We start from the raw sequence: 115,343 nt of genomic DNA on the forward strand, positions 1-115,343 counted from the left end.
ATTTGAAGCTTGCGTTTTATTTAATATGGTCTTTTTCCTGCTTATTAGTGTTTAATTTTCATGGTAGTTGCATAAGGAAAAGGATTGCCACAACAACAACCCTTTTTTAAAAATTCGCTACTGAAGCAGAACTGAATTAGCTGTGAGTAGCATTTCGTTTATACCAATCCTCTAATGAGATCTCTCCAAAGGATTGCTCAAAGTCCAATCTTAAAGGAGCAATCAATTCAAGAGAATTTCCGTCTGGATCATTAAAATAAATAGCTGCGTGAGCTTGTGGGTTGTTATCAAGAACTAAAGGTTGTTGTTCCTCAGTTAAATCAAAGGCTGTACGAATTTTGATTCCTTTATTATTTAACCAAGCTTTTGCTGATGTCATGTCCTCTATATCTATTTGTAAAGCTACATGTCGTATAGAAGGATGGTACGGAATTTCTACTTGGTTTGCTTCCCATAGACCAAGCCAACTTTTACCTTTCTCAAGCCAGAAGAAAGCTACTCTCTCACTTTGATAGGCAATTTCTAAATCTAACTTTTTATAAAATTTTATTGAGTTTTCAAGATTACTAACAGGTAAATGTGCCTCGTAAAGACCTTTTATCATTTCTCGTCCCACCTCGTTATGATATCTATAAATTACTAATTTTTACTTTATCATACTAAATTTGTTTAACGTAGAAATTAGCTCGAATCAAGCTACATTTATATTCGTATTTTTTGGGATTAAATCAGGATTTTGTTGAACTAATCTGCCCCTTTAGTTCATTAAGCAAAAAGGCCACCAAATGGCAGCCACAGTTCACAACTAACGCACCCGTTAGTTCATTAAGGATATTTTTTTACATTCCAAATGCCATCATTTGATGGCATTTTTCAGGAACTAACACAGTTATTAGAATGATAATTTTTTTAAGACTTTTGTGACATTATTTCTAATGTGCTATGAAAATGAGGTTGACCGTGCGAAATGTCCATAGAGTAAGACTGAGACAAGCTTATCGTTTTATAATCCGCAAAAAAGCCTTCTAATTCACTTTTTGTAAAATAATGAAGAAACATATTTAAACGTTCATTATAAAACGTATGCTCTGCTAACTGTTCATACTTCTCTGGAGCTTTCTTTCTACTTGGTTCTTTATCATCAAAGGCATTAATATATACCAACCCATTTTTAAGTAATCCATCTTTCGCCTTTTCGATAATAATTTTAATATCGTTATCAGGAAAAAAATTGAGTACATTAGAAAGTATGATTAAAGAATATTTATTTGGTTCAATCTCAAAAGAAGTAATATCTTGAACTTTAGCGTTAACATTCAAATTGTGCTCTTTCGAAAGTTCCAAACATCGTTCTACTGCTGTTTCCGAAATATCAATACCCTCAACAGCAAATCCCTGTTTAGCAAAAAAAAGGGCATTTCTTCCTTCTCCAATACCTATGTCTAAAACCTCTCCGTTTTCAGGAAGCATTTCAACATATTGAGATAAGATACTATTAGGATTGAATCCCCATAAACTATCAACATTTTTATATTCTTTCTCCCATATATTTTGTTTCATTTTTGTCACCCTGCATTTAACCTCCCCCAGTAATTCCAAAAATAACGTTATCTATATTTTACCACAAATACCATAATACTACTTTCGGCTAACCAGCCCCGTTAGTTGCATAAGAAGCTGCCTTAAAGACAGCTCCGAGCTTCAGCTAAAGCACCCATTAGTTCATTAAGACTAATTGCACAGTTTGTGTCATAACGAAACAAAAGACATTCTACATTAAATAAGCCAACGGAACCGTTGGCTTATTGTCTAAAAAATTTACAATTGATTTTCAAAGTTTTTGCTAGATCCATCTATAGATATTGTTAAATACTTTCTAGAGGTAATAAGATTAATAAATGAAAAACATAAGGAAATCGAGGCAACAATAAATACAACTACAATGCTGTATCGCTGGCCCAGTATCCCCATCATAAGAGTTGATATCCCGAATGTTGCCATTATTAAAGAACTCTGAACTGCATAAACCTTAGCCAAAAGCTTTTCCCTAACTAAACTTTGAATGATTGTATGAATAGAAATCATCCTCAGTTCTTCGAATAAACCATATAAACCAATAAGCAAAAGAGAAAGTATGGGATTTACATTAACTCCAAATAAAAGAGTCATTAGAAAGACCATAAAGCCTCCAAGCAATAGCACATTCTGAATATTTTTGTTAATGAATTCAGATTGTCTATATGCAAGTATTCCTGCTAGAAATAAGCCTAATAATAAAGAGGTGTTTATATAACCCCACCACTCAGTTCCTACACTTAGCCTTTTGTCTATAAAAGGGTATAGAATGGATGATACCCAAACTGGACTAGCTATAGAACCCAAAAATAGGGTTAAATGAAGGACACGCAGCCTCTTATCTTCTGCAATTAATCTCCAACCTTCAAACATTGAAGTCATTTTACTTTCTTTTACTGATAGTTCTTCGAGTTCTTCAGATTGTTTCTTTTCTTTGACTTTAACGAATGCCAGCAAGAATGTTGATAATACATACAAACTAAACGTCAACATTAATAGCCCATTAGAATGCAAAAATGCTGCTAATATACCACCTGCAGCCCATCCACCCATCTGAATGAATTGATGTATAGAAGACATAAGGCTATTTGCTTTTAATAAGTTTTCTTCCGAAACAAGTTGAGGTATTAATGCACTACTTGCTGGATTAGCGAAACTATCTAAAAAAGTGATAAAGAAAATAATTATATAAACCGTTTCAATCGAATCTTTAGATAATAATAATGATACGTACAGGGTTAGCACAAGTAAGATACAAGTTTTAACTAATTGAGAATTAAATAAAATCTTTTTTAACTTGTATCGATCTATGAGTAGTGGTGCTAATAATCCTCCTAAAAACCCTCCAAGCATATTTATTACAGGAACCAACGAAACATAAAATAAAGAATTTGTTGCATTGTAAACGCTTGTTATAATCGCAACAATATAAAAAACATCCCCAGCGTTTGCTAAAGATTGTCCTGCCATCAATACATTAAATGATTTATTCTTCAATGCAAACAACCCCTCTTATTTAATTTTTCTAAGAGAAAAATATTTGTTTACATTGGTTTCACTCCTTTGAGATCTTTTTAGATATATTTCACTCAACTTTGTATTCATTGTGATATCGAATAATAAAAAATCTAATTAGGAAGAGAGGGTGTTTGTTTATTTATAATGGTAATATTTGTATTAATAATAATAGCACAGAAAAATTCTGTTTAGAAGATATAATAAAATTACTCAGATTAGGTTCCTTATGGAACTAACCTGCCCCTTTAGCTCTATAAGAAAAAAGCGACACTTCGTTATTGAAGTATCGCACCTATTAGTTTAAGAAGATTTAATATTGGATTGTGTTAATTTTTCAATGATTAAAGGTAATTCCGCCAAATCATCTATTATAAAATCTGCTTCGACATTGTTCCATTGAAAATCTCTTTTCCAAACTCCCTTCATCCCTACATTTTGAGCAGCGTTCACATCATTTTTTGGATGATCGCCAACAAATATACTTTCATTAGGTGAAACATTCAGTTGCTCCAAGGCTCTCTCAAATATTTGAGGGTCAGGTTTTTTAATTCCTTCCCATTCAGATACTAAAATCGTTTCGAAATACTTTTTAATACCTAAAGCCCTTATATTATCTATCTGAAACTGTCCTTTTCCATTTGTAATCATTCCTAGAACAAGATTGTTACTTCGTAATTTTTCTAACATGCTAATAAGATTTGGAAATGGGACGCAACTATTCTTAAATTGGCTTATATAATCTTGAAGTAAATCTTCCCAGGTTATCCCTGTAATATCAAATTCACCAGCCAATTGTTGATATACTTTATCTTTCCAAACATAACCTCGACAATCTAACTCTATGAACCTTGATGTGTATTTCTCTTTTGGTATATGTCCTATCCATTTATTTAATCTTTCATATTGTCCGTCAATAAATTTTTGTAGTGAAGCATCTCTATTTAATAAAGTCCCATCTAAATCAAAAATCACTGCATTAATCACTTTTCCCCTACTCCCTAACAATCACATAATTATCTATTTCGTTATACTTACTCCAAATTCCTTGTTAAACTAACCTGCCCCTTTAGTTCCATAAGAAAAGAGCTGACTAAAAGACAGCTCCGATCTGCAGCTAACGCACCCGTTAGTTCATTAAGAAAATTGATTCTTATTAAAGAATCGCGCCCGTTTGTTGAATAACAATCAACTAATCTTTTAAATCATATTCATAAATTGGGTTTATACATTTTAAGATATTGACAATTGCATTATTATATATTCATTATCGGTACGTACTCGTACTATTGCGGCCTATTCAATACAATTGAATTGACAAACTAAATCGGGGCTACCGAGGTACAGAATTCAATATCGTACAACAGATTGTAGCCATCTCTTTTTCCGTTTGCTGCATATCGTTCCTTATCCATTCAGTCAAAATAGCGTAAACAGCGCCACCCCAAAAAAATTGCCCATACTGATTTACTAAATCATTTTCAGGAACTTCTTCCTGCAACTTTTTGTTTATCTGAAAAAGGAGTGTTTCCCCCATATTTGCATTTAAGAGAATTTGAAACGTTTCAGAGAAGGGCTTTGAGGCATAAAACATCTCCAGCCAGAACTTATATAGATCATTATAAGGGTCGTACTTGGACATCGAAGTAGTAACATTATTCACAACTTCCTTAACCAGACTATGCAAGATATCTTCTTTGGAGGAATAGTTTCGATAATAGGCTGTACGCGATACTCCCGCACGCTTCACAATATCCGTTATTGTAATTTCTGTGTATGTTTTTTCTTTCATAAGGAGTACTAGGGCAGATTCAATACATTCCTTTGTAATACGATTGGATTCAAGGTTTGATAACCTGAGTACTTCCATACGTTGCAACTCAGTTTTTTTTTCGGACATTACATTAACCTCATTTCTGTTTAGTCCTACTCATCATTTATTGACTGTTTTTTTAAGTAGGTGATATAGTTGTAATGTTGTTACAAACGTAACATCATTACAACTATAGAATTAAGAAAAATACTTGTCAAGAACTAATACTATCATCGTGAGGGGAACAATTGATTAGCAAAATTAAGGATAAAAAACAACATCATAATAGAGCAGGTGCAATGTGAAAAAATTAAAAACAATTGGATTTTATACATCAATATTAATTGTTTTCGGTTTGATTATTGGAGTAGCAAGTTTATTAGATAATCGCTTGTATTCTTATATAATTATTATTTTAGCCGTTGGAAGTTTGATTTATATTAGACAAAAACTTCACTTTAAACTCATTAAATCGACTGGATTTTGGCTACTTACCATTCTCATCTCTGTCCTATCTTTAGTATATGGAAGACCAGATTTATCCACTTCTTTTTATGTTGATATAACTGATGAAGTAATAAAATTTGTAGCTACCACTAATCAAACGGATACTAAGGAAACTAACAAAATAGAGATACCGGTTTTCGTATATCACATGGTAAAGCCCAATCCAGACCCACAGGATCCTTATCAGTACAGCCTAGAACAATTTGAAAAGGAAATGACTTACCTCTACGAAAATGGATATGAAACATTAACGCTTGATAAATATTTCGATATTCTTGAGGGGAAAACGGCTTCTCCCGAGAAGTCGATATTACTTACATTTGATGATAGTACTGAAGATTTTTATGATTGTGTATTTCCTGTTTTACAAAAATATCGTATGCATGCAACAGTATTTGCTGTTTCAAGTTGGATTGATGACACGTCACATTTAACATCAGATGAGATATTAACAATCATGGAAAACGAAATTGATGTCCAAAACCATACAGTCACTCACCAAAATTTAAAAAAATTAAATCGAGAACAACAATATGAGGAAATTAATAATGCTTCAATTCAACTGGAAAAGTTGACGGGTGAGACTACAAATGTTTTGGCTACACCATTTGGAAGCAATAATGAAGAGACCATTTCTATTGTTGAAGAATTAGGATTTAGGGGAGCCTTTAGTGGAATCTATAGCGGTATTAGTACTGAGCATAGTCATAGATACCAATTGCCTCGTATAGCGAGAATTCAGAACCAGAGTTTTGATGACTTTATCAGGCTATTGGAATTCGGGTATTAAGTTTGATTTTATTAAGATTAGCAGTTACCAAAAATATTACCAAATACCTTTACGTTTAAGTATTTCTTCACAATCTCATACCAACATTAACATAAATATCCAGTTTTGTTTGGAAGTCTATTCAAGAATCTGGCCCGATTGTTGAAAAAAAGCTAATGACGATTGTTCAACTAAACTGCCCCTATAGTTTAAGTATATTTCTTCACAATCTTATAACGATATTAACATAAATATCCATTTTTTGTTCAGGAGTCTTATTCCATTAAATGACCCGTTAGCTTAATAAGAAAAAATCCTACATTATCTAAAATCCACATATAAACGGTTGAACTTTGTTTATAAACGGTATACTGTATTTTCTTTCATTTTATCGTTTCTTCTTGAACTAACCATTGCGTAGTTCGATTGGATCCCAAAATCTTTTTGAATAGCAAGATTGAAAACAGGTTAAAAATATAATACAATAAACAGAACGCACGTTCGTGATATTTAGTAAAAGATTTTTTGTGGAGAAAAGAGGGGAACAAAATGATTCGCGATAGAGGTAATAAAAAGTGGGTTTCACTAATGTTACCTGAACATGTAAAAATGTTGAGGGAATATGACGCAAGTTGTAATAAGATTCAAAAACCGTCTCTTGATGAACAGAAATATGAACAGTTTAATGAAATTATATCTGAGGCAATGGAAATGAATAATACCTTGGAATTTGCTTATTATCATCAAGGAGAAATCAGACAATACATTGGCAATATTCACTATTTCGATTTATTAAAAAAAGAGTTAAGAATTATTGATCAACGAGCTGAAAAACATTTTTTGAAATTTGAAAATATCATAGATATCAGACTGTAATGAATAATATTCAAAAGCAAGTAAGAGTAGGATTAAATGAAAAAAGACTAACTATATAGACATATCTTTAAAGAATAAATGGTTGAAATTAAAAAGATTTGTTGAAAAAAGTCTTGATAAGCTCGTTAAATGGACATCGATGATGCTGCCGGAGCATGTGAAAATGCTGCGGGATTGGGTTGTGGAGGATACGTATGAAACGAAGCGCACCCTTGATGAGCAGCAACTGGAAGAAATGAATGTTGTAATGGGGGAGGCGATGGAGGAGAGAAAGGATGTTACGATTACTCATTATGAAGGAAACCGGTATCAGCTGCTAATTGGCAGGATTCATTATTATAATGAACTCACCCAAAAGCTCCATATCGTCGATCATTTTCAGCAGGCTCATTATATTAAGCTTTCTGATATAGCGGATGTGAGGACAATGGAAGGCTGATGCACAAGGCAAGGGGCGTCCCTTAAGAGGCTGGCACCGAATAAAGGAGATGTCTTGAAGCAGGCAGATTCGTTAACACCAGCATTTTTATCGTTTATAATGAGGACAGGCAAAGACATCGGGAGGCATGTAATCATGTATATTGAATGGACGGAAAGAGCGGCAGGGAAAATAGCCGATAAGCTACAGGGACAAAAAGGACATTTGCAGTTGAAATATGATACGGATGGCTGTGGCTGTGTTGTAAGCGGTGTGACGGCGTTATGGCTGGTCAACGAACTTGAAGAAGGTAACGAAAAAGCGGAAACGAACGGAATTCCTCTATATGTGGAGAAATCAAAAATGATTTTTCTCGATGAAGTCATGAAAATAGACTTTGTGCCGGAGGCGAACAGCTTTCAGTTAAAAAGCCCAAATCAAATCCTAAATCCGAGGATGAGCTTTTTTAATAAAATCTAAAAAAGAGGGTATCCAAGATACCCTCTTTAACTCTCCTCAAACTAGTTTGAGGAACTGATCGATTTGAGCTTCATATTCTTGCGGATTTTCATTATAAGATTGTGCGTGGGCCCCTTTTTTAGCGATGTACAGCTGCTTTGGGCCCTCTTTTGCTGCATATAATTCCATCGTCATCGAAGCGGGGATAAAGCTGTCGTTCTCACTATGGATGAAGAGCACGGGACTGCGGATGTTTTTCATATAATCGATCGGGGACACTTCATTGGTCCAATATCCGTCACGGAATTTGATGAATAGACGCCCAAGCGGAAACACGGTCCAAGAGGGAAGACGAATTTCCTCTTTAAGCTGGTATTTAATCTGATCCTCGAAATTTGAAAATGGACAGTCGGCAATATAAAAATCAGCACCATCTTCAAGCATACCGGCATATAAAAGCAGAGTTGCGGCCCCCATCGATTCCCCATGGATGCCAATATGCAGATCGGGACCTTTACGTCGTTTCAATTCAGCGATAACGGCCTTCAGGTCGAATTTTTCATAATATCCATAACTGCTCGTCTTGCCACCGGAATCCCCGTGACGGCGATGGTCATAAATGATGGCATTGAAGCCCCGCTTAAGAAAAATATTCATATACTTAATCGAATTGACTTTGTTCTCCGTCACCCCATGCGAGATGACGACCCACTTCTTGGTTTCATGCGGTTCGACAAACAAGCATTTCAAGGAATAACCTGAGGATGAGGATATCCAAATTTCCGTTTTAGGCAGATTATCAAAATCCTCCCTGATTAGGCGTTTAGCCGTAATTTCACGATTATGGATAAAATCATCTTCCTTCTTCTTCATGTACATGATCCGATTGGAAAAATAAATGCCGACGCCGATGATGTAGGTTAAAATTCCAGCTAGTGCAAACCACCATTTCTTCATGAGGGTCCTCCTCGTTTGATTTTCTTTATTTTACCATGAGGGAAGTGGGCAAACACAGTCTGAAAAATGTAACGGGGAAAACGGCAATCGTGATATAATCATCTCATAATAAGGGCCAGGAGGTTTTAAGGATGAAAAAGAAACAGCCACGAAAGCAAAATCCAAGTAAAAACCAAGAGAAAGATTCATCATCATTGAAACTTGGCGATATGCTCAATCAAGATATCATGACCCAGCTTCGTCAAAAGCAAAAAGAACTGAATGAGGCCGAAGGAGAGAAAAAGGCCGCGGAAGAAGAAAAAAAACGCGCAGAAAGAAAGCAGCGGGAGAAAAACAAATCATTCGAAGAGCTATTGGGCGAAAGCAATCTGAACTGGAAGAACTATAAATAGAGACAAAATTGGGACTTTTTAAACGGAAAGAGCTATACTCCTTTATTTTATAAATCAGAACGATTATAGTAAAGGTAAGTTTGATTGGGTGAAGATCGGACGGACTACGACTAGCTGGTGATATGATGCAAGGTAAAATAGAAAATGTGCTGGAAAACCAATTGTGTTTCCTGCTATATGCAAGTTCAAGGGAAATGACAAAAAAATATAAACCGCTGCTTGATAAGCTTGAAGTGACATACCCCCAATATCTCGTCCTTCTCCTGCTGTGGGAACAGGATACCCTCACAGTCAAGAAACTAGGGGAGCTGCTTGCCCTTGATTCAGGAACGCTTACCCCGATGTTGAAACGAATGGAGCAGAATGGTTTGATTGTCCGTGAACGTTCCACTCAAGATGAACGTTCCGTCATGATTTTGCTGACTGAAAAGGGACGCGGCTTGCAGGCGGAGGCCTGCTTCATTCCCGACCGCATTTCAGCTATATCAGGCGAAGATAAGCGGATGGTCGAGGACTTGAAAGCTTCGTTGCTCCAACTATTGAAAACATTACAGCAGTTTTAAAGAAAAACGCTTCGGGTGAAGTTTCACCCGAAGCGTTTTTGTTGTCAGAATTAATCTACATCGACCTCAATCGTGACGTCAACATTGCCATTGATTGCTTTTGAATAAGGACACATTTGATGTGCTTTATGAACAAGGGCTTCAAACGTCTCTTTATCGATTCCCGATCCTTTCACAGCTAAGGTGACAGCCAAGCTGTACTGATGCATCTCACCCATCAATAAACTGACGCTGGCAGTGACCTTTGAATCGAATGAAACACGTTCGACTTTACCGACTGCTTGCAAAGCACTATCGAAACAAGCCGCATATCCAGCCGCAAAAAGCTGTTCAGGATTGGTTGCTTCAGGCATTTGTTTAGCCCTTGGCGTTCCAGGCATCGCGATATCAACCGTAAAGTTACCATCTGCAGAAATGGCCGTTCCTTCTCTTCCGCCATCAACCGTTACCGACGTTGTAAATAATGTTTTAGTCATTGTTTTTTTCTCCTTTATTTTTGCCTTTTTAATTGTGCACAACTGAATTGTACAACATGTATTTAAGATTAGCAATAAAAAAGATTGGTTGAATGACTGTTTTTGACCAATGTTACAAAAAACGTGAACCTGCAGAAATCAAACGGAAAAAGGCTGCCCCTCCGTTGGATAAACGGAGATGAGGCAGCCTGTTTGGTTTCATTTATTAGTCGCGATGGCTTTCATACCGGCTCGCTTTGGTCAGCTGCTTCAAGATGTCAAGCTCGTTTTTTGACAAGGAAGGGCTGTTGGCGGCCTGGCAGTTTTCACGGAGCTGCTTTACTGAGCTTGCTCCTGGTACAACGGCAGCGACGCTTGAATGTGATAATACATATTGTAGCGCCGTTTCATTCAATTTTCGATCAGTTAGCTTGTCCTTTAATTGTGGAAGCAAATCCTTCAGTTCGTGATAGCTATAGTCAAGGTATCCATCCTCATTTGCCTTTTCAAGCATTTTCTCGCTAAGCAGACCTTTGGCAAGGGGACCGCGGGCGATGATGCTGATCTGTTTGCTTGCCAGAAGGGGCATCCACTCTTCAGGCCGGCGGTCAAGCAGACTATACTGCATCATTACGGAATCAAGCTCAGACGCTTCCATGAATCCCTTGATCACGTTCGGACGAATCGAGGAGATTCCATAATGGCGAATATAGCCGCCTTTTTTTAAATCTTCAAACGCTTCTACCGTTTCTTCGATATTGTCTGAAGTCGTGCCTCCATGCAGCTGATAGAGGTCGATATAATCCGTTCCGAGCCGTTTTAAGCTATCTTTTACCGCCGCTTTAATATACGTGGCGGAAGGGTCCCAGGACCAGGAATCTTTTTTTTCATTCCAACGGTTTCCGACCTTGGTGGCTATGTAGACCTGTTCGCGCACCGACTTTAAGTTCCTTCCGACGATTTCTTCATTCACACCGAAATCATACAGATCTGCAGTATCAAAATAGTTGATTCCTTCATCTAAAGCGGTTTGGATGATTTCGGATGCCTGTTTTTCATCAGACCCCAATGACATGCAACCGAGCCCGATTTCAGAAACGAGCAACTCTGAATGACCAAGTCTGCGTTTTTTCATAGTATCCACTCTCCCTTTACGTTCATTGTAAAGGAGAAATTCATTTCACTCAAAGAATTCACTTGATCCGCTTTAAAGGAGTGGGAGGAACCTGATTGTGGTTGTCGGCAATCCAATCATTGATATAGACATATTGATCTTGCAATTGTTTTAATTTTTGCATGATTTCCCAGCTTTTTCCGGATAAAGTAACGCTTTTTTCCAAAACATAAATCTTCATAAAATCGCCCTCCATCTCTATTATGGTAAAATGTATGAGAAATCATGCTGCAATTAGAACAGAGGAGTGTTCAGGATGAAAAAATTTGAAGAAAAAACGCTGTCTTCGGAAAAAATCTTCACAGGAAGGATAATCAGCCTGCAAGTGGATGAGGTCGAGCTTCCTGATGGAAAAACGGGTAAACGTGAAATAGTCAAACATCCAGGCGCGGTTGCCATCATAGCTCTTACGGCAGAAAATAAAATCATCATGGTTGAACAGTATCGTAAAGCGCTGGAAAGAAGCTTGATCGAAATCCCTGCCGGAAAGCTTGAAAAAGGGGAAGAGCCGATTCTATCGGCAGAACGGGAGCTGGAAGAAGAGACAGGATATGAATGCGAAAAAATGGAGCATATCATCTCTTTTTATACGTCGCCAGGTTTTGCTGATGAATTGGTCCATCTATATGTGGCCCACAATTTAAAGAAGAAAGAAAATGCCGCACCCTTGGATGAAGATGAATTTGTCGAGCTGATTGAACTTACATTGGAGGAAGCCCAAAGCTACTTGCTTGAAGGGAAAATCCAGGATGCCAAAACGGCATATGCCGTTCAATATCTTCTGCTGAAACAGGCGATGAATTCTTAAATGAAACAGTTTTACGCGGATCTCCATATCCATATAGGCAGGACGAGAAGCGGGAAGGCCGTGAAAATAACCGGTGCCAGAACGTTAACCTTCAGCAACGTCCTGCAGGTGGCGAGTGAGAGGAAGGGCCTTGATTTAATTGGGATCATCGATTGCCACTCGCCAGAAATCATCGAAGAGATTGAAGCGGCAATTTTGGATGGGGAAATCATCGAGAAGTGCGAAGGCGGTCTTCTGTACAAAAATACGACGATCATTCCGGGATCGGAGATTGAAATTTATGATCACAATTGCAATGGACCCATCCATGTTCTATCCTACTTCCCCAGCTTAAAGGCGATGAAGGAATTCTCCACATGGATGAGCGGCCATGTTAAAAATATCACATTAAGTTCGCAAAGAATTTATTGTGATGGCAGGACGCTGCAAAAAATCGTAAAGTCACTTGGCGGCCTATTCATCCCAGCCCATGTTTTCACCCCGTTCAAAAGCTTATATGGGAAAGGGGTTCAATCCAGCCTGACGGAAGTATTCGATCCAGGGCTAATTGATGCCATCGAGCTTGGACTAAGCGCGGATACAAAGATGGTCAAGAATATCGCTGAGCTGGAGTCGTATGCATTCGTGACGAACTCCGATGCACATTCGCTTGGGAAAATCGCTCGGGAATATCAAAAAATCCAGCTTGAGGAACCAAGCTTCGCTGAGCTGGAAAAAGCGCTTCACGAAAAAGAAAATCGTAAAGTGATCGCCAATTATGGATTGAATCCCTTATTGGGGAAATATCATCAAACCGTATGTTCAGCATGTTTCCACCAAGTATTGAACATAAGTGGGCCATGTAGCGCATGCGGGAATAAATCCATCATAAAAGGGGTATCCTCCCGCATCCAGGAACTGTCGATAGTAAAAATGGATGGAGAATACAAACGGGAAAGACCGCCATATATCCATCAAGTGCCACTCGACTTCATCCCTGGATTGGGACCTAAATCCATGGAAAAACTGCTGGAGGCATTTGGCACCGAAATGAACATCCTTCATGACGTTACCCTTGAACAGCTTAAGGAAATTGTCCATGATAAATTGGCCGGCTACATCGATGCAGCCAGGAAAGGGACGCTTATCTTTGAAGCAGGGGGCGGAGGAAAATACGGAAAGGTCAAAAAGGAAAGCTGAAGAGCGCTGGGCAAAAAAACTGACAGATGAGTAAGTGCCATTTTTTCAAAAAAGCTAGGCAACCTGAAGGAGGTGCTGTCTGTATTGTGCAGGCGGCATCTTTTTTAGATTTCGCTGTCCTTGATTGAAACATAACGGTGTTGACAAACAAAAACACGAGTCGAGCACCAAACTCACGAGGAAAGTACCAAATCCAAGAGTGAAAAAACGAAATATGATCTAGCGCAGAAGTGCAGTGGAATTAAACATTTTCTTATTATAAACAAAAGTACCCTTCAGGATGGACTTTTCAACGAGTCCATTCCATAGGGTGCTTTTTTTAGAGATTGCTAAGCTTTTCCAGGGCATTTTTTAATTTGTCGTTTTGGCATAGACCGAGGTGCTCCGCAATTCCTTGCCATCTGCACTAAGGCTGTCATTATGCAAAATTCCTTCAAGCGTATACCCTAGCTTCTCGGGAATACGTTTGCTGGCTATATTAGTGGGATCACAGCGAATTTCAACTCGCTTCGCTCCATAATGGTCAAATGCAAACTTTGTCAACGTTTCTATCGCCTCCGTTATGTACCCTTCTTTACAGTACCTCGTATCAATCCAATAGCCGATTTCGAATTTAGGGATATCCCAATTAATACGATGCAGGCCGGTTGAACCGATGAACTGGTCGTCTTCTTTCCTATAAATGAGCAGCCTGATATCCTCTTTTAAGATAAAGTCCGCGCAGGATTTCAGAACGTTTCGTTCAGAAATATCGACTGAAGCCTCCTGATGAGCGAATGGCAGCCAGCGTTTAAGTTCTCGTTCAGAATGGATAATGGCTTCGTAGACATCAAGGCCATCGCCTGGCTGACAAGGCCTTAAATATAATCGCGGCGTTTCGATTTTTTTTGGGAAATCCATTAATATCGCTTTCATAATCTACCTCCATCCCATAATTATGGGAAATTATAACATGAATTCAAGTTCAGGTGTTCCGTTAGAAGAGAGAAAAGTTTTCTTAGCATAAATGAGAGAGTGAAAACATAGATTCTAGTAAGCGGAGTTGGGAGGATGAAAGATGAAAAAAAAATCTGTCGTACAAAATGCCGTAATGAAACATATTAACGAACATTCCTCATTATATGTTTTTATCACTGTGCTTTTTTTGATGGGTGTCATTTTTGGTGCGGTTCTGGTGAACAGTTTAAGCTTTACCCAAAAGGAGGACTTGTTCTATTATTTATCGCAATTCTTCGGACAAGTATCCAAAGGTGAATTTGCCTCTTCGCATGATATGTTCAGCCAAAGTATCATGCATAACATAAGATATATCGGCTTCATCTGGATACTTGGGATTTCGGTCATCGGTTTGCCGGTCATTTTAGTTTTGTTATTTATAAAAGGAATGGTAGTCGGATTCACAGTCGGTTTTTTGGTCAACCAAATGGGATGGAGTGGGTTCTTATTATCATTCGTCTCCATTTTGCCCCAAAATATCTTCATCGTGCCGATCTTTATCGTGATAACGGTCCTTGCGGTTTCTCTATCAATGAAAATGATCAGCCGGATTTTCCTTAAGCAGGTCCGTGAGCCGCTGAAGCCAATCATATCAAGATACATTTTCTCATTGGTCCTGTCTGGTTTGTTTTTGATAACAGCTGCTGCATTCGAAGCGTACCTATCACCTTCCTTAATGAAAAATGTCGTGAGTTTATTAGGTCATTGACGGAAAATTGCTGTTCAAGCAAATTTTTTTATCATTAACAAGAAATCTATTTTGACAGTTTTCCCTCATTTGATATAATGGATAAGATAGCGGCGCGGGAGGGAATATTAGGTATGGAAATAGAAAACAGAATCGATAGGATAAAAAAGCAGTTGCACTCGTCCAGCTACAAATTAACGCCTCAGCGAGAAGCGACCGTCCGCGTTTTACTTGAGCATGAAGAGGATCATTTAAGCGCAGAAGACGTTTACCTCCTTGTCAAAGAAAAGTCGCCGGAAATTGGATTGGCAACAGTATACCGTACGCTAGAGTTGCTGACTGAATTGAAAATAGTGGATAAAATTAACTTTGGAGACGGGGTTTCCCGTTATGATTTAAGACAAGAAGGAGCTGCGCATTTCCATCATCATCTTGTTTGTGTGGAATGTGGTGCGGTGGATGAGATCCAGGAAGACTTACTTGAAGACGTAGAAGCCATCGTTGAACGTGATTGGAACTTCAAGATAAAAGATCATAGATTAACCTTTCATGGCATTTGTCATCGTTGTCATGATAAACAAGAAAATAAAGGTGAATGAAGTCAGGCCTTTTCCATTTACTGGAGAAGGTTTTCTGCGTTTTAATGAGGCTCCACACCTTTTCAATTAGTAGATTCCAGGTAAGGATATGGCGTTTTTTCCTTCCCTTTTTCGAAACACGTATAAAACTTGTCCTGTTGGGCATAGATTGATACAAGAGATCGAATGGGAGGGGAAGGATGATATGAAAACATCATTATCGCTTGTTTTACATACGGCAAAAGTGATGGTGCTCTTCGTTAGCTTTACTGTTCTTTTTTATATAGGGATGGTATGGTTAAATCAGGAATATCAAAGTTATCATCGTTATGATGAACCGAAAGGGATGGCCGTGAAAGTATCGAAGGCCGTTGATACGGGTGATGATGCATGGCTGGAACGCTTAATGCTGTTTTATTTAAACGGGGAGTAATGACTATGGAAAATCAAATCAGGGATTTCATTCATTTTTTAACGATTGAAAAAGGTCTTGCCAAGAATACGCTCGTTTCTTATGAGCGGGACCTAAAATCATATAGGGACTATCTGATAAAAGTAGAAGCCATTGACGACTGGAACGATTCACGGCGTGTGAACATCCTGCATTTTCTCGTCCATTTGAAGGATCAAGGAAAATCATCGAAAACGATAGCGCGCCATATAGCCTCAATTCGGTCTTTTCATCAATTTCTCTTAAGGGAAAAAGTGACCGAACAAGATCCTTCGATACATATAGAAACGCCAAAACCAGAGCGGACACTGCCGAAAGTGTTGAGCATGGAAGAGGTAGAAGCGCTATTGGAAGCCCCGAAGATGCTCGACGAATTCGGTTTGCGGGATAAGGCGATGCTTGAATTGATGTATGCGACTGGTATGCGCGTCAGTGAGTTGATATCCATGGATGTGAGTGATGTTCATGCATCGATGGGGTTTGTCCGTTGTGTCGGGAAAGGAAATAAAGAGAGGATCATTCCGATTGGACAAACGGCATTGGGAGCGATTGAACATTATTTGAAGAGTTCCCGAGGTAAATTGGCCAGCCCAAAGCATAGGACGGATTCGCTTTTTTTGAATCATCATGGAAACAGGCTTACAAGACAGGGGTTTTGGAAAATCCTCAAGAAACTTGTAAAATCTGCTCAGATAGAAAAAGAAATCACGCCGCATACGCTAAGACATTCTTTTGCGACACATCTTTTGATGAATGGGGCTGATTTACGTGCCGTCCAGGAGATGCTCGGACATGCGGATATTTCGACAACACAAATATATACACATATTTCGAACGTGCGCATAAAGGATGTATATTCAAAGTTCCATCCGCGAGCATAGAAGAATAGTAGAATGATAGAGCGGTTGCTTCTTACTTGCAGGTCAGGCAGGGGAAGCAGCCTTTTTTCAGTATGTGCGATGAGCGAAAATTCAGCTGGAAATTCCTGCTCATGCTAATCATCACTTCGTTGTTTTTTTGAAATATATTATTTGTCTCCATCTAGGTAATCGTTTACAATATAGAGAGGTCAGACTTCTGACGTTCTCGTAATTTGATTTTTTTAAAGAGTAACTAAGCAGGATAAGGGGAATTATAAAAAGTATAAAAAGCGCTTTACTATTTTAGGAGGAATGAGCATGGCAGGGAATTCAGCTTTTAAACGTATATTTGTAGTGGTCATGGACTCGGTTGGAATCGGCGAAGCACCTGATGCGGAATTATTCGGTGATAAAGGATCTGATACACTTGGACATATTGCAGAAGAAATGGATGGATTGCACATGCCGAATCTCGCAAAACTCGGTCTAGGCAATATCCGTGATATAAAAGGAATCGAAAAATCTCAGCAGCCTCTCGCATACTATACGAAAATGAAAGAGGCATCAACAGGAAAAGATACGATGACTGGACATTGGGAAATCATGGGGCTGAATATATCCAAGCCATTCCGTGTATTTCCAAATGGCTTTCCTGAATTATTAGTCAATGAGCTTGAGGCGAAAATGGGCCGTGGAATTATTGGAAATGTCCCAGCCAGCGGAACGGAAATCCTTGATAGACTTGGCGAAGAGCATATGAAGACTGGAGCATTGATCGTCTATACATCAGCTGATTCCGTTTTGCAGATTGCTGCACATGAAGACATCGTTCCGATTGAAGAACTATACAAGGTTTGTGAAATTGCACGTGAAGTGACGATGGCTGATGAGTATAAGGTTGGCCGCGTAATTGCCAGACCTTTCACGGGTGAACCGGGCAGCTTCACAAGGACACCTAACCGTCATGATTATGCATTGAAGCCTTTTAACCGGACAGTGATGGATGAATTGAAGGAATCCGGGTTTGATGTTCTCGCAATCGGGAAAATCTCTGATATTTTTGATGGGGAGGGCGTGACCGAATCACTAAGGTCTGTATCCAATATGGATGGGATGGACAAATTAATTCAAACGGTGGACCAGGACTTCAAGGGACTAAGCTTTCTTAACTTAGTCGACTTCGACGCATTATACGGTCACCGTCGCGATCCAGAGGGATACGGTAAAGCATTGGAAGAATTCGACGCGAGGATGCCGGAAGTCCTTGAGAAGCTGAAAGAGGATGACTTATTGATCATCACTGCCGATCATGGAAATGACCCTGTGCATGAAGGAACCGATCATACACGTGAATATGTTCCATTATTGGTCTATTCCAAACGGTTCAAAGAAGGTGCTGAGCTTCCAATAAGAGATACATTTGCAGATATCGGGGCGACAGTTGCTGCTAATTTCGATGTGAAAATGCCTGCGTTCGGGAAAAGTATATTAGACGATTTAAAATAAGGGGAGAGAAAATAAATGTTTAATAAAATAGAGACAGCTGCAGCATTCATAAAAAATAAGATAGAAGGCTCTCCGGAAATAGGATTGATACTTGGTTCAGGACTAGGAGTATTGGCAGATGAAATTGAAAACCCGATCACGATTCCTTACCACGACATCCCGGAATTTCCGGTTTCGACTGTTGAAGGACACGCGGGACAGCTTGTCATCGGCCAATTAAGCGGTAAAAAAGTGGTAGCCATGCAGGGACGCTTTCATTTTTATGAAGGGTACTCGATGGAAAAGGTCACCTTCCCTGTCCGTGTAATGAAACTTCTCGGTGTGAAGCAGTTAATCGTGACGAACGCTGCCGGAAGTGTTAATGAAAGCTTTACACCAGGCGACTTGATGCTCATTACGGATCATATCAATTTCATGGGGACAAACCCGCTGATCGGTTCTAATGAAGAGCGTTTCGGGCCAAGGTTCCCTGATATGTCGGAAGCTTATAATAAAGAACTTCGGGCTACAGCTAAAAAGATTGCCACATCACTTGGTATGGATATTAAAGAAGGCGTCTATGTCGGGAATACCGGGCCGACTTATGAAACACCTGCAGAAGTGAAAATGGCAAGGATTCTTGGGGGGGATGCAGTGGGAATGTCCACTGTACCGGAAGTCATCGTGGCTAGACATAGCGACATCAATGTCCTCGGGATTTCATGCATTACCAACATGGCCGCAGGCATTCTCGATCAGCCGTTGTCACACGAAGAAGTAATCGAAACCACTGAAAAGGTGAAAAGCAGTTTTCTGGAATTTGTTAAGCAAATCGTTAAGGACATATAAACGGATCAAAAATACAAGTACACCTAAGAAGCGGTGTCTTTAAGAAGCGGGGATATTAATATGAGAATGGTAGACTTAATCGAGAAAAAGCGTGATGGAAAGGCCCTTTCAACAGAGGAAATCCAGTTCATTATCAAAGGCTTCACGGATGGAACGATTCCTGATTACCAAATGAGTGCCTGGTCAATGGCTGTTTATTTCAAAGGAATGAATGAGCAGGAGCGCGCTGATTTAACGATGGCAATGGTTGAGTCGGGTGATCAAATTGATTTATCGATGATTGAAGGAATCAAGGTCGATAAACATTCAACAGGCGGTGTTGGCGATACGACGACACTAGTGCTTGGACCTTTGGTTGCTGCTGTAGGCGTTCCCGTTGCAAAAATGTCAGGGCGCGGTCTTGGCCATACGGGCGGTACGATCGATAAGCTGGAATCCGTTTCCGGTTTTCATGTTGAAATAGAAAATGATGAATTCATTCGACTTGTAAATAAAAATAAAATCGCTGTTATCGGACAAAGCGGGAACTTGACACCGGCCGATAAAAAATTGTATGCGTTGCGCGATGTAACGGCTACCGTTAATAGCATCGGTCTAATTGCTGGCTCGATCATGAGCAAGAAAATCGCTGCCGGTGCCGATGCGATTGTACTTGATGTTAAAACGGGAGCTGGCGCTTTCATGAAAACTCTTGCAGATTCGGAAGAATTAGCACACGCAATGGTGAGCATCGGGAACAATGTTGGAAGAAACACGATGGCTGTCATTTCCGATATGAGCCAACCGCTAGGTTACGCAATCGGAAATGCTTTAGAAGTGAAGGAAGCGATCGATACGCTTAAAGGAGAGGGACCGGAAGATTTAACGGAGCTTTCTTTAACGTTGGGAAGTCATATGGTTTATCTAGCGAAAAAGGCAAGCTCCTTGGAAGAAGCAAGAGCTTTGCTGGAAAACGCAATTAAAGATGGTTCTGCACTTAACTCGTTCAAGATTTTCTTGGAAGCGCAGGGAGGCGATGGATCGGTTGTCGATCATCCGGAAAAACTTCCGCAGGCCGCTTATACCTTTGAACTTGAAGCGAAAGAGGACGGATATGTATCGGAAATCATTGCTGATGAAGTGGGAACGGCAGCCATGCTTTTAGGCGCTGGCCGGGCGACGAAAGAATCGGAAATCGATTTGGCGGTCGGGCTTGTACTTCGTAAAAAAATTGGGGAAACCGTGGCTAAAGGTGAATCCCTTGTAACGATTTACAGTAACTTTGAAGATGTTTCCAAAGTGAAGGAAAAATTGTATGATAGCATTGCGGTTTCGAAAGCGAAAGTGGAAAAACCGACATTGATTTATAAAGAAATTATGGAATAAGAACATTTGCCAAAATATCACTGTAGACAAACTCGATAACCATTGAGTTTGTCTACAGTTTTTTTAGGTTTTCGACCATTTCAATCCACTTTGCTTGAACACTAGGACAGATTCCGACAAAGTTGGAGAATCTGAACGTAGACCGGTTCATTGCACTGCAGGCGTTCCCTTATCCAGAGGCGGTCCGTGAGGCCTCCTAGGCTTACAGCCTGCGGGGTCTCACGTAGACACGCATATCCCACAGGAGTGTCGTGCACCCGTTCCAATCCACTCTGTGTGACCATGAAGATGGCATCGAGATTTTTATGAGAATGCGCTTCAAATTCGATGCAAAGCTAAACTCGCGAGTAAAAGTGCCGAACTGGCGAGTAACGCTCCGAAATGGTGAAGGAATGCATCAACCCGAGCCAAATTCGTTAGTAATGCGCATGGAACAGGCAAGAAACGACCCCAATTGCGTGTGAAAAGCGCGGAATTTACAAAAACGGCCTCCAATTCCATACAAAATCCGGGCTCGCGAGTAAAGTGGCAAAACTCAGAAGTGACTTGTACCTTAGACCGTCACATTCCACTGTGGCTGGAGTTCATATTGGCGATAGTTGGAGATCTGGAATCGACCGTTACATATTACTTCAGGAGTCGCTTATCCAGAGTCGGTCGGGATGCACAGAGGGGAACATATGCATCCTCTTTTATCTTATGTGTCTGTTGAAAATTCAAAATTGGTGTTTATTTGTATAAAAATGGGTTTTGTGGAAAAAATGAACGATATAAAGATTGGAGGGTATGGAGATGAAGCGGGTTCTTTCTCTAGTTTTAACCGTATTAATGGCAATAAGTTTTGGCATCCCACATACAAAGGCAGCTGAAGATAAAGGAGTGGAATTGGCAGCCAATGCTAAATCCGCTATTTTGATTGAACGTGATACAGGTACTGTTCTCTATGATAAAAATTCGGATGTTCGTCTTTCTCCTGCAAGCATGACGAAAATCATGACGATGCTGCTGATCATGGAAGCGATTGATAAAGGCGAACTCAGTATGAAGGAAAAAATCAGGACGAGCGAGTATGCCGCATCGATGGGCGGGTCCCAGATCTTCCTTGAGCCAGGTGAAGAAATGACCACGGAGCACATGCTTAAAGGCATCTCGATTGGTTCGGCGAACGATGCATCGGTCGCAATGGCAGAACGTCTTGCCGGATCGGAAGAAGAATTCGTTAAGAAAATGAACGAAAAGGCTAAAGACCTTGGCTTAAAAAATACGAAGTTCCAAAACGCGACAGGCCTTCCAGTGAAGGATCATTACAGTTCGGCCCATGATATGTCAATCATGGCCAAAGAATTATTGAAATACGATACGATTACTAGGTTCACGGGTACATATGAAGATTATCTCCGTGAAAATACAGATAAGAAATTCTGGCTTGTGAACACGAACAGATTAGTGAAATTTTATCCTGGAGTGGATGGTTTAAAGACTGGATTCACGAATGAAGCGAAGTACTGTTTGACAGCCACGGCAAAAAAAGGAAATATGCGCGTCATTGCCGTCGTATTCGGTGCTGCTTCTCCAAAGGAACGGAACGCACAGGTCACGAAGATGTTGGATTACGCATTTTCACAATTCATCACCTATCCGATTTATAAACGCGGCGAGATGTTAGGGGAAACAAAGGTAAGTAAAGGCAGTAAGAAAACGGTTGTAGGTGTGACAAGCGAACCTATTTCGGTTTTGACGGCGAAGAACGGAACGGCAAAGGACTTTACAAAAAAAATCACACTTGATAAAGATTTGAAAGCCCCCATCCAAAAGGGCGATGAAATAGGGACACTTGAATTAAAGAAAAAAGGCAAGGTGTATGTGGAATCGCCGATTGTTGCGAAGGAAACTGTGGATAATGCTAGCTGGTGGCAGTTGTATAAACGCGCTTTCGGCATGTTTACCCAAGCGAAATAAAAAAAATGTCGCAATGCGTGGTAATCATACTAATTTAGGCGAATCTGCACTAGTTTTGCTGTTAAGAAGGAATCGGCAGGCGAGAAAGAGAATTTGACTCTTATAAGACAGTGAAGGAGGCTGTATATAGTGAGTCTTACGATTAATATGGAGGCGAAGAATCGGGTTTTGTGCATTCGTCTCAAAGGTGATTTAGATCATCATACAGCAGAAAAATTGAAAAACCAGGCAGAGGCAGCCATTCAAAAGCATAACATTCAGCATATTATCCTTAACATGGAAGAATTGCATTTCATGGACAGTTCAGGTCTCGGCGTTATTTTAGGGCGATATAAGCAAGTTAATAAAAAGCAAGGCGAAATGGTGGTTTGTGCAATTTCTCCAGCAGTAAAGCGGTTATTTGAGATGTCAGGGTTGTTTAAAATTGTTAAGATGGAACTATCCGAAAAAAACGCTTTGCAAAGACTGGGGGTTGCCTAAATGAAAAATAAAATGGAAACGAAATTTTCTGCACTAAGCCAAAATGAATCTTTTGCCAGGGTAACGGTTGCGGCTTTTATTGCCCAATTGGACCCGACGATGGATGAATTGACGGAAATCAAGACGGTCGTCTCTGAGGCGGTTACCAATTCGATCATCCATGGGTATGAAAGTGACCCGGAAGGTTGGGTCTACATTTCAGCGGTCATTGAAGGAGATACGGTCGAATTGACCATAAGGGATGAAGGATTGGGCATTGAGGACGTCGAGGAGGCCAAACAACCGTTGTTCACGACGAAACCGGAGCTGGAACGTTCTGGCATGGGATTCACCATTATGGAAAACTTCATGGATGAAATCAATATCGTATCCCATAAGGGTGAAGGCACGATCATTCGATTAAAAAAGCACTTAACTACAAGCAGAGCTTTGTGCAATTAAGGGAGACTTGCATATGGATGTGGAGGTTAAAAACGAGAAGAGCAAAAAAGGCCAGCCCCATTTAAAAGATGAGGAATTGCGGAATTTAATCCAACGCAGCCAAAGCGGTGACCAAGACGCAAGAAACTTGATCGTCAATAGTAATCTTAGGCTTGTATGGTCAGTGGTGCAAAGATTCCTCAATCGAGGTTACGAACCGGATGACCTCTATCAAATTGGCTGTATTGGTTTGTTGAAGTCAGTGGATAAATTTGACTTATCGTTTGAAGTGAAATTCTCAACGTATGCTGTGCCAATGATCATTGGTGAAATCCAACGTTTTATCCGTGATGATGGAACCGTAAAGGTCAGCCGGTCCTTGAAGGAAATGGCGAATAAAATCCGCAGGGCGAAAGAGGAGCTTTCCAAGACGTACGGCCGTGTTCCGACTGTCAATGAATTGGCGAAACATCTTGAGCTGTCGCCGGAGGAAATTATCATGGCCCAAGAAGCTAGCAGGAGCCCATCGTCCATCCATGAAACGGTTTACGAAAATGATGGAGACCCGATTACGCTTCTTGATCAGATTGCCGACCATAATGAAACATCATGGTTCGATCAAATCGCTTTGAAAGAAGCGATTCAAGAATTGAATGAACGTGAACGGCTCATCGTTTTTCTGAGATATTACAAAGACCAGACGCAATCGGAAGTGGCTGCGAGGCTTGGTATATCGCAAGTTCAAGTTTCTAGGCTTGAAAAAAAGATTCTTCAGCAAATGAAAAACCACATGAATCAATGATTCATGTGGTTTTTCATTTAACTGGAGATAAATCTCGATTTTTGGAAAAAGTAAAAGTGATGGCTACCGATTCATCCGTGAAGGATAAAAAATATCGCTGATAATTAAATTTTTTTGTTGAATTTACAATTAAAAACGAATATTATAGTAAAGGTCGTTTTTTTCATTCGTTTTTTCTATCATTCAATGAATGAATCAGTTGAAAAACGTCGTTGCAGTACAATTCTAGGGCACCATGTCTTTGCATGCAAACGGTTGTCGGTGTTTCCTTTAGATCTGGAGGTCTAAATATGTTTATGGAAAAATTCTTCTCCCTGAAAGAAAATGGAACGGATGTCCGTACGGAAGTGACGGCGGGTGTTACGACATTTTTGACTATGGTTTATATCATTATCGTGAATCCGGCTTTGTTGTCTTCAATCGGAATCCCGTTCGAGCAGGTGTTCATGGCAACAGTCATATCAGCAGTCATAGGAACCCTCATTATGGGGCTCGTAGCAAAATATCCGATTGCGATAGCGCCAGGAATGGGTTTGAATGCTTATTTTGCTAGTGTAGTGGGGGCGCAGGGCCTCTCTTATCAGACAGTATTTGGGACGGTTTTCATTGCAGGCTTGCTATTTCTATTAATTAGCGTGACGAGTTTGCGTAAAATGATCATGGATGCCATTCCAAACTCATTAAAGTATGGCATCACATCCGGAATCGGTTTGTTCGTCGCGTTTATCGGATTGAAGAACGCAGGGATCGTTGTCCCTAATGAATCAACGATGGTAACTCTCGGTGATTTGCATCAGCCAGGAACCGTTTTAGCATTAGTTGGCTTGTTCATTACCTTGATCTTGATGGCCCGCAATATTAAAGGGGCGATATTCATTGGGATGCTCGTTACGGCAGTCATTGGCTACTTCATCGGCTTGCTCAATTTCAATGGCGTCTTATCCGTGCCACCTACACCGGTATTTTTCGATATCGATATTGCTGGGGTTTTCACCCATTCATTATATTCGGTTGTTTTCGCCTTTTTACTGGTGACGATCTTTGATACGACAGGTACTTTGATTGGCGTGACAGAACAGGCCGGACTCACGAAGGACGGCAAAATGCCTCGCGCCAAAAAAGCATTTTTGGGTGACGCAATTGCTACGACAGTCGGCTCGATGTTTGGAACAAGCCCTTCGACTGCTTACGTTGAGTCGAGCACGGGTGTGGCTGCAGGCGGACGTACCGGGTTAACGGCTACTGTTGTGGCAATTCTGTTCGCTGCGTCAATTTTCTTTTCTCCGTTAATATCTGCGATTTCGTCAGTTTCAGCAATCACTGCTCCTGTTTTGATTATCGTAGGATGCTTCATGATGGAAGGCTTGGCGAAAGTCGATTGGAAAACGTTCGATGAGGCATTTCCGGCGTTCGCAATCATTTTAACGATGCCGCTTACGTCAAGCATATCGACAGGCATAGCAATAGGTTTCATTACTTATCCCCTTATGAAGGTATTCAGTGGGAAGGGGAAATCGGTTCATCCGCTCATTTATATCTTTGGATTGATATTTATGCTGCAACTCATTTTCTTCCCTACCCATTAATTTATTAAAAGACATGCTGTAAGTGCAGCGTGTCTTTTTTTTTTGTAATTAGTAATATTTGGACATGCATCACTTCCTGCATTTTCAATCTGTTTCCAATCCATACTACTAGCATAAGGAAATAAAAGGTCGGGATGTGATGGACGTGGCGGTTGTATATATCAGGATGAGGAACCGTGTACAAGTAAACGGAAATCAGGCGGTGAGGATTAAAGATATAGCAAGGATAATCGGGTCTGAAGATGAGATTCGAATAATTGAAGAAATCTTGTTACTTACCGTGAAGAAGGAAGATAGGAATATCATCGTCATCGATTTTGCCCAAGTGATCATGGCCATTCGGAAAGTGGATCCGCATATAGAAGTGGAGACCTTCGGGCCATCCCAAACGATCATCGAAATCATCCTTACGAAAAAGAAAATGTCATTTCTTACATTCGCACTAGTCTGGTTCTTACTGTTCGTCGGTGGTGCGATGACCATTATGAATTTTCATGTGGATGTCAGCATGGGGGAAGTGCATCAAAAAATCTTTACAATCATAACGGGAAAAGTGGAAGAAAAGCCGTTATTGATCCAAATTCCGTATAGCTTTGGCCTTGGAATTGGGATGATCTTATTTTTCAATCACTTCTTTAAAAAACGCTTCAATGAGGAACCTAGTCCGCTTGAGGTTGAAATGTTCAACTATCAGCAGGATTTGGATCGTTATGTCACCATGAATGAAAACAGGGAGAACGTGCGCCACCTTGATGACAGGTAAGATTATCTTCGGAATCTTTGTCGGTTTAGCCGGTGGCTTCGCGACAGGTGCCGGGTTTGTAGCGTTTTTAACGGTACTAGGGGTGATTCCAAGACTGACTCAGCTGACAAAAACAATGAAAATGATTCATTACTACGAAGGAGCGATCATCGCCGGTGTTGTTGCGGGAACATGGTTTGGGTTGCAAGAAACGGAGTTTTACCTTCCGCATTTCTTGTTGATTCCAATCGGCTTGGCTGACGGAATCTTTAATGGGATGCTTGCAGCAGCCTTAACCGAGGTTCTCAATGTATTTCCCGTACTATCTAAGCGAATCGGCATTCAAGAGAAAATCATTTATCTGTTAATGGCACTCGTTTTGGGAAAGATCGCCGGGTCGTTATATCAGTGGATTTATTTTGTCGATTTGTAAGTTTTTAAGGTAACTATTCCTGATGAAAGGTAGGCCCAAGATGGTGACCAAACGAAATGTAATACTGATTACGGATGGAGATGAGTATGCGAAACGGGCTGTGGAACTTGTAGCCAAGGAAATCGGCGGGCGATGTATCTCCATGTCCCAAGGTAATCCATCACGATATACGGGCTTGGAGCTAGTTGAATTAATAAAAAAGGCAAAACATGACCCAGTATTGGTCATGTTTGATGATAGCGGTTTTATCGGTGAAGGATCGGGTGAACAGGCGCTGAAAGTGGTCGCCGGACATCCTGATATAAATGTCCTCGGAGTGATAGCGGTCGCTTCAAAGAGTAGAAGGGAAGAATGGACCAAGGTTGATGTCTGTATCGACCGAGATGGGAAATTAACACCGAATGGCGTAGATAAATACGGTGCCGAGGAATTCGAGTTAGGCAAGATTACAGGCGATACGGTGTATTGCATTGATGAATTGCATGTTCCCATCGTAGTGGGGATAGGGGATATCGGAAAAATGTCCCATCAGGATGACTGTAAAAGAGGTGCACCGATCACGAAGCTAGCGGTGGAAATCATATTGGAAAGGAGTGGTCATGATGGCTTCAGAAAAACAGCAAAACATGAAACCGATTCCGAATAGGGTAGCGGAAGTAGACGCCTACATGGAAGAGAAAGTAGGTATGGGCGTCAGCTTTGACTTAGGCGTAAGAAAGATAAAGGTCCTAAAAAAAGATGTGCATATCTACTATATAAATGGGCTGACGGATTCGGAATACATCATCGAAATCCTTGACTCGCTAATTCATAATAAAAACACGGAAATCATCACGACAAAAGTTTTTGATGTGGTCAAAGGCTTGCTCGTACACCAATCCGTCCAAGAAATAAGTACGATGGATGAGCTTGTCGATCAAGTATTATCTGGTTTGATCGTCATCGTTGTCGATGGTAAACCAGTAGGATTGGTCGTAGATGTCAGGAGTTATCCAGGAAGGCAGCCTGAAGAACCGGATACGGAGAAAGTCGTTCGCGGTTCGAGGGATGGTTTTGTCGAAAACATCATCGTGAATACGGCGATAACGAGACGGAGGATCCGGGATGAACGATTACGATTTGAAATGTTGCATGTTGGGGAACGTTCCAAAACGGATATATCGATCGGCTACATAAAAGGCATTGCCGACCCTGATTTAATCGATATCGTTCGTAAGGAATTGGAAGGTATTGAAGTGGATGGATTAACGATGGCTGATAAAACGATCGAAGAATTCATCGTCAAGCAAAGATACAATCCATACCCGCTTGTACGGTATACCGAGCGGGCTGATGTTGCGGCAACGCATTTACTTGAGGGGCACGTTCTGATATATGTGGATACCTCCCCAAGTGTCATCATTACCCCGTCGACCCTTTTCCATCATATGCAGCATGCCGAGGAGTACCGGCAGGCGCCCGCAGTTGGAACGCTGGTGCGCTGGACACGTTTTTTGGGGATTTTCGTTTCGTTATATTTGCTGCCGATTTGGCTATTATTTTGTTTAGAGCCCTCCCTTCTGCCAGACAAGTTCGAATATATCGGGCCGAATGAAAAAACCCATATACCCACAGTTGTCCAAATCTTCATTTCCGATATCGGGATAGAATTTCTAAGGATGGCAGCCGTCCATACCCCGACGCCGCTTTCGACGGCAATGGGTTTGGTTGCCGCAGTCCTCATTGGACAGATAGCGATAGATGTCGGGCTATTTGTCCCTGAAGTGGTCCTCTACGCTTCCGTGGCGACAATTGGCACGTTCGTTACTCCTAGCCTGGAACTCGGTGTAGCGAATAAAATATCCCGTTTAATGCTGATAGTGCTGGTTGCTTTATTTAAAGTGCCTGGCTTGGTCATAGGCATCACGCTCTACATTATCCTATTGACTGGCATAAAGGCGTTAAATACACCTTATTTATGGCCGCTTATCCCATTTCAACCGAAAGCTTTGTCACATATAATATTTAGAAGACCTTTTCCAGGATCAGTGGAACGTCCAAGTATTGTGCATCCCCAGGATAAATATAGGCAGCCGAGAAAATCTTAAGGTTGATGTTGTCGAACAGTTGTGGTAATTTATTTTTATTCGGATAAAGCGGTAAGTTAAGGTTTCACAAACAGATAGAGCCTCATGACTCTTTGACGTTAAACCAATCTGGCTTTCCCTTCGAACTACTGAGCAGTCAGAGAAAACAATATGTAAATGGGATGACGATTGATTCGGATGAGGCTTGTCGATATGGAGAACCCTTGACATATATCGGGGGTTTCTTTGTTAGAGGCTGCCTCATTTCTTATTAATCTTTAGTTTCTAAGTCAGGAAGGTGAGGGTATCATGCATTTGTACGGAACCGGTGGTGTCAATGAGCGTGGACATCTGGAGATTGGCGGGGTGGATACGATCGAATTGATCGAACAATTCGGGACACCCTTATATGTTTATGATGTAGAGCTAATACGTGAACGGGCAAGAGGATTCAAGAGGACCTTTGAAGAATTGGGAATTCCAGCTCAAGTTGCTTACGCAAGTAAAGCCTTCTCTTCCATTGCCATGATTCAATTGGCTGATCAAGAGGGACTTTCTCTCGATGTTGTCTCGGCAGGGGAATTGTATACGGCCATTAAGGCGGATTTCCCAACTGAACGCATTCATTTTCATGGAAACAACAAAAGTGTAGAAGAGCTACATATGGCTTTGGATTATAAAATTGGCTGTATAGTAGTCGATAATTTTTCAGAGTTGACACTGTTAGAAGAGATTTGTACAAACCGTGAACAAAAGGTGAAAATCCTTCTTCGTGTAACGCCAGGAATCGAAGCCCATACGCATGATTATATCTTGACTGGGCAAGAGGATTCCAAATTTGGTTTCGATCTTATTAATGGCCAGGCGGAAGATGCCCTTAGACAAGCGCTGCAGAGCGAATGGCTAGAGGTTCTGGGGTTGCACTGCCATATTGGATCGCAAATCTTTCAAACGACCGGCTTCCTTCTTGCTGCTCAAAAAATCATCGGCAAGCTGAATGATTGGCACGGATCGATCGGTTTTCAACCAAAGGTTTTGAATCTCGGCGGTGGCTTCGGGATTCGGTATACGCGAGAGGATGACCCGTTGCCGGCTTCTCAATATGTTGAAGAAATCGTGAGGGAAGTGCAGAACTTGGTTGCTGATTCTGATTTGGAGATGCCTGAGATCTGGATCGAACCTGGCCGTTCATTGGTCGGGGATGCCGGTGTGACGTTATATAAAGTGGGCTCTGAAAAGGAAGTGCCTAATGTCCGTAAGTATATTGCGGTCGATGGCGGCATGAGTGACAATATACGTCCAGCACTATATGAAGCCAAGTATGATGCCATCCTGGCAAACCGTCCGCTTGACCCTGTAGCAGAGACTGTGTCCATCGCTGGTAAATGCTGTGAAAGCGGGGATATGCTGATTTGGGATTTACCTTTGCCAAAAGCAGGACGAGGGGATGTGTTGGCAGTTTTTTGCACAGGGGCCTATGGATATTCGATGTCGAATAATTATAATCGAATTCCAAGACCTGCAGTCGTCTTCGTCGAAAATGGGGAAGCACGTTTGGTCATCAAACGTGAGACCTTCGAAGATCTCATTCATTTGGATTTGCCGTTTCATGAAGAAGCTGTCACACATAAGAAATAATAAAAAGGGGATGGCTGATATCACCCTTTCATACTGTAGGGAAACTCGAAGAAAGTTCGGTTTCTCTATAGTTTTTTTTCATTTCAAATCCAGTGAAACATCAAAAAAGGCATCGGAAGGGAGACCATTCCGATGCCTTTTTAATTGATATCAGTTGAAAAATGATTTGATTGCGTCTATTAAACTACTAAAGACTTCTTTCAGTTTATCCAAAAATGATTGACCCTCTTCGGATTCAAGAAAATTGGAAAGCTTATCTTTTGCTGCGGTAAGCTGATCACCGACTGCATTCCAATCGATATTCAATTCTTTCAGCTTATTGAATAGGTCAATAAGACTTTGAACTTGAGCATCATTCAAGGAGATGCCAAGTTCTTTCGCCGAAGATTCGACCACATCGCGTACTTCTTCGGTATTGGCCGGAGGATTTTCAGCCATGTTCTCTTTTATTTTGGTTACGAGTGCAGATGCTTCCTCCGTACCGATTTCATCCCCCAATTTAGCTGTTTTAACCATTTCTTCGTTGGCTGCCTGCTTCACGTCTTCCGGGATTTTTTTATCGGAAGAAAGCTCATATGCTTTAATGACCCCTGTCAAAGCTGCTGTACCGGAAACGGGGATTGGAGCAGTGACATAAACGGTGGCATCTTTCACACCAGCGGTGGCAAGGGCATTGATATACATTTCATCGGTGACCCAGTTTATGTTTTTCGACTCGAGTTTAAGCCCAGTGCCTTTTTCCTCCAAGGTAATGGCAGAAGAGGAAATCGCTTTTGTACCAATTAACCGGCTGGCGATATAATCTCCTAGGTATTCATGTTCCTCCGCATTCGTTACCGTTAGAACCTCTACATCATTGGGAGCTTTCATTTCCGACAAAATCATATTCTTTTGTTCTTTTGACAAATTTTCGCCAAGAGTGACGATCATTTCACCAACAGCTGCATCTGCAAAGGCCTTATATGGCAATAATAGACATAATAATATGGTCAAAATGACCCATTTATTCATTTTTTTCATCGTAATCCTCCTTAACATTTTCCTTGCTGTAATCGAATCTTTCATCTAAAGGGATGCGCTTTAAAAAAAGGTTCATAGTATTGGACGAAACAAAGGACAAAAAAGATACATATTTTCATAAAAAATATTTTTTAACCAACATTCAAGACACATATTATGAACTATAGAATGAAGAGCACTTTATCAATGTAGTAAAATCAAAGCAAGATTGCAAGCGATATTTGTAAGATTGTGTTAAGTTATAGTAAAATGAAAGAGGTATTAAACTATTTGGACAGTTAAAGGAAGTAGGGAATGACGAAACGTAATAGGACTCTTTTAATTATGATGCTTGCCATCGCTTTTTTGTGGGGAATCGTATATTGGCTGTTTATCGCGTAGTACATAGCACAAGGCACATCCATAAATCAAGTGCTGAAAGTGATGTTGAAACGAACGAGGTTTTTATGTATGATGGAAATGTTATAAATGCCAAGCCAATCAATGGGAATCAGGTAGATAATAAAAACGTTATTTAGTAACGAGGGATATTATGTTGATTAAGTATAAGAAAAGCTATGAGAAGTTTGCCATGGGGTTATTATCTTTCATGCCAAATGAAAAAGAGATAAAAGTGCTCCGGAATACGATGAAGAATTATGAAACAGATGAAAATCTACAGCTGTTCTTATGGAAAGATGAAGAGATTACAGGCTTGATCGGAATCGAAGTTTCTCAACATCACATTGAGATACAGCATATATCTGTAAACCCATCTTTTCGAAAGCAAGGTATCGGTAAAACGATGGTCAGGGCTATTAAAGAGCAATATCCTGACAAAGAATTAAAGGCAAACGAGTTTACGGAAAGCTTTCTTGACCGGTGTGAAGAGGGCTGAATGGGAAAGTGAGAATGGAGGGCCACCTTTAAGGGCGGTCCTCCATTCTTGTTTGCCGAAGGGTTAATTGCCGGGCCCGTTCAGAAATGACATCCGATCGGTCGCGCATAAGATGCTTATCGATTAAAGCCGCATTACCCATGTCGCTATCCCTGCCCCATATGTAGCCTTCGTGCAAGCACAGTGATCGGCATATCTCGATCAGGCGAAGATCTGCAATCGGTAGGTTGATGCTTTCATATGGGCTCTCGGATAGCATCCGTTCATGAACATCGCCGAGCATCTCCAACAGCTTCTCGGAATCAAGTCCCAACTTGAGGAGCTCGGGCTTTTTAGCGTGGAGATTTGCCATCGCTTTTGCTAAGGTCCTTGCAGCCCCTTTTTTATTTCCCCTTCGATCATGGTACAGGGCAACGGCAATTTGGATGAGGCCGACCCAATGGGAGTCACGCTCTTTTGGGGCGGTTTCCTTCCAATATTCCTCTAGGATTTCATGACATTCGAAGTAATCCCTTGACCCGTGAAAATGGACAAGGAAAGAAAGGTAATCTTCCGCGTAATTCATTAGGAGCCTCCCTTATATTTTGATGCTAAGGAAATGATATTTATTACCCTTAGCCTTATATATGTCTAAGTGTAGCATAGAATTTTTTCTTGGAAAATAAAGAAAGCCGATTGCTAAGCAATCAGCTTGATTCATCAGCCTTCCATTAACACCAAGAAGCACCGACGATAACTAACAAAATGAACAATACTACAATAAACGCGAATCCGCCGCCGCTTCCAAAACCACCTGCACCCATAATGAGTACCTCCTTTGTGTTCTGCTATTCTTACATTTCTAGGTTATGTTGAATTTAATAAAGTGATTGGGCATTGACCCAATTGTTTTAAATCCCTTTAAGAACTTTCTTAGTTCCAAAATTTTTATGATTGGATAAAGGCCGGCAATCCACTATACTTGAATAGTAAAAGAAAATAGGCCTAACCTAGGCCAATTAGATTTAAATGGGGTAATTTAATGGGTTATAATATAAAAATTGATGCGTTCGAAGGTCCGATGGATTTACTCCTGCATTTAATTAATCGCCTGGAAATAGACATCTACGATATTCCGATGGCTGATATTACAGATCAATACTTAGGTTACATCCATACGATGCAGCACCTTGAATTGGATGTCGCCAGCGAATATTTGGTAATGGCTGCAACGCTGCTTGCCATCAAGAGTAAAATGCTGCTGCCAAAGCATGAAGATGAACAATTGATTGATGAAGATGGAGAATTATTTGAAGAGGATCCACGGGATGAACTTGTGGAGAAACTATTAGAATATAAAAAGTATAAACATGCAGCTGAAGAATTTAAAGGGTTGGAGGAAGAACGAAGCTTGATGTTCACTAAACCTCCAAGTGATTTATCTGTGTATGCCATGGAAGCGGAAAGTGATAAGCAGGAATTGAATATAAGTCTATATGATATGTTGGGAGCCCTGCAAAAACTGCTCCGCCGGCAAAAAATACAAAAGCCGCTATACACGAAAGTGACGAAACAAGAGATATCAATAGAAAAACGGATGGATGAAATTATGATCGAGCTACAATCGATAAAAGGGAAGAAGAGCTTTTTCGAACTGTTTTCGGTTCCGGTTAAAGAACATATCGTCATCACCTTTATGGCGGTACTGGAACTGATGAAGCTGAATGAAATCATCGTCGAACAGGAAGATAATTTTTCCGAAATCATGATTGGAGCTAAGGAAGGTGTAGAGACAGTTGGAAGTTATTAATTGGAAGGGGATACTGGAAGCATTGCTGTTTGCTGCTGGAGATGAAGGGCTCTCCGTCAAACAGATTGCTTCTGTCCTCGATATAACGGAATATCAAGCAACCGACATCATTGAAGGATTGAAAGAAGAATATATAGCGGATGTACGCGGGATCCAGGTGATTGAAATTGCAGGGGTATATCAAATGACGACAAAAAAGGAACACTCGGATTATTTGAAAAAACTTGTTGAAACATCAAGCACTCAAGGATTATCCCAGGCGGCATTGGAAACACTCGCAATCGTTGCCTATAAACAGCCGATTACAAGGGCTGAAATCGATGAAATTCGCGGTGTAAAAACGGATCGTCCAATTCATACACTCGTTACGAAAGTCTTGATCAAAGAGGTCGGACGTGCTGAAGGATCGGGCAGGGCTTACTTGTATGGAACGACAAAGGAGTTTTTGGATTACTTCGGACTCAATTCAATTGATGAACTGCCGCCTCTTGCCGATCAATCGGATGACGGCTTTGAAAATGGTGAAGCGGATTTATTTTTTGAAAAATTTCAGCAAACAATCGAATAACAATTTTCCTTAAATTGTGATAATATAGAAAAAACTGAATGTGGGGGGATCGTAGGTGAGAATTATTGCGTGCAATGGATTTGGGCTTGAAAAGGAAAAGTCGAATTCGCCTGAGGAATTTTTTAATCGATCCGTTATAAAATACATAAAGGGTGGAGAAGAAAAGACATTGAATGTCCTATATCTCCGCTATTTCGATGAAATGGTCACTCACTGGACGCCCTATCCCGCCAATCCCATATTCCAAAGCCCTAAAAGGGAGATTTATATCGCTGATATCATTGCTTTGATCTGTCTACTCAAAGACCAAAGTTTGTTCAGCCGAAAACGATTGTATATAAATTCGGAAAAAGAGTTAGCTCGTTATTTCGAGAATATTGATTTTCATAAATTGGAGCAAGTGTTTATATCAATTGACCAAGCTAAACCATATGATATAGAATCACCTGTTGACTATTATATCCAATATTAATCATTTTGAGGAGGGTTCACGGTTGGGGAATACATTGGTAAAATCTCAGCTTGAGGATGTAAAAAGATTTTTAGAAGTGACGGTGGCTCAGCTAGAAGGATTTATGAATGAGATGACCTATTCTAAGCTGCAAGAGGAAAAAATCGGCGATGAAACATATTATAAAGGGATTCTTTCTAGTATAAGAAGAATGCTTGTAAGTTGTGAAGAAGGCTTGGATGCTTGCCAAATCGTTCTTAAAAATGAAAACTTCAATAAAGCTGCAGCTGAAAAAACGCTTTATAGAGTCTATCATCAATGTATCGAGGAATACTTTTCCCCAAAATCAGATCGTTGGTTCGAGGACAGCAGATCGGCTTATACAGGTAAGAACTCGATTAAGTTTCACCAAAGCGTACCAGATAGCATCATATCGATAATGAAGACCTTAGAGAGCGGTTTCCAATCCATGCGTGAAGACTTGGAGTTTTATGAAACGGATTACAAAACGAAAATGTTACAGTCAAGATGAAAAAAACAGCAGGCCTTGCTGTCAGACTGTTGATAAAAGGGGTTAGGAATTCAAAAATTCCGAACCCCTTTTGATATTCCCTTTGAATATTTGCCTTAAGATAAGAGAATGGCCAACTATGTTAGGGCGCTTTAGCCTCTTTCCCTGCCCAATTGGCCATATTTTTTAAATTGATTGCAGCGGTGGGATGTATCGCATGCATTGACCATTTTCTAAGTCCCCAAAAGCGTCCAATGCTTATCATGTCTTTCTTTTGCATCTCGAATACCCGCTAATATCGTTTATTTACGTTTCGCTTCATAGATAGGTGTTACATCTTGTTGAATGACGCAGAGAATCTGAACTTTCCCATTCGTTAGTTAGATATGTCGTGTCACCACTTTTTGATATCCTTTGCTTTATACACCGTGATAAAGATGAGCAAGTTTTGGCAGATGTGTTTGGGCGATTTGTACGCGCGATAGCCATTTACATCGAGTTTGTCTACAGTCTGACATCAGGTTTTACGGACCTTTCTGTTTTTTTTATTCATAAAATGGAATCTCCGCCTAATTGAAACATAAAATACGTTGATGATTTATGTGCAATAAGGCTACAAGGAGGTTGAAAGATGTCTGATGTAAGAGAGTATGCCAAAGAGGTAAGTGATTGGCTTGATGAAATCATGGAATACCTCGAGAAGATCGATATCACCGATTCGTCATTGCTGGCAAATATCGAACGGCTTTCCCAGTGGACCAAGGATTTGGATGAGGAAGAAATGGATTATGAGGATATGGTTGTGATTGAAGAAGAGATGTCACGGGTTTATGCTGGAATTAAGGAAATCGATTTGGATCTCAGGAGCAATGATAGGCAATCCGTCCCCATAGGTAAGCATACACTCCCGCCATTACCTTATGCCTATGAAGCGTTAGAACCGATAATTTCAAGGGAAATCATGAGGCTGCATCATGATAAGCATCATCAATCCTATGTTGATGGTTTGAATAAAGCGGAGCTGATGATGAAAAAAGCGAGGGAAACGAAAGATTATGCCTTGCTGAAGCATTGGGAAAAGGAAGCCGCCTTTCATGGGTCAGGTCATTATCTCCATACATTATTTTGGGAAGAAATGATACCAGGAGGAGGCGGGCAGCCAAAGGGGGATTTACTTAAACAGATAGAGAAGGATTTTGGGAGCTTTGCAGCGTTTAAAAACCATTTTAGCGAAGCGGCCAAACAGGTTGAAGGTGTTGGATGGGCGATTTTAGTCTGGGCGCCACGGGCGCGGCGGCTTGAAATACTCCAATCGGAGCTGCATATGGTCCTGACCCAATGGGATACGATTCCAATCCTTGTTCTTGATGTATGGGAACATGCTTATTACCTTCAATATAAAAATGATCGTGCTAGCTATGTGAATAACTGGTGGAACGTTGTCAACTGGCCGCAAACGGAGGTGAGGTTCTCCGAGGCGAAGAAGCTTATCTGGAAAAAACAATAGAGGGCAAAGCATAAAAGGAAATCGAAATTGTGAATTAGAGGGAACCGGGCCGTAATGGTTCGGTTTTTTTTGTTTGACATTCTGGATGAAGAATTTTTTAGGGGAAAATGGTCATGTTATAAAAGAATGATCTGAAAAATTTAGAGGACGAAGGTGCAGCGATTCTCATTTGGGAATGGATATTGAATGGAAACGGAGGGAATGTCAACTTTCCAATCAATGAGTTTATATCAGGACATAACCTTGAGGTAGCATTGGAAAGGCAAGGAATGTGCCAGTTTAAAGTATGAAGGGCAATTCACTTGAATACAGTTATATCAATATATAGTCTGTGACTAATTTATGAACTTGAAAATTATTTTGGTATATTTATTGACTAATTTCTACTTAATAATTATTATAAACACTAGTACATAAAAAATAGCTATTGGAGGAATTTAATATGTCATTAATTAATAAACAAGTTGAAGATTTTAAAGTACAAGCATATCATGCAGGACAATTCAAAGAGGTTACACTTGAAGATGTTAAAGGAAAATGGGCCGTCTTCTTTTTCTACCCAGCTGACTTCTCATTCGTATGTCCAACAGAATTAGCTGACCTTCAAGATAACTATGAAACATTCAAGGAAATTGGCTGTGAAGTATATTCCGTTTCCACGGACACTCATTTCAGCCATAAAGGCTGGGCTGATGCTACAGATACAATCGGCAAAATCCAATATCCAATGTTAGCTGACCCAGCAAACGTATTATCCCGTCAATTCGGCGTATTGATTGAAGAAGATGGATTGGCACTACGTGGAACATTCATCGTAAACCCAGAAGGACAAATTAAAGCTTATGAAATCAACGACCTAGGAATTGGCCGTAATGCAGAAGAACTTGTTAGAAAAGTGCAAGCCGCACAATTCGTAGCAGAACACGGAGATAAAGTTTGCCCAGCTAAATGGACTCCAGGTGAAGCTACTCTAGAACCAAGCCTAGACCTTGTAGGTAAACTTTAATTCTTGATCAATCTATGATAATGGGGACCATCCATTTCTAATAAGTATCTAGTGGCAAAAGGCACTTACCTAAAATAAGTGCCTTTTGTTTTTCAAAATAATCAGTTCGGCACGGTATTATTATTTCAGCTAGGAGAACAAAAATGAAAAAAATATATGATTTATTGATTATTGGCGGCGGACCTGCAGGCCTCTCCGCGGGCGTTTATGCAGGTAGGGCTAAATTAAAGACCATCATCCTCGAAAAAGGAACGGGTGGAGGGCAAGCTGCAACTACATCTGAAATAGCCAACTATCCTGGAATTCGCCATATTTCCGGCCCAAGGTTAGTGGAAGAAATGAAGCTTCAAAATGAAGACTTTGGCGTCGAATTCACTAAAGCTGATGTAAGCGGCGTCGATTTCTCAGGTGAGGTAAAAGTCGTTAGCACCATTGGCGGGGACTATCATGCACGCGCCGTCATCATTGCAACCGGTGCTACTCCGAGAACACTTGGATTTCCCGGTGAAGAAGAATTTACAGGACGTGGTGTAGCTTATTGCTCAACGTGTGATGGCGAATTCTTTGAAGGGCTGGAAGTTTTCGTGATCGGGGCTGGATATGCAGCCGCCGAAGAAGCGATCTTCTTGACCAGATTTGCTACGAAAGTTACCATCATTGCCCGTGAATCAAGCTTCTCATGTGCCCCTTCGATTGTCGATAAAGTAAACGCAAACGATAAGATCGAAGTGAAATTCAACACGGAAATCCTGGGGGTCCATGGAGACGGGATGATTCAAAGTGCCCGTTTCATCAATAACAAGACCAAAGAAGAATTTGAATATAAAGCGAAGGAAGAAGATAATACGTTCGGGGTATTCGTATTTATCGGGTACGAGCCGAAAACGGAAATCTTTCGTGGGCATATCGAAATGGACCATAAAGGTTACATTCTGACGGATGATGATATGAAGACGAATGTAAGTGGTGTCTATGCGGCTGGCGACTTAAGGCCAAAATCCCTGCGACAGATTATCACCGCAGTATCTGACGGTGCGATTGCCGCAACGGATGCTGACAAATATATCGCTGAGGAAAAAGATCGCTTAGGAATCAAAGATGAACCAGAAGCCGAAAAACCAGCGAAAAAAGAACAGGCTGCAGTCCCAGCAGGAAAGAGTGCTTTATTAAGCGATGCGTTACGTGGCCAACTGAAGGGGATCTTCGGCAAAATGGAGAGCGACGTTACCATGGTGTCCATCGTTGATGAAAGTTTGCCAAAATCAGTCGAATTGAAAGACTTCTTGTTGGATGTTGCCGAATTGGGAGATAAGCTACATCTTGAGTTATACAACAAAGGGGAAAATACGGAGCTTGAAGAAAAAGTAAACGCAGATAAGTTCCCAGTCGTTTCCCTCTTAAACTCGAATGGTGAATACAGTGGCGTCAAATACCACGGTGTACCAGGAGGCCACGAGTTGAATTCGTTCATTTTGGCTATCTATAATTTAGCTGGACCTGGTCAGGCTCTGGAATCATCTGTATTGAATGCAATTAAGGGAATCAATAGAAAAGCGAACATTAAGGTTATGGTTTCATTGGCCTGCCATTACTGTCCAGATGTTGTAGTCGGTGCACAGCGCATTGCCATTGAAAATCCGAACGTTGAAGCGGAAATGGTCGATATCAGTAATTTCCAGGAAATTAAGAAGAAATATAAGGTCATGAGTGTGCCGGCCATGATCATCAATGATGAAGAGGTCGTATTCGGAGCGAAGAAAATCGATGAGATCGCTGCATTATTAGTATGATAAAACGGTAAATCGATAGGGGGTCCCTATCGATTTTTTTTTTGAAATTCCCTTTGAAGATTAGGAGATTTCCTGAACGGTTACATACTTTTATTCATAACCCTTGTCCCTTTGCATAAACTTGTACAAAAACAAGTAAAGAGACGAGGGGGCACTCATGCGTTTTCCATATAAAGGGTTATCGAGTTTGTGTATTGTCATTTTGCTGTTGTCTTTTGTAGCACCTGTACAACGCGCCAAAGCAAATGTAGCCGTCAGTGCCCATAGTGCGATCCTGATGGATGAGGAAAGCGGAAGGGTCATTTATGAAGTGAACGCTCATGAAAAGAATCGCATAGCAAGCATTACGAAAATCATGACGGCAATCCTCGCTGTTGAATCGGGACAAATGGACGAAACAGTAAAGGTAAGCAGCAATGCTTTCGGGACGGAGGGGTCTTCTCTTTATTTAAAAGAAGGCGAAAAAATCAAGCTCGAAGATTTGGTTTATGGGTTGATGCTGCGTTCAGGAAATGATGCTGCCGTCGCAATCAGCGAAAAGGTTGGCGGCAGCCTGGATGGATTCGTCTGGTTGATGAATCAAAAGGCGGAAGAAATCGGCATGAAAAATACGCACTTTTCGAATCCGCATGGGCTTGATAATACGGAAAACCATTATTCAACAGCTTATGATATGGCGATATTGACTCGTTATGCGATGAAAAATGATACGTATGCCAAGATTGCCGGCACAAAGGAGCATAGAGCCCCTAATTCAACTGAACAATGGGATTATGTATGGAAGAACAAAAACCGCCTTCTTACACAATTATATGAGTATTGCACAGGTGGGAAAACCGGGTATACGAAGCTGGCAAAACGGACCTTGGTCACGACGGCAACAAAAAACGGACATGATCTGATTGCTGTGACATTGAATGGACCGGATGATTGGAATGATCATATTCAAATGTATGAATCTGCTTTTAAGAATTACAAGCGGACAGAAATCTTACCCCAAGGCCCGGTAGAGGATATGAAAAATAAAACGTATAAAAATCATGCGTATATTAAAAACGATTTCACGTACCCGCTAACGGAAGAAGAAAGCGAACTAATCAACGTGAAAATGAAATTGTTGAAGCCAAAGAAAGCATGGGAAGATAAACGGAAAATTCCGGAAGTGGTCGGCAGGGCTTCCATTTATCTCGATGGTAAACAAATAGGTACGCGTTCGATTTTTTATGGGGAATCAAAAGAGAGCTTCAAGCAGCAATCATTCCAATCATCTTGGGCTGAGATGTTTGAAGCGGTGTTGGGAATCGAACGTAATGGTTAATTATATTTGGGGTGGAATGTTCGTGATCGGAATCGTATTTGGCATGATCAATGGGACGATGGATCAGGTGAATAAAGCTCTTTTTGTCAGTGCAAAGGAAGCGGTCACCCTCTGCCTGGGCTTGATGAGCATCCTTGTTTTTTGGCTTGGTTTAATGAAAATCGCCGAGGAATCGGGGTTGCTTGATAAGCTATCCACCTTGTTCAAGCCATTCATGCGCTGGTTATTTCCTGAAGTTCCGCCAAATCATCCTGCCATGGGGTATATTCTCTCGAATATGATGGCTAATACATTCGGTCTCGGAAATGCCGCTACCCCCTTGGGGATAAAAGCGATGGAGCAGTTAAAGAAATTAAATGGCGGAAAAACGACCGTCAGCCGCTCGATGGTCACTTTTTTAGCGATCAATACTTCAAGCGTGACGTTGATTCCGACGACAGTCATCGCGATCCGCATGAATTACGATGCCCATTCCCCAACCGACATCGTTTTTCCAACGATAATAGCCACCGCCATTTCTGCCATCGGAGGAATTGCGATCGATCGATATTTTTATTACAGGAGAAAGAGAAACGGGAGGGAATAGAATGCTGCATTGGATGACCACCATTTCAATTTGGATGATACCGCTATTGATTCTCTCGGTAATACTGTACGGTACAATGAAAAGAGTCCCGACCTATGAAACCTTCGTCGAGGGGGGGAAAGAAGGAATTAACATGTCTTTTTCCCTCATCCCTTTCCTCGTGGGGATGTTAGTGGCGATTTCGGTATTTAGGGCATCAGGGGCATTGGATTTCCTTGTCCAATTCTTGCAACCATTGCTTGCATTTCTTCATTTTCCGTCCGAGGTTTTACCCCTTGCGATAATTAGGCCGATATCGGGAACGGCTGCATTAGGCATGACCAGTGACCTCATATCGGTTTATGGACCTGATTCCTTTGTTGGCCGCTTAGCAGCCACGATTCAGGGAAGCACAGATACCACCTTCTATGTGTTGACCGTTTATTTTGGGGCTGTCGGGATCAAAAAAATGGGCGACGCCTTAAAGGTTGGCCTCTTGGCAGATTTAGTCGGAATCATAGCTGCCGTCATCGTCGTGACACTCGTTTTCGGCATGAATTAAAGGTCAAGGAAATGGGCGCCCCATTTCTTTTTTTTGTCTTTTTCCTTATGCTGGACAAGCATTTTTTTATAAAATCAAAACTTGCATCAAAAAGGAATATTTTTTTTGTATGGAAAAAAAAGCTATGTTACACTCATTATGGAAACCAACCCATTTAACTGTCCCATTATTGGTGCAATAATAAAAGAAAAGCTCATTATCGCGAAAAACCTTTTGTTTTTGTCTCTCCATATGTAATAATTGTATGATTGTGTATTTCTAGACAATGACAAACGAAGTATTAGACTATGAGGTGAAGATAGATGGAACGATTACAAAAGGTGATAGCACATGCTGGACTGGCCTCCCGCCGGAAAGCAGAAGAGTTGATTTTGGAAGGTAAGGTAAAGGTGAACGGCAAAGTGGTGAAGGAATTGGGTGTGAAGGTGGGTCCCAATGATAAGGTTCAGGTCAATGAAGTCCCGCTTGAAAAAGAAGCACCTGTTTATTTCCTCTTCTATAAACCGCGCGGTGTCATCTCTGCCGTTTCGGATGATAAGAATAGAAAAGTCGTAACGGACTATTTCCCTTACATCAATGAACGGATTTATCCAGTTGGTCGCTTGGATTACGATACATCCGGCTTGCTGGTTTTGACCAATGACGGGGAATTTGCAAACACATTGATGCATCCGAAGCATGAAGTGGATAAAGTGTATGTGGCAAAAGTGAAGGGGATGCCTCTGCGCGAGAGCTTGAAAAAGCTAGAAAAAGGCATCAAGCTGGAGGATGGCAAGACAGCTCCAGCCAAGACGAGGGTATTATCGACCGACAAAAAAAAGGAAACGGCCATTGTTGAAATCACGATACATGAAGGCAGGAACAGACAAGTTCGCCGGATGTTCGAAGCGATTGGCCATCCCGTGATCAAATTGAAGCGGGAACAATACGGATTTTTGACCTTGGACGGCTTAACGGCAGGAGATTCCCGGGAATTGACTCCGCATGAAGTCAAATTAATGCGAACCATGGCATCGACGGACCCGAAGCAAAGAAGAATGTAAGGAAGCATTTTTTGTATGAATGAGTTGAAGCCACCTCCCCATTCTTTTCCTATGAAGAATGGGAGTGGTGGAAAACTTTTTCTTTCATGATTGGGCAATCAATGTCACAAAACCTTCAGAATTGCAAAAAAATGGACAGCGTGTTAAATGGTATAATGGTATGGTTGAATTTAGTGTTGCCTTAGGAGGATTTCTATGGAAAAAAGGAAGCGACGCTTAATAAGCAGAACCATCATTCTTTTGCTTTTAGGTGCAGCTTTAGTGTTTGCCCTTTATACGAACTTCACTAAAGATAAGAATGAAAGTCTTAGAAAAGGATCCGTTGCACCCAATTTCGTTTTGACCGATATGGAAGGCAAAGAACATAAACTGTCCGATTATAAAGGAAAAGGCGTCTTCCTGAATTTTTGGGGTACATATTGTAAGCCGTGTGAATATGAAATGCCGTATATGGAACATCAATATCAAAACTATAAAGACCAGGGTGTTGAGGTATTGGCGGTCAATGTCGGGGAATCCGATTATGCTGTCAATAATTTCATCACAAAGCATGATCTAACCTTTCCAGTCATGATCGATCAAGGCCGGGAAGTGGAAAATGCTTATCGCGTGGATATTTTACCCGTAACCTTTTTGATTGATAAAGAGGGACAAGTGATAGATATCATCACCGGAGCATTGACAGAAAAGAGCATCCAAAAGCATATGGAGAGAATCAAACCATAATATTGGGGAGTTTTTGACATGAAAGAAGTAAAATGCGATTGTGGTCATATAAATCCGTTTGGCACGAAGATTTGTGGGAAGTGCGGAATGGTGCTTGGTAGTGAAAAAGAAAATAAGCTTATCGATATGCGCTATGAAGGAAGTGCGAGGCGTTCCCAAACCTACAAGAAAACGATCGTTGATAAAATATGGAACTTTTTTTCTTCCGTCAAGGTAGGGGTGACGCTCATTGTCATTGCTTTGATCGCTTCAGCCGTCGGTACGATTTTACCACAGGAAATGTATATCCCTTCAACAGCGACGCCGGCGGAGCATTATGAATTGGAATACGGCTGGTTCGGTAAGGTGTATTATGAACTCGGATTTCATAATTTGTATAGTTCCTGGTGGTACTTGATCATCATTGGTATGCTGGGCATATCGCTTTTGATCGCCAGCATCGATCGTTTCTTCCCGCTATACCGTTCTTTAAAAAAACAAGGAATCACCCGACATGACGGGTTCATGAAACGCCAGAGAATATATGGAGTAACAAAGCTTGATGACCATGATATAAATCTGGACAAAGTAAAAGCTGGACTAAAAAGGCAGCGTTATCATATTCGTGAGGAAAACGGCCATATACTAGCCGAAAAAAACCGGTTTTCACGTTGGGGACCGTATGTTAATCATATTGGACTTATCATTTTTTTAATTGGCGCCTTACTGCGTTCTGTCCCGGGCATGTATATCGATAAAGTCGTTTGGCTAAGGGAAGGCGAGAGAAAAGAGATTCCCGGCACGAATGGAGAATATTATCTCAAGAATAATGAATTTACCTTAGAGGTGTATGACAAAGGCAATAAAGAGGATGAACAATACAGTGCCGCGATAGATAAAACCGGTACGATAGCGAAAACCTATCAATCCGATGTCACGCTCTATGAACGCAAGGGTGATGCCCTTCCGGGGGAAAAAGTCGACCTTGAAGAGGTTAAAGATTATAAAATCAAAGTCAATGAACCTCTGAAACATGATCATTACTCTCTCTACCAAGTAGATTATAAGCTGGATGAGCTCAGTACGATGGCTTTTAATTTGATCAACAAAAAAACGGAAGAGAAATTTGGCGGTGTAAAGATCGATTTGAATAATCCGCAAAAGAGATATGAGTTGAATAAAGGATATTCAGTTGATTTGATCAGTTACTTCCCGGACTTCGAGTTTGATGATAAAGGCGAGCCGAGAACGATATCGAAGATTCCGAATAATCCGGCATTTATCTTTAAAATGCATACTCCGGACAAGCCAGAGGGAGAAGTAAGTTTCGTGGCGATTAAAGAGACTGCTGAGCCATTGGGTGAAAACACGTATAAAATGGCTTTCAATGGTGTTGAGACCCAAGATGTCACGGCTTTGACGGTCCGGAAGGATTTAACGCTCTGGATTCTATTTACAGGCGGAATCATTTTCATGGTGGGTGTTGTCCAAGGCTCGTATTGGAATCACCGTCGTATATGGATCAAACGGAAACAAGATGAGATAGTAATGGCCGGTCATACAAACAAAAACTGGCACGGTATCAAAAGAGATATCAAAAAAGCGATAGAATCAACATCTCTTTCTGAACCAACAGATCAACTTGAGGAGGAGAAATCTTCTACTAAGGGGGAAGTTTTAAATGGCTGAAATAAGCAGTAACTTTTTATATGCAGCTTTCTTGCTATACCTAGTCGCCACTTTCTTATTTGGGGGATCGATAAAGGATAAACGGGGAGCGGAAGAAAAGAAACAAAATAAATGGGCTAAGCTGGCCATTTCCGTCACCATTCTTGGTTTCGCTGCGCAAATTGGGTATTTCATCACTCGATGGATTGCAGCAGGCCATGCCCCTGTAAGTAACCTGTTCGAATTTACGACCTTCTTCGGAATGATGCTGGTCGGTGCATTCATATTAATTTATTTCCTATATAAGACACCCGCCCTTGGGTTATTCGCTTTACCGATTGCGTTATTGATCATTGCCTATGCCAGTATGTTCCCTACAGAAATATCGCCACTCATTCCTGCGTTGCAGAGTGATTGGCTTCATATTCATGTTACGACCGCTGCGGCAGGTCAGTCGATTCTTGCGATCAGTTTCGTTGCAGCCATCATATATTTAGTTAAATTCGTCGATCAAACACATTCCAGTAAAAGAACGTTTTGGCTTGAGGTCATTATGTTCACGTTAGTCAGCACCATCGGTTTTGTCATCATCACATCGACCTTTGCAGCGTTGGATTACAAAGCGAATTTCGATTGGATCGATAAAAAGGGTGCTGCAGACAAGCAGGAATATAACCTTCCTGCACTAGTGGGTCCCCATGAAGGGAAGCTAATCGAGGCGGATCGGTTTGAGCCGCTTGTGAGCATGCCAGCGATCATCAATGCCAAAAAACTGAATACAGTTTTATGGTCAATTGGAGCCGGTCTCATCCTTTATGGTCTAATAAGATTAATAGCTCGTAAAAGGGTAGCGGCACTCATAAAGCCGATCGTTAAAAATGTGAATTTGAGCCTATTGGACGAGATCAGTTATCGTTCGGTCCTTATTGGTTTTCCAATCTTTACACTCGGTGCACTCGTTTTTGCCATGATCTGGGCACAAGTGGCATGGACAAGATTCTGGGGCTGGGATCCGAAAGAGGTCTGGGCACTCATTACCTGGCTGTTCTATGCAGCTTTCTTGCATCTGCGCATGTCAAAGGGATGGCAAGGGGAAAAATCAGCTTGGCTTGCCGTCATCGGTTTCGCCATCATGATCTTTAATTTGATTTTTGTTAATCTCGTTATTGCCGGTTTGCATTCATACGCTTGATTCTGTATTGTTATGGTAAGAATAAAGGGGTCTTTTGATAGAAACATCGAGGAGTTGGTTAATCGATGTTTCTAGAGAATGATCCCTTTTTCTGTAGTGGCCGTTTACATTATTGTGACGAAATGGTGAAATGTCCGTCGTCGCGATGCGAACATTGCCTTTTTATCGTACTTTGGATGGAAATAATATTAGTCATCGAAGTGTTCATTTTGTAGAATATAGGATAGGAGGCTGATTACATAATGGATCATGCAATTAAAATTCTTGTGGTGGATGATGAAGAAAGAATCCGCAGGCTGTTAAAGATGTATTTGGAAAGAGAGGAATACATCATCGATGAAGCTGAAAATGGTGATGAGGCATTAACGAAAGCCCTTGAAAATGAATATGACTTAATTTTATTGGATATTATGATGCCTGGTAAAGATGGAATCGAAGTTTGCCGTGAGCTCCGGGAGAAGAAAACGACACCCATCATCATGCTTACTGCTAAAGGAGAAGAAGTGAACCGGGTACAAGGGTTCGAAGTGGGAACCGATGATTATATCGTCAAACCGTTCAGCCCACGGGAAGTCGTGTTAAGGGTCAAGGCTTTATTGCGTCGATCTTCAACGACTAGTTACGTTCAGACAGAAACGACCGCAAAAGATGTGATCGTCTTCTCCCATTTAACGATCGATAATGATGCCCATAGGGTGCTGGCCGATGACAAAGAGGTTTCCCTAACTCCTAAGGAATATGAATTATTATATTTTTTAGCGAAATCACCTGACAAGGTTTTCGATCGGGAGCAGCTGTTAAAAGAAGTATGGCACTATGAATTCTTTGGAGATCTTCGAACTGTTGACACACACGTAAAACGCCTACGTGAAAAACTAAACCGAATATCGGAAAATGCAGCCAAGATGATTGTTACGGTTTGGGGTGTCGGTTACAAGTTCGAAGTCATTAATGACTGATGTTATGGGGGAGTGTCGTAGGGAAGCTTTGGGCAACGATCCTATTGCTTGTGTCATTTGTATTAATCGTTTTAACCGTTCTGCTCGTCGAATTCTTTGAGAATTTCCAAATTGAAAATATTGAAAATGATTTAACGAAAACGGCAGAACAAATCATCAAGGTAACAAATGATCATCAAGGATCAAACACGGATGTTTTACAAATTGCCTCTGAATTAATCGGTAAAGAAACGAAAATGATCATTTTGAACAATGACAAAATGGTCTTCTCATCCATCGGCGATAACGAGCTTGAGATTACACCGGAATCAATCAAGTCTGACCCCGAATTGATCAAGGTTTTTACAGAAAGGAAGACCGTCAAAAAGGAAATGGCGCTTTCTGATGATAACGGCAACGAGGAATTATCAGCAATCGTTGTAGGGGTGCCGCTTGAGTTGAATGGAGAGCAGGATGAAGTCTTCCTATTTCAATCGTTGGAGTCGATGGAAGAAACGACTAAATCGACGACCCAGTTCATTTTATTGGCAGCCGGGATCGCCATTATTTTGACGACGTTTTTTGCATTCTTTTTATCTACGAGAATCAATGCTCCATTAGTGAAGATGAGGGAAGCTGCGCTGGCGATTGCAAGAGGAAAATTCGATACAAAGGTCCCCATCCTGACTCAAGATGAGATCGGCGAGCTGGCGATAGCGTTTAATCAGATGAGAAAACAGCTGAAATTCAACATGAATGCGCTTAGCCAGGAAAAGGAGCACCTTTCTAGCATTTTAAGCAGTATGGCAGATGGGGTCATTACCTTCAATAAGGATGGCACCATCCTTGAGACGAATCCGCCAGCCGAAAGGTTCCTGCAATCCTGGTACTTCGAAAAGGGCTACAACCGGGAAGATAATGTGAATGTCCCCTTGGTGCTGATGAATCTATTTGATGAATCCGAGTCTTTGGATAAGGAACAAGTAGGGGAAATAACGTTGCAGGGCCGTGACTGGGGATTGATTGTCAGTCCCCTATATACCAATCCCAACAATATTCGGGGTGCGGTTGCCATCATCCGCGATATGAGTGATGAAAGGCGAATGGACAAACTAAGAACGGATTTCATTGCGAATGTTTCTCATGAGCTGAGAACGCCGATTTCCATGTTGCAAGGGTATAGTGAAGCGATCGTTGATGATATAGCGGGCAGCGAAGAGGAAAAGATGGAAATGGCCCGAATCATCTATGATGAGTCGTTGAGGATGGGGCGCTTAGTCAATGATTTACTCGATTTAGCTAAATTGGAATCGGGAAAAATGAATCTTAACTACGAGTGCATTCCCATTTCACCTTACTTGAAAAGGATTACTAGTAAGTTCTCCGTGCTTGCGAAAGAAAAAGGAATCTCCATATCGACGAGCCTTCAAGATAATGATATCGAATGGAATTTCGATCCAGATCGTATTGAACAGGTTTTGACGAATTTGATAGATAATGCGATTCGCCATACCCCTTCAGGTGGGAACATTGATGTCATTCAAAGGACAAGTGATCGTAGAAGCCTGGTCATAGATGTGAGGGATTCCGGATCGGGTATCCCCGAAGAGGATTTGCCATTTGTATTCGAGAGGTTTTATAAAGCGGATAAAGCCAGGACACGCGGGGCATCAGGTACGGGATTGGGATTGGCAATCGTAAAAAATATCATCAATGCCCATGATGGCTACATTTCGGTAAATAGTTTACCGGATAAAGGGACAACCTTCAGTTTTATCTTGCCTCGAATTATGGAAAATCCTGAATGAATAACAGGTTGTTTGCCAGAAAATCTTGTTTCATAAGAAACGCTGAAAACAAAGGCATTTGGATTGAATTCCAACTTGCCTTTGTTTTTTTATCAACGAAGAAGTGTTGTTATTCTAAGAATGAAGCTGGATCGTGTAACGTTTTATACAAGTTTGACGACTATATTTATGAACGGATGTGGGGAAATGATGAATTCCGTTTTCCACGATCTTTATGAAAAATATCATCAGGAAATGTATCAATTCATTTATTATATGACTAAAAATCGAGAAACGGCCGAGGATCTTGTGCAGGAGGTCTATATCAGGATCATGAAGGCTTATGAACGATTCGAAGGGAAAAGCAGTGAAAAAACCTGGATGTATTCCATTGCAAGAAATGTGACGATCGATTATTTCCGGAAACAAAAAGGATGGAAAGACAAAATTTTTGCTAACTTCGATTGGAACCGGCAATCGATTGAAGATTACCAGCCGATTCCCGAAGAAGTGGCAATCTTGAACGAGGATATCCAAAATCTTTATCAATGCTTGAACCGATGCACCACGAATCAAAGGTCCGTCATCATTCTACGATATATACAGGGAATGTCCATTGCGGAAACCGCTGAGATATTAACCTGGAGTGAAAGTAAGGTAAAAACGACCCAACACCGGGCCTTAAAGGCGATTAAAAAGCTGTTGGAAGACTTATCAGCGAAGGAGGGGAGCGGCATTGAAAAAATCCCCATGGAACGAAAACGAAATTGAAGACATGCTACGCGAGCTTCCGAAACTGAAGGACAACAGGACCAAGGAAGAGGTTATGGCGGGAATATATGCTAAAAAGAAAAAGAAACGCTCGTTACAACTAATCGCAGGGATTGCTTCCCTATTCCTGATGATTGTTTTTGCTTCAGCAATATGGATGGGAAGAGAGTATGAGGTAAGTCAAGGTGAACAGGAAAGCAATCGAAAACTATCGGTTCCTGAAAGTGAGCAATCTTCTGATTATGAAGGCCGGGGAGCAAAAACGAAAGAAAATAGCTCGGAAGATGCACAGGAGAACCAAGCGCTTTCAAGCAAGCATGCGCAAATGCAATCCAAAGACGAGGCTTTGGATATTGAGCCTTTTGCTCACGGTCAGGAGAAAGCGTTCGCACATGCGATTTACGAGGATGAACTGAAGCATTCATCCGCCATTACCTTGGGGGTACCGGATGATCAAATGAATATCATCGTACCCATCTCCATCAAGCTGAGGGCATTTGACGAATCGGATACACTAAATCAGTTGGTTAGGCAGATGGCCGCTATCGATGAAAAACGATATGGGTTAGCTGACTATTTTCCGCTTGATGTATCGTTTAATGAAGGAAACGATAAGAACACTGCTCACATAGAGTTTCAAGAGGATAGCCCACTACTTGATGATGGACTTTTTCTCCTATCCATGGAAGAAACCCTTTTATATCACAATATAGAGAAGCTGATTTTTACTACAGATGGTAAGCAAGGGGCGAGGTTTTCTCATGGGGGTTTTTTAACGAAGCTGGATATACCTCAATATAAACATCGAACGTACCTGTTATATCAAAAAAATGAATCCTCTCCAAGATTACTTGTTCCAAGCACTGCCCAATATCAGGATTTCGCAGAAGCACTTCAAGCTGGAAAAAGGCAGTCTGAAATAAACGGAATATCTCCTGCAATTCCAACAGATCTGAACTGGGAAAGAATAAAGTCTATAGGAAATCATGTGACCATTCATCTCGCAGAAGATTCGGCCTTTGAAAATAGTGAGCAAGTTCTGCAAGCTTTAGAAGCGATCCTTTTCATTGCGAAGGATTTTGGTTATGAAACAGTGAAGTTCGAAAATGCTCCAATTGAAAAAGTGGGCAATCTGGATCTAACTGGAGACATAGCAGTGCCGAGAGCCCCTAACCAAATGAAGTGAGAAGGTGGCATATTAGGTCAGGAAAAAGCAAAAGTGCCCGGGATGCGGGCACTTTTGCTTTTTTTATAATGAAATGCGGGCCATGAAGGTGATTTCTTTCGTTTCCATTAAAACTTGTTTCAGATTGTCCTCGAGCGGGGCATCAAAGCTTAATACCATGATGGCCTCTCCGCCAGCTTCTTTTCGGCCTACCTGCATCGTTGCGATGTTCACCTCGTGATCTCCAAGGATTTTTCCTACGTTTCCGATTACCCCGGGTTTATCGGTATGCTGGATATAAAGTAAATGTGCTTCCGGAAGAAAGTCAATTTTGAAACCATTCAAACTTACAATTCTTGAACCGTAATTGTCGATATGCGTACCACTGATCGTTAATTCCCGGTTATCTCCCTTAACCTTAAGGCTAATCAAGTTCGCGTATCCTAACGAGTCCGTGGAGATTTTTTCCCCGACAGTGACGCCGCGCTCTTTTGCGACGAGCAAAGCATTCACCTCATTGACGGATGCGTCAACTCTTGTTTTGAAGAAACCTGAAATTAAACTTTTCGTAAGGATCGCGGTATCAAAGTCGAGTGATTCGCCTGCGTAGGTTACCGAGATTTCCTGAATGCCTTCTTTCATGCATTGGGAAGCAATCGATCCCATTTGCTGAACGAGTTGATAGAAAGGCTGAACCTTTTCAAACACCTCTTTAGAGATGGCCGGAAGATTGATGGAACTTGAGACTGGATTTCCCGCGAAATAGGTCAATACTTCTTGTGCGACCTGTACGGCCACATTCAACTGGGCTTCTTTCGTTGATGCACCCAAATGAGGTGTGGCAATGACACTATCGAGTTCGAGCAACTTATGGCCAAATGGGGGCTCTTCGACGAAAACATCCAGTGCAGCGCCGGCAACATGACCTTGAACGATCAGTTCATATAAATCATCTTCGTCCAAAATGCCACCGCGGGCACAGTTCAGTACGTAGACGCCTTTTTTACAAGTGTTCAATTTTTCTTTATTGATTAATCCTCTCGTTTCAGCCGTTAGAGGTGTATGTACAGTAACGATGTCAGCTGTAGGAAGCAATTCATCCAAGGGCAAGGATGTGACGGACATTTTCTTGGCCCGATCAGCTGTCAGGAATGGATCATATACAATGACATCCATACCAAACACTTTAGCACGCTTTGCAATTTCCCCTCCAATCCGTCCGAATCCAACGATCCCTAATGTTTTACCGCGAAGTTCCGTACCTGTGTATGAAGAGCGCTTCCACTCGCCATTCTTTAATGAGGCGTTTGCCTGAGGAATGTGGCGCATGAGCGAAGCCATCATGGCAAACGTATGCTCAGCTGTTGAGATGGTATTGCCGTCAGGCGCATTAACCACGACGATGCCGCGTTTCGTGGCAGCTGGGATGTCAATGTTATCGACACCGACACCTGCGCGTGCGATGATTTTTAATTGTGGCATCCTGTCCATTAAATCTTCCGTGACCTTCGTTGCGCTTCTTACAAGGATAGCATCAATCTGCTCTAGTTCCTTTGCTGCTTCCTCTACCGTCTTTTGGATGAGAAGAATATTGGATGCTTCTGATAGCGGTCCGAGTCCTTCTGGTTTGATAGCATCTGCTACTAAAATCCGATACACGACTACACACCTTCCTAGTGAGAGAATTATCTTAAATTTCAGTTAATTTTACAATCGAAGTGCGGATGATGTCAATTCGGTACTCGTTTATGTAAGAGCTTTAATGAAGAGGTAGGTGATAAGTTGACCGTTCAAGTAGGCCGTATTATTGGTTTTACGACAGAAAGCTAAAGAAGAAAAATAATTTCCTTAGCTCCTCGACCTGAAAACAAATGTTGAAATTTAGTTTGTCCAAAGTTTTGGAGGTTTGTACTTAGACCGTTTCATTGCACTTCACTTGCGCCTGCGGTGTCTCCCCTTAACCGCATTTCCCGCAGGAGTGTCGCCGCCTTCCGTTCCATTCCACTTTGCATTTAATAAAATGGTTTTGCCATTACCTACAGTTTGGAGAATTTTACTTAGACCGTTCCATTTCACTTCAGGCACTTAGCTTTACAGAGGGCGGCCTGTGAGCCTCCTCAGGCTTTACGCGAGCGGGTTCACCAGCAGAAGTAGGACGTCCAAGTAATAACGGTAACTAAACACGGAAATTTTTCATACTATAACAATAAAATGCTATTCAAGAGTAAGAGTATCGGATATAATTGGATTGTTAAAACAAAAATTTTATAGGTCTATCTTCGGGGCGGGGTGCAATTCCCCACCGGCGGTGATGAAGGAAATGTCCTTCTAAGCCCGCGAGCCTTTCGGGGCAGGATTTGGTGTGAATCCAAAGCCGACAGTATAGTCTGGATGGGAGAAGATGGAGGTTCCTGATTGCGTTTCAACAATCATTTGCTGAACGTTTGTTTGATGTAACCTTTAATTTACCCCTCTAATTCGATCGGAATTAAAGGGTTTTTTATTGAACATCAACATGCTGATGGAACCCAAACCTCTTTTTCAGGTAGATCGGAAAAGAAGGAGAGAGAACTATGAAAAAGAACAAAGTGAAAAAAACGGTGACACTGGCCATGATGGGAAGCATTTCGTATTTATTGATGCTTTTGAATTTTCCGTTTCCGGGATTCCCTTCATTTCTAAATGTTGATTTTAGTGATATTCCAGCATTGATGGCTGCCTTGATTTTTGGTCCGGTCGCTGGAATCTTGGTTGAATTCATTAAAAACCTCTTGGATTTAATCATGACAGGTACGCTGACAGTTGTACCAATAGGACACATCGCTAACTTTTTAGCGGGCATCCTGTTCGTGTTGCCAACCTACTATGTGTTCAAAAAAATCAATTCGAAAAAAGGGATGACGTTCGCTTTGCTTGCGGGCACAGTTTCCATGGCGGTAGTCATGAGTGTCCTGAACTATTTTGTTTTTTTACCGGCTTACACCTTCTTTTTGGGAGCGGAAGCCATGTCGGGACCAGAATCAAGAACTCTCGTGACGACTGCGATTCTACCTTTCAACGTGATCAAGGGCTTGCTTATCACCTCTGTATTCATGTTGCTGTTCATTAAGTTACAGACATGGATCAATAAGCAAATCTTATATAAAAATGCTTAAGGGCATTGACGATTTGAACAAAAAACCGGATAGCGCTATCCGGTTTTTTTGTTGGCTATAAAAGCATGCATGAAAAAAGCCATTCTCGTTTGAAAATGGCTTGTGCGTTTATTCGTATTTTAATGCGTCCCCGTCAAAGGCCTCGTCGGCAACTTTAATAGAATCGGTTGGACACCCTTCAAATGCGTCCATCATGTCATCTATAAGTACATCCGGGATTTCCACGATTCCCTCGTTATCGTCAAGGGTAACAAAAGCGATCCCTTCGTCATCATAATCATATATATCCGGTGCTGCTGCTCCACAAGCCCCGCATGCGATGCAAGTTTCTTTATCCACAATCGTAAATTTAGCCATGAATATAACCCCTCCTTAGTTGTTTAACAACTGATAATCTTTATATCCAGATTATTATCTCTTTCTTATTGTAAGACCGAATGCCGAACTTTTCAATAGAAATTGTATTGAGAATAACTATCATAGAGCGGAATGTCAATGGAAAACATTCGAATGTTTCTTTTTGTTCGTGCCTTGCTTCGTCATATAGTCACAAATTCTTCCTTGTATTAAGCAATAAAAACGGCGATTTTTGCAGTTTTTTGATACAATAGGGATAATGGATAGATGAAATAAGGATGTGAGTCCCATGAATAATTATCTACAGGCAATCATTCTATATGCGATAAAAAAATTCCAAGGCGAGCGTTCCGTTTATGCTATATACCATATGCTGCAGGGGAAGAAGTCGTCACAAACGATTCAGGATGCCCATTTATTCGGGTTAACGGATATATTTGGGACAAAGCCTGTTATTACCCGTCAGCAACTGAATCAAAACATTGAGCAATTCAGGACCGTTGGGCTCATTAACCTAACGGATAAAACCGATGCATACGAAATTAGCGATCTGGGGGATAACGTATTAGCGGAATATTTGCTGAATAACCCGTTTCCAACCCACTTGAATGGCTGGAAATACCAAAATATCACCCCTGTATTCTGGGGCAGGTTAAATTTACTCATACAGACCATATCCCATATTGTCCACAATGAAAGACGTTTTTATCCGATACAACGAAACCCTAAAATCCAGTTTTTCGTAAAGGAATTCCTACATACCAATCGTCAAGATCGACACTTGATTGCGCAGCATTTATATGAAGAACTGGTCTCGTTATTAGAGGGTCAAGGTGATCTGAAAAGAGATATATTCATCTTGAAATTAACTGGGGTAAACAGGATTGGACTAACGTTCGAGCAGATTGCCAAAAGGAAGGGAGCAGAAGAAGAGTACGTGCGGTTCATGTTTCTTGACTCGCTGCATCAATTGCTTACTGAGTTGGGCGATGGAGCCGATCATCCCCTTTTGGCGTCGTTGACATATGATTGGAAAACGGGTGGAGATCCTCATTTGACCCAATCGACACAAACGACCTTGCACTATTTGCGGGAAGGGAGAAACATGGGTGAAATCGCTGAAATCCGCAGCTTGAAGCAAAATACCATTGAAGACCATCTCGTCGAAATTGTACTATCGGATAAAAGCTTTCCGATAGCGGATTATGTGTCACACAAAGACGAACGTGATATTGCCGCAGCAATCACGGAACTTGGCACTAAAAAGCTAAAGGCAATCAAGCAGATGGTCGATAATAAACAGATAAGCTTTTTCCAAATACGGCTTGTACTCGCGAAAATGGGTGACCAATGATGAATATGGAACGTTTCCTTAAAAAAAAATTCGGCTTTGATGAATTCCGGCCAGGACAAAAAGAAGTGATTGAATCGTTGTTGTCCGGCCGTCATACATTAGCGATGCTGCCAACTGGATCTGGTAAATCATTGTGCTATCAGCTGCCTGCTTACCTGTTGAATAAGACGGTCCTGATTGTTTCCCCGTTATTATCATTAATGCAGGATCAGGCAGATCAGCTGAAAATGAATGGCGAAAAAAGCGTTTTGACCCTCAATTCTTTTTTGACGCTTCATCAAAAAAGGGAGGCATTCGATCGGTTACATGATTACCGGTTTATCTTTTTATCCCCAGAAATGCTTAGCCTGGACGGTGTGATTCAATCTTTAAAATCAATCGAAATAGGGTTGTTCGTCATAGATGAAGCACATTGCATCTCACAATGGGGTTATGATTTTCGCCCGGATTATTTGAATTTAGGTGAAGTGAGGCGGGAGCTGAATGACCCGCTAACGTTAGCCCTGACAGCAACCGCAACCAATGGAGTCAGGGAGGACATAGTAAGTAAACTTAACATAGGACAAGCCAAGGAAATCGTTTCCTCCGTAGACCGGGAGAATATTGCGATACTGATTGAACGGATGGACGGGTACGAAGACAAGCAATCCCGTGTTCTGGAGCTAGTCAGAGAATATGCCGGCAGTGGAATCATTTATTTTTCGTCTAAAAAAGTGGCGGAAGCAGTGACCGGGTTTTTACAGGAAAATGGGATAGATAGTGTCAATTACTATCACGGCGGTATGGAACAGGAACAAAGGATGCTTATACAGCAGCAATTCATTTCCGGTCAGTTGAAAATGATCTGTGCAACAAGTGCCTTTGGGATGGGTGTAAATAAAGCGGATGTCAGATATGTTATCCATTTTCACATGCCATCGACAATGGAAGCATACCTCCAGGAAATAGGCAGGGCAGGCCGGGATCAGAAGCAAAGTGTGGCCATTTTACTATATAGTGAAGGGGATGAAGGGCTTCCCCTGCATTTAATGGAACAGCAATTGCCTACCGATGCTCAAATCGAAGGGGTTTGTTCGTACTTACACGACTCAGGCACGAGTGTAGCCAATTTCACCGTTCAAGAAAAGGAACAGCTGTCCCAATTCTTTTCCTTGAACGAAATCCAGTCTCGTTTTTTCACTCAACTCATCGAAGCCAATGAGAATCCGTTACATCAGGTGGTGAAGATGAAGGAATATTGCAAGAAGCGAAAGGTAGCGAATCAGGAAAAGCTGCATACGTTTTTGAATTGGATATATCGAAAGGAATGCCGCCGTTTAGGGGTTTTGGATTACTTTGACGAAAAACAGCAGGCGGTAAATCAGCAATGCTGTGATAACTGCGGAATGAACGCGCAAAAAATGATTGATGTATGGCCTGATGTTTTGCTCGATCAGGTTAATTCCTATTCCACGTGGAAAGAGGAATTGGCCTTCATCTTATTGAAGAGGGAAAATGGTAATGAAAAATAAGCAGGCTGAGTTAATTAAACAACTGACAAATAAACAGTTGCTCCTTAATTTGTTTCTTACACAAAGTATTCTCTTAACGTTGGCATTTTTTTTAGGTATTATTTTATTTAAAGACCGTTCTGCATTTTTCAATTTATTTATCTTCGATGACCTTAACATTTTTCTGATCGGTGTTCCCGCTGGAGTTCTGGTGGTGGTCTTGGATGTTGTATTGATGAAAGTGACACCGTCTTCCTATCAGGATGATGGTGGAATCAATGAACGCATTTTCAGCAATTTGTCATATTCAATGATTTTTGTCGTGGCCGCAGTGGTAGCGATAAGTGAAGAATTATTATTTCGTGGAGTGTTGCAAACCCATTTTGGCCTGCTTTGGACGAGCATCATATTCGCAGTCATTCATTATCGTTACTTGTTTAATTGGTTTTTATTTTTAAATGTATTGGTTTTGAGCTTTTTTATCGGATTTCTATTCGAATGGACCGATAATATCATCGTGACGATAATAGCCCATTTTTTGATTGACTTTATTCTTGGTGTATTAATTAGGAACAAAAGCAAAAAGCATGGAACAAGAAGGGGGGTGACTTGAGTGAATCGTGTGCAAAAGAGTGAAAGGGAAAACGATCAGGCGGGTGAACTTCGTTCGCGAATTGAACGTCATAAGGCTAAGTCATTGCCTAAGCGCAGTAAAGTTCATAAAAAGAAAAAAAGTAAGGTGAAGTTTAAGTTTCCGATCATTCAGGCATTGGCGTTGTTTTTCATCTTGCTTCCGATTGGTTTTTACAACCTTTATACATATCTTCAGAAATTACCAGATCAAGATCCTAAACCTAACACAATCGTTGTTGATAACAGTAAGGATGAGAAAGAAGCAATTCCAACTACAGCAACTGCAAATGATTTGAAAGGTAAGGATGACAAAGAATCTCCGAAGTCAGAAGCGATGATAGAGAAAGAAGAAGCGAAGGCTAAGGCGGAGGCAGAGGAGCAAAAGGCTGAAGAACAGGAACAAGCAAAGAAAAAGGCTGAGAAGGCCAAAGCCCAGCAAGAAGCCGAAGAGAAGGCCAAAGCGAAGCGAGAAGCTGAAGAAAAGGCCAGGGCTCAGCAACTAGCTGACGAAAAAGCCAAGCAGGAAGCTGCAGAAAAGAAGAAAGCAGCCCAAAACGTTCAAGCCGCAAAACCTGATAGTGATGAGTATAAGGTTCTCTTACATACCGTTAAAGCGCAGGAAACCCTTTTCCGGATTTCAATGAATTATTATAAATCGCAGGAAGGCATTGCACTGATCAGGGAGTGGAATGGACTGAATGGCAATGAAATCTCCAATGGGCAGGTTTTGAAAATCCCTATTAAGAAATAATGATAACACCCTGCCTGATTGGTAGGGTGTTATTTTCTGGATCCTTCTTTCCGTATACGGCAAAATCTTGATGGATGGGCACTTAATCATTTTTTTCTGGACAGCTTCATATCATGTCTTTAAGAGAATGAAGGGGGAAAAAGAATGGAATCGACAATCATTTTATTGGATGAAAAGACGGACCAAGCAACAAAACAAATGCTGCAGAATGTCGTGGACCGAAAAAAAAAGTTCGAGGCTCTAAAAAAGAAGCACCTAAAAAGCTTGTGGGCGACCATGATTGTTGCCGCTTTTTTTTTGATTTACCTTTATCTTTATATTGTGATACCTTATTCCTATTCTTTTTTTACTATGTTTAGTGTTTTCGTCGACCATTTCAGCCATTTTCTTTTCTTGGCTGCGGCTATTGGGCTTTATGGATATATGGTGATGATCAAGAAAAACCTTGATAAAGCGGAAAAAGAGTTCCAGCTACTTCGTTGTGAGATCATTAATAAAAGCAAGCAACTGTGGGAAAAAGAGGAAGAGTGGAAAAGCCGCCATAAGGTTTTTGAAATGATGAAGAAAAATTTTGATATAAACTTATATCATGAAAATAAATGATGGCAAGTTAAATGGTATATGATTGCGGGTCACATGAAATTATGGTTACATGAAGGTAACGCTCGGGCTTAGAATGGAAAGAAGGTTTAATGAAAAATGTTATGGGTATCTGGATTATTCATTTTCATCATCGTGGTGTTGTTTGTCTTGGTATTTTACATGTGGCGAACGGCTATGCAAGATAGGTTGATTTTTCAACATTTATATTTCAATAACTTTCCTGAAGGGTTTGGCGATATGCGGATTTTTTTCATATCGGATATTCATCGAAGGATCATTTCGGATCGATTGATTGAAGGCGCACTTGGAAAAGTAGATTTGGTAATTATCGGCGGGGACTTAAGAGAAGGCGGGGTGCCTCTTTTGCGTGTGGAAAAAAACCTTTTGAAATTGAAAGAGCTTGGTCCCCTTTATTTTGTATGGGGAAATAATGATTACGAAGGTGATTTCCATGAATTGGATGCAACGCTTCTAAAGCACGGGGTAAAGATCCTTGATAATACAGCTGTTTCCTTTGAGTCTCAAAACGGCAAGCAAATCGCTTTATTGGGCATTGACGATATCACGGAAGAACGAGATAGGCTTGACCTTGCCCTTTCGGATTGCGGGAATGAACCATTTAGGGTTTTGGTGAGTCATAACCCTTTGGTCAAGGAACAGCTCATGCCTGAACACCGGATCAGCCTTGTTCTATCAGGTCATACCCACGGTGGGCAAATTCGACTGTTTGGCTTCGGTCCGTATCAGATCGGCGGTATAAGAAGAGAAGGAAACTGCTTGTATGTGACGAGCAATGGCTATGGGACAAGCGCTGTCCCTTTAAGGCTTGAGGCTAGGCCGGAAACGCACCTATTCACTTTGAAAAGGGGAAAACGAACGGAAATGGGCGAAGCGGTGGAGAAGGCCTATTAAGCGGTTTTTAACGGCAGCATATCGTAATTTTACAGGTAAAAAAGAATCCACTATAATGTCAAAATGAACGTTCAATTATTGGAGGCCTTGAGTAAACGATGCAAGAAGGTAAATATAATATAAAGGCAGTTTCAAAATTGCTAAACATTCAGCCAGGCACGCTAAGGGCATGGGAAAGGCGCTATAAGTTCATCGAACCTGTCAGAAATGAGTCAGGCCACAGGCTGTATACGGAAAAACATTTGCAATCCCTTAAATGGCTCATCAATAAAACCGAACAAGGCTTCACGATAAGCCAAGCCGTGTCCCTTCTTGAAAGCAGTGGGTCTGAAGAACGTGGATTAACGGAAAACCGGAAGGATGAGCAGACGATCAAGCTTTCCGATGACTTGGTTGAAGCCTTATTGAATTTCAATGAAAATAAAGCGCAAATGCTGATCAGCCAAGCCTTCAGTATGTATACAATTGAACATACGATAGTGAATGTTCTTGGTTCCATCCTAGTTCTATTAGGCGATAAATGGGAAAAAGGAGAAATCACTTCCGCTCATGAACACTTCGCGTCGAACATCTTAAAGGCAAGAATCAGTTCGATCATGCATACGATACCGACCAATGGCTTTCTTCCTAAAGCTCTAACTGTTTGTGCCCCGGGTGAAAAGCATGAGTTCGGTCTGCTGATTTTCACGATTTTTTTGAAACGGAAAGGGTATGAAACCATTTATTTGGGGGAATCCATTGCCGATAACGATCTTTTTGCCGTATTGGAAATTATAAAGCCCCGATATCTATTCATGTCATGTTCACTGCAACAAAACCTTGAAGCTACGCTACAGCTTGTTGAAGCGTTAAAAAGCAGATTCCCGGATGTGAAGGTAGGTGTTGGAGGAGCGGCGCTTAGCCTTTTATCCGAAGAAAAGCGTGAAGCTCTATGCGATGTAGTGATGGGGGAAACGCAAGCAGATTGGGAAAAATGGCTGAAGGTTTAGTGACATATTTAAGCGGAATAGTGGATATGCACCCTGCGACCAAGGCTTCATATGATGTATGAAGATGGTAACCAGGGGGCATTTTTTTATGAAGCTGGAGCGATTAACTAATAATAAAATCAAGATTTTTTTGACCCTTGATGATTTAATTGATAGAGGGATTACCAAAGAAGATATTTTAGGGAACTCTTTAAAGGTCCATAAGCTATTTCAGGATATGGTCGAAGAAGCGTGCGAAGAACTCAGCTTTAAAATGAGTGGTTCCATTGCAATCGAGATATTTTCCCTGCCAGCCCAAGGCCTGATCATCATCGTTACAAAGGATGAAGAAGAATTATTGGCTGACGAAGATGAATTCTTGGATTTACAAGTGAAAATCGATGATTTCCCCCATATTTTGTATGTTTTTGATGAGTTCGAGGATATTGTCCAATTATCTCATAGATTATCTATACAAGGCTTACTAAAAAGTAATCTTTATCATTATGAGGGAAAGTATTATTTACTTATCGAAAATGTCAAAGACACGACCTATGACATGGTCATTTCCTTAGCTGCCGAGTATGGCCATGCTTCAACGCTCACTCTTTGCCGTATCAATGAATATGGAACATGTATCATCGAGAATGATGCGATACATGTTTTGATTTCACACTTTAGTTAGCTGCAAAGACAAGGAGACAAGACAGGCACATCGTCGAAAATCATGCGGTTTGTCTGGATTGTCTCACCTTTTTGGAAGAAGTAATGATTCGGATTACAATCGGCATGATAACGGTTTCATTATTTGAATATTTCCAACTTTTAATTTCCCATTTTTACTCTTGCATAAATGTAACGAAGGTGTATACTAGCACATGAAGAGGACTATTTGTTTATTATAATTTAAATATACGGATGAGATTTTCTAGGAGGTACTTTTAATGGAATCGGCAAAAGGCAATGGCCACGTAAATGAAGAAGAAAAACATGATGTATTGAGATCCACTCAAACTGTCATACATAAAGCTTTGGATAAGCTTGGTTACCCGGAGGAAGTTTACGAGCTGTTGAAGGAACCATTGCGCTTATTGACGGTAAAGATACCGGTTCGCATGGACGATGGTTCTGTAAAAATCTTCACAGGTTATAGGGCACAGCATAATGATGCTGTGGGGCCAACTAAGGGTGGTATCCGTTTTCACCCTGATGTAACGGAACGTGAAGTGAAGGCATTATCCATTTGGATGAGCTTGAAATGCGGTATCGTTGATTTGCCTTATGGCGGTGGTAAAGGCGGTATCGTTTGTGATCCTCGTAATATGTCCTTCCGTGAATTGGAAAGACTAAGCCGGGGCTATGTTCGCGCAATCAGCCAAATCGTCGGGCCGACTAAAGATATCCCGGCACCTGATGTATTTACGAATTCTCAGATCATGGCTTGGATGATGGATGAATACAGCCGTATGGATGAATTCAACTCACCAGGATTCATTACGGGTAAACCGCTTGTACTGGGTGGTTCTCATGGCCGTGAATCAGCAACAGCTAAGGGTGTAACGATTTGTATCAATGAGGCTGCCAAGAAGCGCGGCATTGATATTAAAGGGGCACGTGTCGTCATTCAAGGGTTTGGTAATGCAGGAAGTTTCTTGGCTAAATTCATGCATGATGCAGGTGCTAAGGTGATTGGGATTTCAGATGCATACGGTGCTCTTCATGACCCTGAAGGCTTGGATATCGATTATCTTCTTGACCGGAGAGATAGTTTCGGAACCGTAACGAAGCTGTTCAAAACCACAATCTCGAATAAAGAACTGCTTGAATTGGAATGTGACATTTTGGTCCCGGCTGCAATCGAAAACCAAATCACCGAAGAAAATGCGGCTGATATTAAAGCTTCGATCGTGGTCGAGGCAGCAAATGGACCTACGACAATCGAAGCGACACAAATCCTAACGGACCGCGGCATCCTGCTTGTTCCTGATGTCCTGGCTTCTGCTGGCGGAGTTACGGTTTCGTACTTCGAGTGGGTACAAAACAATCAAGGGTACTACTGGTCTGAAGAAGAAGTGGACGAAAAACTGGAAAAAATCCTTGTGAAATCTTTTAATAATATCTATGAACTCGCACAATCGAGACGTGTTGATATGCGTTTAGCGGCATATATGATTGGCGTAAGGAAAATGGCTGAAGCTTCACGCTTCCGCGGTTGGATCTAACAGCTGTAAATCATCTATGGCAAATAGATAAAAATGTGTTCATTGCATTATTATTGAAATGATTTGTAAAAACTCCTATCATGTATTGATAGGAGTTTTTATGTTTGATGAACGAATTACACAGTGTATGGAAAGGCAGTGGAGTGAAAATGAATGTTGAAGAAGTCATTATCATAGGTGGGGGCCCTTGTGGATTGGCTGCTGCAATCGCGCTTAAAGAAGCGGGAATACAGTCCCTGATTATCGAAAAAGGCAACGTGGTGGATTCAATCCATCGTTATCCTACACACCAAACTTTTTTCAGTTCAAGCGAGAAATTGGAAATCGGCGATACCGCGTTTATTATTGAAAACCGAAAACCCGTTCGTAGCCAGGCACTTGCCTATTATCGGGAGGTGGTCAGAAGGAAAGACTTACGGGTCAACAAATTCGAAAAAGTGGAAATGGTGGAGAAACGGGTAGATGGGAAATTTTCCGTTAAGACAACCAAAGGTGACTATTCAGCCTTGCAGGTGATTGTCGCGACAGGATATTACGATCATCCGAATTATATGTGCATACCTGGCGAACAGCTCCCGAAAGTGTTTCATTATTTCAAGGAGGGTCACCCTTACTTTAAATGTGATGTTGCAGTGATTGGCGGTAAAAACTCAAGTGTGGATGCGGCGCTGGAATTGGTCAAATCCGGTGCACGAGTGACCGTCCTCTATAGGGGAACCGAATATTCCCCAAGCATCAAACCATGGATACTCCCGGAATTCGAAGCTTTGGTACGCAATGGAACAATCAAGATGGAATTTAATGCGAACGTCGACAGAATTACGGAAGATCGCGTCATATACCATGTGGATGAAGAAGAAAAGGAGATAAAAAATGATTTTGTGTTTGCGATGACGGGGTACCATCCGGATCATTCCTTTTTAGCTTCAATGGGCATAAATATTGATAAGGTAACGGGAAGGCCAACCTATAACGAGGAAACGATGGAGACGAACGTCAAAGGAATCTATATTGCCGGAGTTCTTGCAGCTGGGAATAATGCCAACGAAATCTTCATTGAAAACGGCAGGTTCCATGGCGGTTTGATTGCCAAGCATTTGATCGATAAATAAAGCTAAGTCAATGAAAAGGAGCTTACAGGAGCATGGAGAAAATATCATTGATAACGACAGGCGGGACCATTGCCAGTAAAGAAACCACGAACGGTATGTTAGCTTCTGGTGCGTTGAGCGGGCAGGAATTGGCATCCATTTGTGAATTACCCAACGATATCGAGGTTAAAGTGGTCGACCTTTTCCAGATTTCAAGTATGTCCATGACATTTGGGAAAATGGAAAAACTTAAACTAGCGATAAAAAAAGAATTGGAAGACCCGCAAGTTACGGGAATAGTCGTGACCCATGGTACGGATACATTGGAGGAAACGGCATATTTCCTTGATATTACGAATAAAGATCAACGACCGATCGTTGTAACGGGATCACAGCGTTCTCCAAAAGAAGTTGGAACTGATGTATATTCGAATTTAAGGAATTCGATCTTATGCGCTGCGAGTGACCTGCTCAAGGATGTAGGTGTGGTGGTCGTGTTTAACGAGAGGATTTATTCTGCAAAATATGTTAAAAAGGTACATGCTTCCAATTTACAAGGGTTCGAATCTTTTGGTTATGGATATTTAGGCATAATTGATAACGATGTCGTCAGCATCTACCAAAAACCGTTACATAGGGAGTATTATGAGACTCATAACCGCATCCCGAGAGTGGATATCATCAAGTGCCATACGGGAGCTGATGGCCTCTTTATCGAGTCAGCGGTCAATAACGGTGCGATGGGGATCGTGCTTGAAGGTGTGGGCAGGGGGCAGGTTACGCCGGAGATGGTACACTCGATTCAAGCTTCCATCGATCAAGGCATCACGATCGTCATGACTACAAGCGCTGAAGAAGGAAAGGTTTATCCAGCCTATGATTATGAAGGCAGTGCCTTCGATTTGAAGCAGCGCGGCGTGATATTAGGTGCCGATTATGACAGCAAGAAGGCCAGGATCAAGCTGGCTGTCGTGCTGGCAAGCGAAAACGCAGTCGATGAAACCTTCTTTAAGTACTGAATGTATAGATACGGTAAAATAAATGCTGGAAGACTTGATTCTTGGATTTAGTTTTTCTTCATTCCATGTTACGATTAAGGAAAAGAAGAGGAAAAGAGGGTCAGCTAATGCTGGTCATGATGTCAGCGGCTATTGCGCCAGGATTGGCGCTTCTCAGCTATTTTTATTTGAAGGATCAATATGAAACAGAACCGATATCGGTTGTGGTCAAAACTTTTTTATTCGGCGTCTTTCTCGTATTGCCGATTATGTTCATACAATATGTGCTTGAAACGGAGCATATTTTGAATACAGACTTAGCAAATGCCTTTTTATGGGCAGCATTGCTTGAGGAATTCTTCAAGTGGTTCATCCTCATATATGTTATCTATCAGCATGTAGCCTTCGATGAGCCATATGACGGGATCGTGTACGGTGCGGCCGTATCGCTTGGATTCGCAACGATGGAGAATATTTTATATTTGCTGGCAAATGGAGTGGAACATGCTTTTATCAGAGCCGTTCTTCCTGTATCCAGTCATGCCTTGTTCGGTGTCATTATGGGGTATTACTTGGGCAAGGCAAAATTTTCGGCCTCAAATAATAGATCTTATTTATTGTTGGCACTAGTCATCCCGATATCATTACATGGTGTGTATGACTATATTTTAGTGTCCCAAAAATTCTGGATATACTTCATTATGCCCTTTATGATTTACCTTTGGTGGTTAGGGATGAAAAAAGTGAAAAAAGCCCGAATATTATCTGATTTTCATGCAGAAAAACTGTCTCGAAATCAATTTATAAGCAAATGATGGAAATCTACTAAACGGAGTGTTGGCATATTTTGCCCGCTCTGTTTTTTTTATGGATTGGAATAAAAAAGACAGGTAAGAAGAAAATAGAATTACATTAATTCAAGAAAAAGAGGAGTGTTTTTGATGAAAGGAATTTCGTCAAAATGGAAATGGCTTTTGCTGTTTTCGTGTATAACAATATGTTTCGGAATTTACCCGGAAGCAAGAACAAATGCCTTTTCGAGCCAAATCATTCAAAAAGGTGCGGTTGGAGATGATGTAATCGAACTACAGGCACGCTTGCAAAACATCGGTTACTATCGTGGAAAGATTGATGGGGTTTACGGATGGGGCACTTATTGGGCACTCCGGAACTTTCAACAAGATTTCGGGCTGCCGATCGATGGTATCGCAGGAGCAACAACCAAACAGAAGTTGACGAATGCGTCTAATTTCAATAAAGCATGGGTTCATGAGCAGATCAATAAAGGAAACGAGTTCACCTATTATGGGGGAGTCCCCATTGAAAATCAGGTAAAAGCGAAAGGAAATGGATCTGGTGGGTCCGCTTCCAAAAAGACACCTTCCGATACAACGACATCAGCCAATCTTCCAGGCGGTTATTCTCAAAACGATATACAGCTGATGGCCAATGCCGTTTATGGGGAGTCTCGTGGTGAGCCATATACGGGGCAGGTTGCCGTTGCAGCGGTCATTTTAAACAGGGTGGAAAGTGCCGCTTTCCCTAACTCGATTTCGGGCGTGATTTTTGAACCTGGGGCCTTTACCGCTGTTGCGGATGGGCAGATATGGCTGACCCCGAACGAACGGGCAAAAGAAGCTGTCGTGGATGCCATCAATGGGTGGGATCCAAGTGAGAATGCCGAATATTACTTTAATCCCGAAACGGCAACGAGCAAATGGATTTGGTCGAGACCGCAAATCAAAAAAATCGGAAAACATATCTTTTGTAATTAAAGAGGTGGATGTACATGATCAGGAATATAGTCATTGCCCTGCTTGTTGTAGGTGTAGCAGGAACTGCATTCTGGGGTTACCAAGAACATAAGGAAAAAAATGCTGTATTAATCCATGCTGAAAATTCGTATCAGCGCGCCTTTCATGATTTAAGCTATCAAGTGGATTTATTGCACGATAAGGTAGGAAGTACGTTGGCGATGAATACACGACATTCATTAAGTCCAGCATTAACGGATGTTTGGAGGATCACTTCAGAAGCCCAAAGCGATGTCGGACAGTTGCCTTTGACCCTGCTTCCTTTTAATAAGACGGAAGAATTTTTATCGAAAATTGCGGACTTCAGTTATAAAACAGCTGTACGTGACCTTGAAAAGGAACCGTTGAATGATCAGGAATATTCAACTTTACAATCCTTGTATGCACAGGCAGCAGATGTACAGGGCGAATTGAGGAAGGTGCAATATTTAACCCTCAAAAACCATTTAAGATGGATGGATGTGGAAATGGCCCTTGCAACCGGAAAAGAAAATTCGGATAACACGATCATTGACGGATTGAAGACGGTCGAGAAAAAAGTTACCGGGTATGGGGAAGCGAATGAAATGAATCCGACCTTCACCTCATCCGAACAAAGGGATGAAAACTTTAAAAATTTACAAGGTAAACCGATTTCTAAAAAAGAAGCGATTGCTACGGCAAAAAGTTATACACATTCAAAAAGTGGAAATGTGGAAGTTAATGTGGAAGAAAACGGAAAAGGCTCCGGTTATGGTTTTTATAGCGTTAGTATTTTGGATAAAGATTCCAATGCAGAATTGAATATGGATTTGACGAAAAAAGGCGGTTACCCTATCTGGTATATCAATAATAGGGATGTTAACAAAACAAATATCGATCTGAATCAAGCCTATACAAAAGCCCAAGAATTTCTTAAAGAACATGATTTCAATTCACTTGAGTTATTCGAGAGCGCACAGTACGATAACATCGCTTTATTGAATTTCGTGTCCTCCGAGAATGGTGTCAAGATTTATCCAGATTCAGTCAAGATCAAAATCGCATTGGATGACGGTGCTGTTATAGGATTCTCGGCGGATGAGTATTTAAAAGCACATAAAACGAGGGAAATCGCCACTCCTACAATATCCGAGAAAGAAGCCAGGGATAAAATCAACGTAAATGTAAAGATCATGGAAGAGGGAAAAGCACTAATCATTAATGATCTTGGCAAAGAAGTTCTTTGTTTTGAATTTCTTGGTACAATTAAGGAAGATACATACCGTATTTTCATTAATGCCGATACTGGCCAAGAAGAAAAGGTAGAGAAATTGAAGAATTCCGAACCGGTATACGAGAATTTAATCTAGTTTATTATCCAGCTTCACTTTGCAATGGGGAAAAGTGCCTAGTCACTTTTCCTTTTTCTCATTTCATGACATAATAATATAAATCATTATTAAGTTAAATGGGAAAATTGGCGGGTAATGGGATGTTGTCCGAAAAATCATTACCGGCTATCATAAAGGAATGTGATCGCGATGATTAAAATTGGTGATATGTTAATGCTCGAACAGAAGTACTCCACCCAGAAGGAAAAGTTTAAATGTATGGTTGTCGAAATGGAACCGGGGTGTGTGTACATTGACTTTCCCATCAATTTGGATACAGGAAAACTGGCCTTCCTGATCGACGGGACACAGTTGGACGTCACAATCTCAAACGAGGATCAGGCTGTATATGTTTTTGGTTCTGAAGTGCTTGGTAAAGTGAAAGGCAGAATACCGATGATACAGCTGTCGCTGCCACATATGGACACGTTTGTGAAAATTCAACGAAGGCAGTACGTGCGACTGGATGTAACGCTTGATGCCGCCATCCATCCAGAATATGCAGAGTTTACTCCATTTCGAGCATTAACGGAGGATATCAGTGCTGGCGGAGCTTCCATTAGGCTTTTAAAAGGGGCGACCGTCCAATCGGCTTCACAATTATTCCTATGGATTGCACTTCCGCTAAAATCAGGGGAAATCCATTATTTACGCTTGAGAAGCAAAGTCATTCGGTTAACGGAAAAGGATCATGGCAATATGCTATTACATATCCAATTTCTTGAGCCGACAAAAAATGATGTACAAACATTAATGAGATTCATTTTTGAAAAGCAGGTCGATTTGAAGAAAAAAGGGTTGTATGTTTGACGCGGATTGAATGAAAAACGATGATTCCATCCATACTGCTAATATAATCAGGATGGAAGGAGCGGAATATGAAAACATTTGAAAGACTATTAATTAAAGTGATTCTAATTCAATTGGCCTGCTTATTTTTATTTCAGTTCCTTTTAAGCAGGGACGATCAAATCTTTGAATTGACCAAGCTCTCGAAATATGAAGGCGTCACGAGCAATAACTATACGAAGATCATTGAAACATTCAATGGGACCTCAAAATAAAGCGGTGTGCCCGCTTTTTTTTGCATGAAGCTTTGGGTTAAAGGAAAACTATTGAGGGCGGAACAAATCGAAGGGGGATTTTGATCGTACACGTCCTTTTATTAATGATTTTCGCGCCAGTTGTGATAAAATGAAAGGGTATTAAATAATCAGCATGATTGTAGGATTCTTGGGAGGATTTATGGAAAAAAAAATATCAGTTGCAATCGACGGACCAGCTGCTGCTGGAAAAAGCACGGTTGCTAAAATTGTTGCAGAAAAGTTCAACTACATATATGTGGATACAGGAGCAATGTATAGGGCACTTACCTATAAGGCCATTAATGAACAGATTTTACTGAGTGATGAACCAGCACTATTTGAAGTACTCCTCAAGTCGGAAATCGAACTAAGACCGAGTGAAACCGGACAATTGGTGTTTTTGGACAATGAGGACGTGACAGCCCAAATCAGAAACAATGAAGTGACTGGATCTGTATCGGAAGTGGCGAAGCACCGGAGCATCCGCGAAGAAATGGTGCGCAGGCAGCAGATTTTTGGTGAAAATGGTGGAGTCGTCATGGACGGGAGGGATATCGGCACACATGTTTTACCGAAAGCCGAAGTTAAAGTATTTCTAATTGCTTCAGTGGATGAAAGGGCACAGCGGAGGCATCAGGAAAATTTATTGAAAGGCTTCCCATCAGACATTGAAAAGTTGAGGGAAGAAATCGCCACAAGGGACAAGCTCGACTCGGAACGCGAGGTATCTCCCCTTAAAAAGGCGGCAGATGCTATCGAAATCGATACGACTTCCTTATCGATTCATGAAGTGGCCGAAAGTATCATGTCTTTAATAGAAGAGAGGAAAAGATGAAATTGGATTTTTACACATTTGCCAAAAACGTCGTAAAAGGCGTTTTAATGCCTGCGTATAGGGTTAAGACATTAGGAAAGGAACATATTCCTAAAAAGGGCGGAGTCTTGATCTGTGCCAATCACATTGATAATTTGGATCCTCCTGTAGTTGGCATGACCTCTTCAAGGGATATTCATTTCATGGCAAAGGAAGAGCTGTTTCAAGCACCTGTTTTGAAAAGTATATTACCTAAAGTAAATGCTTTTCCCGTCAAACGGGGCAATAGCGATCGTGAATCCCTTAGAAAGGGTTTAAAGCTTTTGAAAGAAGGAAAGGCGATTGGGCTGTTTCCTGAGGGAACGAGAAGTAAGACGGGTGAATTGGGAGAAGGGTTGGCAGGTGCCGGATTTTTCGCATTGCGATCTGATGCCGTGATCATACCTTGTGCGATCATCGGCCCGTATAAGCTTTTAAGCCCATTGAAGGTCGTTTACGGTCCTCCTATCCCTTTCAATGAATATCGCGAACAGAAAATTTCTGCCGATGAAGCAACCAAGATCATCATGGACCAGATCGGAAAATTGATTTCAGAGCATAAATAGTCCTTCATACTTGACAATTTTCTGATTTTGTTAGAATTTATAAAATAGGGGGTAATGTTCCTTATTGGGGATGAAAAGGAAGATTGCCTAATTATTCTAAAAGACAGTTTTTATCTTTATTAGGAAAGTGTTTTTATTGAACCACTTAAATAAAATATGTGGCCGATGAAGAGGAAGATTGCTGATCAGTCATGGGTTAAGGAGGAGTTAGTAATGACAGAAGATATGAACCAGGTAGAAGTGAACAATTACAAAGTTGGGGATCAAGTGAAAGCAACCGTTTCAAAGGTAGAAGAAAAACAGGTCATTGTCGATGTTGAAAACAGCAAGTCGGGTGGAATCATTCCCATCAGCGAGCTGTCCAGCCTTCATGTCGAAAAGGCATCAGATGCCGTTTCGGAAGGGGATGTATTGGAGCTTGAAGTGATTAAAGTCGAGGAAGAAGCTCTTATTCTATCAAAACGCAAAATCGACGCGCTGAAAGCATGGGATGACCTGGAACTGAAGTTTGAAAACGGTGACGTATTTGAGGCAGAAGTGAAAGATGTCGTCAAAGGCGGCCTTGTTGTGGATCTAGGCGTACGTGGTTTCGTTCCGGCTTCTCTAGTAGAAGACTATTTTGTTGAAGACTTTTCTGATTACAAAAACAAAACTTTAACATTCAAGATCGTTGAGCTTGAGAAAGACAAGAATCGCTTAATTCTCTCACATCGGGCCGTAGTACAAGAGCAAAAAGAAAAACAAAAGGCAAATGTTCTCGATAATCTTGAAAGCGGTCGAGTGCTCGAGGGTGTGGTACAAAGAATCACCGATTTTGGAGCTTTCGTAGATATTGGCGGCGTGGATGGTCTTGTCCACATTTCCCAACTTTCCCATCAGCATGTCGACAAGGCTTCCGATGTCGTTTCCGAAGGAGATAAGGTACGGGTGAAGGTGCTTTCTATAGATCGTGATAATGAGAGGATCTCACTTTCCATCAAGGATACCCTTCCAGGACCATGGGCTGACATCGCTGAAAAAGCAACAAAAGGCTCGACACAAGAGGGGATCGTTAAGCGCCTTGTTTCATTCGGGGCATTCGTGGAGATTTTCCCTGGGGTGGAAGGGCTTGTTCATATCTCACAAATCTCACATAAACATATTGCCACACCACAGGAAGTGCTTAAAGAAGGCCAGTCCGTCGAGGTTAAGGTCCTTGATGTCAATGAAGGGGAACAGCGATTATCATTGAGCATTAAAGAACTGGAGGAACCCCAATCCTCCAATTACAACACATCGAATTATGAACTTCCTGAAGAAACAAAGGGTTTTCAACTAGGTGAAATGATCGGTGATCAATTGAAAAAACTAAAATAAGATAATAATGGTGATAGCCTTGGAGAGAGAAAAACGAAAATTAGATCATATAGAATTTGCGCTAAAAACAGGTCAGCAGCATAAGTCCGGACTAGAAGATATTTCGTTTATTCACCAAAGCTTACCAGGAATTTCTTTGAATAATGCATCACTCACAGCGGAAATTGGCGAACTTGAATTAAGTTCGCCAATTTTTATAAATGCGATGACCGGAGGCGGGGGCGCCGAAACGGAAAAGATAAATGGTGATCTTGCCCTAGCTGCAAAGGAAACGGGTATTGCCATGGCGGTCGGTTCTCAGATGGCTGCGATCAAGGATCCTCACCAGCAGGCATCTTTTAAGGTCGTTAGACAAGAGAATCCTGCTGGCGTGCTGATTGGCAATCTCGGTGGTGAAGCAACTGTCGACCAAGCAATGCGAGCGATCGACATGATCGAGGCAAATGCCTTGCAGATTCACATCAACACGATACAGGAGCTGACGATGCCTGAAGGAGATAGGGACTTTGCCGGAACCCTTACTAGAATAGAAAAAATCAACAACAGCATCGGAGTTCCTGTCATCGTAAAAGAGGTAGGATTCGGGATGAGTAAGGAAACGGTGAAGCAATTACTTTCCGTTGGTGTTTCAATCATTGATGTAGGCGGTTTTGGCGGAACGAATTTTGCTAAAATCGAGAATGAAAGGCGAGCGAAAGTACTCGGTTATTTTAATGAATGGGGCATTCCGACGGCTGCTTCAATCGTGGAAGCGGTTAATGTTTCACCAGAGCTTTCGGTGATTGGTTCGGGCGGCATTCGTAATTCTCTGGAAATCGCAAAATGCCTTGGGTTAGGAGCGAAAGGTGTCGGTTTGGCCGGTCATTTTCTCAAGGTGCATAAAGAGTTAGGTCTTTTACAATTGATTAAAGAAATAACCTACATACATGATGATTTAAAAATCATCATGACTGCACTCGGCTGCTGCAATATCGGACAATTAAGGAAATCGAAGCTGGTAATTTCAGGTGATACCTACCATTGGTTAACGCAAAGGGGAATTGATTGCTCCACATATGCAAGATGATATCCATAGAAAGAAGCATCTCAATTGGAATGAGCATTGAGATGCTTCTTTTCGTTTCCATGGAATTAGCTATTTCTTTTTCGTGCATCTTCGGGACTTTCCATTTTTGTTGCCCCATCATACTTCAAGGATTGGTCCCTATCTGACTCAACCCGTTCACTTGCTTTCAATTTTTTCTCTTGCCTATCTTTGCCCATGTTAACACCTCCTTTTATTAATAAATCAGGAACTTTTTATCCTATAACTATTGCGACTCCTCATTAAAAGCAGGACTTTACGTTTAATTTTAGGATAATCTAGCCATAATGTTACCTAAAAGGGGGACGCTGCATGGATGGAATATTGTTTTATTGGATGTCATGGATAGTTTGGGTATTTGTCATGTTTTTTATTCCGAAAACGGTCCCATATCGGTTTGATTTTCTATTTCATCTTTTGGCCGTCATGTTATTAGCGGAATATAAGTTGGAGATTTCCTTGCTTTCCTTGCATTTGAGCGGTCTCTACCTTTTCTTGATACTTTGTGTGTATAGTAGGAAGCAATCGACATTCAAAATCATGGAGCTGATCTGCGGCTGTCTTATCGTTACGCTCGCTTATGCCAGTTTTCAGCTTTTTTCTTTACTAGATCCGATATGGCTCATTATGAAACCCTCCTATCTCCTGTGCTTCTTTCTGAATTATCTTATCCTATTACTTTTTAAGAATTGGAAACATCGGTTGTTTGTCCTTTTAATTGGTTTGATTATGGGGGATATTATTTATTCACTATTAATGGTTTATCATTCTTTGCCTTATGTGGCCCTTACATTCGCATGGCATGATAATGCAGTGCTGGTATTGGGCGCAAATATTCTCTGGCGCATGTTTGAGATTTTCGGACAATACATCTATTTAGCGTCCCAATCGAGGTTCTTATCAAAACAGCGAAAAGAGAACTTTAATTAATGAAAAGGAAGGTGGGAAGAGTGGCCATTCTTATCTAAATGATGCTTGTAAATTGGAGTAAATTGGAATGGCAGGCTTTTATTTATACAATCATTGTTGATTGGCACGAAATTTGTTACTATAGGGTAGTTAGAGGTCTGTATATAAATCGTAAAGTGCTTTAAACAATTAATAAGGAAGCAGATGATTTAGAGCTTTCTTCATTTTTTTGGGCTGTATATAATCACGTTTTAGCAAGCAGTCGGTCCACTGGGAAAAAAAGTGGACAAACTGCCTGTAAATCCTTGATACGTTTAACTGATCATCAGTTGTGCATGTAGTCCTGATGGAAGTTTCCTTTATAAGATGATGGATACAGTCTTTTCCTTGAATAGGAAATAATGAAAAACAATGATGCAACGCAATTTTTAAGACATGCATTCATGGATTTCGTGACTTTGACAGAGATATAGTAGCAGAAAGGGTGAATAGCAATGCCAAAACCGGTAATTGCGATAGTCGGTCGTCCGAACGTAGGTAAATCGACGATCTTTAATAGAATAGTGGGAGAACGGGTTTCGATTGTCGAAGACGTGCCAGGAGTGACACGCGACAGGATATATAGTTCAGGTGAATGGTTGACACATGATTTTAACATCATTGATACAGGTGGAATAGATATCGGTGATGAGCCGTTTCTTGAACAAATTCGCCAGCAGGCTGAAATTGCCATCGACGAGGCCGATGTGATAATCTTTATGACGAATGGCCGTGAGGGAGTAACATCTGCGGATGAAGAGGTTGCCAAGATTCTCTTTAAATCCAGGAAGCCGGTTGTCCTTGCGGTAAATAAAGTCGATAATCCCGAAATGAGAGACCAAATTTATGATTTCTACGCGTTAGGTTTTGGCGATCCATTCCCGATTTCCGGATCACACGGACTCGGTCTTGGTGACCTTCTAGATGAAGCTGCGAAACACTTCCCTAAATTCAGCGGGCAGGATTATGCAGATGATGTCATTAAATTCAGCTTGATCGGAAGACCGAATGTAGGTAAATCATCTTTGGTCAACGCATTGTTGGGGGAAGATCGTGTTATCGTAAGTGAAATTGAGGGTACGACTCGTGATGCGATCGATTCCCCTTATAAATACAACGGTAAAGAGTATGTCATTATTGATACCGCTGGAATGAGGAAAAAAGGTAAGGTGTATGAAAGCACGGAAAAATACAGCGTACTTCGTGCATTAAGGGCAATTGAACGCTCAGACGTCGTTCTTGTCGTTTTAAACGCTGAAGAAGGCATTCGTGAGCAAGATAAAAAAATTGCCGGTTATGCCCATGAAGCGGGCAGGGCGGTTATCATCGTCGTCAATAAATGGGATGCAATCGAGAAAGATGAAAAAACGATGAAGGATTTTGAAGAAAAAATCCGTGCCCATTTCCTATTCTTGGATTATGCACCAATCATCTATCTTTCCGCTTTAACTAAAAAACGGACTCATACGTTAATTCCTGTCATCGATCAGGCTAGTGAAAACCATGCCATCCGTGTTCAGACAAATGTATTGAATGAAGTGGTCATGGATGCCGTGGCGATGAATCCTACACCAACCCATAACGGGAACCGTTTGAAAATCTATTATACGACCCAGGTAGCGATCAAGCCGCCTACTTTCGTTGTATTCGTTAATGATCCTGAGTTATTGCATTTCTCCTATGAAAGATTTTTAGAGAATCGAATTAGGGATGCCTTTGGTTTTGAAGGAACACCAATTCGGATTTTTGGACGCCAAAGAAAATAGTAAAGGGAGTCATACAATGGTGAAAGCAAAAGAAAGCATCGCAGTCATTGGTGCAGGTAGCTGGGGAACTGCTTTAGCGATGGTACTAGCTGATAACCAGCATGAAGTAAGATTATGGGGACATAATCCGAAGCAAATCGAAGAAATAAACCAACATCATACGAATGGGAAATACTTGCCTGGAATTGACCTGCCTAAAGGGATAGTAGGGTATTCTTCCATGAAGGAAGCATTGGCAGGAATTGAAATGATCATTTTGGCAGTTCCGACCAAAGCTTTTCGGGAAGTGCTTGGACAGATCGAAGCGGCTCATGATAAACCATTGACAATTGTTCATGTGAGTAAGGGGATTGAACCGGATTCCCTGCTTCGCATTTCTGAAATGATTGAAGAAGTTTCTTCCTCGGATTGGTTAAATGATATCGTCGTTCTTTCAGGTCCAAGCCATGCTGAAGAAGTCAGCCTCCGTCACCCAACGACAGTTGCCGTTTCCTCAAAAAATATGAAGGCGGCCGAAAAGGCTCAGGACCTCTTCATCAACAATAATTTCCGCGTCTATACGAATCCGGATTTGATTGGTGTTGAAATTGGCGGGGCCTTGAAGAACATAATTGCTTTGGCTTCAGGTATTACCGACGGGTTAGGCTATGGCGATAATGCCAAGGCGGCCTTAATGACCCGTGGGTTGGCTGAAATCTCCCGTTTAGGGGTGGCCATGGGTGCCAACCCGCTTACTTTTTCAGGATTAGCCGGGATTGGCGATTTAATCGTCACGTGTACAAGCGTCCATTCCCGTAATTGGAGAGCAGGGAATATGCTTGGAAAAGGGCAAAAACTCGAAGAAGTGTTGGAAAACATGGGGATGGTGGTTGAAGGGGTCAGAACGACTAAAGCCGCCTATCAACTAGCACAAAAGTACGAAGTGAATATGCCGATTACTGAAGCCCTTTATGATGTCTTATTCAATGGGGAAGAAGTGAAGAAGGCTGTTGACCTTTTGATGAATCGTTCTAAAACGAATGAAATGGAAGAACTTTATAACATATTGGATAGCAGGCAGCAGGATTAACAAGAAATCGTTTAATTTAATAAAAGAATTTCATTAAATTAGGCATTCGATGATGCATGTTGCATGGTCTCAGCATACAATGCAACGAAAGTAAACTAGTAATTTGACCTCGGCACGGGGGATTTAGTCAAATGAGCAGAAGATATCTTGATATCTTCTGCTTTTTTTTATGGGCAAAAAATGATCTGTTCTCTTTTACCTAACTTTGGGGATTATGAATAATTGAATAGGTTATTCAAATTTGCATGAAGTATTCTCCTTATTTCCTTGTTTTTTGGTAAAAATCGACGCTTTTTTTTGGTATGAAAATTGCGAAGTGTAATATGACTGAAAAAAATTATAAAGGAAGATGGAAAAGTTGACTGATTTTTCTGGCTAAAGAAGAAAGGGGAATGATACATGCAAACAGGTAAATTGAAAAGGTCTTTGAACCTATGGCAAATCGTACTGCTAGGTGTTGGATATATGACGCCGATGGTTGTTTTTGATACATTCGGGATTGTTTCCGAAAAAACGGGCGGGCATGTGCCGACCGCTTATGTCATTGCTCTTTTAGCCATGTTGTTTACGGCAGCCAGTTATGGGAAAATGGTGAAAATTTATCCGCAGGCAGGTTCATCGTACACGTACACCCAAAAAACGATCAATCCACATATAGGCTTCCTTGTAGGGTGGTCTTCGCTGCTTGATTATTTATTTTTACCGATGGTGAACGGAATTTTAACCAAAATATACTTATCTGCCCTTTTTCCGCAAGTAAACCCGTGGATATGGGTGTTGGCATTTGTCCTTTTAATGACAGTCATTAACTTATTCAATGTTAATTTTGCAGCAAACTTTAATAGCTTTCTTGTTTTTTTTCAAATGTTGGTCATCGTTATTTTTGTCACACTTGTCGTTAAAGGGGTCATGGGTGGAGAAGGGACTGGAGAGGTCTTTTCGGTTCAGCCATTCATCAGTCCTCATACTGAAGTCTCGACGCTCATAGCTGGTGCTACGATCCTTTGTTTTTCTTTCTTGGGGTTCGATGCAGTTACGACATTATCGGAAGAAACACCGAATCCATCCAAAACGGTTCCCCGAGCGATCTTTTTGACTGCCCTCATCGGAGGGGTTTTATTTGTGACTGCATCATTCTTTACACAGCTATTTTTCCCTGATGTTTCCCGTTTTAGCGATACGGAAGCAGCCTCCCCGGAAATTGCCCTATTCGTTGGCGGAAAATTATTTCAGGCTTTCTTTCTTGCTGGAACATTATGTGGTACCCTTGCCTCCGGGCTTGCATCTCATGCTAGTGTTTCTAGGCTCTTATATGTCATGGGGCGTGACCAAATGATCCCGAAGAAACTATTTGGGTTTATCCACCCTAAATACAGTACGCCGTTTTTTAATGTCATATTTGTCGGAATCATATCATTGGTTGCCTTGTTCCTTGATTTGGTTACGGCCACTTCGCTCATAAACTTTGGGGCGTTAATTGCTTTTACTTTCGTGAATATATGCGTAATCGTCCATGCGGTAAGGAACAAAACCTTCAGAACGATTAAAGGGTTTCTTTCAACTATTCTGTCCCCTGTTATAGGTGCAGCATCGGTCTTCATCCTCTGGCTTAATCTCGAAATGAGCTCCTTGATTCTAGGAATTACCTGGGCCGTCATTGGGATTGGGTATCTTCTCTATCGAACAAAATGGTTTACGGAATCTCCTCCGCTATTCCATTTTGAAGAAGCACAATGAATCTAATCAATTCTTGAACGAAGGAGGTTGTTATAAAAGCTGATGGGAAAATGAAGCGGTCGATAACGACTCGGATACAAATGTATCCACCTTCGAAAGGGTTATTGAAGCAGATAAAGTAAGAAGTTGATTCAGACAACCTGAGGAGGATGAACATTCACGAACCATAACAAGCTAATTCAAGGAATTCATGATCAGCAAATAATAAGAAAAAGCTGAACGGGCTTTTGTCCAACGGAAAATAATAATATGGTTTTTAGGTCAAAAGGGTCCAGTTAAAGGACCCTTTTCATATGGATTGAAAAATGGTGAATGATGGATATGCTATTGGAGCATGTTATTTTTTATCTTGCAATTCAGAATTATGATAAAATAAAGGGTAGGTTACAAAAGGAGAGTGAAATTGTGTTATCTATTCCGGATGATAAAATTAGACCATTCATAACTATAACAATTGATCAGCCTGCACTTTCAGTCCAAAATATTCTTAAGATAGAGGAACCTTTCTTCTTTCTTATGAAGGAAAATCAAGTGTTTGCGTATATCCGCATGGATGACCTCCCGTTTAATGAAACAATAACGACAGCCGATCAGCTTTTACAGTATGCATTTTCAATTGATAATGTCTGTAAATTGACGCCTAACATATCCTTGCCGCTTCTGTTTCAAATCATCGGTGAACCTATCGTCCTAATAAAAACGGATGAGGGTCTGCTTACCGGTTATGTAAAAAGGGAAGATGTGTTAGCTGAATTATTCAAGCAGGACAGCAAACAAAATTTAGATTTACTAAAAGTCATTTTAACCTCCATTCCGATGGGGATTTTTGTGGCTGATAAAGACAGAAATATCGTGAACTTCAATGAATCAGGCTTGAAGATGATAAAAAAGTCTGCTGAACGAGTCCTTAATGAACCTGCTGTCAACATTTTCAATAAGCAGCATATACATAGCGTGTTTGCAAGCGGTGGCAGCATTCTGAATCAGTTGGAGATTACTGATGTCATGAGTGTGCTTGTCGACTATAGCCCAATTCTAAACCATCAAAAAGAAGTAGAAGGCCTGATCATCATCGTCCAGGATTTACCGATGGTTGAGGAGATGGCCATGGAAATAGAATTGATAAAAAGCTCGAACAAAGATTTAAATGCCATTTTAGCGAATATCTATGATGAAATATTGGTAGTCAATCAAAAAGGTGAGCTGCTGCGCTACAGTGACCGGATCATCTCAGGCTTCTGGGGAAAGGACTTAAAAGATTACATCGGGACGAACCTCTTGCAATTAGAAGATGAAGGGATCTTTAATCCTTCGGTTACCCGATTAGTTCTTGAACAAAAAAAGAAAGTATCGATTGTCCAAGATACGAAAATGAATAAGAAAGTCCTTTCGGTCGGGACCCCCGTTTTCAATGAAAAAGGGGATATAGACCGTATCGTCATCGCATCAAGAGACATAACGGAGACGACACAATTGAAATCGGAATTAAATGAAATGAGGAAAGAACTGGACTCATTCAAAAAACAAGATCAATTTTATAAAGAGTTGATCTTTGCAAGTCCTAAAATGGAGCAAATCATCAGCCAAGTCAAGAAAATCGCTCATTTTTCATCTACTGTATTAATCAATGGGGAGTCGGGGGTAGGTAAAGAAGTGATAGCTGAAGCCATTCATAAAATGGGCAGGCGGTCCAAGCAACCTTTCCTGAAGATCAATTGCGGGGCGATTCCAGAAAACCTCCTCGAAAGTGAACTGTTCGGTTATACGAAGGGTTCCTTTACAGGTGCGGATAAAAATGGCAAGGTAGGATACTTTCAACAGGCTAATAAAGGTGTTTTATTCCTTGATGAAGTGGGTGACATGCCTATACAACTGCAAGTCAAGCTGCTGCGTGTTCTCCAGGAACAAGAAGTGATCCCGATTGGCAGCACTACCCCCATTTCCATTGATGTTCAAATTGTTGCGGCCACGAACAAGAGCCTGGAAAAAATGGTCGAGATGGGGACGTTCAGAGAAGATTTATTCTACCGATTGAACGTCATTCCCATACATGTGCCTCCTTTAAGGGAAAGACCTGAAGATATACCGCCGCTAGCCTTTCATTTCCTGCAAAAACTGAATGAAAGGTATCACCGGAATTACCACTTTTCCCCCGATGCCCTGAATATACTAGAAGTCTATACTTGGCCCGGGAACATTCGTGAGTTGCAAAACATGATTGAAAGATTGGTTGTATCTGCAGATGAAGAGATGATCGATGCTGACTTCATTCAACGGTACATTCCTGTCGGCAGTGACTTTAAACAAACGAAACCCATCATTACGAGAATTATTCCTCTGCAGGAAGCACAGGATCATGTCGAAGAGCAATTGATCATGCTTGCGATGAAACAGTATAAAACTACGACCAAAGCGGCAAAAGCGCTCGGGATAAGTCAATCGTCAGTGAGCAGGAAGTATCAAAAGGTGTTAGCTGAACAGAATAAGCGAATCGAAAATAATGCATATTGAATAAATGCCGTTGTCGAGTGATGAAAATCACTTGTCAGCGGCTTTTTTTATAAACGATATTACAGGATGATTATGCAAAGTGAACTATGATATGCAATTTTGCATATTTTTAGAGAGGATTATCAAAAGGAATGCGCTTTTATAGGTTAATTAATTTGGCATGGTTCTTGCTTGATTAGTAAGTATAAGAAAAAAGGGAGGTAAGCATCAAAGTTTCATAAAAGAAGCGATTTTCATTAACCATCCACTAAAGTTATAAAAAAAGGAGATTTTAAAATGTCAATTAACGTTGAAAGTAAAAATGCTCAAGCTAACCAATCAGCAACCCAAGATTATATTAAAAAAGTACTTCAATTAATTGAACAAAAAGAAATATCAAAAGAAGATGCTCAGTGGGTAACAAGAGAAACGGTCGAGAATTTCCGTAACCATGTTAATCCAGGATTCTTGGAATATCGTAAGACGGTTACAAAAGACACACAATTCGCTGCGGTGGAGTGGTCTGATCAAGACTCCTGTTTTACGGATGTTAATGGAAAAAAATATATTGATTGTTTAGGTGGCTTTGGTATTTATAATGTTGGCCATCGTAACCCTAAAGTAGTAAAGGCCGTAACGGATCAATTGCAAAGACAAGCGCTTCATAGCCAGGATCTCCTTGACCCATTACGCGCGATGCTTGCAAAAATCCTTGCCGATATCACCCCGGGAGATTTAAAATACTCGTTTTTTACGAACAGCGGTACCGAGAGCGTGGAGGCTGCGCTAAAGCTGGCCAAAATGTACAGTGACAGATACACAATCATTTCCACGACGAAATCATTTCATGGTAAAAGCCTAGGTTCCCTCTCAGCAACGGCAAAGGGCATGTTCAGAAAACCGTTCATTCCATTGATACCAGGGGTGCGTCATGTACCTTTCGGCGATCTGGATATGATGAGAAAAACATTTGAAAGTTGTGCGTTGGTCGGAGAAGATGTAGCTGCTGTCCTGTTGGAGCCTATCCAGGGTGAGGGAGGGGTCATCCTTCCTCCGCAAGGTTACTTAAAGCAGGTTCGGGCATTATGTGACGAATATGATGCGTTATTGATTTTGGATGAAGTACAAACGGGAATGGGCCGTACTGGTAAAATGTTCGCCTCCGAGCTGTATGATGTTGTTCCAGATATAATTTGCTTAGCGAAGGCATTCGGTGGCGGGGTGATGCCGGCAGGGGCCGTTGTAGCCAATGAGAAAGTGTTTAAAAGCTGGTTCGACAATCCATTCATGCATACGACAACATTTGGAGGAAATCCACTAGCTTGTGCTGCGGCCATCGCTACGATCGACGTGCTTTTGGAAGAAAAACTACCGGAGCGTGCCGCAGAAGTGGGTGAATATTTCTTGAATGGTTTAAGGGAAGCGGCTAACGAGCATAAAGACAAGGTGTTGGAGATCCGTGGTCAAGGGTTGATGATCGGCATTGAGTTCCATAAAGACGAAGTGGGTTATGAATTTTCCAAAGCCCTCTTTGATAAAGGCATCTTGGTGGCAGGTACGCTTATCAACTCCAAAACGATCAGGATCGAGCCATCATTGACCATTAAATTGGATGAAGTCGATACAGTGATTAACGCGTTCAAAGAAGTGCTTCCAACGCTTCTAGCTTAATCGGTATCTGCAAAAAAGACAGCCTTAGGGCTGTCTTTTTTGCTTTTTGAGTTTGTTTACGTCTTGCTCCAGTGCTGCGGATATGCAATCAACTTATGAAGATGCCGGATTTATACATGAAAAAGAGCCATTACGACAATGATTTAATTCCTTTAACGTAATTTGGTATGTTATAATAATTTCTGGAAAAAGGAGTGATAAATATATGACACCTGCTCTGCAAAAAATGTGGATATCCTTCATAGCTATGGGCTTTATGGCGATCTCGATATTTCTTATCTACATAAGCCGATATAAGTCTAAAGGTTTTTGGCGAGGCTTGTCAGCAATCATCGCATACATACTCATGATACTAGCCGGCTTGATCATCATTGTCGTTGTTCTTAGCGGGCCAACCACTTGATAGGTGAGGGGAAATGATGAAGAATTTTTTCAAAATATTATGTGTATTAACCATTTCGGTCGCATTATCCGGCTGTTTATATCCGGAGAAGCAAAAAATGCAAAATCAACTGCCTTATAAAGAGCAAATGCAATCCGTTCAAAGTGCCGTCGATCAATTTCAAAAAGATGAAGGTGGCATATTGCCAATCGTTACAAAAGATGCCGAGACACCGATTTATCAAAAGTATGTTATTAAATTTTCCAAGATTTCTCCCAGGTACATGGCAGAATCGCCGGAAAATGCCTATGAATCTGGCGGTATTTTTCAATATGTCCTAGTCGATGTTGAGAACGATCCGACTGTAAAATTGCTTGATGTGAGGATGGCACAGAAGATTCAGGAAGTTTCCTTGAGACTGACAGCGTATCAGCAGAGCAACGGATACCCGCCATTCAAGGAAAGGTTATCCGATAATGTATTTACTCTCGATCATGAAAAAATGGGTCTGAAGGAAGCACCCACGGTCACGAGCCCCTTCTCACAAAGAGATCTATATCTTGTAGTCGATGGGCAAGGAAATATTTTTGTGGACTATACCCCTGATTTACTAGAAGCTTTGAAGGGACATGAAGCAGAAATCAAGCCTGGTGATGATATCAGGGAACTGCTTGTGCAAAATTCGGAGTTCGTTCCTGCTTATTCATTGCCGTATACAATTGATGCAAAAACAAATAATCCAGTTTTTCTTACAAAATAGGCATAACCCTTCTTCTACAAAATATATTGTAGGGGAAGGGTTATTTCTTTATCTTCATTTCATCTTACTTTTAAAATAACAACCCTTATATAAAATTTCTGGTGGAGGAAGGGATGAAACCAGGGAAATAATTGGAATAAATTTTTAGGACAACATCATAGATATATAGTGTCCTAAATAAAGCAAAGAGATAAACGAAATCCCAAAAAGCTAATTCGGGAGGGGATACCTTGGAAAAGGTAGATATTTTTAAAGATATAGCGGAACGGACCGGCGGCGACATATATTTAGGGGTGGTCGGTGCCGTCAGGACTGGGAAATCGACATTTATTAAAAAATTCATGGAGTTAGTCGTTATACCTAATATCCCGTCAGAGGCTGACCGTGCACGAGCACAGGATGAATTGCCCCAAAGTGCTGCCGGAAAAACGATCATGACGACAGAGCCTAAATTCGTACCGAATCATGCAGCATCGATTTCTGTTGCCGAAGGTTTGGAAGTGAACATTCGTTTAGTGGATTGTGTCGGATATACGATACCTGGAGCTAAAGGGTGTGAAGATGAAAATGGACCGCGCATGATCCATACGCCTTGGTATGAGGATCCGATCCCGTTCAATGAAGCGGCGGAAATAGGTACACGCAAAGTGATTCAAGATCATTCCACATTAGGTGTAGTCGTTACGACGGATGGTTCAATAGGAGAAATTCCACGGAGTGATTATTTAGAGGCGGAGGAAAGGGTAGTAGAAGAATTAAAGGAGGTTGGCAAGCCGTTTATCATGATTGTCAATTCCGTTCAGCCCCACCATCCCAATACGGTAGCCTTAAAGGAGTCCCTTCAGGAAAAGTATGATATTCCTGTATTGGCTATGAGTGTCGAGGGAATGAGGGAATCGGATGTTTACAGCGTCCTCCGCGAAGCCCTTTATGAATTCCCGGTGCTTGAAGTCAATGTGAATCTCCCAAGCTGGGTCATGGTGCTGCGCGAGGATCATTGGTTAAGGGAAAGTTATCAGGAAGCGGTTAAAGAGACCGTGAAGGACATCAAACGCCTGAGGGATGTTGATCGAGTGGTCGGGCATTTCAATGAATTCGAGTTTATCGATCGCGCAGCACTTGCCGGTATAGAAATGGGTCAGGGGGTTGCTGAAATCGACCTATACGCCCCTGATGAACTCTATGATGAAATCCTGAAGGAAATCGTCGGGGTGGAGATACGGGGCAAGGATCATCTCTTATCCTTGATGCAGGACTTTGCGTATGCGAAAGCGGAATATGATCAGGTAGCTGATGCGCTGAGGATGGTCAAACAAACCGGTTATGGAGTAGCGGCGCCTTCCCTGAATGATATGAGTCTTGATGAACCTGAAATTATCCGACAAGGAGCCAGGTTCGGTGTCAGGCTAAAAGCGGTAGCCCCTTCCATCCATATGATCAAGGTCGATGTCGAATCCGAATTCTCACCAATCATTGGAACGGAAAAACAGAGTGAAGAATTGGTACGATACTTGATGCAGGATTTCGAAGACAATCCACTTTCCATTTGGAACTCGGATATCTTTGGCAGAAGCCTGAGTTCATACGTTCGGGAAGGCATCCAGGTGAAATTGGCGATGATGCCGGACAATGCACGCTACAAATTGAAAGAGACATTGGAGAGAATCATCAATGAGGGCAGTGGGGGCTTGATTGCCATCATCTTATAATGCTACTTACGTAAAGACTGTTGTTCTTAAAACGGAATTATTAAAGGTTGATTGGAGCAGATAGCGAGACTCCTGCTGGATAAGCGAGCATTGTAGGGGAAATCGACCACGCCGCATTACTTGGTGATTAGCAACAAGATATGTGAAAACGGCTCTTCATAAAAAAACGTTGAAACGCTGGACCAACTCCTTTATTGGATTGGTCTTTTTACGTGCAATGGACGTAAGACCGTAAGAAAAATATCATTTATGATCGCTAATATTTGAAATAATCTGCTGTTTTTTAGTATAATCTTGAAAAAACCCTGTGGTTAAGCGATTTTCAGCAATATAATAAGTTTAATTTCCTTAAAAAGGGGAAATGATGTATAGCGAAAGGCAAAATTTATAATATATACAATTATTAATGAAAAGATTCCCATTATTTTTTGAATTCCCTTGCTAAGCTTATAGGGTTTGTGATAATCTACATACAGAAAACGCGTTATAACAGCGATTCCAACCTATTTTTAACTTTTGGATTCATTTATTTGGAAATTTAATTGGCTTGGTCATCCCCGATTTTTGCAGGGGGTGAAAATGTGCGAAACGAAATTAATATCAAATCACTATTATAGTGTTGTAATAATGATTTTTTATAAAGATTCCTTTTGGGAGGAGGTGAATGGCATGAACAAAACAGAATTGATTAATGAAGTTGTTACAGCAACTGAAATATCTAAGAAAGACGCTACAAAAGCAGTTGATGCTGTTTTTGATACAATTTTAGAAGCTCTGAAAAACGGTGATAAAGTCCAATTGATTGGTTTTGGTAACTTTGAAGTTCGTGAGCGTGCGGCTCGTAAAGGACGCAATCCACAAACTGGTGACGAAATCGAAATTGCAGCTAGCAAAGTGCCAGCTTTCAAACCTGGTAAAGCACTGAAAGATGCAGTGAAGTAATTCTACCTTTTACATACGGGTGCTTCACCGGATAGGGCCGCGTGCAAACGCGGTCCTTTTTTTGCTTCTTAATTTCCATCTGTGATAATATAAAGGACAGTGATCAGTTTAGGAACGCTGTATAAGTTGAATGAGTCAGAAAGAAATGGCGTTACGGAAGATACGGTTCTGACTAGGCGATAAATGGATGATACAATAGTGCAGATGTTACGGGCTGCGTTACCGATAGGATTGAAAATATCAGGGTATGGTTACCTTGGGTTTTTTTGAATACATACTATTTTTGGATTTTTTAGGAGGTACGGATAAATGGCTAATGTAGATCATGCCAAAATAGAGGAAGCGATCAAGATGCTTCTTGAGGCTGTAGGGGAAGACCCGACTAGAGAAGGACTGCTTGATACACCTGCACGTGTCGCAAGGATGTATGAAGAAATTTTTTCTGGACTTAATCAGGATCCAAAGGAATATTTCGATACGGTTTTTGGCGAGGACCATGAAGAGCTCGTCCTAGTAAAGGATATCCCGTTTTACTCGGTCTGTGAGCATCACTTAGTCCCTTTTTATGGTAAAGCGCATGTGGCATACATTCCGAAAAACGGAAAAGTGACCGGCTTAAGCAAATTGGCGCGTGCGGTCGAAGCCGTATCAAAGCGTCCGCAGCTTCAGGAGCGCATCACCTCGACAGTGGCCGATTCGATAATGGAAAAACTTGAACCTCATGGTGTAATGGTGGTGGTCGAGGCTGAACATATGTGCATGACGATGCGCGGCGTCAAGAAACCAGGTTCCAAAACCATCACCTCCGCTGTAAGGGGCACGTTCGCGAAAGACCATCGGACAAGGGCGGAAGTGTTGGCATTCATTAAAGACTAAGGGGGAAGGATAAAATGAATGAGAAAAAGATTCTGAATGACTTTGTCGTAATCAAAGCGATTGAGGATAGTGTGAATGTGATCGGATTAACAAGAGGAACGGACACCAAGTTCCATCACTCGGAGAAGCTTGACTCTGGAGAGGTGATGATCGCGCAATTCACGGAGCATACCTCGGCGATCAAAATCAGGGGACATGCCAAAGTGTATACGCCATTCGGTGAGATAGAAAGTGATTCTAAAAAAAATCCAGCCGATAAATAATAACTTTTAAGAATTGCTTAAGACTAAATCAATCATCTGATATCACGTTTAACAAGCTGGAAATTCCCCGCATCCATTTTTTTGAAGGTACGAAGCTGGCGGCTTCCTTATTTATGGAAGTTTCTTTTTATAAACGTTGTCCATTTCATCTGATTGTTTTTATGGTATAATAATGTGTATTTTACACAGACAGAAACCAATAGGCATGAAAAAAATTATCTTTCAGGGATGCAAGGGTGATCTCAATTGTTAAACATAACGGACGACAAAAGCCAATTAAAACAAGTAATAGAAAAGAAAGCTCAACATCCATATTTATTGAAGTTTATACAAAAGCCAAACTTGGACGAAGATAAATTGTTATTGCTTTGGGGATTGTTTAGCGATTTGGACGTTATTAGCGAAAAAAGGGATCAATACATCACTTCGACCATGCTTGTGCAAATCGCCCTCGATACCCATGAAATCGTGTCGAATTCAGGTGAGGGATTGGAATTGCCTGAGGTATTGAAAAACCGCCAATTGCAAGTTCTTGCCGGTGACTATTACAGTGGGCTGTACTACCAGGTTCTTGCCAGTGTGGGAAATGTGGAGATGATCCGTATACTTTCAGGTGCCATAAAAAAAATAAATGATAATAAAATCATCCTTTATCAAAAAGGGTCGATTAAAGATGTACAATCTCTTTTAACGACCATAAAAGCGATCGAAGCTTCGCTGATCCATAAACTCGCGGCCTATTATAATCAGCCTGGCTGGATCGATTTCTCCGAAGATTTTCTGCTTTTGAATAGGCTTCATGCCGAGAAAAGCTGTTATCTGAAGTCGGGTCAATCGATCATATTCGATGTCCTTAGGGATATGCCTTCAAGTAATCCAAACAGTCAGGACGAACTGACTTCAGAAAAGGAAGAACGGGTCCGGGTCAGATTCGAAAAGTGCTTGGTGGATGCGAGGAAATCGTTGGAGCGTTCGATGCAAAAGCTGGTGAAAGTGGATGATGACCTAAAGGATCGCGTGAAGGTACTCATGAAGCAAACAGGAAGTATAGCAAATTCATATGTGAAAGAAGGGTGAATCATGGAGCAGTCTAAAGAGCAAAAAGTTCATCATGTCTTTGAAAAGATATACGGAAACTATGACAAGATGAATTCCCTCATTAGCTTTAAACAGCATGTTAAATGGCGGAAGGCTACAATGGCCATCATGAATGTCCCAAAAGGCGCCCACGCCCTTGACGTATGCTGTGGAACAGCGGACTGGACCATTGCCCTTGCTAATGAAGTAGGACCAGAAGGTAGTGTAGTTGGTCTGGATTTTAGTAAGAACATGCTCAAAATCGGTGAACAAAAGGTGAATGAACTCAACCTGGATCAAGTTTCCCTTATGCAGGGGAATGCAATGGAGCTTCCTTTTGAGGATGATAGCTTTGATTATGTCACGATCGGGTTCGGGCTGCGGAATGTTCCTGACTACATGCAAGTGCTTAAAGAGTTAAACCGTGTCGCCAAGCCTGGTGGAATGATCGTGTGCCTTGATACATCACAGCCAACGATGCTCGGCTTCAAGCAGGGGTATTATTTCTACTTCCGCTTCATCATGCCTGTATTCGGCAAGTTATTCGCAAAAAGCTATAGTGAATATTCCTGGCTGCAGGAATCTGCTCGTGATTTTCCAGGCATGAAAAAGCTTGAAAGCATGTTTAAGCAAGCAGGAATGGAAAACGTCAGTTACAGAGCCCATTTCGGCGGTGTTGCAGCAACACATTTCGGATACAAGGCTTCAAAATAAGCATGATAGCAATGGACAAAGCTGGGTGGAATGTATGAAATTTAAAATGATGTATTCCTTTTTGAATGCAGATTTGCAACTAATAGAAAAAGAATTAGAAGCCGCAATTGAAGCGGACTCCACTGTTTTAAGGGAAGCCTCCCTGCATTTACTGCAATCGGGCGGAAAGCGGATCCGTCCGGTATTCGTCCTTTTGGGTGCGAAGTTTGGCACATATGATATTCATATCGTCAAGCATGTAGCAGCGACATTGGAACTGATCCATACGGCTTCCCTTGTACATGATGATGTTGTGGATGATGCGGATTTACGCAGGGGATCTGCAACGATTAAATCAAAATGGGATAATCGTGTCGCCATGTATACAGGCGACTTCATTTTTGCACGTGCACTGGAAATGATGGCAGTCATAGAGTCTCCCCTTGCGCATCAAATCCTAGCGGACACGATGGTTGAACTATGTCTTGGGGAAATAGAACAAATTAAAGATAAATACAACTTCGAACAAAATTGGCGGATATACTTCAGGAGAATCAAACGGAAAACGGCATTGCTCATCGCTTCCAGCTGCCAATTGGGGGCCATTTCAGCGGGTGTTGAAGAAAAGATCCATCAAAAGCTATTCAAATTCGGATATTATGTCGGGATGTCTTATCAAATCACTGATGATATATTGGACTTCACGGCTTCAGAAGAAGAACTTGGAAAGCCGGCAGGCAGCGATTTGATCCAGGGGAACATCACGTTGCCCGTCTTGATTGCCATGGAAGATCCAAAGCTGAAAAAACTTATTGAAACGGTTCGTGAGGATACGCCTAAAGAAGAAATGTCCGCTATCATCTCAGCGATAAAAACCTCTGGTGCCATCGAACAGGCAGCAAAGGTCAGTGACATGTATTTAGAAAAGGCGTTTGCTGAATTGAAAGAGCTTCCTGCCATTAAAGCAAGGAAAACATTATCCGATATCGCGAAAAATATCGGAAAAAGAAAGTTTTGATACTTGCAGTTGCGAAACTCCTCAAACAATGATAATATTCTAAAAGGATTGCCTTATAAAGGCAAATAATAATGATACATATTAGGAGTGACAATAATGGAAAGAACATTTTTAATGGTTAAGCCTGACGGCGTACAACGCAATTTAATCGGTGAAATCGTTTCCCGTTTTGAAAAGAAAGGCTTCCTTCTTGCAGGAGCAAAATTAATGGTCATTTCTCAAGAATTGGCTGAGCAGCATTACGGCGAGCACAAAGAACGTCCTTTCTTTGGCGAATTAGTGGACTTCATTACTTCAGGTCCTGTCTTCGCAATGGTTTGGGAAGGTGAAAATGTTATCGCAACTGCACGTCAAATGATGGGTGCCACTAATCCTAAAGATGCTGCAGCAGCAACAATCCGTGGCGACTTTGCCGTAACAGTAGGCAAAAACATCATTCACGGATCTGATTCAGCTGAAAGCGCTGTACGTGAAATCGGTTTATTCTTCAAAGAAGAAGAACTTGTCGAATATTCTAAACTTGTTAACGAGTGGGTTTATTAATCAATAGATTCAAATGACTGAAAAAGCGGAGTTCATCGCCCATGCGATGAACTCCGCTTTTTTATTTGGACCGTTTAAAGAAAAATTGCCATTTTCCGATATATATAGAAGAACTACTTAAAATTAATAGGTGCAGAGGAGTCGTGGGAATGCCTCAAGAATATGAAGCGTTTATTCGGAATATCAAGATGCTGACAGGAATCGATTTGGCATTATATAAGGAAGGGCAAATGAAAAGGCGACTGACCTCTCTATATGAAAAGAGAGGCTACCATTCATTCGGTGACTACTATAAAGACATCCAAGTTAATCCTGGCGTTTTAAACGAGTTTTTGGATAGGATGACCATCAATGTATCTGAATTTTATAGAAATGCGAAGAGATGGGAAGTGCTGGAGCAAAAAATCCTACCTGGATTATTGGGAAGCAAAAAAAAATTGAAAATTTGGAGTGCGGCTTGTTCAACGGGGGAGGAGCCATATACGATCGCGATGATATTATCAAATCTTGTCCCACTTAACCAGATAGAGATATTAGCAACGGATTTAGATGTAAACGTCTTGGCACGGGCGAAATTGGGAATGTACCCGGAAAGGTCCTTAAATGAGGTGCCTCAAGAAATAAAAAGGAAATACTTTAATCAAGAAGATGGTTTTTATCGCGTCGTAGACGAAATCAAGAAAAGGGTTACATTCAAACGGCACAATCTGCTTGCGGATCCTTTTGAGCAGGGGTTTGATCTAATCGTATGCCGAAATGTTTTGATATATTTCACCGAAGAAGCCAAAAATCTATTGTATGAAAAGTTCAGTGCATCGTTAATTGGCGGCGGGGTATTTTTTGTAGGAAGTACCGAGCAAATATTCACACCAGGAAAATATCAATTTGAAACGATCGACACATTTTTTTATCAAAAAAAGTGAATACTATTCATAAGGGACTGATCGTGCATTCGCATTCAGTCTCTTTTCGTTTGCCTTAAAAAATGAAGAATATTGTCGAGTGTCATGACCAAATTGATTAAACTATATCGAAAATGTTGGAGAAGATGTAAAATAAAATGAATAGTTAATAAATTTAAAGTGTAAAAAGGTTTTTAGGTTTACATATACCCACATTTAATAAAATTGTGGTATATTGATACATATACACTTTAAAGTGCTAAAAGGGGGCTGGAAGATGAGATACTTAACAGCGGGAGAATCACATGGTCCGCAGCTAACTACAATTATTGAAGGATTACCGGCTGGAATGCCGATTACGAATGATGATATTAATGAAGAACTGGGACGCCGTCAAAAAGGACATGGGCGTGGCCGCAGGATGCAGATCGAGAAGGATCAGGCTTTTATATCCGCGGGGATCAGACATGGATATACATTAGGTTCACCGGTGGCTTTAGTGGTGGAGAACGACGACTGGAAGCATTGGACAAAGATCATGGGAAGTGAAAGTCTTTCAGAGGAGGAAGCTGAAGAAATCAAACGTAAAATCACTCGTCCTCGACCTGGGCATGCCGATTTGAACGGCGGAATCAAATATGGACACCGCGATTTGAGAAACGTTTTGGAACGGTCATCAGCCCGGGAAACGACTGTAAGGGTAGCGGCAGGTGCCGTCGCTAAAAAGCTATTGTCATTATTGGGAATTGAAGTGGCCTCACATGTTTTGGAAATTGGTGGAGTGAAGGCAGAACCGCCAGCATACGAAACCATTCAACAACTGCAACAAGTGACAGAAGAGTCTTCAGTTAGATGTTTCGATACAAACGTCGAGCAGCAGATGAAGGAAGCCATTGACGAAGCGAAACAAAAAGGGGATTCCATCGGCGGCATCGTTGAAGTCATAGTCGAAGGAATGCCTGTTGGTGTAGGAAGTTATGTGCATTATGATCGTAAGCTTGATGCAAAACTCGCTGCAGCAATCATGAGCATCAATGCATTTAAAGGGGTCGAAATAGGACTTGGTTTCGAAGCGGCCCATCGCTTCGGCAGTGAAGTCCATGATGAAATTGCCTGGGACGAAGACAAGGGGTACTACCGGAAAACCAATCGCCTTGGCGGTTTTGAAGGCGGTATGACAACCGGAATGCCGATTGTTGTGCGCGGTGTGATGAAGCCAATCCCGACTTTATATAAACCTTTGAAAAGTGTTGACATCGATACGAAGGAAGTATTCGAAGCAAGTGTCGAGCGTTCCGATAGTTGTGCAGTTCCTGCAGCGGCAGTAGTTGCCGAAGCTGTAGTAGCATGGGAACTTGCCGCTGCCATCGTTGATCAATTCCCTTCAGATCGTTATGAGCAGTTAGCGGAATACATACGGTCGTATCGGGAAGATGTAAAGGGGTTTTAATAGATGGAATCGATCCATATAAAGACGGTTTCCAAGCAATATCCTGTTTTGATTGGCAAGAGGGCTATACAGGAATTACCGGAATTGATCACCCATGAATTCAATCATCTTAACAAGATTTTGATTATAACGGATGAGAAGGTAGCGGAGCTTCACTTGCAAACCGTGAAAAATGAATTGATTAAGACAGGGAAACCGGTCCTGCAGCATATCGTGCCTGAAGGGGAGCATGCGAAAACATTCGAAGTGTTTTATGAATGCCAAGGTTATTGCTTATCTCAGAAACTCAATCGCAAGTCATTGATCATTGCGCTTGGCGGCGGTGCAGTCGGTGACTTAGCTGGATTTGTTGCGGCCACATTCATGAGGGGGATCCCTTTCATCCAGGTACCGACGACTTTGCTCGCCCACGATAGTGCCGTGGGAGGCAAGGTCGCCATCAATCATCCATTAGGGAAAAATATGATTGGTGCCTTTCATCAGCCTGAAGCGGTCATATATGATCTGGAATTTTTAAGTACGCTGCCACTGCAAGAATTAAGGTCAGGTTTTGCTGAAGTGATTAAGCATTCCTTGATCGCCGATCATGACTTTTATCAATGGCTAAAATCGAATATTGTCGATTTGAATGAAATAACGGATGAGCAATTTCTGACAATGATTACGAAAGGAATTGCCATTAAAGCAGCAATTGTCGAGGAAGACGAGAAAGAACTGGGCATTCGCGCGTTCTTGAATTTTGGTCATACACTTGGACATGCAGTGGAGGGTTCCATGGGCTATGGCAACTTTACGCATGGAGAAGCGATTTTGATCGGGATGGTTTATGCTCTTAAATTGAGCATGAAAAAAGAGGGACTCGATTTTAATCTAGGGGAATTCATGAATTGGGTATCCGAATTAGGCTACCAAACAACCATTCCAGATCAGCTTGAAACTGTAACGTTACTTAATTTAATGAAAACGGACAAAAAATCAGTCGATGATGCAGCTACCTTCGTCCTGCTAAATCAGGTGGGGTCCGCAAGATTAAAAGATATACCAGACTCTGAGCTGATAGAGGAAATGGCTGAATTGAAATAAATCAAGGAGAAGGGGGAACTGTGTGTGATAAGAGGAATTAGAGGTGCCACTACAGTTGAACAAGACACGGAAACGGAAGTGATTGCCGCCGCCGAGAAGTTAATGGCGGAAATCATCCAGGTCAATGAGATTGATCCTGACATGGTAGCATCCGTATTTTTTTCCGCTACGGATGAGATTCGCTCGGTTTTTCCTGCTAAAGCCTTGAGGAAATTCGACGGATGGACCTATGTGCCGGTAACATGCATGAAGGAAATACCAGTGAGCAATTCCCTGCCATTTTGCATCCGTGTTATGATCCATGTCAATACAACGAAAACGCAACAAGAAATAAAGCACGTCTATCAGGCAGGAGCGATTGCATTACGGCCGGACTTGGCTACAAAGCGATAAGACGATTGGAACCCGAAAGATATACTATTCTCACACTTTGCGACTTTAAAGTGATAAAAACTATAGAGGTGATCGACATGAAATGGAATGAAGCGGTTCTTTCCTTGAAATCCTACCAACCGGGCAAGTCTACAGATGAAGTGAAAAAATTGTACGGTCTTGAAAAAATCACGAAACTGGCTTCTAATGAAAATCCGTTCGGGTGTTCCGAAAAGGTCAGAGAGGCTGTCAGGAATTCTACCCATTCCTTTGCCATCTATCCGGATGGCTATGCAACGATGCTTAGAGAAGCCGTTGCAAACCATACAGGTGTGAAGCCGACTCAGCTTATCTTCGGGAATGGCTCTGATGAAAACATTCAGATCATTTCCAGAAGTTTGTTGGGCTCAGGAAAGAATACGGTCATGGCAACGGGCACTTTTTCGCAATACCGTCATAATGCCACGCTTGAAGGTGCAGAAGTCAGGGAAGTTCCTCATCTTGACGGAGCGCATGATCTGGAAGGCATGCTAAAGGAGATAGATGAAAAAACCGCAGTTGTTTGGTTATGTACACCTAATAATCCGACAGGAAAATACATCTCGGAAAAGGACCTAGTATCGTTCATCGAAAGGGTTCCTGAAGATGTCCTTATCGTACTGGATGAAGCGTATTGTGAATACGCTACCGCTGAGGACTATCCGAGAACGAATCAATGGATCAATACATTCAAAAATTTAATCATACTTCGTACATTTTCAAAGATTTACGGTCTTGCCAGCTTCAGGGTTGGATACGGTTTGGCAGATGAGGATATCATTCAGAAGCTAGATCCATCGCGCGAACCATTCAATGTCAACACACTCGCACAAAATATCGCGATTGTCGCTTTGGAGGATCAAGCGTTCATAGAAAAATGCAAAGATGAAAATCAAAAAGGGCTTAAGCAGTACTATGAATTTTGCGACAAGGAAAATTTAGCGTATTACCCGTCACAAGGCAATTTCATTTTTATCCACTTTAAACAAGATGCCGATATGGTGTTTCAATATTTACTTGAGCGCGGCTATATTGCAAGGTCCGGGAAAGCTTTCGGTTTTCCAAACAGCCTACGGGTAACGATCGGTTCAACCGATGAAAATGAAGGAATGATCAACACGATTAAAACGTTTTTGAATGAAGTTGAGGCACCTTCTAATTCGCTGCTTTAACGTGTTATCAAAGCTTATGGAGCCTTAAAGGATGCGGGGGAGAGAAGAGTGAAGGGAAAGGTTTTAGTTATAGGTCTAGGGCTAATTGGCGGATCATTGGCCAAGGCTATACGCCATGCACACCCTGAAGCCGTGATTATTGGTACGGACATAAGTGAAAAGAATGTACAACTATCGATGCTGCTGGGAACGATAGATGATTCCGTATCTTCTCTGGAAGCGGGGGCATGTGAGGCTGACTTGATTCTTCTTGCTGTGCCTGTCAATGAGACTGTCAAGATTTTAGCACAATTAGCCGACATGGATTTAAAAAGTAGCGTCCTCATATCGGATGCGGGAAGCACGAAGGATACAGTCGTAAAGGCAGCAAAACCGTTGTTAGATAAAGGGGTGGCCTTCATCGGGGGGCACCCTATGGCTGGTTCCCACAAAAGCGGCGCTGGCGCAGCCAAGCTTCATCTGTTTGAACATGCCTTCTATTTGCTTACTCCGGATGATACCATCGAGGAGGAAAAGGTGGCACAGCTGAAGGAATGGCTACAAGGAACAAGAGCGAACTTTTTAATCGTTACTCCTGCCATGCATGACAAGCTAACCGGGGTCGTCAGCCATTTTCCCCACATTGTCGCATCAGGGCTTGTGAAGCAGGCAGAAAATTATAGCCAGGAAAATAAATTGATTTCCAGGCTGGCTGCCGGTGGTTTTCGTGATATTACAAGAATAGCCTCAAGCAGTCCGGAAATGTGGCGTGACATTTTGTTACATAATCGCAATGTGTTACTGGAATTAATGAAGGATTGGCTTGTTGAGATGGAGCATATAAAAGGGCTGGTCGAAAAAGAAGACAGTGAGGAAATACTTCGCTTCTTTGCGGATGCCAAGGTTTTCAGGGATGATTTGCCGACACACGCCAAAGGTGCAATACCAGCCTTTTATGACTTATATATCGATATACCGGATTATGCCGGAATAATTTCTGAGATTACTGGATATTTGGCACAGGAAGGTATTAGCATTACGAACATCAGGATCATTGAAACGAGGGAAGAAATCTACGGTGTGCTGGTCATTAGCTTCCAAACGGATGTTGACCGCATTAAAGCTGCGGAGTGTATTTCGAGACATACAGATTATGAAACGATCCTAGCATAATATTAATGAGGAAGGATGGTTTTATGAAAACAAAAAAATTACAAACCGACATTCAATCATTACGTGGCTCGATCGCCATTCCGGGGGACAAATCCATCTCCCATCGTTCGATCATGTTCGGAGCACTTGCCGAGGGTGAAACGATCGTCACTAACTTTCTTCCAGGAGCCGATTGTATAAGCACCATCTCGTGTTTTAAGCAGCTTGGCATTGACATTGAACAGGATGGAAGGAATGTCCGCATCGAAGGCAAAGGTTTTAATGGATTAACGGAACCTAAAGAAGTGCTGGATGTAGGAAATTCCGGGACGACGATTCGGTTAATGTCGGGTATTTTGGCAGGACAAGATTTTTCAGCCGTTTTGACAGGAGATGAATCCATAGCCAAACGTCCCATGACCCGGGTGGTGAACCCACTACGGCAAATGGGAGCGAACATTGATGGCCGCAAAGGAGCGGAATATACCCCGATCTCCATAAGAGGAGGCAAGCTAGAAGGGATTCGCTATGAATTGCCTGTTGCAAGTGCTCAGGTCAAATCAGCGATAATCCTGGCAGGTTTGCAGGCTGAGGGGGAAACGATCATCATTGAACCGGAGAAGACCCGTGATCATACTGAACGGATGATCGAGGCATTTGGCGGAAAGATCGAAAAGGATGGCCATACCATTAAAGTAGGCGGAAATCAGGTTTTCAAAGGAACCACCATCCATGTGCCGGGAGATATATCTTCGGCCGCTTTCTTCTTGGTGGCAGCAGCAATTACCAAAAATAGTGAAGTGGTCTTAAAGAATGTCGGCCTTAATCCGACAAGGACTGGAATTCTCGAAGTAATGAAAGCGATGGGAGCGGATATTACCATCGAGAAGAAGACGAGCGGGGGTGAACCGGCAGGAGATATCACTGTCAGGAGTTCACGCCTAAAGGGAACCACCATCTCAGGTGACCTTATTCCGCGCCTCATCGATGAAATACCGGTCATTGCCCTTCTGGCTACCCAGGCTGAAGGAGTAACGACGATTAAGGATGCCGCAGAACTAAAGGTGAAAGAGACCAACCGAATTGATACGGTAGCGAATGAGCTTTCAATCCTTGGGGCGGATATAACACCTACAGCAGATGGATTACTCATAAATGGGCGTAAAGCTCTGAATGGTGGAAAAGTGACAAGCCATGGAGATCACCGCATCGGAATGATGCTCGCTGTGGCGGCATTGATAACGGATGGGGCTGTTGAACTCGCTGACCCTGATGCAATTGATGTATCTTATCCGGAATTCTTTGAGCATTTGACGCATTTAATTCATTGATAACCAAAAGTTTACGGCCCAGAAATCAGGACCGTAAACTTTTTTTCTTTTCAGTTTAAGAGCTTAAAAATGTTGGAAGCGCTAACATTCGGGCGTTTATGCGTGTATAATTTATCAAAAAGGGGAAACGAATCAAAAAGGAGATTGCCTGTTCCACGGAGAATTAACTAGTAACCTTTTTTAAATGAGAATGGAGGGGACTTCCTCAATGGAATACAGGGCTGCAGTATGGTAAACTAATGAATACTGTTTACTAGGTCTCACGATTATATGGGTATTTTGTTCTGATGGAAAAGAATATGACATAGTCGCGTGAGAAAGTTTGATTAGAGACCAGATTATCATGCAAAAGGAAGGAATCAGCAATGAACACAGTGGAACAAGTTATCCAGCATTTAAAAAAAGGGGAATTAAACGAAGCTCTTAAACATATAAATCGAATTAAATCATCTGAGTCAGCCGAAGACATTTTGTTGCTGGCCGAAGAAATGCTCCAGCTTGGTTTTGCGGAGGAAGCAAAAGACCTTTTTGAACATCTTCTTGAACTCTTTCCTGACGAAGGAGAATTGATGGTTTCATTGGCCGAGATCTTGATTGACATGGACCAGGAAGATGAAGCGATGTTAATGCTAGAAAAAGTGAGTGCAGATGATGAAGTATATCCAAGCGCTTTGCTTTTGGAAGCGGACCTATACCAATTACAGGGAATGGATGAGGTCAGTGAACGAAAATTACTCAAAGCCAAGGAAATACTGCCTGATGAGGTCATCATTGATTTTGCGCTTGGTGAACTGTTCTTCCATCAAGGCAGGGATCAGGAAGCCATCGCAAATTACATAAAGGTATTGGAACATGAACAAGAAATCTCCGGGGTCAATGTCCATCAGCGGCTTGCTGAAGCATTAAGCAGTTCCGGGAAGTTCGAGGAGGCCCTTCCGCATTTTGAAAAAGCGCTGAAGGATGGACTTGAAATCAATACGCTATTCGAGTATGCATTTACTGCTTTCCAAGCAGGTCTATATGAGATGGCAGTCCGTAAATTCATCGAGCTGAAAGAATTGGATCATGAATATCATTCCTTATATTTATATTTGGCAAAGAGCTATGAGCATCTTGAGGATTTGGAAAACGCCTTGAAAACGGTCAAAGAAGGAATTAAGGCTGATGAATTCAATAAGGAACTTTATTTCTTCGGTGGAAAAATAGCCTTGAAAAGTGGACTGGATGAAGAAGCTGAAAACTTATTTAAAGAAGCTCTTGCCCTTGATCCAGGCTATCTGGAAGCAGCACTTACCCTCTTGAAGTTGTATATGCATCAGGAAAGGTATGAAGATGTCTTGGAGTGCATCGGAGAAGTGAGGAGATACGGCGAGGATGATCCGCAGTTTGAATGGATAGCTGCTGTATCTTACCAACACACCGAACAATTTAAACAGTCATTAACCAGCTATCATAATGCATATAATTCATTCAAGGACAATCAAGATTTCCTCGAAGACTACGGTTTCTTTTTAATTGAAGAAGGAGACAGAGCCACATCTAGAGAAGTATTCAATAAGCTGCTTCAGATCAACCCAGCGAATGATGAGTATGCGTTGATCTTGGAGAGGCTTGGAGAAGGTCCGGATGAAGCGTAGGAAAGCGTATTAAAACTAAATCAAGACAGAGGAGGGAATTCATGGTGGCTGCCCCTGTTTCTGTGAATGAGAAGAAGGATTTTATTCGGTGGTTTTTAAATCATTATCAACTAAAACGAAGAGAATGCGTATGGATATTGAATTATTTAATGAGTCATGATCAACTGATGAAAAAGGTCCATTTTGTAGAAAATGCCCAATATTGTCCTCGCGGACTCATCATGTCGACACATTGTGTGGAAGAGGTCCCATTCCGGTTTTATAAGTCCAATATCATGACGACCGATGCAGAGAAATCCTTTCACGATATCCGTTTAAATCGCGATGAGGATATTTATATCCAGCTCAATTTTAAATCGGCTTACTCATCCTACCAATACGCAGCGGTTCTGGAGCAGAATCCATTCATGCCAAAAATCACGGCATCCAATGAAAAAGATCAGCTGCTGGCGGAACAATTTTTAGAAAAAAGCATGCTCTATTATCAAAGAGATCGCCTGCTTAAGGAAATTGATGAAGCATTGGATAAGCATGATGAACAAGCATTCAAGAGCTTGACTGAACAATTGAATCAATTGAAAGTGCTTGGCTGACATAAAAAAACCTTTCCGTAATCACGAAAGGTAAGACTGTAGACAAAAAGGTATCGGAATGTATTCATTCCGATACCTTTCTTTATTAAATTCAAGAGAGAGCCGGGTGTTACGATCGACCACGACGAAATTGTATACAAACTCTCCTTTCCGTAATGAGGAAAGGTTTTTTTTCGTAAAATATAGATAAAATCCACATTTTTGTAAAGACTATGGGTATATGGTAAAGATGTTATAAAAATCATGGTAAAATGATAAGGAGTTGATTCAAAAAATCGGGAGTGAAGAAAAAGTATGAGATGGACAGCAAAAGAACTGGACATGTATAGCCAGTCAAAGGAATATGTGGATACCGTTTTGATTCCATTGGTTCCCCTATCTTTCGGAGGGGAAATGAAGCAAACGGGTTCAATGAATGAATTTCTTACCATTTTAAGCTTGGAAATCGAAAAACAAATGAAAGGCAGGATCCTTCTAATGCCATCCCTTCAGTATCTACATAATGAAAAGGATAAAGTGGAACGTTTGAAGCACTGGGCAAATGAAGCGAAGGAAAATAATTTCAAGCATGTTTTTTTTCTAACTTCGGATTATGAATGGAAGAAGGACGAGCGGGAATTGGAAAACCATTTGATTTGGATCCCTGCCATCCCATTGGAAAATCTCGAAATTGACCAAGCTAGGGGAATGATTGGCCAACAAGTTCTCCAAATACTAGATATTTTCACTTATAATTGGAAAAATGAAAAAAAGTAGGGATTTTCGCATAATTTGACACATAGTTGCCACCTTTTGGGTTTTACAAATATTGACCTTGGTAAATTATTGAGATATCATGGAAATGTCCTAGTTTTATAGTGTTGCTATTTATTGGTCCTTCGGGGTCTCAGTATAGTAATAGAGGGGGGGAAAACGCATGAGCAAGCATAATGTTTCACGACGTCAATTCCTTAATTACACACTTACTGGCGTTGGTGGATTTATGGCGGCCGGTATGTTGATGCCGATGGTAAGGTTTGCTATCGATCCTGTATTATCTGCAGATAAAGGCGGAGATTACATTGCAACCAAGCAGAAGGTAAGCGAACTGACGGCCGAACCAACCCGTGTTGACTTTAGTTTCAAGCAGGTCGATGGGTGGTATGAGTCAGAAGAAACGAATACAGCTTGGGTTTATAAGATGGATGATGGCAAGATCATTGCATTATCACCAATCTGTAAGCATTTGGGCTGTACGGTGGCATGGAATACGGATAAAGCCAATCCGAACCAATTTTTCTGTCCTTGCCATTACGGCAGGTATACGAAAGATGGAGTCAACGTGAAAGGGACACCTCCAATTTCACCTTTGGATGTCTATGAAACGAAAGAGAAAGATGGAATTCTTTACTTGGGTCGACTAAAACCGCACGGGGAGGCGTAAACATTGCTAACAAAGTTATATGACTGGGTGGACGAGCGTTTAGACATTACGCCGTTATGGCGGGATATCGCTGACCATGAGGTTCCTGAACATGTTAACCCCGCACATCATTTTTCTGCATTCGTATATTGTTTCGGTGGGTTAACATTCTTTATTACGGTCATCCAAATCCTATCAGGCATGTTCCTGACGATGTACTATGTCCCGGACATTAAAAACGCTTGGGAATCTGTTTATTATTTACAAAATGAAGTTGCCTTCGGTCAAATTGTCCGTGGTATGCATCACTGGGGAGCAAGTCTCGTTATTGTTATGATGTTTTTACATACTCTTCGTGTCTTCTTCCAGGGAGCTTACAAAAAACCGCGTGAATTGAACTGGATGGTCGGCGTATTGATTTTCTTCATCATGCTGGCACTTGGTTTGACTGGTTATTTACTGCCATGGGATATGAAAGCGCTATTTGCGACGAAGGTTACGTTAACGATTGTCGAATCGGTACCTTTAATGGGCCCGGCACTCAAGACATTGATTGCAGGAGATCCAACCATCGTTGGAGCACAGACATTGACACGATTTTTCGCCATACATGTATTCTTCCTGCCTGCAGCATTATTTGCTTTAATGGCGGCTCATTTCTTAATGATCCGAAAACAAGGTATTTCAGGTCCACTATAAAGAATTATGAACCAAGAACCAAAAAAACCTTTTCATAAAGGAGGGGAATTGTTCAATGCATCGTGGGAAAGGTATGAAATTCGTAGGTGACTCGCGTATTTCCGCGGACCGTAAACCGAATATTCCGAAAGATTACTCAGAATATCCTGGGAAAACTGAAGCATTTTGGCCTAATTTCCTTTTAAAAGAATGGATGGTCGGAGCTGTATTTCTAGTTGGCTACCTATGCCTGACAATCGCACATCCATCTCCATTGGAAAGGATAGCAGATCCTACAGATACAGCGTATATCCCGCTGCCTGACTGGTATTTCCTATTCCTTTACCAATTACTTAAGTATACGTATGCCTCAGGCCCGTACAATGCAATCGGAGCTCTTGTCATTCCCGGTTTGGCTTTCGGGGCATTGCTATTGGCTCCTTTCTTGGACCGAGGTCCAGAGCGGAGTCCAGCGAAACGTCCTTTTGCTGTAGGCTTCATGCTTTTGGCAATTGCCGGTGTTTTCTATTTAACATGGGAGTCCGCTGCCCATCATGATTGGGAAGCCTCCAAAAAACAAGGGGCAATAGTCGAAGGTGCAGATATCGATAAAGAAAGCGACGGGTATAAATTGATGGATTCCAGTGGCTGTATTAGTTGTCATGGAGCAGAATTGACTGGCGGTGCTGGAGCACCAAGCTTGATCGACACGGGATTAAGTCCAGAAGAAATCTCAAAAATCGCTGTCAAAGGTCAAGGTGCGATGCCTGCTGGCATGTTCAAGGGTTCAGATAAAGAATTGGCAACATTAGCTGAATTTGTATCTGGATTATCAGCAAAATAAGGGAAGCAACGTTTCAGTTTCCTTCATGAGCTAAAAACGAAAAGCTGACGACTACGGTTGTCGGCTTTTTTTTTCATGGTAATTGAGGGGGAATTGAAAAGAGATTCAAATGAATCACTTGGTTTTCACGATAAAGACCTGTAAAATGAGAATAATTGAGAAGGTAAGCGAGGTTAAAGGAATGAATGTTATCTATGGTTGGCTTGCCAGTCGGCAAATGCTTGTTTTGTTATTCATCATAAATATATTCGGGACTGCGTTTGGATATTATTGGTATGGAAGCCAATTGGCGAATACACCAAGCATATTTTTGGCCTTCGTACCGGATAGCCCGACAGCAAGCCTGTTTTTTGTTTTTGTTCTATGGGGATTCCTGCTAAAAAGGAATTTTGGACTGATGGAAGCCTTGGCCATCATCACACTATTCAAATATGGCATATGGGCAGTTGCCATGAATGTAATGACGCTAGTGACAACAGGTACTTTGCCATGGGAAGGATACATGTTAATGGCTTCTCATTTGGGTATGGCGATTCAAGGTGTATTATATGCACCATTTTATCGAATAAAGCCTTGGCATTTGATTGTCGCTGGAATCTGGACGATACATAATGACATAATCGATTATGTTTTTGAAATGATGCCTGTATACAGTGACCTATTGAGGTATATGAATGAAATCGGCTATTTCACTTTTTGGCTAAGTATCCTGTCCATTTTTGTCGGTTGGTACTTCGGATATAGAAAAAAACGAAACACCCTTTCTTTCATCCAATAAAAAAGTTAACCTCGCTAACAGGATTGTAAAGGCGGGGTTAACTTTTTTATGTGGAACAAGGTCTACTCGTGTTTTTTGTTTCATATCGTTTTAGTAGAGATATGAGGAGGGACGAGTAGCATGTTGAAAAAATCCATATTAACCATTGCTGTTTTATTTGTCGTCTTACATTTCCCTGTCTATGCAGAATCCTCTTCAAGTTTGGAGCAATTGGATAGTATTTCCGATAGAGCCTTGGAAATGACCAAGTTGAAGCGATATGGAGATTCGGAAAAGATGCTGACGTATTTTTCTGACCGTTTTTTAAAAGAGACAGCAAAAGAGCAGATACTTGACATGGACGAACTTAGGATTATCACGGTAGCTCATAATGAAGCGTTGATGACAATAAAGGATATGAATAAAGGAGATTCTGAAAAGGTTAATTCTGTGACGAAACTCCGCCTTGTCGTTGATGCGGTCAAGTCAACCCATCAGCCCCTATGGACAGAGATGGAGGATCAGATGATGAGTTCTTTCCAGCAAACTAAAAATGCCGCCATCAATCAAGACACAATTGCATTCAATAGCCAATTGAACTTATTCCTTTCACAATATGAAATGATCTATCCTAGCTTGAAAGTGGACCTTTCCAAAGAAACGATGCAGCAACTGGACACCCGAATTCAATATATTAACCAGTACAGGCCGGAAGTGATCAATGATAATGAAAGCCAAAAGGAGTTGGACGAGATACAGACCGAACTAACCTCCATTTTTGAAGAGATGGGAGAAGATGATACAGATCCTTCACTTTGGTGGGTCATCATATCTACAGGCAGCATCATCATCATGACCCTATCTTATGTCGGCTGGAGAAAGTACAAAGGAGATCGGGAAAAACCAAGAAAACAACATGTTGATTAAAAATGGAAGGGAAGAGAACACTATATTTGACAGGGGTGTCTTCATTCCATAGAATTAAGATTAATTATAGTTATAGGAGGATACCATGTATTTCATATATTTGGCGATTATCATTTTAATCCCGATTTATGCACAAATGAAAGTGAAAAGTACGTACAAAAAGTATTCACAAGTACCGGCGTCTTCTGGGATGAATGGTGCTGAGACGGCACGGGCGATTTTGGATCAAAATGGGCTGTTCAATGTCAGGGTGGAAGAAACACCAGGAATGCTATCTGACCATTATGATCCAAGAGATAAGACGGTACGTTTATCAACGGATAACTATCACGGGCACTCAGTTGCAGGTGTAGCGGTTGCGGCGCATGAAGTCGGACATGCGATTCAAGATAAAGAAGCATATGCATTCTTGCGTTTTCGCCATGCACTAGTACCGGTAGCTAGTTTTGGTTCCAATATATCTTGGATTTTGATTTTAGTCGGGATGTTGGCTTCGATTCCACAATTGCTACTGGCGGGGATCGCTTTCATGGCAGCGGCTGTATTATTCCAAGTGATTACATTGCCGGTCGAGTTCAATGCTTCCTCCCGTGCGATGGATCAACTTGTTTCAGTTGGGGTCATCCGAAATGACGAAGAACGGGAAACGAAAAAAGTATTGAGTGCAGCTGCGATGACGTATGTTGCTGCCGCTCTTGTAGCAGTACTTGAATTGGTTCGCCTTCTGCTAATGTATACAGGCATGACGAGGGATGAGGATTAATTGGTAAAGGACGGCATCATGTGATGCCGTCCTTTTTCATATTCGCTTATTCATAAGGAAATGGCTTACTACAAAAGGAAGATTTTCGGGAAACCCTTCAGAATGATGCATTCAATCGATTATCCCTATAACCGATGAATCACCTTTCAATCGGATTCTTATTCTCATCGAGGGTGAAGCCCTCTCCCAATACGTCATGCACTTCACTAACCGATACGAAGGCATGGGGGTCCACTGAGGTGATTGCATTTTTTAATCGGACAAGTTCATTCTTGGCAACGACGCAATAAAGAACTTCCCGATCATTCCGTGTAAACGAACCATATCCCCGTAATACCGTTACGCCGCGCTCCATATCCTTCATGATTTTTTCTGCAATTTCCTTATTTTTTTCACTAATGATCATCGCACCTCTGGCTGCATATGCACCTTCCTGCATGAAGTCAATGACTCTAGCGCCGATAAACACAGCAACAAGGGTATACATCGCTTGCCGATAATCCAAGTAGGTGAGGATGGATAGGCCGATCACGACGGCATCAAAGATGAACATGGTCCGTCCCATGCCCATTCCTAAGTAGCGATGTGCAAAACGGGCAATGATATCGACTCCGCCCGTTGTTCCTCCATAACGAAAGATTATGCCAAGCCCGACGCCGACAAAAACCCCGGCAAACAGCGCGACCAGCATCAAATCGTTTCCGAGGTCGATATTGATTTGATACTTTTCGAACACCCATAGCCAAACGGAAAGGCCTACCGTTCCAATCAGCGTATAAAGGAAGGAAGTCCTCCCTAAATATTTCCACCCGATTAAAAACAGGGGAATGTTCAAAATCAAATTGGAATAGGAAGGATTTATGCCAACAAGTTGATATATAATCAAAGTTAGGCCGGTGAATCCCCCTTCGGCCAAGTTATTTTGCATGTTAAAATGGACGAGGCCAAAGGCAAAGATCGCAGCCCCAAATAAGATGAATAGTGTATTTTTCATTTTTAAGCCGAAAAGCATCTCTTTACCTCCAAACGGTTGAGTAAATCATCAATTTACTTATTATAACTAATTAACCAACCATGGGCAATTTTGTTTGGCGAACGTATCTGTTGTCATCTGTTTCACTTTTAGCTAACATGGAGAAGATATAAACGAAAATCGAGATTGGGTGACTATATGGAAAATCACAAGACGATTCAACAAATGCAGGCTGAGGTAGATCAATACATAGGACAATTCAAGGAAGGCTATTTCAGCCCTTTGGCGATGCTCGCCCGACTGACTGAAGAACTGGGTGAATTGGCTAGGGAGGTCAATCATTATCATGGTGAAAAACCGAAGAAAACAACGGAGGATGAGAACACGGTCGAGGAAGAATTGGGCGACATGCTTTTTGTTTTAATCTGTTTCGCCAATTCTTTGGGAATTGACCTCCAGAACTCACATGATTTGGTGATGCATAAGTTTACTACCCGTGATAAAGATAGATGGACAAAAAAAGAAGATCAAACGGAGGGGGAAAGTAAGAATGAGTAGAGTAAAAGTGATTGTAGCCGGTCCGCGTGGCAGAATGGGAAATGAAGCGGTGAAGCTGGTGCAAAGGACAGAAGAATTTGAGTTGGTTGCTGTCATCGATCATAAACATAACGGAATAAACCTTTCCTCCATAGAAGGTTTTCAAGGCTTGGAGGTGCCCGTTTTTTCGGATATAAAGGAATGCTTTTCTGCGGTGAAAGCAGACGTATTGATTGATTTGACTACACCGGAAGTGGGGATGTACCATACTGAAACCGCACTGATGCACAATATTAGGCCTGTAGTGGGCACCACCGGTTTTACAAAGGAAGATTTAGCGAAGCTGGAATCATTGACAAAGGAAAAGGGCATCGGCTGCATCATCGCTCCAAACTTTGCGATAGGTGCCATTTTGATGATGAAGTTTTCACAAATGGCGGCTAAATATTTCCCCGATGTAGAAATCATTGAAATGCATCATGATCAAAAACTGGATGCTCCTTCGGGAACGGCTTCCAAAACGGCAGATATGATTGCGGCGGTAAGGGAAACGAAGCAACAAGGTCATCCGAACGAGAAAGAAACCATTCAGGGAGCAAGGGGAGCTAATGTGGACGGCATGCATATCCATAGTGTACGACTTCCGGGGCTCGTAGCCCATCAACAGGTGCTTTTCGGGAGTGATGGGGAGCTGTTGACGATTAGACATGATTCCTTTAATCGGGCATCCTTCATGTCGGGGGTTAAACTAGCAGTGGATACGGTCATGAAATTGGACATACTTGTATACGGTCTAGAAAATATTATTGAATAGGGATTGGAGGAGTTACGATGAGAATTGCCTTGATCGCCCATGATATGAAAAAAGAAGACATCATTCAATTTGTAACAGCATATAAAGCAGTATTTCAGCAACATGAGTTATTTGCTACAGGGACGACCGGAAAAAGAATCATGGAAGAAGTATCCTTGCCAGTTCACCGCTTTCATTCGGGACCACTAGGCGGAGATCAGGAAATAGGTGCAATGATTGCACGCGGGGAAATGGATATGGTCATATTCTTCCGCGATCCATTGACCTCTCAGCCCCATGAACCCGATGTATCGGCACTTATCCGCCTTTCCGACGTGTATGAAATTCCCTTGGCAACCAATATGGGCACGGCAGAAGTATTGATACAAGGATTGCAGCATGGGTATATGGACTGGCTCAAACTACGAAAAAAACAAGGTGAGATCAATGATAAACAAAAATAATATAGATATCCTGGCGTTCGGTGCCCACGCGGATGATGTTGAAATAGGTATGGGGGGCACAATTGCCAAGTATGTGCACCAAGGCAAGAAAATCGTGATATGTGATTTGACAAAAGCTGAAATGTCTTCGAATGGGACCGTGCCATTAAGGCAAAAAGAAGCGAATAAAGCTGCAGATATCCTTGGAGTGAAGAGGATTTCCCTTGATTTACCTGACCGGGGGCTATATATGAAAGCAGAATACATAAATCAAATCATCACCGTCATTCGCAAGTATAAACCTGCTCTTGTATTTGCCCCTTTTTCAACTGATCGCCATCCCGATCATGGGAACTGCGCGAAATTAGTGGAAGAAGCGGTATTTTCTGCGGGAGTGAGAAAGTATATGGAGGAAGACGGTCAGGAACATCATCGTGTCAAAAATATGTATTACTATATGATAAATGGTTTTCACAAGCCTGACTTCGTGGTGGACATCACCTCTTCATTACCGAAAAAGCTCGATAGCCTCAGGGCATACGTCAGTCAATTCGAAAAAAGCGATGCAACGGTGGATACCCCGCTTGTGAATGGTTATATCGAGACGGTGGAGGCACGGGAGCGAATGTTTGGCAAAGAAGTCGGTGTCACCTATGCTGAAGGATTTCTAACAAAAAAACCGTTACTGATCGATGCCGATCTGTTAGGAGAAAACTAATCTTATGAAATTAAAAATTGGAATTACCTGCTATCCTACAGTTGGAGGTTCAGGTGTCGTAGCAACTGAATTAGGCAAAATGCTTGCAGAAAAAGGGCATGAAATACATTTCATTTCTTCAAGCCTCCCTTTTCGTTTGAATAAAATGTATCACAATATTTATTATCACCAAGTCGAAGTGAATTCGTATTCGGTGTTCCAATATCCCCCATATGATTTGGCGCTTGCAAGCAAGATCGCTGACGTGGTGAAGCGGGAGAAATTGGATATCCTTCATGTTCATTATGCCATTCCCCATGCTGTTTGTGCGATTTTGGCCAAGCAAATGTCAGGCAATGAAGTGAAGATCGTAACGACGCTTCATGGTACAGACATAACGGTACTTGGTCATGATCCTTCACTGACCAATTTAATAAAATTTGGGATCGAACAATCCGATGTCGTTACTGCCGTCTCGAATTCACTTGTGCAGCAAACATTCGATTTGATCGCACCCGATAAGGATATTAAAACCGTTTATAATTTTATTGATGAAAGAGACTACCATAAAACCAATTCCGAATACCTAAGAGAAGAATATGGCATCAAGGATGAGGAAAAAGTAATCATACATGTTTCGAATTTCCGTTCGGTCAAGCGTGTGAAAGACGTCATCCAGGCCTTTTATTTAACTCAAAAGAAAATACCTGCCAAGCTGCTCCTCGTTGGGGACGGACCGGAAGTGACCACCGTATTGAATTTGGCTAAAGAACTTGGCATTGATGAATCGGTCCTGTTCCTTGGCAAACAGGATAACCTTGCCGAGTTATATTCAATCAGTGATTTAATATTGCTATTATCAGAAAAAGAAAGTTTTGGGCTGGTTCTACTCGAGGCGATGGCATGTGGAGTGCCATGTATCGGAACGAATATCGGCGGTATTCCCGAGGTCATCGTTGATGGGAAGACTGGTTATATTTGTGATTTGGGAGATGTCGCAGCGGTTGCTGAAAAAGCGATCGGTTTATTAGATGATCCCGCTTTACATAAACGGTTTGCGGAGGCTGCACTGGAAAGGGCCAATACCTATTTTCATTCGGATACAATCATGTCGCAGTATGAAGCCATTTACATGGAAGCTCTTGAAGCTAAATCCATTAAATAGGGAGGGGATGCTGATGGATCCTTTATTCTTGAAATCGGTGCCCATTCTAAGAAAAATTGAAGAAGCGGGATTTGAGGCCTATTTCGTTGGTGGCTCTGTAAGGGATTATATTCTAGGTCGTCCGATAAATGATGTGGACATCGCTACCTCTGCGACCCCTCAGGAAATACAAGCGTTATTTCCAAAAACGGCGGATGTCGGGATCGACCACGGAACGGTGATGGCCATTACGCCGTCAGGTACATATGAAATCACGACATTTAGAACGGAAGGCGGTTATTCCGACTTCCGCAGGCCGGATTCCGTTCAATTTGTCCGTTCTTTGAGAGAGGATTTACAGAGAAGGGATTTTACGATAAATGCAATGGCCATGGATACGGCCGGGAATATCATTGATCACTTTAATGGGAAGCGTGATCTTGCGGAACAAAGGATTATTACGGTCGGTAACCCTCATGAAAGGTTTCATGAGGATGCTTTAAGAATGATGCGTGCATTAAGGTTCGTCAGCCAACTTGGTTTTGAACTGGATGATGATACGTTTCATTCACTTCAAGTGAATGGCCCCATCATCAGCAAGATTGCCGTTGAAAGAATCCTTGTCGAATTCGAGAAGTTATTGGCTGGCACTAATAAGAAGAGGGCGATGGCCCTTTTGCTGGAAAGCGAATTATATCAATATTTGCCCCAATTATCGAATAAGAAGGATCATTTAATGAATGTATTGAATCTGCCGCTAGACCAATTAGAAATGATAGAAATATGGTCAGTAATCATGGTTCAGACAAAAGAAGAGGAAATGGAAGCGACGTTAAGAGCATGGAAACTGCCTTTAAAAACAATTCGCAACGTCCAGCGAATTGTACAGCTGATAAAGCAGGAACCATCATTTGAAAAATCAGCATTTGAAGTATTCCAGGCAGGACATGACATGACTGTACAGGCGTCCAAGGTCAAAGCTTCCCTGACGGGAGGGGATGTGCCCGAGGCGGAGGAAAGCGCCCATCAACATTACAAGGCACTGAAAATAAAAGCGATGTCCGAACTTGCCGTAACCGGGACGGATTTAGTGAATTGGCGTCAAGAAAAACCAGGTCCGTGGATAAAGGCCTCCCTGGAAATGGTCGTGAAAGCCGTCTTGGATGAACAGGTAAGCAATGATAAAGAAGAAATAAAGAGGTGGCTGGAATCATGCAATCCGAGTTAAGAACAAAGCTGATGGAGGCCCTTTCAAAGGCGGATGGAGCATTTATATCAGGGCAGGAAATTGCCGAATATATTGGCTGTTCACGAACAGCGGTCTGGAAGCATATAGAAGATTTGCGCAGTGAAGGTTATCATGTGGAAGCGGTTAGAAAGAAGGGCTACCGAATCATATCAGCTCCAGAAAAAGTGTCCGAAAGCGAAATTCAGCTTGGCTTGGAAACAAGAACGATCGGCAAGATGATTCACTATGAGGAGACGGTGGAATCCACACAGAAAATTGCCCATCAACTAGCAAATGAAGGCGTTCAGGAGGGGACATTGGTCATTGCCGAGGAGCAGAAATCCGGTAAAGGAAGATTGATGAGATCTTGGCATTCACCTAAATTCAGCGGCATATGGATGAGCCTGATCTTAAGACCGAAGATCCCGGTTCATATGGCCCCACAGCTGACCTTATTGGCAGCGGTTGCCGTGGCACAGGCAATAGAGGATACGACCGATTTGAAGCCGCAAATAAAATGGCCCAATGACATTTTGGTGAATCGCAAGAAAATCGTTGGCATCCTGACCGAAATGCAGGCGGAATCGGATCGGATTCATTCTGTCATTATTGGTATTGGAATGAATATCAATCAGCAATTGGAAGACTTCCCCGAACATCTGCAGGAAAAGGCGTCCTCGCTTTTCATCGAAAGTGGAGAAACGGTTTCAAGATCGATGGTCATTCAACGAGCATTATTTCGCTTGGAGAATTTATATGAGCTCTACTTGGATGCAGGCTTTAAACCGATAAAGGATCTATGGGAAAGTTACGCGATCAGCCTTGGACAGGTTATCAAGGCCAGTACCTTAAACGATACGATTGTCGGAAAAGCATTGGGAATAACCGATGCCGGGGTTTTACTCCTTGAAGACGGAAAAGGAATCGTGCATTCGATTTATTCTGCGGACATTGAAATTCAGTAGATTTTTGTCATATCCGCAAAAAAAAATAGAATTTTTTAATTTTGCTTGATATAATGCAAGTGGGCAGTATCTTATGTGAACTGCACCCCCATAAATGCCAAATTATTTGAAAATCTGCCTTGATCCAGAGTACTGGACTGGGACGGAGGGATGAAACTTCTGTTGGAACAAAGAGATTGACTAAAAAGACAAGTGCTGTTTATTGAACGATATGTGGTTTTTTTGCCATTTTTCGTAATGAAACAGATACCCTTTTAGTCAGTCTTTTTTTTGCGTATGAATGTAGAGACACCAGTTTACCTTACACTGATGTTTTCATCTCCTCCATCAAAAAAGGAGGAAACGTAATGAAATTGTCCGGAGATTTTTTGAAAATGAAACAAAATCAAGAGAAGTTAGTCATGTTGACCGCTTATGATTATCCGTCGGCAAAGTTAGCCGAACAAGCAGGGGTAGATATGATTTTAGTGGGCGATTCTTTAGGAATGGTCGTATTGGGGTATGAGTCAACGATCCCTGTAACGGTCAATGATATGATTCATCACACCAAGGCAGTAAAACGGGGGGCGCCTGATACATTTGTCGTCACGGATATGCCCTTTATGAGCTATCATCTTTCAATGGATGAAACACTCAAGAATGCAGCACGAATCATGCAGGAAGGCCATGCGGATGCCGTGAAGCTTGAAGGGGCAGATGATGTCGTTGAAAAAATAGCCGCTTTGACCAAGGCCGGAATCCCGGTTGTAGCCCATCTTGGCTTGACCCCCCAATCGGTGGGAGTGCTGGGGGGATATAAGGTA

123 protein-coding genes, 1 pseudogene and 1 riboswitch (1 of these 125 running past the window's edge) are annotated in these 115,343 nt (G+C 41.5%); of the genes and pseudogenes, 106 read left to right on the forward strand and 18 right to left on the reverse strand.

Features of this window, described 5'->3' with window-relative positions; all coding sequences use genetic code 11:
• Nucleotides 1-136: 136 nt before the first annotated feature.
• From ASU00_RS15000 to ASU00_RS15020, 5 genes are all read right to left on the reverse strand, one after another.
• Entirely contained in the window at nucleotides 137-604 is a 468-nt protein-coding gene (locus ASU00_RS15000; protein WP_057914285.1) for a VOC family protein, read from the reverse strand.
• Between the two features lie 305 nt (nucleotides 605-909).
• On the reverse strand, nucleotides 910-1,560 hold the full coding sequence (locus ASU00_RS15005; protein WP_236712749.1) for a class I SAM-dependent methyltransferase: 651 nt from the start codon (nucleotides 1,558-1,560) through the stop codon (nucleotides 910-912).
• 258 nt (nucleotides 1,561-1,818) lie between these two features.
• Nucleotides 1,819-3,072 (reverse strand): MFS transporter, encoded by a 1,254-nt coding sequence (locus tag ASU00_RS15010; protein WP_057914287.1) that lies wholly within the window; start codon nucleotides 3,070-3,072, stop codon nucleotides 1,819-1,821.
• 321 nt (nucleotides 3,073-3,393) lie between these two features.
• Nucleotides 3,394-4,077: an HAD family hydrolase gene (locus ASU00_RS15015; protein WP_057914288.1), complete on the reverse strand. Its 684-nt coding sequence runs from the start codon at nucleotides 4,075-4,077 to the stop codon at nucleotides 3,394-3,396.
• A 346-nt stretch (nucleotides 4,078-4,423) separates the two neighbouring features.
• The gene (locus ASU00_RS15020; RefSeq protein WP_057914289.1) at nucleotides 4,424-4,990 is read right to left on the reverse strand and encodes a TetR/AcrR family transcriptional regulator; all 567 of its coding nucleotides are present in this window, start codon (nucleotides 4,988-4,990) and stop codon (nucleotides 4,424-4,426) included.
• 214 nt (nucleotides 4,991-5,204) lie between these two features.
• On the opposite strand from ASU00_RS15020, the gene ASU00_RS15025 reads away from it, so the two are divergent.
• From ASU00_RS15025 to ASU00_RS15040, 4 genes are all read left to right on the forward strand, one after another.
• Complete coding sequence (locus tag ASU00_RS15025; protein WP_057914290.1) at nucleotides 5,205-6,200, forward strand: polysaccharide deacetylase family protein; 996 nt, start codon at nucleotides 5,205-5,207, stop codon at nucleotides 6,198-6,200.
• Nucleotides 6,201-6,728: 528 nt separating this feature from the next.
• Entirely contained in the window at nucleotides 6,729-7,055 is a 327-nt protein-coding gene (locus ASU00_RS15030; protein WP_057914291.1) for a YolD-like family protein, read from the forward strand.
• A gap of 139 nt (nucleotides 7,056-7,194) precedes the next feature.
• Nucleotides 7,195-7,494 (forward strand): YolD-like family protein, encoded by a 300-nt coding sequence (locus ASU00_RS15035; RefSeq protein ID WP_057914406.1) that lies wholly within the window; start codon nucleotides 7,195-7,197, stop codon nucleotides 7,492-7,494.
• Nucleotides 7,495-7,629: 135 nt separating this feature from the next.
• On the forward strand, nucleotides 7,630-7,953 hold the full coding sequence (locus ASU00_RS15040; RefSeq protein ID WP_057914292.1) for an iron-sulfur cluster biosynthesis family protein: 324 nt from the start codon (nucleotides 7,630-7,632) through the stop codon (nucleotides 7,951-7,953).
• A gap of 36 nt (nucleotides 7,954-7,989) precedes the next feature.
• Here the strand turns inward: ASU00_RS15040 and ASU00_RS15045 are convergent, their stop codons facing one another.
• Nucleotides 7,990-8,889, reverse strand: coding sequence for an alpha/beta hydrolase (locus tag ASU00_RS15045; RefSeq protein WP_057914293.1), 900 nt, complete (start codon nucleotides 8,887-8,889; stop codon nucleotides 7,990-7,992).
• Between the two features lie 131 nt (nucleotides 8,890-9,020).
• On the opposite strand from ASU00_RS15045, the gene ASU00_RS15050 reads away from it, so the two are divergent.
• Both ASU00_RS15050 and ASU00_RS15055 read left to right on the forward strand, forming a co-directional pair.
• The gene (locus ASU00_RS15050; protein WP_057914294.1) at nucleotides 9,021-9,281 is read left to right on the forward strand and encodes a YqkE family protein; all 261 of its coding nucleotides are present in this window, start codon (nucleotides 9,021-9,023) and stop codon (nucleotides 9,279-9,281) included.
• A gap of 125 nt (nucleotides 9,282-9,406) precedes the next feature.
• Complete coding sequence (locus ASU00_RS15055; protein WP_057914295.1) at nucleotides 9,407-9,844, forward strand: MarR family winged helix-turn-helix transcriptional regulator; 438 nt, start codon at nucleotides 9,407-9,409, stop codon at nucleotides 9,842-9,844.
• Nucleotides 9,845-9,894: 50 nt separating this feature from the next.
• Here the strand turns inward: ASU00_RS15055 and ASU00_RS15060 are convergent, their stop codons facing one another.
• The 3 genes from ASU00_RS15060 to mciZ all read right to left on the reverse strand — a co-directional run bounded on the left by ASU00_RS15060 (nucleotide 9,895) and on the right by mciZ (nucleotide 11,654).
• On the reverse strand, nucleotides 9,895-10,320 hold the full coding sequence (locus ASU00_RS15060) for an organic hydroperoxide resistance protein (protein ID WP_057914296.1): 426 nt from the start codon (nucleotides 10,318-10,320) through the stop codon (nucleotides 9,895-9,897).
• Nucleotides 10,321-10,525: 205 nt separating this feature from the next.
• Nucleotides 10,526-11,434: an aldo/keto reductase gene (locus tag ASU00_RS15065; RefSeq protein ID WP_057914297.1), complete on the reverse strand. Its 909-nt coding sequence runs from the start codon at nucleotides 11,432-11,434 to the stop codon at nucleotides 10,526-10,528.
• A 58-nt stretch (nucleotides 11,435-11,492) separates the two neighbouring features.
• Nucleotides 11,493-11,654 (reverse strand): Z-ring formation inhibitor MciZ, encoded by a 162-nt coding sequence (gene mciZ / locus ASU00_RS24585; protein ID WP_152983767.1) that lies wholly within the window; start codon nucleotides 11,652-11,654, stop codon nucleotides 11,493-11,495.
• A 75-nt stretch (nucleotides 11,655-11,729) separates the two neighbouring features.
• Between mciZ and ASU00_RS15070 the strand changes: the two genes are divergently transcribed.
• The gene (locus ASU00_RS15070) at nucleotides 11,730-12,281 is read left to right on the forward strand and encodes an NUDIX hydrolase (RefSeq protein ID WP_057914298.1); all 552 of its coding nucleotides are present in this window, start codon (nucleotides 11,730-11,732) and stop codon (nucleotides 12,279-12,281) included.
• On the forward strand, nucleotides 12,282-13,460 hold the full coding sequence (locus ASU00_RS15075) for an endonuclease Q family protein (protein ID WP_057914299.1): 1,179 nt from the start codon (nucleotides 12,282-12,284) through the stop codon (nucleotides 13,458-13,460). It abuts the gene before it with no gap.
• Between the two features lie 351 nt (nucleotides 13,461-13,811).
• Here ASU00_RS15075 and ASU00_RS15080 read toward each other — a convergent pair whose 3' ends face one another.
• Nucleotides 13,812-14,375 (reverse strand): GNAT family N-acetyltransferase, encoded by a 564-nt coding sequence (locus tag ASU00_RS15080; protein WP_057914300.1) that lies wholly within the window; start codon nucleotides 14,373-14,375, stop codon nucleotides 13,812-13,814.
• Nucleotides 14,376-14,517: 142 nt separating this feature from the next.
• Between ASU00_RS15080 and spoIIM the strand changes: the two genes are divergently transcribed.
• From spoIIM to lysA, 17 genes are all read left to right on the forward strand, one after another.
• On the forward strand, nucleotides 14,518-15,165 hold the full coding sequence (gene spoIIM / locus ASU00_RS15085) for a stage II sporulation protein M (protein ID WP_057914301.1): 648 nt from the start codon (nucleotides 14,518-14,520) through the stop codon (nucleotides 15,163-15,165).
• Nucleotides 15,166-15,284: 119 nt separating this feature from the next.
• Nucleotides 15,285-15,743, forward strand: coding sequence for a ferric iron uptake transcriptional regulator (gene fur, locus ASU00_RS15090; protein WP_057914407.1), 459 nt, complete (start codon nucleotides 15,285-15,287; stop codon nucleotides 15,741-15,743).
• A 184-nt stretch (nucleotides 15,744-15,927) separates the two neighbouring features.
• Complete coding sequence (locus ASU00_RS15095) at nucleotides 15,928-16,155, forward strand: YqzK family protein (RefSeq protein ID WP_057914302.1); 228 nt, start codon at nucleotides 15,928-15,930, stop codon at nucleotides 16,153-16,155.
• A gap of 5 nt (nucleotides 16,156-16,160) precedes the next feature.
• Entirely contained in the window at nucleotides 16,161-17,054 is an 894-nt protein-coding gene (gene xerD, locus ASU00_RS15100) for a site-specific tyrosine recombinase XerD (RefSeq protein WP_057914303.1), read from the forward strand.
• Between the two features lie 297 nt (nucleotides 17,055-17,351).
• Nucleotides 17,352-18,539 (forward strand): phosphopentomutase, encoded by a 1,188-nt coding sequence (deoB, locus tag ASU00_RS15105; RefSeq protein ID WP_057914304.1) that lies wholly within the window; start codon nucleotides 17,352-17,354, stop codon nucleotides 18,537-18,539.
• 15 nt (nucleotides 18,540-18,554) lie between these two features.
• Complete coding sequence (locus ASU00_RS15110) at nucleotides 18,555-19,367, forward strand: purine-nucleoside phosphorylase (protein WP_057914305.1); 813 nt, start codon at nucleotides 18,555-18,557, stop codon at nucleotides 19,365-19,367.
• Between the two features lie 60 nt (nucleotides 19,368-19,427).
• Nucleotides 19,428-20,732, forward strand: coding sequence for a pyrimidine-nucleoside phosphorylase (locus tag ASU00_RS15115; protein WP_057914306.1), 1,305 nt, complete (start codon nucleotides 19,428-19,430; stop codon nucleotides 20,730-20,732).
• A gap of 792 nt (nucleotides 20,733-21,524) precedes the next feature.
• Nucleotides 21,525-22,691, forward strand: a complete 1,167-nt coding sequence (locus tag ASU00_RS15120; protein WP_057914307.1) for a D-alanyl-D-alanine carboxypeptidase family protein — start codon at nucleotides 21,525-21,527, stop codon at nucleotides 22,689-22,691.
• Nucleotides 22,692-22,820: 129 nt separating this feature from the next.
• Nucleotides 22,821-23,171, forward strand: a complete 351-nt coding sequence (gene spoIIAA, locus ASU00_RS15125) for an anti-sigma F factor antagonist (protein WP_057914308.1) — start codon at nucleotides 22,821-22,823, stop codon at nucleotides 23,169-23,171.
• A complete protein-coding gene (gene spoIIAB, locus ASU00_RS15130; RefSeq protein WP_057914309.1) occupies nucleotides 23,172-23,612 on the forward strand; it encodes an anti-sigma F factor in 441 nt (146 codons plus the stop codon).
• 13 nt (nucleotides 23,613-23,625) lie between these two features.
• On the forward strand, nucleotides 23,626-24,393 hold the full coding sequence (gene sigF / locus ASU00_RS15135) for an RNA polymerase sporulation sigma factor SigF (protein WP_057914310.1): 768 nt from the start codon (nucleotides 23,626-23,628) through the stop codon (nucleotides 24,391-24,393).
• Between the two features lie 296 nt (nucleotides 24,394-24,689).
• A complete protein-coding gene (locus ASU00_RS15140; RefSeq protein WP_057914408.1) occupies nucleotides 24,690-25,979 on the forward strand; it encodes an NCS2 family permease in 1,290 nt (429 codons plus the stop codon).
• 166 nt (nucleotides 25,980-26,145) lie between these two features.
• Nucleotides 26,146-26,742: a stage V sporulation protein AA gene (locus ASU00_RS15145; protein ID WP_377363295.1), complete on the forward strand. Its 597-nt coding sequence runs from the start codon at nucleotides 26,146-26,148 to the stop codon at nucleotides 26,740-26,742.
• Complete coding sequence (locus tag ASU00_RS15150; RefSeq protein WP_057914312.1) at nucleotides 26,732-27,154, forward strand: stage V sporulation protein AB; 423 nt, start codon at nucleotides 26,732-26,734, stop codon at nucleotides 27,152-27,154. The genes ASU00_RS15145 and ASU00_RS15150 overlap by 11 nt, the downstream gene beginning before the upstream one ends.
• A 40-nt stretch (nucleotides 27,155-27,194) precedes the next feature.
• Nucleotides 27,195-27,800, forward strand: coding sequence for a stage V sporulation protein SpoVABEA (spoVAEA, locus tag ASU00_RS15155; protein ID WP_057914313.1), 606 nt, complete (start codon nucleotides 27,195-27,197; stop codon nucleotides 27,798-27,800).
• Complete coding sequence (locus tag ASU00_RS15160; RefSeq protein ID WP_057914314.1) at nucleotides 27,757-29,241, forward strand: spore germination protein; 1,485 nt, start codon at nucleotides 27,757-27,759, stop codon at nucleotides 29,239-29,241. Before spoVAEA ends, ASU00_RS15160 begins: the two co-directional genes overlap by 44 nt.
• Nucleotides 29,242-29,529: 288 nt before the next feature.
• Nucleotides 29,530-30,858, forward strand: coding sequence for a diaminopimelate decarboxylase (lysA, locus tag ASU00_RS15165; protein ID WP_057914315.1), 1,329 nt, complete (start codon nucleotides 29,530-29,532; stop codon nucleotides 30,856-30,858).
• A gap of 150 nt (nucleotides 30,859-31,008) precedes the next feature.
• Here the strand turns inward: lysA and ASU00_RS15170 are convergent, their stop codons facing one another.
• Complete coding sequence (locus ASU00_RS15170) at nucleotides 31,009-31,869, reverse strand: DUF1002 domain-containing protein (RefSeq protein ID WP_057914409.1); 861 nt, start codon at nucleotides 31,867-31,869, stop codon at nucleotides 31,009-31,011.
• A 371-nt stretch (nucleotides 31,870-32,240) separates the two neighbouring features.
• Between ASU00_RS15170 and ASU00_RS25490 the strand changes: the two genes are divergently transcribed.
• Nucleotides 32,241-32,396, forward strand: coding sequence for a hypothetical protein (locus ASU00_RS25490; RefSeq protein WP_161809743.1), 156 nt, complete (start codon nucleotides 32,241-32,243; stop codon nucleotides 32,394-32,396).
• A 14-nt stretch (nucleotides 32,397-32,410) separates the two neighbouring features.
• Nucleotides 32,411-32,755, forward strand: a complete 345-nt coding sequence (locus ASU00_RS15175; protein ID WP_057914316.1) for a GNAT family N-acetyltransferase — start codon at nucleotides 32,411-32,413, stop codon at nucleotides 32,753-32,755.
• 28 nt (nucleotides 32,756-32,783) lie between these two features.
• On the opposite strand, the gene ASU00_RS15180 is transcribed toward ASU00_RS15175, so the two are convergent.
• Together ASU00_RS15180 and ASU00_RS24590 are read right to left on the reverse strand one after the other, a co-directional pair.
• Nucleotides 32,784-33,320, reverse strand: coding sequence for a DUF309 domain-containing protein (locus ASU00_RS15180; RefSeq protein WP_057914317.1), 537 nt, complete (start codon nucleotides 33,318-33,320; stop codon nucleotides 32,784-32,786).
• A 145-nt stretch (nucleotides 33,321-33,465) separates the two neighbouring features.
• A complete protein-coding gene (locus ASU00_RS24590) occupies nucleotides 33,466-33,558 on the reverse strand; it encodes a YjcZ family sporulation protein (RefSeq protein ID WP_082630362.1) in 93 nt (30 codons plus the stop codon).
• Nucleotides 33,559-33,776: 218 nt separating this feature from the next.
• Between ASU00_RS24590 and ASU00_RS15185 the strand changes: the two genes are divergently transcribed.
• From ASU00_RS15185 to ASU00_RS15200, 4 genes are read left to right on the forward strand one after another with little or no spacing between them, the layout of a single operon-like run.
• Nucleotides 33,777-34,544, forward strand: a complete 768-nt coding sequence (locus ASU00_RS15185) for a segregation/condensation protein A (protein ID WP_057914318.1) — start codon at nucleotides 33,777-33,779, stop codon at nucleotides 34,542-34,544.
• Nucleotides 34,531-35,112 carry an SMC-Scp complex subunit ScpB gene (scpB, locus tag ASU00_RS15190; RefSeq protein ID WP_057914319.1) on the forward strand — a complete coding sequence of 194 codons (582 nt, stop codon included), beginning with the start codon at nucleotides 34,531-34,533 and terminating at the stop codon, nucleotides 35,110-35,112. The genes ASU00_RS15185 and scpB overlap by 14 nt, the downstream gene beginning before the upstream one ends.
• Before the next feature lie 55 nt (nucleotides 35,113-35,167).
• Entirely contained in the window at nucleotides 35,168-35,584 is a 417-nt protein-coding gene (locus ASU00_RS15195; RefSeq protein WP_057914320.1) for a hypothetical protein, read from the forward strand.
• A gap of 22 nt (nucleotides 35,585-35,606) precedes the next feature.
• Nucleotides 35,607-36,095, forward strand: a complete 489-nt coding sequence (locus ASU00_RS15200) for a YpuI family protein (RefSeq protein WP_057914321.1) — start codon at nucleotides 35,607-35,609, stop codon at nucleotides 36,093-36,095.
• A gap of 121 nt (nucleotides 36,096-36,216) precedes the next feature.
• On the opposite strand, the gene ASU00_RS25495 is transcribed toward ASU00_RS15200, so the two are convergent.
• A complete protein-coding gene (locus ASU00_RS25495) occupies nucleotides 36,217-36,354 on the reverse strand; it encodes a hypothetical protein (RefSeq protein ID WP_161809744.1) in 138 nt (45 codons plus the stop codon).
• A 351-nt stretch (nucleotides 36,355-36,705) separates the two neighbouring features.
• Here ASU00_RS25495 and ASU00_RS15205 point away from each other — a divergent pair, with 351 nt between their 5' ends.
• The 14 genes from ASU00_RS15205 (at nucleotide 36,706) to ASU00_RS15270 (ending at nucleotide 52,112) form a co-directional block, all read left to right on the forward strand.
• The gene (locus ASU00_RS15205; protein ID WP_057914322.1) at nucleotides 36,706-37,581 is read left to right on the forward strand and encodes a superoxide dismutase; all 876 of its coding nucleotides are present in this window, start codon (nucleotides 36,706-36,708) and stop codon (nucleotides 37,579-37,581) included.
• A 442-nt stretch (nucleotides 37,582-38,023) separates the two neighbouring features.
• Nucleotides 38,024-38,587, forward strand: a complete 564-nt coding sequence (gene ahpC / locus ASU00_RS15210; protein ID WP_057914323.1) for an alkyl hydroperoxide reductase subunit C — start codon at nucleotides 38,024-38,026, stop codon at nucleotides 38,585-38,587.
• A 143-nt stretch (nucleotides 38,588-38,730) separates the two neighbouring features.
• Nucleotides 38,731-40,377, forward strand: coding sequence for an FAD-dependent oxidoreductase (locus tag ASU00_RS15215; protein WP_057914324.1), 1,647 nt, complete (start codon nucleotides 38,731-38,733; stop codon nucleotides 40,375-40,377).
• 157 nt (nucleotides 40,378-40,534) lie between these two features.
• Nucleotides 40,535-41,695, forward strand: coding sequence for a D-alanyl-D-alanine carboxypeptidase family protein (locus tag ASU00_RS15220; RefSeq protein WP_057914325.1), 1,161 nt, complete (start codon nucleotides 40,535-40,537; stop codon nucleotides 41,693-41,695).
• On the forward strand, nucleotides 41,688-42,281 hold the full coding sequence (locus ASU00_RS15225; protein WP_057914326.1) for a nucleoside recognition domain-containing protein: 594 nt from the start codon (nucleotides 41,688-41,690) through the stop codon (nucleotides 42,279-42,281). The genes ASU00_RS15220 and ASU00_RS15225 overlap by 8 nt, the downstream gene beginning before the upstream one ends.
• Before the next feature lie 4 nt (nucleotides 42,282-42,285).
• A complete protein-coding gene (locus tag ASU00_RS15230) occupies nucleotides 42,286-42,822 on the forward strand; it encodes a spore maturation protein (protein ID WP_057914410.1) in 537 nt (178 codons plus the stop codon).
• Nucleotides 42,823-43,124: 302 nt separating this feature from the next.
• On the forward strand, nucleotides 43,125-43,865 hold the full coding sequence (rluB, locus tag ASU00_RS15235; RefSeq protein WP_057914327.1) for a 23S rRNA pseudouridine(2605) synthase RluB: 741 nt from the start codon (nucleotides 43,125-43,127) through the stop codon (nucleotides 43,863-43,865).
• A 195-nt stretch (nucleotides 43,866-44,060) separates the two neighbouring features.
• Nucleotides 44,061-44,591 carry a thiol-disulfide oxidoreductase ResA gene (resA, locus tag ASU00_RS15240; protein WP_057914328.1) on the forward strand — a complete coding sequence of 177 codons (531 nt, stop codon included), beginning with the start codon at nucleotides 44,061-44,063 and terminating at the stop codon, nucleotides 44,589-44,591.
• Between the two features lie 18 nt (nucleotides 44,592-44,609).
• Nucleotides 44,610-46,259, forward strand: coding sequence for a cytochrome c biogenesis protein ResB (gene resB / locus ASU00_RS15245; protein ID WP_057914329.1), 1,650 nt, complete (start codon nucleotides 44,610-44,612; stop codon nucleotides 46,257-46,259).
• Nucleotides 46,252-47,430 (forward strand): c-type cytochrome biogenesis protein CcsB, encoded by a 1,179-nt coding sequence (ccsB, locus tag ASU00_RS15250; RefSeq protein ID WP_057914330.1) that lies wholly within the window; start codon nucleotides 46,252-46,254, stop codon nucleotides 47,428-47,430. The genes resB and ccsB overlap by 8 nt, the downstream gene beginning before the upstream one ends.
• Nucleotides 47,431-47,672: 242 nt before the next feature.
• The gene (locus ASU00_RS15255) at nucleotides 47,673-48,389 is read left to right on the forward strand and encodes a response regulator (RefSeq protein WP_057914331.1); all 717 of its coding nucleotides are present in this window, start codon (nucleotides 47,673-47,675) and stop codon (nucleotides 48,387-48,389) included.
• Nucleotides 48,386-50,176 carry an ATP-binding protein gene (locus ASU00_RS15260; RefSeq protein ID WP_057914332.1) on the forward strand — a complete coding sequence of 597 codons (1,791 nt, stop codon included), beginning with the start codon at nucleotides 48,386-48,388 and terminating at the stop codon, nucleotides 50,174-50,176. Before ASU00_RS15255 ends, ASU00_RS15260 begins: the two co-directional genes overlap by 4 nt.
• A 189-nt stretch (nucleotides 50,177-50,365) precedes the next feature.
• Nucleotides 50,366-50,926 (forward strand): RNA polymerase sigma factor SigX, encoded by a 561-nt coding sequence (gene sigX / locus ASU00_RS15265; RefSeq protein ID WP_057914411.1) that lies wholly within the window; start codon nucleotides 50,366-50,368, stop codon nucleotides 50,924-50,926.
• Nucleotides 50,892-52,112, forward strand: coding sequence for a hypothetical protein (locus ASU00_RS15270; protein WP_057914333.1), 1,221 nt, complete (start codon nucleotides 50,892-50,894; stop codon nucleotides 52,110-52,112). Before sigX ends, ASU00_RS15270 begins: the two co-directional genes overlap by 35 nt.
• A gap of 63 nt (nucleotides 52,113-52,175) precedes the next feature.
• Here the strand turns inward: ASU00_RS15270 and serA are convergent, their stop codons facing one another.
• A complete protein-coding gene (gene serA, locus ASU00_RS15275; protein WP_057914334.1) occupies nucleotides 52,176-53,750 on the reverse strand; it encodes a phosphoglycerate dehydrogenase in 1,575 nt (524 codons plus the stop codon).
• Between the two features lie 612 nt (nucleotides 53,751-54,362).
• Nucleotides 54,363-54,498, forward strand: a riboswitch (FMN riboswitch).
• Nucleotides 54,499-54,664: 166 nt separating this feature from the next.
• On the opposite strand from serA, the gene ASU00_RS15280 reads away from it, so the two are divergent.
• Nucleotides 54,665-55,246: an ECF transporter S component gene (locus ASU00_RS15280; RefSeq protein ID WP_057914335.1), complete on the forward strand. Its 582-nt coding sequence runs from the start codon at nucleotides 54,665-54,667 to the stop codon at nucleotides 55,244-55,246.
• Between the two features lie 108 nt (nucleotides 55,247-55,354).
• On the opposite strand, the gene ASU00_RS15285 is transcribed toward ASU00_RS15280, so the two are convergent.
• Nucleotides 55,355-55,603 carry a ferredoxin gene (locus tag ASU00_RS15285; RefSeq protein ID WP_057914336.1) on the reverse strand — a complete coding sequence of 83 codons (249 nt, stop codon included), beginning with the start codon at nucleotides 55,601-55,603 and terminating at the stop codon, nucleotides 55,355-55,357.
• 289 nt (nucleotides 55,604-55,892) lie between these two features.
• Between ASU00_RS15285 and ASU00_RS15290 the strand changes: the two genes are divergently transcribed.
• The 20 genes from ASU00_RS15290 to fni all read left to right on the forward strand — a co-directional run bounded on the left by ASU00_RS15290 (nucleotide 55,893) and on the right by fni (nucleotide 74,717).
• Nucleotides 55,893-56,957 (forward strand): YpbB family protein, encoded by a 1,065-nt coding sequence (locus ASU00_RS15290; RefSeq protein ID WP_057914337.1) that lies wholly within the window; start codon nucleotides 55,893-55,895, stop codon nucleotides 56,955-56,957.
• Nucleotides 56,957-58,468 (forward strand): RecQ family ATP-dependent DNA helicase, encoded by a 1,512-nt coding sequence (locus ASU00_RS15295; RefSeq protein ID WP_057914338.1) that lies wholly within the window; start codon nucleotides 56,957-56,959, stop codon nucleotides 58,466-58,468. The genes ASU00_RS15290 and ASU00_RS15295 overlap by 1 nt, the downstream gene beginning before the upstream one ends.
• On the forward strand, nucleotides 58,458-59,060 hold the full coding sequence (locus ASU00_RS15300) for a CPBP family intramembrane glutamic endopeptidase (RefSeq protein WP_057914339.1): 603 nt from the start codon (nucleotides 58,458-58,460) through the stop codon (nucleotides 59,058-59,060). The genes ASU00_RS15295 and ASU00_RS15300 overlap by 11 nt, the downstream gene beginning before the upstream one ends.
• Complete coding sequence (locus ASU00_RS15305) at nucleotides 59,061-59,831, forward strand: LysM peptidoglycan-binding domain-containing protein (RefSeq protein WP_057914340.1); 771 nt, start codon at nucleotides 59,061-59,063, stop codon at nucleotides 59,829-59,831. It abuts the gene before it with no gap.
• 144 nt (nucleotides 59,832-59,975) lie between these two features.
• The gene (locus ASU00_RS15310; RefSeq protein WP_057914341.1) at nucleotides 59,976-60,434 is read left to right on the forward strand and encodes a YpbF family protein; all 459 of its coding nucleotides are present in this window, start codon (nucleotides 59,976-59,978) and stop codon (nucleotides 60,432-60,434) included.
• Nucleotides 60,435-60,530: 96 nt separating this feature from the next.
• The gene (locus tag ASU00_RS15315) at nucleotides 60,531-61,346 is read left to right on the forward strand and encodes a metallophosphoesterase (RefSeq protein WP_057914342.1); all 816 of its coding nucleotides are present in this window, start codon (nucleotides 60,531-60,533) and stop codon (nucleotides 61,344-61,346) included.
• A gap of 98 nt (nucleotides 61,347-61,444) precedes the next feature.
• A complete protein-coding gene (locus ASU00_RS15320) occupies nucleotides 61,445-62,335 on the forward strand; it encodes a MerR family transcriptional regulator (RefSeq protein ID WP_057914343.1) in 891 nt (296 codons plus the stop codon).
• A gap of 88 nt (nucleotides 62,336-62,423) precedes the next feature.
• On the forward strand, nucleotides 62,424-62,999 hold the full coding sequence (locus tag ASU00_RS15325; protein WP_057914344.1) for a genetic competence negative regulator: 576 nt from the start codon (nucleotides 62,424-62,426) through the stop codon (nucleotides 62,997-62,999).
• 259 nt (nucleotides 63,000-63,258) lie between these two features.
• Nucleotides 63,259-64,536 carry a Glu/Leu/Phe/Val family dehydrogenase gene (locus ASU00_RS15330; RefSeq protein ID WP_057914345.1) on the forward strand — a complete coding sequence of 426 codons (1,278 nt, stop codon included), beginning with the start codon at nucleotides 63,259-63,261 and terminating at the stop codon, nucleotides 64,534-64,536.
• Nucleotides 64,537-64,685: 149 nt separating this feature from the next.
• Complete coding sequence (locus ASU00_RS15335) at nucleotides 64,686-65,648, forward strand: YpdA family putative bacillithiol disulfide reductase (protein ID WP_057914412.1); 963 nt, start codon at nucleotides 64,686-64,688, stop codon at nucleotides 65,646-65,648.
• Nucleotides 65,649-65,680: 32 nt separating this feature from the next.
• Nucleotides 65,681-66,646: an asparaginase gene (locus tag ASU00_RS15340; protein ID WP_057914346.1), complete on the forward strand. Its 966-nt coding sequence runs from the start codon at nucleotides 65,681-65,683 to the stop codon at nucleotides 66,644-66,646.
• A 107-nt stretch (nucleotides 66,647-66,753) separates the two neighbouring features.
• The gene (gene prsW, locus ASU00_RS15345) at nucleotides 66,754-67,440 is read left to right on the forward strand and encodes a glutamic-type intramembrane protease PrsW (RefSeq protein ID WP_057914347.1); all 687 of its coding nucleotides are present in this window, start codon (nucleotides 66,754-66,756) and stop codon (nucleotides 67,438-67,440) included.
• A gap of 126 nt (nucleotides 67,441-67,566) precedes the next feature.
• A complete protein-coding gene (gene sleB, locus ASU00_RS15350) occupies nucleotides 67,567-68,400 on the forward strand; it encodes a spore cortex-lytic enzyme (protein WP_057914348.1) in 834 nt (277 codons plus the stop codon).
• A 14-nt stretch (nucleotides 68,401-68,414) separates the two neighbouring features.
• On the forward strand, nucleotides 68,415-69,770 hold the full coding sequence (gene ypeB / locus ASU00_RS15355; protein ID WP_057914349.1) for a germination protein YpeB: 1,356 nt from the start codon (nucleotides 68,415-68,417) through the stop codon (nucleotides 69,768-69,770).
• Between the two features lie 171 nt (nucleotides 69,771-69,941).
• Nucleotides 69,942-70,601 carry a flagellar brake protein gene (locus tag ASU00_RS15360; RefSeq protein ID WP_057914350.1) on the forward strand — a complete coding sequence of 220 codons (660 nt, stop codon included), beginning with the start codon at nucleotides 69,942-69,944 and terminating at the stop codon, nucleotides 70,599-70,601.
• Between the two features lie 68 nt (nucleotides 70,602-70,669).
• Entirely contained in the window at nucleotides 70,670-70,855 is a 186-nt protein-coding gene (locus ASU00_RS15365; protein WP_057914351.1) for a YpfB family protein, read from the forward strand.
• A gap of 181 nt (nucleotides 70,856-71,036) precedes the next feature.
• On the forward strand, nucleotides 71,037-71,711 hold the full coding sequence (cmk, locus tag ASU00_RS15370) for a (d)CMP kinase (RefSeq protein WP_057914352.1): 675 nt from the start codon (nucleotides 71,037-71,039) through the stop codon (nucleotides 71,709-71,711).
• 2 nt (nucleotides 71,712-71,713) lie between these two features.
• The gene (locus ASU00_RS15375; protein ID WP_057914413.1) at nucleotides 71,714-72,295 is read left to right on the forward strand and encodes a lysophospholipid acyltransferase family protein; all 582 of its coding nucleotides are present in this window, start codon (nucleotides 71,714-71,716) and stop codon (nucleotides 72,293-72,295) included.
• A 213-nt stretch (nucleotides 72,296-72,508) separates the two neighbouring features.
• Complete coding sequence (rpsA, locus tag ASU00_RS15380) at nucleotides 72,509-73,651, forward strand: 30S ribosomal protein S1 (protein WP_057914353.1); 1,143 nt, start codon at nucleotides 72,509-72,511, stop codon at nucleotides 73,649-73,651.
• Nucleotides 73,652-73,670: 19 nt separating this feature from the next.
• Nucleotides 73,671-74,717, forward strand: coding sequence for a type 2 isopentenyl-diphosphate Delta-isomerase (gene fni, locus ASU00_RS15385; protein ID WP_057914354.1), 1,047 nt, complete (start codon nucleotides 73,671-73,673; stop codon nucleotides 74,715-74,717).
• Nucleotides 74,718-74,782: 65 nt separating this feature from the next.
• Here the strand turns inward: fni and ASU00_RS24595 are convergent, their stop codons facing one another.
• Complete coding sequence (locus tag ASU00_RS24595; RefSeq protein WP_082630364.1) at nucleotides 74,783-74,914, reverse strand: YpzI family protein; 132 nt, start codon at nucleotides 74,912-74,914, stop codon at nucleotides 74,783-74,785.
• A gap of 133 nt (nucleotides 74,915-75,047) precedes the next feature.
• Here ASU00_RS24595 and ASU00_RS15390 point away from each other — a divergent pair, with 133 nt between their 5' ends.
• The 32 genes and pseudogenes from ASU00_RS15390 to ASU00_RS15545 all read left to right on the forward strand — a co-directional run bounded on the left by ASU00_RS15390 (nucleotide 75,048) and on the right by ASU00_RS15545 (nucleotide 107,760).
• On the forward strand, nucleotides 75,048-75,665 hold the full coding sequence (locus ASU00_RS15390; protein ID WP_057914355.1) for a YphA family membrane protein: 618 nt from the start codon (nucleotides 75,048-75,050) through the stop codon (nucleotides 75,663-75,665).
• A 473-nt stretch (nucleotides 75,666-76,138) separates the two neighbouring features.
• On the forward strand, nucleotides 76,139-77,449 hold the full coding sequence (gene der / locus ASU00_RS15395; protein WP_057914356.1) for a ribosome biogenesis GTPase Der: 1,311 nt from the start codon (nucleotides 76,139-76,141) through the stop codon (nucleotides 77,447-77,449).
• Nucleotides 77,450-77,465: 16 nt separating this feature from the next.
• Nucleotides 77,466-78,518, forward strand: coding sequence for an NAD(P)H-dependent glycerol-3-phosphate dehydrogenase (locus ASU00_RS15400; RefSeq protein WP_057914357.1), 1,053 nt, complete (start codon nucleotides 77,466-77,468; stop codon nucleotides 78,516-78,518).
• Nucleotides 78,519-78,917: 399 nt separating this feature from the next.
• The gene (locus ASU00_RS15405; RefSeq protein WP_057914358.1) at nucleotides 78,918-80,255 is read left to right on the forward strand and encodes an APC family permease; all 1,338 of its coding nucleotides are present in this window, start codon (nucleotides 78,918-78,920) and stop codon (nucleotides 80,253-80,255) included.
• A 405-nt stretch (nucleotides 80,256-80,660) separates the two neighbouring features.
• A complete protein-coding gene (locus ASU00_RS15410; RefSeq protein WP_057914414.1) occupies nucleotides 80,661-82,766 on the forward strand; it encodes a sigma 54-interacting transcriptional regulator in 2,106 nt (701 codons plus the stop codon).
• Nucleotides 82,767-83,042: 276 nt separating this feature from the next.
• Complete coding sequence (locus tag ASU00_RS15415) at nucleotides 83,043-84,416, forward strand: putrescine aminotransferase (RefSeq protein WP_057914359.1); 1,374 nt, start codon at nucleotides 83,043-83,045, stop codon at nucleotides 84,414-84,416.
• A 205-nt stretch (nucleotides 84,417-84,621) separates the two neighbouring features.
• Nucleotides 84,622-84,819, forward strand: coding sequence for a DUF2768 domain-containing protein (locus tag ASU00_RS15420; protein ID WP_057914360.1), 198 nt, complete (start codon nucleotides 84,622-84,624; stop codon nucleotides 84,817-84,819).
• A 16-nt stretch (nucleotides 84,820-84,835) separates the two neighbouring features.
• The gene (locus tag ASU00_RS15425) at nucleotides 84,836-85,558 is read left to right on the forward strand and encodes a hypothetical protein (protein WP_057914415.1); all 723 of its coding nucleotides are present in this window, start codon (nucleotides 84,836-84,838) and stop codon (nucleotides 85,556-85,558) included.
• 230 nt (nucleotides 85,559-85,788) lie between these two features.
• Nucleotides 85,789-87,267 (forward strand): stage IV sporulation protein A, encoded by a 1,479-nt coding sequence (spoIVA, locus tag ASU00_RS15430; protein WP_057914361.1) that lies wholly within the window; start codon nucleotides 85,789-85,791, stop codon nucleotides 87,265-87,267.
• Nucleotides 87,268-87,936: 669 nt separating this feature from the next.
• Nucleotides 87,937-88,209, forward strand: a complete 273-nt coding sequence (locus ASU00_RS15435) for an HU family DNA-binding protein (RefSeq protein ID WP_034308023.1) — start codon at nucleotides 87,937-87,939, stop codon at nucleotides 88,207-88,209.
• Between the two features lie 309 nt (nucleotides 88,210-88,518).
• On the forward strand, nucleotides 88,519-89,085 hold the full coding sequence (folE, locus tag ASU00_RS15440; RefSeq protein ID WP_057914362.1) for a GTP cyclohydrolase I FolE: 567 nt from the start codon (nucleotides 88,519-88,521) through the stop codon (nucleotides 89,083-89,085).
• Between the two features lie 14 nt (nucleotides 89,086-89,099).
• Complete coding sequence (mtrB, locus tag ASU00_RS15445; RefSeq protein ID WP_057914363.1) at nucleotides 89,100-89,348, forward strand: trp RNA-binding attenuation protein MtrB; 249 nt, start codon at nucleotides 89,100-89,102, stop codon at nucleotides 89,346-89,348.
• A 246-nt stretch (nucleotides 89,349-89,594) separates the two neighbouring features.
• On the forward strand, nucleotides 89,595-90,425 hold the full coding sequence (locus ASU00_RS15450; RefSeq protein ID WP_057914364.1) for a heptaprenyl diphosphate synthase component 1: 831 nt from the start codon (nucleotides 89,595-89,597) through the stop codon (nucleotides 90,423-90,425).
• Nucleotides 90,426-90,428: 3 nt separating this feature from the next.
• Nucleotides 90,429-91,139 (forward strand): demethylmenaquinone methyltransferase, encoded by a 711-nt coding sequence (locus ASU00_RS15455; RefSeq protein WP_057914365.1) that lies wholly within the window; start codon nucleotides 90,429-90,431, stop codon nucleotides 91,137-91,139.
• Between the two features lie 34 nt (nucleotides 91,140-91,173).
• A complete protein-coding gene (hepT, locus tag ASU00_RS15460; RefSeq protein ID WP_057914366.1) occupies nucleotides 91,174-92,136 on the forward strand; it encodes a heptaprenyl diphosphate synthase component II in 963 nt (320 codons plus the stop codon).
• A gap of 96 nt (nucleotides 92,137-92,232) precedes the next feature.
• Nucleotides 92,233-92,679, forward strand: coding sequence for a nucleoside-diphosphate kinase (gene ndk / locus ASU00_RS15465; RefSeq protein ID WP_034308008.1), 447 nt, complete (start codon nucleotides 92,233-92,235; stop codon nucleotides 92,677-92,679).
• A 149-nt stretch (nucleotides 92,680-92,828) separates the two neighbouring features.
• Entirely contained in the window at nucleotides 92,829-93,602 is a 774-nt protein-coding gene (locus tag ASU00_RS15470; RefSeq protein WP_057914367.1) for a CheR family methyltransferase, read from the forward strand.
• Nucleotides 93,603-93,858: 256 nt separating this feature from the next.
• The gene (gene aroC, locus ASU00_RS15475; RefSeq protein WP_057914368.1) at nucleotides 93,859-95,031 is read left to right on the forward strand and encodes a chorismate synthase; all 1,173 of its coding nucleotides are present in this window, start codon (nucleotides 93,859-93,861) and stop codon (nucleotides 95,029-95,031) included.
• A gap of 3 nt (nucleotides 95,032-95,034) precedes the next feature.
• Nucleotides 95,035-96,114: a 3-dehydroquinate synthase gene (gene aroB / locus ASU00_RS15480; RefSeq protein ID WP_057914369.1), complete on the forward strand. Its 1,080-nt coding sequence runs from the start codon at nucleotides 95,035-95,037 to the stop codon at nucleotides 96,112-96,114.
• Nucleotides 96,115-96,138: 24 nt separating this feature from the next.
• Nucleotides 96,139-96,507, forward strand: coding sequence for a chorismate mutase (gene aroH / locus ASU00_RS15485; protein WP_057914370.1), 369 nt, complete (start codon nucleotides 96,139-96,141; stop codon nucleotides 96,505-96,507).
• Nucleotides 96,508-96,584: 77 nt separating this feature from the next.
• On the forward strand, nucleotides 96,585-97,697 hold the full coding sequence (gene hisC, locus ASU00_RS15490) for a histidinol-phosphate transaminase (RefSeq protein ID WP_057914371.1): 1,113 nt from the start codon (nucleotides 96,585-96,587) through the stop codon (nucleotides 97,695-97,697).
• A 48-nt stretch (nucleotides 97,698-97,745) separates the two neighbouring features.
• A complete protein-coding gene (locus tag ASU00_RS15495) occupies nucleotides 97,746-98,849 on the forward strand; it encodes a prephenate dehydrogenase (protein WP_057914372.1) in 1,104 nt (367 codons plus the stop codon).
• A 23-nt stretch (nucleotides 98,850-98,872) separates the two neighbouring features.
• A complete protein-coding gene (aroA, locus tag ASU00_RS15500) occupies nucleotides 98,873-100,159 on the forward strand; it encodes a 3-phosphoshikimate 1-carboxyvinyltransferase (RefSeq protein WP_057914373.1) in 1,287 nt (428 codons plus the stop codon).
• A gap of 362 nt (nucleotides 100,160-100,521) precedes the next feature.
• Nucleotides 100,522-101,796: pseudogene (locus ASU00_RS15505) on the forward strand (tetratricopeptide repeat protein); the annotation flags it as partial.
• Between the two features lie 41 nt (nucleotides 101,797-101,837).
• Nucleotides 101,838-102,389: a ReoY family proteolytic degradation factor gene (locus tag ASU00_RS15510; protein ID WP_057914375.1), complete on the forward strand. Its 552-nt coding sequence runs from the start codon at nucleotides 101,838-101,840 to the stop codon at nucleotides 102,387-102,389.
• A gap of 294 nt (nucleotides 102,390-102,683) precedes the next feature.
• Entirely contained in the window at nucleotides 102,684-103,145 is a 462-nt protein-coding gene (locus ASU00_RS15515; protein WP_057914376.1) for a YpiF family protein, read from the forward strand.
• A gap of 160 nt (nucleotides 103,146-103,305) precedes the next feature.
• Nucleotides 103,306-103,812, forward strand: coding sequence for a QcrA and Rieske domain-containing protein (locus tag ASU00_RS15520; protein WP_057914377.1), 507 nt, complete (start codon nucleotides 103,306-103,308; stop codon nucleotides 103,810-103,812).
• 3 nt (nucleotides 103,813-103,815) lie between these two features.
• Entirely contained in the window at nucleotides 103,816-104,490 is a 675-nt protein-coding gene (gene qcrB, locus ASU00_RS15525) for a menaquinol-cytochrome c reductase cytochrome b subunit (protein ID WP_057914378.1), read from the forward strand.
• Between the two features lie 55 nt (nucleotides 104,491-104,545).
• Nucleotides 104,546-105,313, forward strand: a complete 768-nt coding sequence (locus tag ASU00_RS15530; RefSeq protein WP_057914379.1) for a menaquinol-cytochrome c reductase cytochrome b/c subunit — start codon at nucleotides 104,546-104,548, stop codon at nucleotides 105,311-105,313.
• A gap of 181 nt (nucleotides 105,314-105,494) precedes the next feature.
• Nucleotides 105,495-106,091, forward strand: a complete 597-nt coding sequence (gene lhaT / locus ASU00_RS15535) for a lipoprotein heptaprenylglyceryl N-acetyltransferase LhaT (protein ID WP_057914416.1) — start codon at nucleotides 105,495-105,497, stop codon at nucleotides 106,089-106,091.
• 120 nt (nucleotides 106,092-106,211) lie between these two features.
• Nucleotides 106,212-106,997 (forward strand): sporulation protein YpjB, encoded by a 786-nt coding sequence (gene ypjB / locus ASU00_RS15540; protein WP_057914380.1) that lies wholly within the window; start codon nucleotides 106,212-106,214, stop codon nucleotides 106,995-106,997.
• 85 nt (nucleotides 106,998-107,082) lie between these two features.
• The gene (locus tag ASU00_RS15545) at nucleotides 107,083-107,760 is read left to right on the forward strand and encodes a zinc metallopeptidase (RefSeq protein ID WP_057914381.1); all 678 of its coding nucleotides are present in this window, start codon (nucleotides 107,083-107,085) and stop codon (nucleotides 107,758-107,760) included.
• A gap of 139 nt (nucleotides 107,761-107,899) precedes the next feature.
• On the opposite strand, the gene ASU00_RS15550 is transcribed toward ASU00_RS15545, so the two are convergent.
• On the reverse strand, nucleotides 107,900-108,772 hold the full coding sequence (locus tag ASU00_RS15550) for a YitT family protein (RefSeq protein ID WP_057914382.1): 873 nt from the start codon (nucleotides 108,770-108,772) through the stop codon (nucleotides 107,900-107,902).
• Nucleotides 108,773-108,931: 159 nt separating this feature from the next.
• On the opposite strand from ASU00_RS15550, the gene ASU00_RS15555 reads away from it, so the two are divergent.
• The 8 genes from ASU00_RS15555 to panB form a co-directional block, all read left to right on the forward strand.
• Entirely contained in the window at nucleotides 108,932-109,291 is a 360-nt protein-coding gene (locus ASU00_RS15555; protein WP_057914383.1) for a nucleotide pyrophosphohydrolase, read from the forward strand.
• A complete protein-coding gene (gene dapB / locus ASU00_RS15560; RefSeq protein WP_057914384.1) occupies nucleotides 109,284-110,084 on the forward strand; it encodes a 4-hydroxy-tetrahydrodipicolinate reductase in 801 nt (266 codons plus the stop codon). The genes ASU00_RS15555 and dapB overlap by 8 nt, the downstream gene beginning before the upstream one ends.
• 17 nt (nucleotides 110,085-110,101) lie before the next feature.
• On the forward strand, nucleotides 110,102-110,527 hold the full coding sequence (locus ASU00_RS15565) for a methylglyoxal synthase (RefSeq protein ID WP_057914385.1): 426 nt from the start codon (nucleotides 110,102-110,104) through the stop codon (nucleotides 110,525-110,527).
• A complete protein-coding gene (gene bshB1, locus ASU00_RS15570; RefSeq protein WP_057914386.1) occupies nucleotides 110,511-111,224 on the forward strand; it encodes a bacillithiol biosynthesis deacetylase BshB1 in 714 nt (237 codons plus the stop codon). The genes ASU00_RS15565 and bshB1 overlap by 17 nt, the downstream gene beginning before the upstream one ends.
• Before the next feature lie 4 nt (nucleotides 111,225-111,228).
• The gene (bshA, locus tag ASU00_RS15575; protein ID WP_057914387.1) at nucleotides 111,229-112,368 is read left to right on the forward strand and encodes an N-acetyl-alpha-D-glucosaminyl L-malate synthase BshA; all 1,140 of its coding nucleotides are present in this window, start codon (nucleotides 111,229-111,231) and stop codon (nucleotides 112,366-112,368) included.
• Between the two features lie 13 nt (nucleotides 112,369-112,381).
• Nucleotides 112,382-113,575 carry a CCA tRNA nucleotidyltransferase gene (locus ASU00_RS15580; RefSeq protein ID WP_057914388.1) on the forward strand — a complete coding sequence of 398 codons (1,194 nt, stop codon included), beginning with the start codon at nucleotides 112,382-112,384 and terminating at the stop codon, nucleotides 113,573-113,575.
• On the forward strand, nucleotides 113,560-114,540 hold the full coding sequence (locus tag ASU00_RS15585) for a biotin--[acetyl-CoA-carboxylase] ligase (protein WP_057914389.1): 981 nt from the start codon (nucleotides 113,560-113,562) through the stop codon (nucleotides 114,538-114,540). The genes ASU00_RS15580 and ASU00_RS15585 overlap by 16 nt, the downstream gene beginning before the upstream one ends.
• Nucleotides 114,541-114,887: 347 nt before the next feature.
• Nucleotides 114,888-115,343, forward strand: the 5' portion of a protein-coding gene (panB, locus tag ASU00_RS15590; RefSeq protein ID WP_057914390.1) for a 3-methyl-2-oxobutanoate hydroxymethyltransferase. Its footprint extends 381 nt past the window's final position; the window shows 456 of its 837 coding nt (coding positions 1-456); the start codon lies at nucleotides 114,888-114,890; its stop codon lies off the right edge, out of view.

Origin of the sequence: Peribacillus muralis, assembly GCF_001439925.1 — a bacterium.
In the GTDB taxonomy this organism is placed as follows: domain Bacteria; phylum Bacillota; class Bacilli; order Bacillales; family DSM-1321; genus Peribacillus; species Peribacillus muralis.

Coding starts and splice junctions, on each gene's coding strand:
- spoVAEA (WP_057914313.1), top strand. CDS start 27,195: ATGGTGACCAAACGAAATGTAATACTGATTACGGATGGAGATGAGTAT.
- ASU00_RS15360 (WP_057914350.1), top strand. CDS start 69,942: ATGATTAAAATTGGTGATATGTTAATGCTCGAACAGAAGTACTCCACC.
- ASU00_RS15455 (WP_057914365.1), top strand. CDS start 90,429: ATGGAGCAGTCTAAAGAGCAAAAAGTTCATCATGTCTTTGAAAAGATA.
- lysA (WP_057914315.1), top strand. CDS start 29,530: ATGCATTTGTACGGAACCGGTGGTGTCAATGAGCGTGGACATCTGGAG.
- ASU00_RS15115 (WP_057914306.1), top strand. CDS start 19,428: ATGAGAATGGTAGACTTAATCGAGAAAAAGCGTGATGGAAAGGCCCTT.
- ASU00_RS24595 (WP_082630364.1), bottom strand. CDS start 74,914: ATGGGCAAAGATAGGCAAGAGAAAAAATTGAAAGCAAGTGAACGGGTT.
- prsW (WP_057914347.1), top strand. CDS start 66,754: ATGCTGGTCATGATGTCAGCGGCTATTGCGCCAGGATTGGCGCTTCTC.
- ASU00_RS15255 (WP_057914331.1), top strand. CDS start 47,673: ATGGATCATGCAATTAAAATTCTTGTGGTGGATGATGAAGAAAGAATC.
- sleB (WP_057914348.1), top strand. CDS start 67,567: ATGAAAGGAATTTCGTCAAAATGGAAATGGCTTTTGCTGTTTTCGTGT.
- xerD (WP_057914303.1), top strand. CDS start 16,161: ATGGAAAATCAAATCAGGGATTTCATTCATTTTTTAACGATTGAAAAA.
- sigX (WP_057914411.1), top strand. CDS start 50,366: ATGAATTCCGTTTTCCACGATCTTTATGAAAAATATCATCAGGAAATG.
- ASU00_RS15565 (WP_057914385.1), top strand. CDS start 110,102: ATGAGAATTGCCTTGATCGCCCATGATATGAAAAAAGAAGACATCATT.
- ASU00_RS15035 (WP_057914406.1), top strand. CDS start 7,195: ATGATGCTGCCGGAGCATGTGAAAATGCTGCGGGATTGGGTTGTGGAG.
- ASU00_RS15050 (WP_057914294.1), top strand. CDS start 9,021: ATGAAAAAGAAACAGCCACGAAAGCAAAATCCAAGTAAAAACCAAGAG.
- ASU00_RS15060 (WP_057914296.1), bottom strand. CDS start 10,320: ATGACTAAAACATTATTTACAACGTCGGTAACGGTTGATGGCGGAAGA.
- ccsB (WP_057914330.1), top strand. CDS start 46,252: ATGGCTGAAATAAGCAGTAACTTTTTATATGCAGCTTTCTTGCTATAC.
- ASU00_RS15160 (WP_057914314.1), top strand. CDS start 27,757: ATGGCTTCAGAAAAACAGCAAAACATGAAACCGATTCCGAATAGGGTA.
- ASU00_RS15335 (WP_057914412.1), top strand. CDS start 64,686: ATGAATGTTGAAGAAGTCATTATCATAGGTGGGGGCCCTTGTGGATTG.
- ASU00_RS15170 (WP_057914409.1), bottom strand. CDS start 31,869: ATGAATAAATGGGTCATTTTGACCATATTATTATGTCTATTATTGCCA.
- aroC (WP_057914368.1), top strand. CDS start 93,859: ATGAGATACTTAACAGCGGGAGAATCACATGGTCCGCAGCTAACTACA.
- resA (WP_057914328.1), top strand. CDS start 44,061: ATGGAAAAAAGGAAGCGACGCTTAATAAGCAGAACCATCATTCTTTTG.
- ASU00_RS15040 (WP_057914292.1), top strand. CDS start 7,630: ATGTATATTGAATGGACGGAAAGAGCGGCAGGGAAAATAGCCGATAAG.
- ASU00_RS15310 (WP_057914341.1), top strand. CDS start 59,976: ATGGAATCGACAATCATTTTATTGGATGAAAAGACGGACCAAGCAACA.
- ASU00_RS15120 (WP_057914307.1), top strand. CDS start 21,525: ATGAAGCGGGTTCTTTCTCTAGTTTTAACCGTATTAATGGCAATAAGT.
- ASU00_RS15030 (WP_057914291.1), top strand. CDS start 6,729: ATGATTCGCGATAGAGGTAATAAAAAGTGGGTTTCACTAATGTTACCT.
- ASU00_RS15530 (WP_057914379.1), top strand. CDS start 104,546: ATGCATCGTGGGAAAGGTATGAAATTCGTAGGTGACTCGCGTATTTCC.
- ASU00_RS15420 (WP_057914360.1), top strand. CDS start 84,622: ATGACACCTGCTCTGCAAAAAATGTGGATATCCTTCATAGCTATGGGC.
- ASU00_RS15220 (WP_057914325.1), top strand. CDS start 40,535: ATGCGTTTTCCATATAAAGGGTTATCGAGTTTGTGTATTGTCATTTTG.
- ASU00_RS15285 (WP_057914336.1), bottom strand. CDS start 55,603: ATGGCTAAATTTACGATTGTGGATAAAGAAACTTGCATCGCATGCGGG.
- ASU00_RS15290 (WP_057914337.1), top strand. CDS start 55,893: ATGAATAATTATCTACAGGCAATCATTCTATATGCGATAAAAAAATTC.
- bshB1 (WP_057914386.1), top strand. CDS start 110,511: ATGATAAACAAAAATAATATAGATATCCTGGCGTTCGGTGCCCACGCG.
- hisC (WP_057914371.1), top strand. CDS start 96,585: ATGAAATGGAATGAAGCGGTTCTTTCCTTGAAATCCTACCAACCGGGC.
- ASU00_RS15095 (WP_057914302.1), top strand. CDS start 15,928: ATGAAAACATCATTATCGCTTGTTTTACATACGGCAAAAGTGATGGTG.
- ASU00_RS15110 (WP_057914305.1), top strand. CDS start 18,555: ATGTTTAATAAAATAGAGACAGCTGCAGCATTCATAAAAAATAAGATA.
- ASU00_RS15405 (WP_057914358.1), top strand. CDS start 78,918: ATGCAAACAGGTAAATTGAAAAGGTCTTTGAACCTATGGCAAATCGTA.
- ASU00_RS15390 (WP_057914355.1), top strand. CDS start 75,048: ATGGATGGAATATTGTTTTATTGGATGTCATGGATAGTTTGGGTATTT.
- resB (WP_057914329.1), top strand. CDS start 44,610: ATGAAAGAAGTAAAATGCGATTGTGGTCATATAAATCCGTTTGGCACG.
- ASU00_RS15520 (WP_057914377.1), top strand. CDS start 103,306: ATGAGCAAGCATAATGTTTCACGACGTCAATTCCTTAATTACACACTT.
- ASU00_RS15145 (WP_377363295.1), top strand. CDS start 26,146: ATGAGGAACCGTGTACAAGTAAACGGAAATCAGGCGGTGAGGATTAAA.
- aroA (WP_057914373.1), top strand. CDS start 98,873: ATGAAAACAAAAAAATTACAAACCGACATTCAATCATTACGTGGCTCG.
- ASU00_RS15055 (WP_057914295.1), top strand. CDS start 9,407: ATGCAAGGTAAAATAGAAAATGTGCTGGAAAACCAATTGTGTTTCCTG.
- ASU00_RS15435 (WP_034308023.1), top strand. CDS start 87,937: ATGAACAAAACAGAATTGATTAATGAAGTTGTTACAGCAACTGAAATA.
- sigF (WP_057914310.1), top strand. CDS start 23,626: ATGGATGTGGAGGTTAAAAACGAGAAGAGCAAAAAAGGCCAGCCCCAT.
- spoIIAB (WP_057914309.1), top strand. CDS start 23,172: ATGAAAAATAAAATGGAAACGAAATTTTCTGCACTAAGCCAAAATGAA.
- ASU00_RS15045 (WP_057914293.1), bottom strand. CDS start 8,889: ATGAAGAAATGGTGGTTTGCACTAGCTGGAATTTTAACCTACATCATC.
- ASU00_RS15300 (WP_057914339.1), top strand. CDS start 58,458: ATGAAAAATAAGCAGGCTGAGTTAATTAAACAACTGACAAATAAACAG.
- dapB (WP_057914384.1), top strand. CDS start 109,284: ATGAGTAGAGTAAAAGTGATTGTAGCCGGTCCGCGTGGCAGAATGGGA.
- cmk (WP_057914352.1), top strand. CDS start 71,037: ATGGAAAAAAAAATATCAGTTGCAATCGACGGACCAGCTGCTGCTGGA.
- ASU00_RS25495 (WP_161809744.1), bottom strand. CDS start 36,354: ATGCAAAAGAAAGACATGATAAGCATTGGACGCTTTTGGGGACTTAGA.
- rpsA (WP_057914353.1), top strand. CDS start 72,509: ATGACAGAAGATATGAACCAGGTAGAAGTGAACAATTACAAAGTTGGG.
- ASU00_RS15550 (WP_057914382.1), bottom strand. CDS start 108,772: ATGCTTTTCGGCTTAAAAATGAAAAATACACTATTCATCTTATTTGGG.
- ypjB (WP_057914380.1), top strand. CDS start 106,212: ATGTTGAAAAAATCCATATTAACCATTGCTGTTTTATTTGTCGTCTTA.
- ASU00_RS15295 (WP_057914338.1), top strand. CDS start 56,957: ATGAATATGGAACGTTTCCTTAAAAAAAAATTCGGCTTTGATGAATTC.
- ASU00_RS15205 (WP_057914322.1), top strand. CDS start 36,706: ATGTCTGATGTAAGAGAGTATGCCAAAGAGGTAAGTGATTGGCTTGAT.
- ASU00_RS24590 (WP_082630362.1), bottom strand. CDS start 33,558: ATGGGTGCAGGTGGTTTTGGAAGCGGCGGCGGATTCGCGTTTATTGTA.
- ASU00_RS15515 (WP_057914376.1), top strand. CDS start 102,684: ATGAGATGGACAGCAAAAGAACTGGACATGTATAGCCAGTCAAAGGAA.
- ASU00_RS15340 (WP_057914346.1), top strand. CDS start 65,681: ATGGAGAAAATATCATTGATAACGACAGGCGGGACCATTGCCAGTAAA.
- ASU00_RS15425 (WP_057914415.1), top strand. CDS start 84,836: ATGAAGAATTTTTTCAAAATATTATGTGTATTAACCATTTCGGTCGCA.
- ASU00_RS15175 (WP_057914316.1), top strand. CDS start 32,411: ATGTTGATTAAGTATAAGAAAAGCTATGAGAAGTTTGCCATGGGGTTA.
- ASU00_RS15330 (WP_057914345.1), top strand. CDS start 63,259: ATGGAATCGGCAAAAGGCAATGGCCACGTAAATGAAGAAGAAAAACAT.
- ASU00_RS15070 (WP_057914298.1), top strand. CDS start 11,730: ATGAAAAAATTTGAAGAAAAAACGCTGTCTTCGGAAAAAATCTTCACA.
- ASU00_RS15545 (WP_057914381.1), top strand. CDS start 107,083: ATGTATTTCATATATTTGGCGATTATCATTTTAATCCCGATTTATGCA.
- deoB (WP_057914304.1), top strand. CDS start 17,352: ATGGCAGGGAATTCAGCTTTTAAACGTATATTTGTAGTGGTCATGGAC.
- hepT (WP_057914366.1), top strand. CDS start 91,174: ATGAAATTTAAAATGATGTATTCCTTTTTGAATGCAGATTTGCAACTA.
- ASU00_RS15225 (WP_057914326.1), top strand. CDS start 41,688: ATGGTTAATTATATTTGGGGTGGAATGTTCGTGATCGGAATCGTATTT.
- ASU00_RS15365 (WP_057914351.1), top strand. CDS start 70,670: ATGAAAACATTTGAAAGACTATTAATTAAAGTGATTCTAATTCAATTG.
- ASU00_RS15325 (WP_057914344.1), top strand. CDS start 62,424: ATGAAGCTGGAGCGATTAACTAATAATAAAATCAAGATTTTTTTGACC.
- ASU00_RS15400 (WP_057914357.1), top strand. CDS start 77,466: ATGGTGAAAGCAAAAGAAAGCATCGCAGTCATTGGTGCAGGTAGCTGG.
- ASU00_RS15580 (WP_057914388.1), top strand. CDS start 112,382: ATGGATCCTTTATTCTTGAAATCGGTGCCCATTCTAAGAAAAATTGAA.
- aroB (WP_057914369.1), top strand. CDS start 95,035: ATGGAATCGATCCATATAAAGACGGTTTCCAAGCAATATCCTGTTTTG.
- ypeB (WP_057914349.1), top strand. CDS start 68,415: ATGATCAGGAATATAGTCATTGCCCTGCTTGTTGTAGGTGTAGCAGGA.
- ASU00_RS15020 (WP_057914289.1), bottom strand. CDS start 4,990: ATGTCCGAAAAAAAAACTGAGTTGCAACGTATGGAAGTACTCAGGTTA.
- mtrB (WP_057914363.1), top strand. CDS start 89,100: ATGAATGAGAAAAAGATTCTGAATGACTTTGTCGTAATCAAAGCGATT.
- ASU00_RS15320 (WP_057914343.1), top strand. CDS start 61,445: ATGCAAGAAGGTAAATATAATATAAAGGCAGTTTCAAAATTGCTAAAC.
- ASU00_RS15140 (WP_057914408.1), top strand. CDS start 24,690: ATGGAAAAATTCTTCTCCCTGAAAGAAAATGGAACGGATGTCCGTACG.
- ASU00_RS15005 (WP_236712749.1), bottom strand. CDS start 1,560: ATGAAACAAAATATATGGGAGAAAGAATATAAAAATGTTGATAGTTTA.
- bshA (WP_057914387.1), top strand. CDS start 111,229: ATGAAATTAAAAATTGGAATTACCTGCTATCCTACAGTTGGAGGTTCA.
- ASU00_RS15280 (WP_057914335.1), top strand. CDS start 54,665: ATGAAAAAGAACAAAGTGAAAAAAACGGTGACACTGGCCATGATGGGA.
- ASU00_RS15065 (WP_057914297.1), bottom strand. CDS start 11,434: ATGAAAAAACGCAGACTTGGTCATTCAGAGTTGCTCGTTTCTGAAATC.
- ASU00_RS15415 (WP_057914359.1), top strand. CDS start 83,043: ATGTCAATTAACGTTGAAAGTAAAAATGCTCAAGCTAACCAATCAGCA.
- mciZ (WP_152983767.1), bottom strand. CDS start 11,654: ATGAAGATTTATGTTTTGGAAAAAAGCGTTACTTTATCCGGAAAAAGC.
- ndk (WP_034308008.1), top strand. CDS start 92,233: ATGGAAAGAACATTTTTAATGGTTAAGCCTGACGGCGTACAACGCAAT.
- ahpC (WP_057914323.1), top strand. CDS start 38,024: ATGTCATTAATTAATAAACAAGTTGAAGATTTTAAAGTACAAGCATAT.
- ASU00_RS15180 (WP_057914317.1), bottom strand. CDS start 33,320: ATGAATTACGCGGAAGATTACCTTTCTTTCCTTGTCCATTTTCACGGG.
- ASU00_RS15315 (WP_057914342.1), top strand. CDS start 60,531: ATGTTATGGGTATCTGGATTATTCATTTTCATCATCGTGGTGTTGTTT.
- rluB (WP_057914327.1), top strand. CDS start 43,125: ATGGAACGATTACAAAAGGTGATAGCACATGCTGGACTGGCCTCCCGC.
- lhaT (WP_057914416.1), top strand. CDS start 105,495: ATGAATGTTATCTATGGTTGGCTTGCCAGTCGGCAAATGCTTGTTTTG.
- spoIIM (WP_057914301.1), top strand. CDS start 14,518: ATGAAAAAAAAATCTGTCGTACAAAATGCCGTAATGAAACATATTAAC.
- ASU00_RS15080 (WP_057914300.1), bottom strand. CDS start 14,375: ATGAAAGCGATATTAATGGATTTCCCAAAAAAAATCGAAACGCCGCGA.
- ASU00_RS15585 (WP_057914389.1), top strand. CDS start 113,560: ATGCAATCCGAGTTAAGAACAAAGCTGATGGAGGCCCTTTCAAAGGCG.
- ASU00_RS15000 (WP_057914285.1), bottom strand. CDS start 604: ATGATAAAAGGTCTTTACGAGGCACATTTACCTGTTAGTAATCTTGAA.
- ASU00_RS15075 (WP_057914299.1), top strand. CDS start 12,282: ATGAAACAGTTTTACGCGGATCTCCATATCCATATAGGCAGGACGAGA.
- ASU00_RS15215 (WP_057914324.1), top strand. CDS start 38,731: ATGAAAAAAATATATGATTTATTGATTATTGGCGGCGGACCTGCAGGC.
- ASU00_RS15185 (WP_057914318.1), top strand. CDS start 33,777: ATGGGTTATAATATAAAAATTGATGCGTTCGAAGGTCCGATGGATTTA.
- der (WP_057914356.1), top strand. CDS start 76,139: ATGCCAAAACCGGTAATTGCGATAGTCGGTCGTCCGAACGTAGGTAAA.
- ASU00_RS15555 (WP_057914383.1), top strand. CDS start 108,932: ATGGAAAATCACAAGACGATTCAACAAATGCAGGCTGAGGTAGATCAA.
- ASU00_RS15470 (WP_057914367.1), top strand. CDS start 92,829: ATGCCTCAAGAATATGAAGCGTTTATTCGGAATATCAAGATGCTGACA.
- ASU00_RS15150 (WP_057914312.1), top strand. CDS start 26,732: ATGACAGGTAAGATTATCTTCGGAATCTTTGTCGGTTTAGCCGGTGGC.
- folE (WP_057914362.1), top strand. CDS start 88,519: ATGGCTAATGTAGATCATGCCAAAATAGAGGAAGCGATCAAGATGCTT.
- ASU00_RS15510 (WP_057914375.1), top strand. CDS start 101,838: ATGGTGGCTGCCCCTGTTTCTGTGAATGAGAAGAAGGATTTTATTCGG.